Origin of the sequence: Streptomyces sp. NBC_01808, from assembly GCF_035917395.1 — a bacterium.
GTDB lineage: Bacteria > Actinomycetota > Actinomycetes > Streptomycetales > Streptomycetaceae > Streptomyces.
Genome location: NZ_CP109072.1, coordinates 2,031,160 through 2,146,502, shown reverse-complemented (window position 1 = coordinate 2,146,502; position 115,343 = coordinate 2,031,160). Strand labels below are relative to the sequence as shown.

Genomic DNA, 115,343 nt, shown 5'->3' with positions numbered 1-115,343 from the left:
GCGACTTGTCGTTGTCGACGCCGACGGCGCACTTGATCCACCAGTACGGCGAGTGCAGCGCGTGCGCGTGGTGCAGGCCGTACGGCCTGAGGCCCGACTCGCGGATCCTGCCGACCAGTTCGTCCGCCTTGTAGATGCGGATGTGGCCGCCCTCGACCTCGTGGTACGCGTCCGAGAGCGCCCAGCAGACCTTCTCGGGGCCGTAGCGCGGGACGGTGACGGCGATCCGGCCGCCGGGGCGCAGCACGCGCACCATCTCGGCGAGCACGCCCTTGTCGTCGTGGATGTGCTCCATCACCTCGGAGACGATGACGACGTCGAAGCTGTCGTCGGGGAACGGCAGCGCAAGGGCGTCGCCCTCGACGGCGGTGGCGGTGGCACCCGCCGGGGCCTCGCCCGCCTCCTTCATCGCCGCGAACCAGCGGGCGACTTCGCGGATCTCGTCGCCGTCGCGGTCGAGGGCGACGACGCGGGCGCCGCGCCGGTAGCACTCGAAGGCGTGCCGCCCCGCGCCGCAGCCGAGGTCGAGCACGCGGTCGCCGGGCGCGAGCGGAAAGCGGGTGAAGTCGACGGTCAGCAAATCTCCTCCGGAGGGGTCGGCGGGAGGCGTACGGGGGCGGGGAGGGGCGGGGGAGAGGAGTGCGCGAGGGCGCGGGCGGCCGGGGCGTCGTTGCCACGGGGCGGGGGAGCAGGGGAGAGGGCGCGGCGGTTCGGCGCCGCGGCGCCCGGCCGCTTGCGACGGCGGGCGGGGACGGCGTCGTTGCCACGGAGCGGGGGAGTACGGGAGTCGGCGGGGCGGGCCGGTGCTGCGGCGCGGCCGAGTGCGGTGCGGGGCGGCGCGCCGTCCGGCCGCCTGCGGCGGCGGGACGCGCTCGCGCCGAGCGTGTGGCCGCGTCCCGGTGCGTGGTGGTCGCGGTACCCCGGTCCGCGGGGCATCAGCGGTCACCGCCTGCCGCGTGCATTCTCGCCGTTGCCGGGCCGCCCTTCGGCCGGGGGCGGGCGGCCGTCGCCGGGTACGCCGCGATCGTCTCCCGGTAGCGTTCCGCGGTCTGCTTCGCCGCCTGGGCCCACGTGAAGCGGGCCAGCACCCGCTCGCGGCCCGCCGCGCCGAGGCGGGCCGCGAGCGGGGCGTCGGCGAGCAGGCGGGTGAGGGCGGTGGCCAGGGCGCCGGCGTCTCCCGGGGGAACCGCCAGGCTCGTCTCGTTGTCCGGGCCCGCCACCTCCGGGATCGCGCCGCCCGTCGTGGCGACCAGGGGCGTGCCCGTCGCCATCGCCTCGGCGGCCGGCAGCGAGAAGCCCTCGTACAGCGAAGGCACGCACGCGACCTGCGCGCTGCGCAGCAGGCCGACCAGCTCCTCGTCGCTGATGCCGGTGACGAACCTGATCGCCCCGCCGAGCCCGAAGCGCTCGACGGCCTGCGCGACCGGCCCGTCCTCCGCGCGCTTGCCGACCACGACCACGTGCGCGTCCGGCTGTTCCGTGCGGATCTTGGCCAGCGCCTCGACGAGGTGCACCAGACCCTTCAGCGGCACGTCCGCACTCGCCGTCGTGACGATCCGGCCCGGCACCCGCGGCACCGAAGGGTCGGGCGTGAACAGCTCGGTGTCCGCGCCGATCGGCACCACGTGCACCCGCTCGGGGCGCACCCCGAGCTGGGCGGTGATCTGCGTACGCGACGAGCCGGAGACCGTCAGCACCGCGGGCAGCCGGCGGGCGACGCGGCGCTGCATGCGCGTGAACCCGTACCAGCGGCGCACCGAGTAGCGCCGCCGCCAGTCGGGCGCGGCGGCCAGCTCCAGGTCCCGGTCGACGGTGATCGGGTGGTGCACGGTGGTCACGAGCGGGGCACCGAGGGCGCGGGTGCCGCCGAGGAGGCCGTAGCCGAGGGTCTGGTTGTCGTGGACGACGTCGAAGTCGCCGCGCCGGGCGGCCAGATGGCGGCGGGCGCGGAGGCTGAAGGTCAGCGGCTCGGGGAAGCCGCCGGTCCACATCGTGCCGACTTCGAGCAGGTCGATCCAGTCGCGGTACTCGCCGCGCGCGGGGGTGCGGAAGGGATCGGGCTGCCGGTAGAGGTCGAGGCTGGGCAGCTCCGTCAGGGTGACGCCGGGGTCGAGCACGGGGTAGGGCTGGGCGCCGATCACCTCGACCCGGTGGCCGAGGCGGGCCAGCTCGCGCGAGAGGTGGCGGACGTAGACGCCCTGTCCGCCGCAGTAGGGGTTGCCCTTGTAGCTGAGCAGGGCGATGCGCAGTGGCACCTCGGCGGTCACGTACGGCCCCCTTCTCACTGCAGTTTCGCCGGAGCGTAACCGCTCGCGCTAATCTAGAACAAGTTTCAGGCAGACGTTCGGCGGCTTCGAATCTACCGGTTGGTAGCGAGACCTGCCCGCCGGATCTGCCGTCGGGGGACGCACGGCACAGATCGGGACACATGACGACAACATCGAGGGCGGGCAGGGCGCAGCTCACCGAGCGGCAGGAGGCGCGCCGCCGCCGCATCCTCCAGGCCACCGCGGAGCTGGCCGGCCGCGGCGGGTTCGACGCGGTGCAGATGCGCGAGGTCGCGGAGCAGGCGGGCGTCGCGCTCGGCACGCTGTACCGGTACTTCCCGTCCAAGGTCCACCTGCTCGTCGCCACCCTCCAGGACCAGTTGCGGCAGTTGCACGAGACGCTGCGCAAGCGCCCGCCGACCGCCGCCGAGCCCGGCGCCCGGGTGGCCCAGACGCTGCTGCGCGCCTTCCGCGCGCTCCAGCGCGAGCCGCAGCTCGCGGACGCGATGGTGCGCGCCCTGATCTTCGCCGACCGGTCGGCGAGTCCGGAGGTCGAGGTCGCCTCCCGGCTGACGTCGGCGATCATCCTGGACGCGATGGGCGCCGAGGGCCGGCCGGCGCCGGAGCAGTTGTCGGTGGCGCGGGTGATCGAGCACACGTGGCACGCGGCGCTCATCACCTGGCTGTCGGGGCGTGCGTCGAGCGCGCAGGTGCGGACCGACATCGAGACGGTCTGCCGGCTGGTCGACGCGCCGGGGGACGGCCTGCGGAAGCACGGCTAGTACGCGCGGGGGCACGGCCGGCGCCCGCGAAGGCGCAGGTGGCGGGGCCCGGGGACGGCCGGGGCGCGCCCGTAGAGTGCGCTGGCATGAGACTTCCGTACGAGCGCTACTGCGCCGAAGCCGGCGCGCAGACCGACCTGCTGCGCCGCACCGTCCGCGGCGCCGACCTCGCCACCCGCGTACCCACCTGCCCCGACTGGGACTTGGGCGAACTCGCCGTGCACGTCGGCGGCGCGCACCGCTGGGCGGCCGAACTCGTCAGGACCCGCGCCACCGAGGAACTGGCCGAGGAGACGGTGCCCGGCTACACGGGACCCGGGCCGCGGACCGCCGCCGCGCTCGACGACTGGCTGGCCGAGGGCGCGGACCTGCTCGCCGCGGAGCTGCGCGCGGCGGGCGCGGACGCCGCGGTGTGGAGCTGGGCGGAGGAGCAGCGGGCCGCGTTCTGGGCGCGGCGGATGGCGCACGAGACGGTGGTGCACCGGGCGGACGCGGACGGGGCGGCGGGGGTGGAGTTCGCGGTCGACGCGGACGTGGCGGCCGACGCGATCGACGAGTGGCTGGAGATCCTGGAGTTCGCGCAGCGCGGCGGCGACCCGGACCTGGAGCCGCTGTACGCCCCGGAACTCGCGGGCTCCGGCATTCACTTGCACGCCACCGACACGCCCCCGGAGGCGGGCGCGGAGTGGCTGATCGAGCTGGGGCCGGACGGGTTCCGCTGGCGCCGGGAGCACGCGAAGGCGGCGGTGGCGCTGCGCGGGCCGCTGGCAGACGTGCTGCGGGTGTTCTACCGGCGGCTGCCGCCGGACAGCGGCCGGGTGGAGGTGCTGGGCGAGGCGGGGGTGCTGGACACGTGGCTGGCGGCGACGGCCTGGGGGTGAACGCGGGGGCGGGAGCGTACCGCGCGGGCCGGGGCGTACCGCGCGCATGCGACGGCCCCCGCCCGAAGCGTCGACGCTGTTGGTTTATTCGGGGGCTGGTTCTACTTCGCCCCGTCGAGCATGGGCTCGGCGGGGCGAAGTGCTGCGAAGTGGCTGGTGCGGGTGCGGGCCCGGGGTGTGTCGGTCAGGTGGGCGTCGATGCGGGCAAGGTTGATGGCGGCGCCGGTGAGCTGGTGCTGGAGGCTGGTCTTCGCGAGACCCTGGTAGCGGGATCTGCGCAGGCCGCAGCGTCCGACGGCTTGGGAGATGGTGCCTTCGACTCCTGCGCGGATCTTGTAGTGGTCCTTCCAGGTGTCGGTGTCCTGGTCGGCGCGGGCCTGGCGGAGCGCTTCGTGTTCTTCGCGGGGCCGCAGGGTCAGGCGCCGGCCGATGCTGGAGGTGGTGCACTGCTCGTGGACCGGGCAGGGACGGCACTGGCTGGCGTTGAAGCGGACCCGGATCACCGGGGTGCCTTCGGGCGAGCGGTCGGGGTTCCAGCGGCGGGTGGTCTGGCCGCCGGGGCAGGTGACCTGCTCGCCCGCCCAGTCGATGGTGAAGTCGTCGCCGGTGAAACCGCTGTTCGCGGTGGACTGGTGGCTGATGACGCCGGCGACCGGCCCGGTGAGCGTGACGCCGTACTCGCGGCGGGCGTGGACCAGCAGGTGTGCGTCGACGTATCCGGCGTCGACCAGATGCTCGCCGGGCAGGCGGCCCGCTTCGGCAAGCTGGGCGTGCACCGTGTCGGTCATCGAAATGTCGGGGACGGTGGCGACGGTGGTGGCCACGTTCGTGATCAAGTTCGGGACGTCCGGCTCGCAGGTCTCGGTGAGGTGGACCTTGTATCCGTCCCACAGGGTGTCGCGTTTGACGCTGCCGCGTGCCTCGGTGTCATAGGGTGTGACCAGGCGGTTTGCGCCCGGCGGCCGGTCTTTTGGGTCCCGTCGCCTCACCTCGCCCTCCACCTGGTGGAAGTGCTGGACCCAGACCTGGCGCAGGGTTTCCACCCGCTCCAGCGTGCGCAGTCCGTCGGGTGCCCGGGGGCCGAAGACGGCTTCGAGCAGTCGTGTCGCGTCCGTCCCGATCCGCAGGCCCATCTCGTCCCGCCTGGCACGGGACTTGGGGAAACGGGAGTCCTCGGCCCTGGTGGCGTAGTGCTTGAACCAGTCCGGTTCCGCGACTTCGCGCAGCCAGCCGGGGGCGGCCTGGGCGATCTCGTTGAGCGCCGATCGCAGGGTCTCGGTGACCAGCTCCAGCCAGCACAGTTGCCGGGCCGCGGCCTGCACATGCGTGGAGTCGGTCCGTGCCCGGCCTGTGGTCTTCAGCAGCCCGCTTTCCCCAGCCGCGGCCAGGATGCCGTCCAGCACCCGCCGCCCGGCTTCCGCCCCGACCAGACGGTCCCGGAACTCCGAGAGCACCGAGAAGTCGAACCCGGGATCACCGAGGTCCAGTCCGAGGGCGTACTTGAAATCGATCCGCGCCCGCACCGCCTCCGCCGCCTGCCGGTCGGTGAGCCCTTCCACGAACTGCAACACCAGCACGAGCGCCAGCCTGCCCGGTGACCAGGCAGGCTTCCCCCGCGCCGGGAACAGGTCCGCGAACTCCTCATCACCAAACAGCGGTCCCAGCTCGTCCCGGACCCGGATCGCCAGACTGCCCTTCGGAAACGCGGCTCGCGCCACCCGCACCGTCTCCGCCGGAATCTCCTCAGACCCCTTCGGCTGCATCGACATGCGCACCCACCCCATACGACAACGTCGGCCTTCAAGACCACAACCGGGTCCTGAAGGCCGACGTCACGCGAGCCCCCGAATAAACCAACAGCGTCGAAGCGTCGGGCGGGGGCCGTCGGGGATGCGCCAGGCGCGGGCGTCAGGCGCCGCGCTGGATACCCGTGGTGTCCTGCAGCACGCCGCGGCGGCCGTCCTGGGTCTGCGCGACCAGCGCGGCACCGCGCTGGTCCACCGCCAGGTACCAGATACCCGGGGTCAGCTCGGCGATCTGCGCCGACGAGCCGTCCTCGGCGAACAGCGGCCTGGCCGCCGGCACCGCGAACCAGAACGGCGCGAACGAGCCACCGGCCGCCGGCTGCGGCGCGGCCTGCGCCTGCGGCCTGGCGCCCGCCGGGGCACCGGCCTGCGGGCCGCCCGGCTGCGGGCCACCCGCGCCGGGACCGCCGCCGAACGGCGCCTGCTGACCGCCACCGAACGGGGCGCCGCCCTGCGGGCCGCCGGGGCCGCCGAGGCCGCCGGGACCGGGCTGGCCGCCGCCGGGGTAGCCGTAACCGGGCTGCGGCTGGCCGCCGCCGTACGGGGCGGCGGGCGCCGGGGCGCCGGGGCTGCCGAGCAGGTTCGCCTTGAACGCCGGGAGGGTCTGGCTGAGGACCGCGCCCGCGGTGAGCGCGAGGTTCGCGATGAGCGCGAGGATCAGGCCGATGCCCATGCCGAACACGTCTTCACCGGTGGCGTCGTTGGCCATGTTGCGCGCGCCGCCGAAGAGGGTGAACAGCGAGCTGAGGAGGGCGGCGGCCGCCAGCGCGGTGCCCCACTGGTTCAGCGTGAGCCCGGCGAGCTGCTTGTCGTCGCCGCGCATCCGGCCGACGACGATGAGCGCCGCGGCGATGATGCCGGTCAGGAAGACCGCGGGCAGCAGCGGGAACTGGTCGGAGTCCCAGCCGTTGGGCACCTCCAGGCTCCCGCAGTCGGCGCCCGTGGGGCAGTCCACCGAGATGCTGTCGAGGAACGAGGCGATAATCAGCAGCAGCGCTGCTCCGATCACTACGCCGTCGCCCCGAGTGAGTGAGCGGATGTTCACGAAATGTCCCTTACGTATTGGTCGTTGTCGCTGTTGCTGGTGCAGATCCCCACGCTGCAAAGCGTGAAATGAGGCCCCATCGTACGGGTCCGCGGATCGGCCACATCGGGCCCCCTGGCCACGAGTCCCCCTTGTTCCCCCGGTGTGCATTTCCTGGTCTGCCGACGACTTGCGCCTACCCTGCCAGGAAAGCCCCGATGCCGTTCGTGATTCCGTGCGCCGCCCGCTGCCGCCATGCGGCGTCCGTCAGTCGGTCGGCGTCCTTAGCGTCCCGCATGTTGCCGCATTCGATGAAGACTTTGGGCACAGTCGAGAGGTTCAGTCCGCCCAGATCGGTGCGTACCGTGAAGCCTGTGCCGTTGCCCACATAGTTGGAGGGCTTACTTCCGGTTTCCTCCGCGAAGTGTGACTTCAACTCTTTGCCCAGCTTTCGCGAGGGCTTCACGATGGCGGTGGTGTCCGCCTTTCCCTCGTGCACCTCGCCCGGCAGGATCACGTGGAACCCGCGCGAACCCGGCCCGCCGCCGTCGGCGTGGATGGAGACGACCGCGTCGGCCCCGGCCTTGTTGCCGGCCTCGGCGCGTTCGTCGATGCACGGCCCGAACTCCCGCTTGCCGTCCTGCGTGAGCCGCACCTCCGCGCCTTGTGCGCGCAGCAGGGTGCGGGCACGCCTGGCCACGTCCAGGGTGAAGTCCGCCTCGGCATAACCGCCGTTGGTGGCGGTGCCGGTGGTGTCGCACTCCTTGCGCACGGTGCCTATGTCGACTTGGCGGTTGATTTCGGCACCGTGGTCGCGGTTGTTCGGGTTGTGCCCGGGGTCCAGCACGATCACCTTTCCGGCCAGCGGCTTCTCGCCCACCTCCGGGTCCTTCGCATCCTTCGCATTCTTCGAGTTGTTCGAATCCTCGGGATCCTCGGCGGTGGGCCGGGTCGGGGAGGAGGACGCCGACGGAGCCCCGCCGGGTTCCCGCCCGTTCCCGGCGGAACCGTCGCCGTCCACCGACTGCCACACGAGTACGCCGGCGAAGGCCAGCGGTGCCACGGGTGCAAGCAGAAGATAGGCGCGGAGAGGCCGCCGGTTCTGGCTGGACATCCGTGCGACCGTAGCAGAAGAATCCGACGGTCAAATTCCGGTGCCGGTACGGCGCAGCACCTTAAGGCTCCGGTGGGCGGCGGTCTCCGTGAACGCCCCGGAGTCCAGCGCGCGCCGGTAGATACGGTACGGTGCCTGCCCGCCCTCGGCCGGGTCTGCGAACACGTCGTGCACGGCCAGCAGCCCGCCCGGTGCGACGTGCGGGGCCCAGCCCTCGTAGTCGGCGGTGGCGTGCTCGTCGGTGTGGCCGCCGTCGACGAAGACCAGCCCGAGCGGCCGGTTCCAGAGCGCGGCGGCCTGCGGGGACCGGCCGACGACCGCGACGACGTGGTCTTCGAGGCCGGCCGCGTACAGCGTGCGGCGGAACGTCGGCAGGGTGTCCGTCAGGCCCGTCGCGGGGTCGACGAGCGCGGGGTCGTGGTACTCCCAGCCGGGCTGCTGCTCCTCGCTGCCGCGGTGGTGGTCGACGGTGACGGCCACGACGCCGGGGCGGGCGGCCGCGCGGGCGGCGGCGGCGAGCAGGATCGTGGAGCGGCCGCAGTACGTGCCGACCTCCAGCAGGGGGAGCCCGAGGCCGGCGGCCTCGGCGGCGGCGGCGTGGAGCGCCAGGCCCTCGTCGCGGGGCATGAAGCCGGGCGCGGCCTCGAACGCGGCCAGCAGGGCGGGGGCGGGCGGGGACAGCACTGCGGGGGCGGGCGGGGGCAGCACGGTGGGGGCGGGTGGGGGCAGCTCCATCGGCGGTGCCTTTCCTCGGTCGGTGGCGACGTGCCCTGCGCGGCTCTCCCGGTGCCGCGTACGGGCGGGTACGCGCCACCGGTGCGGCGTACCCGCCCGAATCCTGCCTCATGGGCGTAGGACCCCGGTCGCATGGTCCGTACACCGATATGCCCGTGCGCGGTGTCGGAGGCTGGTGCGACCATGGCGGGATGCACCAGTCACCACCCGGTACCCGGCTGCCCGAGGCGGCCGGGCGCCGTTCCGCCGCACCGCTGTGGGTCGTCGTGCTCACGGCCTGCGCGGGCCAGTTCCTCGTCGTGCTCGACGTCTCCGTCGTCAATGTCGCGCTGCCGTCCATGCGTGAGGACCTGGGGATGAGCGCGTCGGGGCTGCAGTGGGTGGTGAACCTGTACACGCTGGCCTTCGCCGGCCTGATGCTGCTCGGCGGCCGGGCCGGGGACATCTTCGGCCGCAAGCGGGTCTTCCTCGTCGGCCTCGCGGTGTTCACCGCCGCCAGCCTCGCCGGGGGCCTCGCCCAGGAGCCGTGGCAACTGCTCGTCGCGCGGGCCGTGCAGGGCGTCGGCGCCGCGGTGCTGGCGCCCTCGACGCTGACGCTGCTCACCTCGTCCGTGCCCGAGGGCCCGGTGCGGGTGCGCGCGATCGGGACGTGGACGGCGGCCGGCGCGGGCGGCGGGGCGGCCGGTTCGCTCGTCGGCGGGGTGCTGACGGACGCGCTGTCGTGGCGCTGGGTGCTGCTGATCAACGTGCCGGTCGGCGCCGTGGTCCTCATCTGCGCGGCTCTGTGGCTGGCGGAGAGCCGCGGCGGGCCCCGGCGGCGGCTCGACATCCCGGGCGCGGCCTTGGTCACCGCAGGGATCGGCGCCGTGTCGTACGGGATCGTGCAGACCGAGAGCCACGGGTGGACGGCGGCCGCGGTGCTGCTGCCGCTCTGCGGCGGGCTGGCGCTGGTCGGGGCGTTCCTGGTGGTGGAGGCCAGGACGCGGGCGCCGCTGATGCCGCTGGGGCTGTTCCGGCTGCGGTCGGTGTCGGCGGCCAACACCGCGATGTTCGTGACCGGCGCGGCGATGTTCTCGTCCTGGTACTTCCTCTCGCTCTACATGCAGAACGTCCTCGGCTACACGCCGATCGAGGCCGGCTTCGCCTTCGTGCCGCACTCGCTGACGATCGTGGCCGCGTCCAAGCTGGCGCCGCGGGTGCTGGCCCGTACGGGCGCGAAGGCGCTGGCGATCGCGGGCGTGCTGATGGCGGCCGGCGGCTATCTGTGGCAGAGCACGGCGGACGCGGGCGGCACGTACGCCACGGACATCGCCGGGCCCGGGATCCTGATGATGGCCGGGGTGGGCTTCATGGCCACGCCGCTGGCCCACCTGGCGACCTCGGGGGCGCCCGCGGGCGACGCGGGCGTGGTGTCGGGGGTGATGAACACGTCGCGGACGATGGGCGGTTCGCTGGGCCTCGCGGTGCTGTCGACGGTGGCGGCCACGCGCATCGGCGGCGGGTCCGGGCCCGAGGCGCTGGCTTCGGGGTACTCGCTGGCGTTCCAGACGGGCGTCGGGATCCTGCTGGGCTGCGCGGCGCTGATGCTCATAGCCCTGCCCCGCCCGGCCGCCGTGCCGGGGCCGGCGAAGGCGTGATCCGGGCGGGGCGAGGGTGTGCGTACGGTGCTGCCGGGCGGGGTTTCCGGCGGGGTTGCCGGCCGGTGATACGGGGCGTGGCGGCGGCGGGTGCGCTGCCGGGTGCGCTGCCGGGGGTCAGCGGGGTGCGGTCAAGCCGTCCGCGGCCGCGCCGCGGCTGAGGACGACGTCGCTGATGCGGTCGCGTACACGCTGGTAGCGCTCCGGGGCGTCGCCGTCGGCGAGTTCGGCGTCGAGGTCGACGACCCGCGGCGGGCCCGTGCGGTCGTGGTCCATGAACTGCGGCAGGTACTCCGCCTTCGTCACCCGCCAGCGCGCGCTGTCCGGCGCGGGCGGGGAGAAGGTGAAGCGGGCGATGGTGCCCTGGTTGCCGCGCGGGTCGTGGGCACCGGCGTTGTTGATCATGCGGCCGGCGATCTGGTCGCCCATGCCGTAGACCACCCAGGTGCCGTTGACCTTCTCGTACGCCTGCGGTACGTGCGCGTGCGTGCCGAGGATCAGGTCGACGTCCGGCGCCCTCGCCGAGCGGGAGCCGGTCAGCTCGCGGGCGAGCTGCCGCTGCGTGGCGTCCGGCGCGTCCTGCCACTCCGTGCCCCAGTGCAGGCTGACCACGACGATGTCGGCGCCCGCCCGGCGGGCCCTGCGCGCGTCCGAGACGATCCGCTCGGGGTCGGTGACGTTGACCGCCCACGGCTGGTCCGGCGGCGGCTCGGCGCCGTTCGTGCCGTAGGTGTACGCGAGTTGGGCCACCGTCGCGCCGCCCGCCTCCAGCAGCGCGGGCCGGCGCGCCTCGGCGGGGGTGCGGGCGGAGCCGGTGTGGGCGACGCCGGCGGCGTCGAGGGCGTGGAGGGTGCGGCCGATGCCCTGGGAGCCGGCGTCGAGGGTGTGGTTGGAGGCGGTGGAGCAGGAGTCGTAGCCGGTGTCCTTGGCCGCGGCGGCGAGTTGGGGCGGGGAGACGAAGGCGGGGTAGCCGCTGTACGGGCCGCCGGCCGGTCCGTAGACGGTCTCCATGTGGCAGATCGCCAGGTCGGCGACGGAGATGACGGGCTTCACACCGGCGAGCATGGGGCGGAAGTCGTGTCCTTTGCCGCCCGCGTCCCGGTTCGCCTGCTGGATGACCGAGTCGTGGGGGAGGATGTCGCCCGTGGCGACGAGGGTGAAGGGCGCCCGCGCCTCCTTGCCGGGGGTCTTGCCGTCGTCGGACGTGGTGCCGACAGGGCCGTGGGAGCAGGCGGTGGCGGCGGCGAGCAGCAGGGCGGCGCCGAGCGCCAGTGCCGTAGCGGTAGTACTAGTCCTTTTATATCCGCGCATGTGTCGAATGCACAGGAGCGGGATAAGGCATACAAGAAGCCTTGCCGGGGCTGTCCCCTGAACGGCGGCCCGGGATCGCGCGGATGCATCGCCGACTGCCCGGGCGCTCGAATGCTGACGGAGTATCAGTAAAGGGGCTTTACGGTCTTCCCAACCGCGGGAGACTGCGTTATACATATATCCGGCGGCGAGAACGTGTTCTTGTTGCACGTTCCGGCCGCGCCCCGAGAGCGACCCCGGCGTGCCGACTGGTGCGGACGGCACGCCGGGGTCTTCTCGCGCTCTCGGCCGCCGTGTCCACGTACCCACGCACCCCCGTCCCCACGGCTGTGCCGGGCCCGCGGCCCCTTGCCGACACCCTCGGGTCGCGGGCGCGCCCGCGGCCGGCGAAGGAGCCAGCGCCACCATGCCCATCGACGCCGCCCGGGCCCTCGCCGCCGCACCCCGCGAGACCAGGATCGCCTGGACCCGCAAGGATGTCCTCCTCTACCACCTCGGCATCGGTGCGGGACGCCCCGCCACCGACCCCGCCGAGCTGCGCTACGTCCTGGAGGACCGGCTGCGCGTGCTGCCCGGCTTCGTCACCGTCGCCGGCGACGGCGGCGTGGCCGGCGAGGGCGCGGGGCTCGACGCCCCCGGCGTCGACGTCGACCTCACCGCCGTACTCCACGGCGCCCAGCGCATCGGACTGCACCGCCCGCTGCCGCCCGCCGGCGAGGCGACCCGCACCTCGCGCATCGCCGCCGTCCACGACAAGGGCAAGGCCGCCGTGCTGGTGCTGCGCACCGAGGCCGCCGACGCGGACGGCCCGCTGTGGACCTCCGACACCCAGCTCTACGTCCGCGGCGAAGGCGGCTTCGGCGGCGACCGCGGCCCGTCACCGCGCCTGCCCGCGCCCGAGGGCCCGCCGGCGCACGTCGTCGACCGCGGCATCCGCGAGGACCAGGCGCTGCTCTACCGCCTGTCCGGCGACTGGAACCCGCTGCACGCCGACCCGGAGTTCGCCGCGCTCGCCGGCTTCGACCGGCCGATCCTCCACGGGCTGTGCTCGTACGGCATGGCGCTGAAGGCGGCGGTGGACACGGTCCTGGCCGGCGACCCCGGGCGGGTGCGTTCGTACGCGACGCGGTTCGCGGGGGTGGTGTACCCGGGCGAGACGCTGCGGATCCGGCTGTGGCCGGAGGCGGGCGCCCCCGCGGGGACCGGGCGGATCCGGCTGACCGCGAGCGCCGTGGAGCGGGACGAGTCCCCGGTGCTGGCGGACGCGCTCATCGAGCACGACTGAGCCTTCCCCGCCCCGGGGGTGTGCCGCCGGGGCGGGGAAGGGGCTTCAGAGCGGGGCGTGCCGGAGGGGGACGGGGCGGGTGGGGGTGTCCTCCTCGGGGGGCGGCTCGGCGGTCTCGTCCGGTACCCAGTCGGGAGGCGGGTCGCTCAGGGGCGGTGCGTTCAGCAACTCGGCCGCCGACGGGTCGGGGATCGCCAGGCGGGCCAGGCCGCAGGGGTGGGCCGGGGTCGCGTACGGCAGCCGCAGCTCGCCCCACTGCGTCCACAGCCCGCTGCCGGTGATCCACCCCGGCAGCGGCGGCAGTTGGACCAGCCGCCGCGCCGCCGGCCGCCACACCCCGAGCCGGCAGCCGCCCGGTCCTTCGAGCCGCAGCGCCACCCCGCACTGCTCCGGCGTCAGCACCTGCCCCGGCTGTACCGCGAACGGCGTCACCGCCGTGTCCCGCGGGCACAGCGCGTCCGGGAACCGCACCGGGCGCCCGCTGCCCAGCACCCCCCACCCCAGCCGGTCGCGGCCCGGGGCGTCGGAGCGCAGGAGCAGCAGCCCGCTGTCGGGGTCGGCGAGCAGCAGGCGGTCGTTGCTCTCCGCGGTGAGCTGCAGCAGCGGGCTGACCTCCACCCCGCCGTGCAGCCCGACCGTCACGGCCTTCGTCCGCCCGTCCAGTTCCTGGTCGACGGCCAGCGCCCGGCCCGTACGGTCCAGCCAGCCGCGGCCCGCGCACCGGCCCGGGAGTTCGCCGACCCGCTCCGGGTGCGCCGTGCCGGCGCCGGCGAACCCGCCCCCGTACACCCGCCACACGGCGGTGGTCTCGCCGCCGGGCTCCGGCGGCACCAGCGCGTACACCTCGGCGCTCTCCGGCGCGGGCGGTACGAGCGTGAGCCGGGGCGCGGCCACCGAGCCGAGGGGCTGCTCGGTGGTGTCGGGCCCGGAGGGGTGCAGGAGGGAGAACGTGTGCTCGGTGCCGCCGACGAGCCGGCGGACCAGCACGCGGCCGTCGGCCAGCGGCAGGACCGTGGTCCCCGGCTCCTCCGGCTGCGCGCAGGGGAGGGGGACGGTGTACACCTCGGGGCCGTGCAGGGTCCACCGTTCGGGGAACCAGTTGCCGTCGGCGTCGGTGGCGAGGCAGGCGCCGTAGGTGCCGTCGGCGGTGAGGGTGAATCCTGCCCGTCCCACGGGGCGGCCGGGAGCGGCGGCTGGGGGAGCGGCGGTCGGCGGGGCGGCGTGGCGTCCGGAGGGTGCCGGGGGTCCCGGGGGCGTCGTCGCGGTGACCGCGACCATCGCGGCGACGGTGCTTCCCGTAGCGGCCGGTGCGGCGATCCCGGCTTCCGCGGCGGGCCCCGTCCCGGGCTTGGGTGCCGGGTCCGTGGCGCCAGGTTGTCCCGCAACGGTCCGCGCTCCCGCAGCAGTTGGTGCTCCCGCGGGCGTCGGCGGTCCCGGATCCGCCGCTGCCCCGGCGGCCGCCGCCCCCGTGTCCGTACCCGCGGCCGCCGCGTCCGGACCCGGTACCGCATCCGGCGCCCGCGTCGCATCCGCCGCCGCGGTCGTCGGGGCGGGCGTCGCCGCCGTTCCCGTCGTCACTGAAGGAATCGATTCTGCAATGGGCCTCATCCGGTTCCCTCACCTCCGCACGCGAAAATAGTTTTCGCACGTCACAGCAATCGGCGCGGCGCCGGTCACTTCACACATACGGGTGGCGGATCCGCCGTTCCGCTTCGCCGCACCGCCCCCTGTGCTTGCCGGTGGGGGCCGCACCGGGGCCCGGCCGGCGGAGGTAGCCTTGCCCCGTGCCTGCACTTTCCGACGTCGTCGCCGCGCTCGAAGCCCTCTGGCCCGCCGGCCGCGCCGAGCCGTGGGACGCGGTCGGCACGGTGTGCGGCGACCCGGACGCCCGCGTGGAGTGCGTGCTGTTCGCCGTCGACCCGGTGCGCGAGGTCGTCGACGAGGCCGTCGAGTGGAGCGCCGACCTGCTCGTCACGCACCACCCCCTCTACCTGCGCGGTACGTCGACCGTCTCGGCCGGCACGTTCAAGGGCCGCGTCGTGCACACCCTCATCAAGAACGACGTCGCGCTGCACGTCGCCCACACCAACGCCGACCGCGCCGACCCCGGCGTCTCCGACGCCCTCGCCGGCGCCCTCGGCCTGCGCGTCACCGGGCCCCTCGTGCCCGACGCCGACGACCCCGCGGGCCGCCGCGGCCTCGGCCGCCTCGGCGAGCTGGACGCCCCGGTGCCGCTCCGGGAGTTCGCCGACCGCGCCGCCGCGGCCCTGCCCCGTACCGCCACCGGACTGCGCGTCGCCGGCGACCCGGACGGCGAGGTCCGTACGGCCGCCGTCTGCGGCGGCTCCGGCGACGGGCTCTTCGACGCGGTGCGCGCCGCGGGCGTCGACGTCTACGTCACCGCCGACCTGCGCCACCACCCGGTCTCCGAGGCGCAGCAGCACGCCGCGCTCGCCGCCGGCGGCCGCCCGTACCTGATCGACGCGGGCCACTGGGCCACCGAGTGGCCCTGGTGCGAGCAGGCCGCCGCGCAGTTGGACGCGATCTCGGACCGGAACGCATGGGGTCTGCGCACGCGGGTGTCGCGTATCGTGACCGACCCCTGGACCACGCACGCGCCCGCACCGGCGGCACGTTCCACCTCAGCCGCACCGCCCGCGGGCACCGCGGGATCTCCCGCACCCCACGCCAGCCTTGCCCCTACGAGCCCGGAGCAGCCAGCTTGAACGCAGCGCCCGCCGACCAGATCCGCCTGCTGGACGTCCAGGACCTCGACGTCCGCCTCACCCAGCTCCAGCACCGCCGCCGCACCCTCCCGGAACACGAGGAGGTCGCAGGTCTGGAGGCCGACCTCGCCCAGCACCGCGACCTGCTCGTCGCCGCGCAGACCGAGGAGAGCGACACCGAACGCGAGCAGGCCAAGGCCGAGAAGGACGTCGACCAGGTGCGCCAGCGCGCCGCCCGCGACCAGCAGCGGCTGGACTCCGGCGCGGTGACCTCGCCCAAGGACCTGGAGAACCTGCAGCGCGAGATCGCCTCGCTGGCCCGGCGGCAGAGCGACCTGGAGGACGTGGTCCTGGAGGTCATGGAGCGCCGCGAGACCGTGCAGGAGCGGGTGGCGGAGCTGACCGGCCGGGTCGAGTCCGTTCAGGCCAAGATCACGGACGCCACGGCGCGGCGCGACGCGTCGGTCGGCGAGATCGACGCCGAGGCCGGCACGGTCACCAAGGAGCGCGCGGCTGCCGCCGCCGAGATCCCCGCTGACCTGCTGAAGCTGTACGACAAGCTGCGCGAGCAGCAGGGCGGCGTCGGCGCGGCCCGGCTGTACCAGCGGCGCTGCGAGGGCTGCCGGCTGGAGTTGAACATCACGGAGATCAACGAGGTACGGGCCGCGGCCCCCGACACCGTCGTACGGTGCGAGAACTGCCGCCGGATCCTGGTCCGTACACCCGAATCCGGCCTCTGATGCCGGGCCCGGCCCGGCGCGTGTTCACCGTCGAGGCGGACGGAGGCTCGCGGGGGAACCCGGGGCCGGCGGGGTACGGCGCCGTGGTGCGGGACGCGGACGGCGCGGTGCTGGCGGAGGACGCGGCGTACGTGGGGGTGGCGAGCAACAACGTCGCCGAGTACCGCGGACTGAGCGCCGGGCTGCGGGCGGCGCGCGGGCTCGACCCGGACGCGGAGGTCCGGGTGCGGATGGACTCCAAGCTCGTCGTCGAGCAGATGTCGGGGCGCTGGAAGATCAAGCACCCCGGTATGCGCGAACTGGCCGCCGAAGCGCGGGAGGTCTTCCCGCCTGGGCGGGTGTCGTACGAGTGGATTCCGCGGGAGCAGAACAAGCACGCGGACCGGCTCGCGAACGAGGCGATGGACGCGGGCAGGCGCGGCGAGCGGTGGAGCGCGGAGGCGTCGCGGGCGGAGCTGGACGCGGGGACCGGCGGCGCCGGGACGCGGGAGGGCTCCGGCGCGCGGGGCGAGGGCGCTGTTCGGGCCGAGGGTGGCGTACGGGCCGAGGAGGTCGGCAAGTCCGCGACCCCGGCGGTGGGTTGGGGCACCGACCTCGGGGCGCCCACCACATTCCTCCTGCTCCGCCACGGCGAGACCGCCCTCACCCCCCAGAAACGGTTCTCCGGCACCGGCGGCAGCGACCCCGCGCTCTCCGCGACCGGCCGCGGCCAGGCCGCGGCCGCCGCCGGGCTCCTCGCCGCCCGCGGCACCGTCGAGGCCGTGGTCAGCTCCCCGCTGCGCCGCTGCCGCGAGACCGCGGAGGCGGCGGCCGGGCGGCTCGGGCTGGACATCCGGGTCGAGGACGGGCTGCGCGAGGCGGACTTCGGTGCCTGGGAGGGGCTGACGTTCGCGGAGGTACGGGAGCGCCACCCTGGCGACCTCGCCGCCTGGCTGCGCTCCACGAAGGCCGCACCGAGCGGCGGCGGGGAGTCCTTCGCCGAGGTCAGCCGCCGCGTCGCGGTCACGCGCGACAAGCTCCTCGCGCGGTACGCGAGCCGCACCGTGCTGCTCGTGACGCACGTGACGCCGATCAAGACGCTGGTCCGGCTGGCGCTGGGGGCGCCGCCGGAGTCGCTGTACCGGATGGAGCTGTCGCCGGCGGGGGTGTCGGAGGTCGCGTACTACGCGGACGGGCACGCGAGCGTACGCCTGCTGAACGACACGTCGCACCTGCGCTGAGACCCTTTTTCGCTGATCCCGCGGGGCGGATGCGCGCCGACCTCGCCCTCTACGGCCCCACGATCCACCGCCCCGGGCTGCACCCGCTGGCGCTGCGCTGGTTCGATGCGCACTGAGGGCCTGCGGCCCGGCTCGCCCGGTGCGCGGTGCTCTCGGGCGGGAGCGGTGCTCTGCGGCGTGAGCAGGGGCCGGAACCGTGCCCCCTGGTCCGTACCGAGAGCAGTGCTCCGCCGAGCGAGCGGCGAGCCGCCGCGACCCCGCGGGCTCAACTACTGCCGAGCGCCGCGGCCTCGGCTGCCAGCTTCTCCACCGTCGCCCAGTCCTTCGCCGCAAGGGCCGCCTTCGGCAGCATCCATGTGCCGCCCACGCAGCCGACGTTCGGCAGCGCCAGATACCGTGGCGCCGACTCCGCCGTGATGCCGCCCGTCGGGCAGAAGCGGGCGCGGGGCAGCGGGGAGCCGAGGGACTTCAGGTACGCGATGCCGCCCGACGCCTCCGCCGGGAAGAACTTCATCTCCGTCACCCCCCGCTCCAGCAGGCCCATCGCCTCCGACACCGTCGACACCCCGGGCAGGTACGCCAGGCCCGACGCGGCCATCGCCGACAGCAGCCCGTCCGTCGAGCCGGGGCTGACGAGGAACCGGGCACCCGCGGCGGCGGAGGCGTCCACCGCCGCCGCGTCCAGCACCGTGCCGGCGCCGACCACCGCGTCCGGCACCTCGGCGGCGATGGCCCGGATCGCGTCGAGCGCCGCCGGCGTGCGCAGGGTCACCTCGACCGCGGGCAGCCCCCCGGCCACCAGCGCACGCGCCAGCGGCACGGCGTCGGCGTCGTCGTCGAGGACGACGACCGGGATGACGGGCGCGAGGCCCAGCACGGAGGACGGGACGGCCGCGGCCGCGGACGCGGAGGCGGAGGCGGAGGCGGAGGCGGAGTCAGTGGTCACGCCGTCATCGTGCCTCCGCGACCACACCGGTGCAACGAACGTTGCATACCGTGCAACACGGGTGCTCTGCCCGGTGCCCGCCGACCCTGGCTGTCAGAGGGCCGGCCTACCCTGGGGCGGGAGTGCGGGAAGGGCGTGACGTCCTACAGCTCCGTCACCACCACGTCCAGCTCCCACGGCTGCCCCGCCCGCCGCGGCGGCTCACCCTCCACCCGGTATCCCAGGTCGCGCAGCGCCGTCAGCAGCGCCGCCGGGGTGCGGGGCTTCGCGCCGGAGGTCAGGAGGTCGCGGAGCAGCCGGCCCTTCGCCGCCTTGTTGAAGTGGCTGACCACCGACCGCTTCTCCACCCCGTCCACCACCGTCGCGTGCAGCACCCGCACCGCCGCCGTGCGCGCGGCCAGTTCGCCGCGGGGCCGCCAGGCCGTCGCGTAGGCCGACGAGCGCAGGTCGAGGACGAGCCCGCGCCCCGCCGCCGCAGGCAGGGCGGCGTCCAGCGGCCCGCGCCAGTACGCGCCGAGCGCGCCCGCGGCCGGCAGCCGTACGCCCATCGAGCAGCGGTACGCGGGGATGCGGTCGCCGATGCGCACCGCGCCCCACAGGCCGGAGAAGACCAGCAGCGACGCCGACGCGCGCCGCTTCGCCGCGGCGTCGAGCGTGGCGAGGCCGAGCGCGTCGTAGAGCACGCCGGTGTAGATCTGCCCGGCGGGGCGGGTGGGCGCGGTCCGCAGCCGGGCGTTGCGCGCCACCTCGCCGCGCAGCCCCTCGGTGAGGCCCAGCACGTCGGCGGCCTTCTCCTCGTCGGCGGCGCAGAGTCCGACCAGCTCGTCGAGGACGGCCTCGCGGGCGGCGGTGAGGCCGGGCAGGGAGAGCGAGTCGAGCTTCAGCGGTGCGCCGCGCCTGCCCTCGGCCTTGCCCTCGGACGGTGGCAGCAGTACGAGCACGAATCCTCCCGCGATGACGTTTCCGGTTCCCCCTCCGCCCTCCGGCAGCCTACCCGCGCGGCGCGGGCGGCCCGGACAGGGCGCCGTGCGCGGACCATTGACAAACCCGCGGGGTGCCTCAAAACTCTGACTGCCAATCGGCAAGACATCAACTCTGTTACGCAAACTTACGTTGATTTCTTGCAAGAGAACGGCATGCGCACTCTGTCAGCCCCCACAGAACAGAGGACACCCATGAAGTGGAAGCACCTCAGACGGCGTGTGGCCGTCGGGATACCGGCGCTCGGCCTGGTCGCGATCGGGGTCCTGCCCCTCTCCGGCCAGGCGATGGCCGGCGTCGCCCCCGAGGGTGACGGCGCGGCAGCCGGCAGCAGTGCCGCCCCCGGCGAAGCGGCGGCCGCCGGCGCGGAGCTGCCCTACGTCGCGTACGAGGCCGAGGCCGGCACGTACGACGGCACCCTGCTGGAGGCCGACGCGAAGCGCACCTTCGGGCACACGAACTTCGCGTCCGAGTCCTCGGGCCGCCGGTCGGTGCGGCTGGAGAACACCGGTCAGTACGTCGAGTTCACCTCGACCTCACCGACCAACTCCATCGTCGTCCGCAACTCCATCCCCGACGCCCCGGGCGGCGGCGGCACGGAGGCGACCATCAGCCTGTACGCCGACGGCGAGTTCGTACAGAAGCTGGACCTGTCGTCCAAGCACAGTTGGCTGTACGGCAACACCGACGACCCCGAGGGCCTGACCAACAACCCGCAGACCGACGCCCGCCGGCTCTTCGACGAGTCCCACGCCCTGCTCGACGACAGCTACCCGGCCGGCACCACCTTCCGCCTCCAGCGCGACGCCGGTGACGACGCCGCGTTCTACGTCATCGACCTGATCGACCTGGAGCAGGTCGCGCCGCCGAAGGAAAAGCCGGCCGCGTGCACGTCGATCACCGAGTACGGCGCCGTGCCCGACGACGGCGACGACGACACCCAGGCGCTGCAGGCGGCCGTCACCGCCGACCAGAACGGCGAGATCGAGTGCGTCTGGATCCCGCCGGGCCAGTGGCGGCAGGAGCAGAAGATCCTGACCGACGACCCCGAGGGCGGCCAGTACAACCAGGTCGGCATCAGCAACGTCGACATCCGCGGCGCCGGCATGTGGCACTCGCAGTTCTCCACGCTGACTCCGCCGCACGAGGCCGGCGGCATCAACCACCCGCACGAGGGCAACTTCGGCTTCGACATCGACAAGAACACCAAGATCTCCGACCTCGCCATCTTCGGCTCCGGCACCATCCGCGGCGGCGACGGCGGCCAGGAGGGCGGCGTGGGCCTCAACGGCCGGTTCGGCGTCGGCACGGAGATCTCGAACGTGTGGATCGAGCACGCCAACGTCGGCGTCTGGGTCGGCCGCGACTACTCCAACAAGCCGGAGCTGTGGGGCCCGGCCGACGGGCTGAAGTTCAGCGGGATGCGGATACGCAACACGTATGCCGACGGCATCAACTTCACCAACGGCACCCGCAACTCCGAGGTCGTCAACTCGTCCTTCCGCACCACGGGCGACGACTCGCTCGCGGTCTGGGCCAGCAAGTACGTGAAGGACCAGGCCGTCGACATCGGCCACGACAACCACTTCCGCAACAACACCATCCAGTTGCCCTGGCGCGCGAACGGGGTCGCGATCTACGGCGGTTACGGCAACACCGTCGAGAACAACCTGATCTCCGACACCGCGAACTACCCGGGCATCATGCTCGCCACCGACCACGACCCGGTGCCGTTCACCGGCGAGACGGTGATCTCCGGCAACTCGCTGTACCGCTGCGGCGGCGCGTTCTGGGGCGAGGCGCAGGAGTTCGGCGCGATCACGCTCTTCCCCGCGGGCCAGCCGATCCCGGGCGTGACGATCAAGGACACGGACATCCACGACTCGACGTACGACGGGATCCAGTTCAAGACGGGCGGCGGCGAGATGCCGAACGTGAACATCTCGAACGTCTCGGTCGAGAAGTCCAACAACGGTGCGGGCATCCTCGCCATGGGCGGCGCCCGCGGCAGCGCGAACCTCACGAACGTCACCATCACCGGCTCGGCGGACGGCGACGTGGTCGTCGAGCCGGGGTCGCAGTTCGTGATCAACGGCTGGCCGGGGGCGGAGAACGGCACGCCGGCCCGTAGCGGGAAGGACTGACGGCCCGTAGCGGGAACGGCCGGCGGACCTGAGCGGAAGGGCCGACGGCCGGCAGTACGGGGGCGGGGCCGGCCGGGACGGGAAGTCCCGGCCGGCCCCGCTGTCCGTTCTCGTACGACTACGGCAGCCGGCCGGCTACGGCAGTTGGTCGACGTGCGGCCCGACCGTGTCCGACCAGGCGTTGCCGTTGCTGGCGTCCCAGTTGGTGGACCAGGTCATCGCGCCGCGCAGCCCGGGGTACGTCTTCTCCGGCTTGAAGGAGCCGCAGCCGGTGCCCCGCGTCAGGCAGTCGAGCGCGTCGGTCACCACGCCCGGATCCACGTACCCGCCGCCCGCCGCCCGCGGCGAGGCAGGGGTGCCGAGGCCGACCTGCGACGGGTCGAGCCCGTTCTCGAGCTGGATGCAGGCCAGACCGGTGAGGAAGTCGACCGTGCCCTGGGAGTAGACCTGTCCGTCGCAGCCCAGCATGGAGCCGCTGTTGTAGTACTGCATGTTGACGACGGTGAGGAAGTCCTTGATGTTCAGCGCCGTCTTGAAGTACTCGTTGTCCGGCGACTGCATGTCGATGGTCTGCGGCGCCATCGTCACCACCAGACCGTCGCCGGCGCCCGCGTGGATCGCCTCCAGGGCCTGCGTCATGTACGTGGAGTTGAGCCCGTTCTCCAGGTCGATGTCGACGCCGTCGAACCCGTACTCCTCCATGAGCCCGAGGATACTCGTGGCGAACGCCTCGGCGGATGCCGCGTCGTTGACGGAGACGGCGCCGCGCTCGCCGCCGACGGAGATCACGACGGACTTGCCGCTCTCCTGCTTCGCGGCGATGTCCGCCTTGAAGGCGTCCTCGGTGTAGTCGAGCGCGGGATCGACGGTGAAGTCGACCTGGCCGGGCGCGCCGGTCGCGTCGGCGAAGGCGACGGCGACGATGTCGTACGCCTCGGGGACGTCGGCGAGGGTCTGGACGGTGGCGCCGTTGTCGAAGTTCTGCCAGTAGCCGGTGACGGCGTGCGCGGGCACCGCGGCGGCGCCGTGGGTGACCGGCTCGGGGTCGGCGGCGGCCTCGGTGACGACCGCGGCGGCGAGCGCGCCGGCGGTGAGCGACGCGGCGGCGAGGGCGCTGACGAAGCGTTTGCGTGTCTTCCGGGCCTTGTGTGTACGTACGCGTGCCACAACTGCCTCCGGGTGGGGGGTGGTTACGTGGGGGGAACGGCCGGGCGCGCGACCCACCCGGGAAGGGCGGGACCGGGCCGCGCACCCGGCCGGGAATCGATCAGGCCGGGCCGGTCGGGCCCGGCCGGGTCAGCAGCTCAGGTTGTCGCCGGGGGTCGTGCCGAGGATCTGCACGAACTGCGTGTACTTGTCGATCCGGCTCTGTACCTGACCGGGGTTGCCGCCGTTGCACTCAAGCGACCCGTTGATGGCCCGGATGGTCTCGCCGAACCCGTGCCCGCCGGTGATCGCGTCGTGCGCGGGCATCGACCCGGGCCCGGACTGCGTCATCCAGTACCAGATGCCGGTCTTCCACGCGACGGCGGCGTTCCGCTCCACCTGCCAGGGGTCGTTCAGCAGGTCGATGCCGAGGGCGTCGCCCGCGGCCTTGTAGTTGAAGTTCCAGCTGAGCTGGATGGGCCCGCGCCCGTAGTACGCGGCCTGCCCGGCGGGACAGCCGTAGGGCTGCGACGCGTCGCAGTAGTGCGGGTAGTTGTCCTGGTTCTGCTCGACGACGTGCACGAGTCCGCCGGTCTCATGGCTGACGTTCGCCAGGAAGGCGGCGGCCTCCCGCTTCTTGGTGGTCTCGTCGCTGGTGTTGGCGAACGCGGGGTACGCGCTGAGCGCGTCGGTCAGCCCCTGGTAGGTGTAGAAGGCGTTCCGCCCCGGGAACATCTGCTCGAACTGCGCCTCGCTGACAATGAACTCCGCGGCCACCGCCTTGTCCGCGCCTCCTTCGCCTGCCGTGCCGCCCTCGCCGGCCGACGCGGTCACGGGCACCACGACGGCGAGCGCGGCGGCCAGCGCGCCGATCGCGAGCAGGGCTTTGACCTTCGTTCCGAGTTTCCTCAGCACCTCATCACTCTCCTGGTGGGGGGTCACCGGCGCGAACGCCGGCGTTGGAGCTTGACGGGGCGCAGTCAATCACCTTGGTCTGCACCAAGACAAGGTGTAGACCAATGACTTCTGGCTGGGTCGACTTGTCGTCATTCGCCGCCGGCGGACCGCTCACGCCTCCGCGGGCGCCACCGTGATCGACCAGATCCCTCCCTTGGGGATGCGGTACGCAGAATCGGGCTGCGGATCGGTGAGGACGTACACCGCGACCCGCCCGCTCGGTGACGTGAGCTGGCTGAATTCCTTGTCGGAATAGCTCTCCACCTCGGTGAGGGACAGGCCCGCCGCCGCCAGGGAAGCGGTCAGTTCGCCGATGGGCACGCTGCTGCGGAAATCGCCGTACGCGTCCCGCAGGTATGCCGGCACCGGCCCTCCACCCGCCTCGGCGAGCCGGTGCACCTGGATCGTGAAGCCGGAACCACTCCACTGCCGGTCCACCCTGGCGAAGAAGACCTCGACGAGGCCGTAGTCCCAGCGCATGAACTTCTTGCGCCTGTCCTCCAGCCGATCGCCGGGAAGCGCGCGTTCCCACACCTGGGGCGTGGAGTCCGCGGTCGCCCCTCCGAGGCTCTCGTGCTGCACGACCTGGCTGTACAGGTCGATGTCCGTCGCCGTCACATCTTCTCCAGCGCCTTGATCAGGAAGTGAATTTCGAGGGCCCGGTTCACCTTCGTACCGTACTCACCCGCGTTCATGGACGCGCGCGCGGACGACGCCTTGGCAATGAGGTCCTCGCGCATCTTCGGATTGACCCGGATCTCCTCCAGCACCCGCTCCACGTCCCGCGCAGACGCCACGTTTCCGTTCGACAGCCTGATCGGCTCGCCGCCGACCCCGCCGGCGCCGTCGGGGAACACCCGGACCTCCCGGCCTCCGATGTGGACGTGTGCGCCCTTGTTCCCCCAGTCACTGCTGGCCACGGAGGCATGGATGTACGGGGCCAGGCCGTAGGGGTCGGTCCAGGTGTGCGGGTTGTGGACGTACGCGGCCGGGTTCGGAGCGGGCGCGAGCCCGAGCGGGTCGGGGGTCGTGTACCGGGCGTTGACGGGGTCGTAGTAGCGGAAGAGGTTGTAGTGGAAGCCGGTCTCGGGGTCGGCGTACTGGCCGGGGAAGCGCAGCGGGGTGTGCGCGGTGGAGCCGGACGGCCAGGAGAGGGTCCCCCAGAGCGTGGTGTGTGTGCGCCAGGCGATGTCGCCCTCGGGGGTGAGGAGTTCGCGGGGCGTGCCGACGAGGTCGGTGACGATGGCGAAGAAGCGGGCGTCGATCTCGTCCTGGGTGGTGGCGTCCGTGATCCGCTCGGTCTGGGTGATCGGGACGAGGCCCTGGTGGTTCCACGTGAGGGTGACCGGCTGGGGGAACGGGCCGCCGGTGCTGGTCTGCTCGATGAGGACGGGGCCGTCCCAGGTGAAGACGGTCTCCTCGGCGACACCCCGGCCGTCGGCGGCGAACTTCTGCTTGGCGGTGCGGCGGCCGAGCGGGTCGTAGCGGTAGGCCCACCGGACGCCGTCGGGGGTACGGGCGCCGGTGAGACGGTCTTCCGCGTCGTACTCGAAGTGCCAGGTCTCGGGGGACTTGGACAGCCGCTTCCGGCTGCGCGTGACCAGCCGTCCGGCGGCGTCGTGCCGGAAGCGGTAGCTCCCCGCGGCGGTCAGGGTGGTGGCGGTGTAGGTCCGTTCGCCGAGGGCAGCGTCGTGGCCGTTGCCGGTGGGCCACGTGCCGTGGGTGAGGTTGCCGAGGGAGTCGTAGGCGTAGGACTCCGCCCAGCCGGGGGCGGTGACGCTCGTGACCCGGCCGACGGCGTCGAGGCCGAAGCGGTGGTCCCCGTTGAGGCGGTCGTCGAGCCCGGCCAGGTTGCCGTCCGGGGCGTAGGCGTACGAGCGCTGCTGAGCGATACGGCGCTCGGGGCCCGCGGTGACCGACTGGCGGGCGAGGCGCCCGGCGGAGTCCCAGGCGGAGCTGACCGTCAGGGCGCCGAGGTGGCGCTCGGTCTCCCGGCCGGCGGCGTCGAAGACGAGGTCGGTGGTGTGGCCGTTGGTGGTCACCGATGTGCCGCGGCCGGCGGCGTCGTACGCGTAGTGGGTGGTCAGGCCGGTGGGAGTGGTCCGCCGCGTGCGCTGCCCGAGGAGGTCGTGCTCGTAGGTGGTGGTACGGCCGTCCACGGTCTCGGCCACGACGCGCCCCATCGCGTCGCGCAGGTAGACCAGGCTGCTCTGCGGGTTGGCGGCGGAGTGCAGGCGGCCGGCGGAGTCGTACGCGTAGGCGGTGGTCAGCTCGCCCACCGTCTTGTGCGCGATGCGGCCGGCGGGGTCGTAGCCGAAGGTGACGGTCTCGCCGGCGGCGTTCGTACGGGCGACGAGCTGCCCGGCCGCGTCGAAGGTGCTGGTGAGGGTGCGGCCGTCGAAGTCCTCCTCCGCCACCATCCGGCCCGCGGGGTCGAACCGGTAATGCCAGCTCTGCCCCTGGGGGTTTAGCACCTCCGTCAGCCGCAGCCCCGCGTCGTACGTGAACTCGTGCCGCGTGCCGTCCGGTTCGACGCGGGCGGAGAGCATGTCGAAGTGGGTGTACTCGAAACGGGTGGTGGACCCGTCCGCACCCACCTGGGTGAGGCAGTTCCCCTCGGGGTCGTACGTCCACGTCTCGGCCGGCCCGCCGGCGCGGGTGCGGCGCACGAGGTGCCCCTCGACCGACCAGGTCAGCGACTCGTTCACACCCGTGGGGTCGGTGACGTGACTCGTCCGTCCGAAGGCGTCGTAGCGGAAGCGCATCACCGCGCCCAGCGGGTCGGCGACTTCTTCGGGCATGCCGGCGGGGACGCACCGGACGCGGGTGGTGTGGCCGAGGGCATCGATCCGCCCGGTCAGCCGGCCGCCGTCGTCGCGCGTCAAGCGGGTCGTCGCCCCGGAGGGGTCGGTCTGGGAGACGAGGTTGCCCTGGGCGTCGTACTCCCACCGCCATGCCGTTCCGTCCGGCATGAGCGTGGCGGTGTGGCAGGCCGACTCGTCGTACTCGTAGCGGACCACCGAGCCGTCCGGGTGGGCGATCGCGGTCGGCTGTCCGAGGGAGTTGTTCTCGTACCGGGTCGTGTGGCCCAGGGCGTTCGTCTCGGAGAGCAGGTGGTGGTGTCGGTCGTACTCGGTGCGCGACACGTGGCCGAGGGCGTCGATCTCCGCGACGACCTGACTGTTGTCGTTGACGACGAAACGGGTGGTGGCGCCGTCGGCGGTGGTGAGGGCGGTGACCGTGCACTCGGGCCAGGCGGGGTCCTCTCCGCCGTAGGCGAGGGTGAGAGCCACGTGGCCCGCCTCGCCGCCCTCGGCCGTGCAGCGGTCGTGTTCGTCGTAGGTGTAGGCATAGGAGCGGTCGTTGCGGTCGGTCCACGAGGTGACGCGCAGGCGGTCGTCGTAGGCGAAGGTCAGCGGGAGGCCCGAGGAGTTGTAGTCCTCGGTGAGGTTGCCGGCGGCGTCGTAGCCGAAGCGCTTGACCTCCACGTCCGAGCCGTCGCCGGCGGCGTTCGCGAGATGGAGGGCGGTGACGCGGTCGCCCTCGGCCGTCAGGCGGAGGTGGTAGCCGGACGAGTGGCGGATGTCGGTGGGGACGCCGTCGGCGTCGTAGGCGAAGGTGACCGTCTGACCGTTGCGGTCCGATATCCGGTGCAGGAGAGCCAAGTCGTCGGAGACAGGCGCGTGGAAGTGCCGGATGTGGCCGGCGAGCGGGTCGGTGATCGTGTAGCCACCGGTCTCTAGGCGGCCCAGGGGCCAGCGCGGACCCGACTCGGGCAGCACTTCGTCGGTGCCGTGGGGGTGGGGGTAGGCGAGCAGACGTCCGTCCTCGGTGATGAAGACGACGCCGTCCTCGTCGATCTCCAGCCGCTGGTCGACGGTGGAAGTCCAGGTGGGACCGAACCACAGGCCACACCGGTACGACGAGCCCAGCCGGCGGTTGAACGTGAGGGGGAGCAGGCCGGGGAGTTCGACATCGGTCTGCGCGAGGTACATCTCGCCGGTCGCCAGGTCGACGGGGTCGGTGAGCTTGTTGACGACGTTCCTGAGCCGGTTGCGTGCGCCCTGGGCGGCGTCGCCGAGCATGGTGCGGCCACGCTTGGCCAGGCCGAGGACACCGGCCTTCATGGCCCTCAGGCCCGCCATGGCCTTCATGCCGCCCTTGGCCATCTTCGCCAGGCCGCCGAGGGTGGTGAGGCCCTTCATGCCGGGGATGCAGTCCAGCGCGGCGAAGGCGACGTCCCAGAGGGAGGCTTGGCCGTTCATGTACTTGTAGAGCGTGTCGGCCAGGACGACGAGGGCGGCGGCGAGGACGACCCACGCGAGGGGTCCGCCGATGATGAGGACGACGATGCCGAGGACGGCGACGATGACCTTGCAGACGTTGACGATGGTGTCCCAGTTGTCCTTGACCCAGTCGACCGCCTTCTCCCACCACTTACGGTTCTGAATCCCGGCGTCCGAGGCTTCTTCGAGCTTGTCCTTCGCTTCTGACGCCGCGTCCTCGCGCATCTTCTTCGCGTCGGCGGCCATCTTCTTGGCCGCTTCGAGACCGCCTCGCGCGTTGTCGACGGCGGTCTGAGCGGAGGCCCGGGCGGACTTGGCGTCGGTGGCGTTGCGCGTGGCGGCGCGCACCTCGGACTCGTCGGGCTTCTCCTTGCCCTCCTTCTCGTCGTACTCCTCCGTCTTCTTCGTCGCCCGATCGACCCAGGAGTTCGCGGAATCGAGGCGCCCGTTGGCGGCGGTCAGATCACTCTGGGCTTCGCGCCCCTTGGCGAGGGCCTTGTCGGCCAGCGACTGGGCGCGCTCCAGCTTCGGCCAGTACGCCGCCAGCGCATCACCCGCCAGGTCGTACGACCGCTGAAGCTTCTTCAGATTCTTCGGAACTTCCTCGAACTCGTCCTGGAACGCCTTCGCCGTCTTCCCCGCCCACCGCAGCAGCGCATCCTCACCGGCCATGCCCTTGATCTGCCGCAACGCATCCGCCACGTCATCGGCGAAGTCATGCAACTCACGCGCCAACTGCTTGACCCGCTCCGGATCACCCGGCGTCGGATCGTCATCGAGATCGAGTACATGCCAGTCCGTCGGACGGGTTCCCACGCCGGCTCCCCCTTGCCACTCGGTCACCGCAATCGCTCCCTGACACGGTTATTGACGATCAGCCGCGTTGGGGCGGTTCCGGACGGCGGTGAACCGGCGAGTGGACAAAATCCCCGGTTCAGCCGGGTCCGCGGCGATCGAGTGTGGTGCGAACCCGTTCGAGACCTTCCGTTCGCCAGTGGGCCCGGTCGGGCATGTGGTCTTCTTGGCGCCAGCGCCAGGCTGAGAACATCGCCCAGCCCAGGGCGCGGCACTGGTGGATCAGGGCGTAGTCGGCTCCCGCGTAGTGCTTTCCCACGTCTTCCGGCGCGTGGGCCAGGTCGAACTCGACCGGTCCACGGCAGCACGTGGCGAGGTCGACGAAAAGCGGTCCTCGCCTCGTGTTGAGGAGGTTGCCCGGGTGGGGCTCGCCGTGCAGGAGTTGGTCGGCGGAACTCTCGGCGCTGATCGCGGCGCTCAGTCCGTTGAGAGTCCTGCTGAGGAATTCCCGGTCGGCATCGGGCAGTTCCGGGGAGCGCTTTCGGTCGTTCACTTCTCGTAGCGCCCCGGCGACTCGATCGGTGAAGTGCGGTGCGTCCAGGTCGATCTGGCGCAGGGCGGCGTGGTGTCGCACGAGGGCGTCTGCGTAAGCGGCCGGTGCGATCTCCGATCCCACCGGTTCGTAGTAGCTCCAGAGCGAGACCGCGAAGGCGCCATGCACATACACCCGCGGGTCGACCCGAGGCTCGACCTCCGCCACCGGAGCCTCGACGTCGGCGAGACGGCAGGCAACCTCTACTTCGAACCGGGCATCAGCCAGGTGCTCCGCAGGTGCGACCCGAGCCAGCACATCGCACGGGACCAGGCGCAGCACCACGCGGTCCGAGTCGTTGATGACGACCGCATCGTCGGCTTGAAGGCCCAGCTCCGCGGCGGTCGCCCGGGCTGCCTCGACCGCGCGACCGAGTTCCCCCGGCTCCACACCGCCCTCCCCTCATCTCGGGGCTCGCGAAGGCCCCGGGCCGAGAGTAGTTGAGCGCTGCGGCTCCGGTGGAGGCGGACGAGTCGGCCTGTACGCCGGCAGTCGGGTTCCGTACGCGGTGAGGGAGAGGAGATGGGCGCCCGGCGGGCCATAGCGGGCCCGTTGCCCTCGACGGTCGTGTCCATGGTGGGCGGCAACAGCAGCACCCCAGCGCCGCGACGGCCAGGGAGAAAGTGAGACGACGCATGGCGTCCTCCAAGAGTCACAGCTCCCCGGAGTGATGTGATCACTCTCCCTGTCCCCGCTGCCCGCGCCGGCAGTGCCGATCCGGCGGCGCGACTGCACCGAATGCCCCATCCACGCCCCGGCGTACAACCGTGAGCCGGTGCGCCAGGGGCGCGGGGCAGGGCTGAACCTCCTGTCGTTTTCGTCCAAGACGGCTGCCGCGGCCGCGATCTAGCCTGGCCCGGTACTCGCCTGATCATGAGGAGACAGCACCATGCGCGACCTGGTCTACACCGCCTTCATATCGCTCGACGGCGTCGTGGACTCGCCCGGGGGCGGGCCGGGGGAGGAGCACCGCAGCGGCGGATGGGTGGTCGACGACCTTGAGTTCGTCCCGGAAGCCTGGTCGCTGAAGGGCGAGGAACTCGCCGACACGACGGCGCTGATGTTCGGCCGCCGCAGTTACGAGGCGTTCGCGCCGGTCTGGCCCGGCTCGGAGGACCACGCCGACTACAAAGAGCTGCCCAAGTATGTGGTGTCGACCACTCTGTCCGACGACGACCTCGTCGACGGGTGGGGGCCGACGACCATCCTGCGCTCGACCGAGGACGTCGCCGCGCTCAAGGAGGGCAAGGGCGGCGCGATCTTCATCCATGGGAGCGCGGAGCTGGCCCGGCGGCTGTCGGACGCCGGCCTGATCGACCGGTACAACCTGCTCGCCTTCCCCGTGCTGCTCGGTGCCGGGAAGAGCCTGTTCGGCCGGGCCGACCGCGACAAGCAGATGCTGACGCTGCGGGAGTCGGAGAGCTACTCGAACGGGATCATGAAGCTGATCTACGACGTCAAGCGCTGATCCGGATGGAGGGCGATCGCGCCGCCGACGCGACACCCTCTGGTGCCTTCCGGAGGACGGGTGTCGCGTACTTCCGCACCGGTGAAGCGGAAGCCGGGATCCCGGGCCTCGCTCAGTTGCGGCAGCCGCCAGAGTGGTTCCCCGGGCAGGAGTTCGTTCAGCCGGCGGACGAAACGCAGCGCCCCCGGTCCCGTCATGCCGACGGCCGCTCCCGCCGACTCCAAGGTCGCTTCCTCGTCGCCGCCGCCAGAGCAGCACCTGGCAGATCTCGGCGTACAGGTCCGCGCGGCTGCCGGGGAGCGCACCCCGGTAGCGGTGAACGTTGGCGATCATGGTCAGCAGCAGCGGGTTGGCCCCCAGGTCGTACAGCATCGGCCGGCCGCGCAGGCGGGCCAGCAGGTCCTCCGCGGCCTCTCCAGCCCGCTCGTCCGCAGCAGTCCGGCCCTCAGTGCCCCCATCGCTGCTCCACCGCTCCATGGCGCGATACCAGCCGTGTACGAAACGGGTGATCTGGTGGCCGGTGAAACGCCGCACTTACAGGACCCGGGCTCGGTTGAGGGGGGCGCTGAGGTAGCCGTGGGGGCGGGAGGTCAGCACGAAGTCATTCCCCTCGTACTGTTCGATCTGCTCCTCCACCCAGGCGGCGACGCGCCGCCGATCCTCCTCCCGCGCCACCTCGTCCAAGCCGTCGAGCAGCACGACACAGCGCCCGGCCTCCGACTGCTCCTCGAACCAGCCCTGCGGTTCGTCGACCCGGTGACGGCTCGCAAGGTCGATGCGGTAATCGCGCTCGAACCGGGAGGTGCGCTGCAGCAGCCACACGTCCAGGGAGCCCGCGACGCGTGCGGCCCACCGGCTCTGCACGTCGCCGAAAACCTTGCCGGCGAAGGCCACGACCGCGATGAGTAACTCGTAGCCCGCTAGCGCCAGAATCGCCACCACTGGTTCGCGGGTGACCTCCGGTCACGGCTGCGCACCGATCAGCGCAGGGGGAACAACGCCCAACGCGGTGAGCCCCAGCCGCGCCATCCACCCCGACTCCGAGCCCGCCTTGGACTCCGACCCCCTCTCATCCGGCAAGCCCGCTCCCGATTCTCGGCAACACACCGTCAGCAGGCCGACCGCCTCGGCCCACCCCGGAGCGGCCACACCCTCATCAGCTCTCCGAGGCCGAAGCCCTCCCCCGACACCAGAACACCGCCAGTAGTGATTTTGTCATCTGTACGCGACTGCCGATGGGCCGTCCGTGCACACCCGCGACAGCGACAGCACCACCAAGGACCGGCTCGCCCGCGCGCTGCCCGGCATGTGGGGCCGATCCGGCAGCACTCGGTGAAGTCAGGGCTCACCCTCGCCCGGCCTCGTCTCTTGACGGAGGCGGTTTCCGTCGAGAGTGCAGATACACAGCTGCGGCAAGAAGAAGCAGCAGGGTGCTTACGATCCATGTGCCACTACCGTCCGTGAGCGTGTGAGGCAGGTCGGTGTACGCGAACACGTAGTAGAGGCTGCCGCCACCGAGCGCCCACACGAGCATCCCCGCACGTCGGTTGCTTCCGATCATGGAGCGGACGACAAGGATGGCGCCGAACCAGATGAACGCCAGGCCGTTGGTCTGGGCCGTGTCGTTCTCAAGGGCTCGTGCCATGAAGACACCGACGCCCATGGACAGCACTCCAGCCACGAGTAAGACGGCCACGTCACCACGTCCCTTCGATGAGGAAAAGGACGAGAGGCTAACCCGGACGGCCCGGGACCGGTCCCACCGAAGTGATCCCCCCGCCAGCACGGTGCGCGCCTCGACCAGGTCGGCCGGCCCGGAATACTGCCGAAGGCCAAGGTAGACCTGCGTATCTGTGCTGTGGACCCATTGTGCAAAAGCGCACGTGGGTTGCTGCACCGCACGGCTGGGTGCAGAGCCACCGCAAGCACCGACACGCAGTCCAAAACGAGATCGTGCATGTTTAGCGGTGGGACGTCGAGGATGGCGGGGTGACTCGATGTTCAGGATCCGCTGGCTGGCGATCCAGGTGCTGGCGAGAGTGGGCAGTATGTCGTCCTCGTCCTAGATAGCAGCCAGGTGCGCGTAGAGCTTCCGTGCGTGCGCCGGCCAGTGCTCCCGCAGGTCAGTCCGCCAAGCCAAGGCCGCCGGTCCGTGGGACAGTGAGCCTTTTCCAACCTGGAAGACGGCCAGGTTGGCACCGCTTCTTCGTCAAGGCGTGGGCCATCGGAGGAAGTCCGATGTCAGTGCCGCCTGCTCTACTTCGGCACAGGACCGATGAACGACGGAGACCGCCATGGGCGTGCTGTACGACTACTTCCACGCGACCGACGACGCCGCGGCGGTGAACCAGGCCATCGGTCCCGACGGCGACTGGTTCCGCGGGATGTCGCTGGAGGAGACGGGCGCAGACTGGATCCACGCAAAGGGCCTGGACCCGAACGTCGTCCTGGCCAGACTGGTCGCCTACGCCGAGGGCGTCCCCTTCACCGATCAGCAGGACGCGCCGGAAGTGATCTGGCCTGGACCGCCATACCCCCAGAGCGTTCCCGTACTCCAGCCGTAGTTCGTGATCTCGATCGTGAGGGGCGCCGAGGAGGCAGTTGGCAGCGTCGATCATCTGGACGAGGCCGACCACGCCGTCGTGGGCGTTCTTTTCCTTCTCCGCCTACCCGAGTCCACCGAGACGGAGGGCGTTCCTTATCTCGCTGAGCTTCGCGGTCGTCGCCGGGGTCCACTCCTTCGCCTGCTCACTGAGACGGAGGGCGTTCTCAATCTCGCTGAGTTTCGCGGAGGACAGGGCGCCCGCCCGCTCGATCAGGTCGTCCCGGGACACGGTGGTCAGCCACGTGCAAGGGGTAAAGCCCGGACGCGGGAACGCGAACCGAAGCACGCCTTCAAAGGGCAGTCCTTCCACGGCGCCTACTGCCACTTCGACGCCCAGACCGGTGATGTCGACACCCGCCCGAGCGACGACCTGCATCACCCGGATCCCGGACGCGTCGTCTCCCGACAGCAGCACGACCGGCCGCCGCTCGTCGAACTCCACCCACCAGACTTCGCCACGTTGCACATGTCCTCCTGACACAGGACGGCGGGCGGACGCTGCGCGACCCCGACGCGCTGTGGAGACGGGTGCGGCCACCCGTTGATCATCGGTGTGTGAAGACAAACGATCACGTGGTGGCCGCAGGGCACAGCGTAGACCCTGCCCGCTGAAGGGAGGCGTTCGAGGATCTGATGAGCCGGATAGCGGGACGGTTCACGGGTCGAACCCCGGTGCCGGGTCCGGAAGTTGGTGCTCGGACTGCTGTCGGACCTGCCGCGCAAGAACTGCTGGACCATCGCCGAACCCGCCAGATCTCCCCGGATTTTCCCCGCAGGCCCTTTTGATCTCTGTATCCGGAGAGTAATCGCAGGTCAGAAGTACAGGAGGCGGACGAGTCGGCCTGTACGCCGGGTTCTGTCTCCCTTTCGGGCGTAGCGCTCTGACCTGGAGAGATGCGGTGTTTCGGCGACGGCGTTACACATCCCGTGCACAGTGTGACGAGGTCCGAGCGTTGATCAGTCGCCGTGGTAGAGGCGATGCGGCTCGATCAGTTGGATGGTGGGGTCGCTTTCGGCGCGGAGGCGCAGGTCGTCGGTGAAGCCGGCGGCGCTGTAGCAGTGCAGTCCCGTGGCGTCGGTAGCTGTGCCGCGTGCCATGAGCAGGGAGCGGATGCGCTGGAGGCGGTCCAGATGTCTCTGCCCCATGACGTCGTTCCACTTGACTTCACCGATGGCCAAAAGCCCCTCGACGCCGTTTTCGGTGTCGCCGTGGACGGCGACGTCGACTTCGTGGCTGGTCTTCGCGGCGGGGTCGTTGACGGTGCCGCTCGCCACTCTGGTGGCCACCCCGCCGTGGGTTTCGGCCGAGGCGTGCCAACGGGCCCACTCGCGGCAGACCTGCTCGAAGTGCGGGCCGACGACTTTGCTGCGGAACGTGGACTGGGCGCGGCGCCACACCGCACCGGCGCGTCCGGGGCGCTCCAGGTCACCCCAGGCAGGACGCATGACTGCGTGGTAGAAGGCGATGAGGGGTTCGGCGATGCGGTAGGCGGAGCGGTTACGGCGGAAGGCGTCAGCCTCGTGCGTGATCATGCCGACGTCCTGAAGGACGCTGAGCGGGTGGGCGAGATCGGTGGACTTACGGCCGAGGTAGTCGGCGATGCCGCCGCGAGCGGTGTTTCCGGCGGCGATGGCGGCCAGGACCGAGTGATAGAGGGCGGTGTCGTGGAGTTCTGGCTCTTCGGCGAGCAGATAGCGGGCTTCCCGGAAGAGCGGGCGGGCAGGATTGAGGACTGCGCGGACGACCCAGGCGTTGAAGTCGTCGGGGCCGGCGGGGGTGTCGCCTTGGGTGAACTCGCGGCGATAGGCGGGAGTACCGCCGACGATGGCGTGGGTGAGCAGCGCGGTGCGCGGGTCGGCGATCTCCCAGAACTCGGCGGCGAGACGGAAGTCCAGAGTGGGGACGACAAGCTCCAGGCCGGCGCGGCCGCGCAACGGGGCGTTTCCGGCGAGGAGCCCTCCCATGAAGGACAGCGCGGAACCGCACAGCAAGAGCCGCACGGGGGTATTGATGCGCTGGGCCGTCGGATCGAGGGCACGCTGGATGATCGAAGGGAGAGCCGGGGACGCCTTCGCGACGAAGGGAAACTCATCAATGACCGCCGTGACGGGGCTGCCCCCGTCCGCGATACGCATGAGCTCGGTGACAGCTTCACCCCAGTCGGCGAAACGGAAAGGCGTTGGCTGATCGCGGTAGTGAGCGAGAGCCCCGCCGAACTGACGCAAGGCGTCAGCTTCCGTGGTCTCCGTAGCAGTGAACATGAACCCGCCGCTCGCGCGGATAAGGGCGTCGAGCAGGAAGGTCTTGCCCTGGCGACGCCGTCCGGAGACCACGCCGAGGGTGGCCCGGGATCCTGGCAGGGCTGCGAAGCGAGCCAGTTCCGACCACTCGAAGTCGCGGTCGAACATCTCGGCGGGTCTGTCCATGGAGGCACGCATCCTTCAGAAGTATAATTGCGCCTATTATAACTGCAACTCTTACGAGGTGCTCCGGCCGTACAGACCACTGTGCAACCGGGGGGCGAGGCGAGGTCGGAGCGAAGACGAACGAGACCGAGCACTTCCGGCCCCTGCTGATGTCTTCTCCGTCCTGATCGCCTACGTGGTGGGCCCGGCCATGAGGTGGGGCGGGTAGTCGGCGCCGTGGCGTACGCCCATGAACCCGGCCCGGTCCCGTTCCACGCGGCCGATCGCGCCGCAGTCCGGAGTCTTGTCCGCCCCGGTGATCAGCGAGGTTCCGGTGATCGTGGTGACCAGTCGGCCGCCTGGCCGCAGCGCGGCGAGCCACGAGGCGGGGATGCGCGGCACGGAGACGGTGGCGACCTCGGGCCGGTGGCCGACCTCGGCGAGCCGGTCACGGGCTGCTTCGGTCAGATACGGGTCCACGTCCACGCTCGTGACATGCCGGTCGCCCAGGGGGCGGCTCAGTAGGGCCGCGCCGTAGCCCGTGCCGGTGCCCACGTCAAGCACGTCCACGCCCTCGTCCGGGCGCGGGTGCCTGGCCATCTGCACCACCAGCGACGGCAGCCTGGAGGACGACGACGGCCACCATTCGGGGCGGTCGTCGGGCTTGGCGTGGTCGGCGTGCGGTTCGCCGAGGCGGGTGACGAGCGTGGCGTCACGGTAGGCCGCGCGCATCCACCCGGACCGGTGGCTCGGCCGTCGCAGAGCACCGCCCCGATCGGGGCGGCGTCCCACCAGCGGGGGACGAACACGTGCCGCGGCGTGTTCCGTGCGGCCTTCCCAGCTCAGGGCCCGAGGCTCCCATGGGGACTCACGTCAAGGCTTCGGCAGGCTATTGCCAGGTCTCCCAGCGCACGGCCTCGTCAAGGACGGACCGGGCGCCGTCGAAGTCCGCCAGGCGAGCGGCGACCGTGCGTGCGGCGAGGTGCTCGGGGAGGGCGGCCGAGAACTTCAGGCCCTGCACAGCACGGGGGTTGACGTCAGGCAGGACAAGGTGGTGGGCGAGGGCGGTGCAGGCGGCCTGCCAACTCTGCGGTGTCGTTGCCGTATTGAGGCGGATCCGGGCGTCGTCGGGGTGTTGTACGGGGTCGGCGAGGGCCCCGAGGGATGCGATGAGGGTGGCATTGGCGCGAAAGCCGGCCCAGGTCCACCACTCGAGCTTGTCGCCCTCGCGGCGTAGGAGCGTCCCGCGTGCGTCGACGTGCGAGGCCCGGTTCTCTCGGAGTTCGGCGAGGCGTGCCTGCGCGCGTCGGGTGAGGCGGGCGGGCGGGTCCGCGCCGAGGAGTACGTCGCGCATGGCGCGGGTGAGTGGGAAGGAGAGGCCGCTGAGCCCGTAGCTGTCCCAGCGGGCGCGGCCGCCGCCTTCGGCGGGTTCGACGAAGGCGCGTCTGCGGTTGAAGTCGATGTGGCCGATCTGCCAGCTGCGTCCGCCGAGGAGCAGCAGGCGTGGCCCCTCATGCTGTTCCAGCAGGAGCCGAGGGTCGATGGTGCCGAGGTCCTTGCGGCCGAAGTAGACGGTGAACTGCGGCGGGGCGGTGAAGGCCGCAGTGAGGGCCATGAAGTGGCGGCGGCCGAAGTGCTTCTCGGCTTGGGGGCCGATGAAGAGGAGCCCTCCGTCGGTGTCGAGGAATCCGCCGCTGACCAGGTACTTGATGATCGGCGTCGAGCTCTTGTCGAAGGGTGCGAGACCGTTCCACTCCTCGTGCCAGGTGCGGTCGCCGAGTGTGTGCTGCTGCAGGGCCGCGGCGAGAATCTGCTGGGCGACGAGGTGGCGCGGCTGTGGCGGCGGGACGACGGGCTCGATCCAGTGGCGGCCCCACAGCAGGAGCAGTGCCGCGGCTTTCAGGAGGTCGGGCTCTTCGGTGGCGAGGAAGAGGGCATTGCGTACCGTTCCGGTGCGCCGTCCTGTGCGGCCCAGGCGCTGCAGGAAGGCTGCGACGGTGTCAGGGGCGCCGATCTGGACGACCCGGTCCAAGTCGCCCACGTCGATGCCGAGTTCGAGGGTCGAGGTGGAGACGATCACGCAGTCTCGGGCCTCGGCGAAGGCTTCTTCGGAGCGGCGCCGCTCGTCGAGGGAGAGGGAGGAGTGGGAGAGGTACGTCGTCACGCCGCGGAGACGAAGCTTCTCACCGAGTTCCTCGACGGATGCGCGGGAGTCGCAGAAGACGAGTCGCTTTTCGCCGCCGTGGAGGAGGGAGATGAGTTTGGCCGCGTTGTCGAGGGAGCCCACATAGTCGAGTTCGATGTCGCCGGGTGGTGGGGCGCTTCCTTCGGGTGCCTTGGGAGGAACGCCAGGTGCGACGACGCGGCCCACGCGCTCGTGTGGTTGTGCCCCTTGCAGCCAGTGCAGCAGGTCTTCGGGGTTGCCGACCGTGGCGGACAGGCCGATGCGCTGGATGCGCCGCTCGGCGAGGCGCTCAAGGCGTTCGAGTACGGCGAGCAGGTGCCAGCCGCGGTCGTCCGAAGCGAAGGCGTGCACCTCGTCGACGACAACGGCCCGTACCCCGCCGAGCATGTGCTTGTGGTCGGTCTTCTTGCTGATGAGTTGTGCTTCGAGGGATTCGGGGGTGGTCAGGAGGATGTCAGGGCCGTCGACCCGCATTCGCTTGCGCGCGGATTCCCTGGTGTCGCCGTGCCACAGCGCCGCAGTACGGCCCAGCCATCCCGCGTAGGTCTCAAGGCGTGGTTCAAGGTTGTTGAGGAGGGCTTTGAGGGGGGCGAGGTAGAGCACCGAGATGCCCTGCCAGTCGCTGTTCTCCATGGCCGCGAGCAGCGGGAACGAGGCGGCCTCGGTCTTGCCGCCCGCGGTGGGGGCGAGCAGCACGGCGTCCTCGCCGTCCATCAGCGGGTCGATGGCGGCCTTCTGCAGGGGCCGCAGGTCGGGCCAGCCGAGGGTGTTGACGATGTGGTGCAGGAGCACGGGATGCAGACGGTCCACCGGATCCGGGCGGTCCAACCGGTCCGGCTCCATCACAGCTCCAGGCCGATGTCGTCCGCTGCCGCAGCGTTGCGTTCTATATCCGTCAACTCACTCCCGGACAAGGTGAGTTGATAGTGGAGCCGCGGGTCGAACTCCTCGAACTGGTCGATCCGGTCGAGGACGTCTCCGACGAGCTTCTTCAGGAAGATCCGCGGGGCGACGCCGACCTTCCCGCCCAGGCGCCCGCCGACTGCCTTGGCGAGGTCGTCGATGTACGCCTCGTCGGCCACCTCCCGGATCCGTACCGGATCGCCCGCTCCGGCGGCGTACAGGTCCCGGACCTTCAGCCCGAGCTGGACGAGGCGCTCCCCGGTGAAGCCCGGCAGCCGGATCTGCACGGCACGCGGGTTGTCGAAGCGAGGGTCGGTCGTGAAGTCGGTGGCGAGCCGCTGCGCGAGGGGGGCGAGTCGCTGCACACCCTGCGGCCCGTCGTAGAAGGCCGGGGTGCCGGTGATCACCAGATAGAGGCCGGGGAACCGGCCGGAGTGCACCTCGTCGATGAGCTGGCGCAGCGCGTTGAGGGCCTTGTCGCGGGCGTCGGAGCGGACCCGCTGCAGCGTCTCCACCTCGTCGAGTACGACGACGAGGCCGGCATGACCGGTGTCACGCAGGACGGTGAGGAGCCCCTGGAGGAACCCGAGGGCCCCGAAGTGGTCGAGGTCACCACGCACCCCGGCCGTCTTGCGCGCCGCGGCGGACACGTGCGGCTGTCCGCCGAGCCAGGCGAGGACGGCGGCGGCCGACGTGTCATCGCCGGCTTCGAGCGCCTGGCGGTAGCCGCGCAGTGCGGCGGCGAAGGCCGGTGCGTGCCGGGACACCTCGGCGAGCCGCGCCGACATCAACCGGTCCACGGCATCGGCAAGGGCGTCCTCGCCCACTCCGTCGGCGAGCGCGTCCTCCTCCAGTGCGTAGAACCAGCCGTCGACGACCTGCTGCAGCGCGCTGGGCGGGAAGGCCGAGGTGGCGAGCCGTTCGATGAGCCGCCGGTAGACGGTCTCGAGCTTGTGCAGCGGCGTCTCGTTCTCCGACACCTGGATCTCACAGACGGCGAACCCGCGGGCCTTGCCGCGCTCGGCGAGCCACCGGGTGAAGAACGTCTTGCCGGAGCCGTACTCGCCGCGCACCGCTTTGAAGACGGAGCCGCCGCCTGCGGCGGTTTCCAGCTCCTCGTCCACAGCGGGGGCGAACCGGTCGAGGCCGGTCGCGAGCAGATCAAGCCCCTGCTCGGGCACGGCTCCCCGCCGCAGTGCGTCCACGACGCTTCGCCGCCGTACGGTGCTGACCTGACCACGTACGTCATTCACGGGCACCATCCTCGCAAACCTGACCCTCCTGCTGCCCGGGAGTCGGTGTTGCGCGAGGACTTCGGTACCGCGATCGCAGGGCCAGAAGCCCCTGGGCGGGATGAGCCGAAAAGGGCTGGGGGATGGCGATCGCGCCCGTACAATCCAACAAACTAACAATCCGTCAGGGCGGCCTGCCGAGATGCCGGCCACGAGCTGCTCGGTGCAACCACCCACCGAGGCCAGTTCTGACGGCAGGGCGCGGGGGATCGGAGAGCCAGGCTGATGAAGAAGGGTCGCTGGACGGCCGTCGCTCCTTCCGAGTACCCGCACGAACAGGCGGCCCTCGAGAGGATCCTCACGCCTCTACCGGACGACGGTCCGTGGCGGGCGTGGTCCAACTTCACCTTCGTCAGCCAGACGGGTCACGTTCGTGAGGTCGACCTCCTGGTCGTGACGCCGGGTGGCGTGCACATGATCGAGCTGAAGAGTCTGCACGGCCGGGTGGAACGGCGCGGCGGCCAGTGGGTGCAGATCCCGCCGGGGAACCGACGCGGGTACGGGAGGAGCCTCGGCGATCCACTGCGCCTCACCAACCAGAAGTCCAAGGAACTGGCTTCCCTGCTGCGCAGGTACGGCGCGAGGGTGTACGTCACCGAGGGCGTGTGCTTCACCGAGGACGGCCTCGACCTGGCGCTGCCGCCGCACGAGCTGAACGCCCACATCTACAACGGCGTCCCGGCCCTCCTCGCGGAGCTCCGGCTGCCGCCTCGCGAGGACCGGTTCAGGATCTCGTCGCAGGCCAGCACGGGCATCGGCAGGGCGCTCACCCAGGTCGGTATCCAGCAAGTGGTCAGGGAGGCGAAGGTCGGCCCGTTCATCCTGGACAAGCGGCCCTTCGACACGGGTGTCACCTGGGCCGACTACGCGGGCAGACACGAGCAGTTATCCGAGACCGTGCGCGTGCGGGTCCATCTGCGGCCCCGCAACTCGAGCAGCGAGGCGCGTAAGGCACTCGTCGAGGCGGCGAGGCGGGAGGCCGACACACTCAAGCGGATCCACCACCCCGGTGTGGTGCGCATTCGGGACTACTACCCCTCCGACCATGAAGCGGGCCCAGCCCTCACCTTCGACCACCACCCCGAGCGGCTGCACCTGGACGAGTTCCTCGACCGGTGGGGTGAAGTGCTGAACCTGGAGGACCGGCTCGCACTCGTCCGCCAGATCGCCGAGGCGATCAAGTACGCGCATGCCAAGCGGCTCTACCACCGTGCTCTCACGCCGCGCTCGATCCATGTCATCCCTCGCTACAAGGGTGCGGAAGGGCGTGAACTGAGCGAGGAGGAGCGCTGGCGGCAGCCCATTATGCAAGTATCCGACTGGCAGCTGGCCTCGCGCACGATCACCTCAAGCGGAGTGAGCCTGGCACCGTCCACGGTGTCGGACGGGAGCGTCGGCGACGCCTCGGATCCTTATCTGGCGCCGGAGTTGACGGCCCCGAAGGCCGATCCGGCGCGCATGGACGTGTACGGCATCGGCACGCTCGCCTATCTGCTCATCACCGGCAGCTCTCCCGCCGGGACCCGCGCGGAGCTGCAGGCCAGCTCGGAGAGGGGCGAGCGGCTCGCCCCGTCGGCGGTCAGGGACGGCATCCCGCCGTTCCTCGACGAACTGATCGACGCCGCCACCGCTCAGCAGCCGGACCGGCGGCTCGACGCGGTGAGCGACTTCCTGGAAATGCTGGCGGCGGTCGAGGAGGACCTCAGGCCCACCGCAGTACAGGAGGAGGAGCAGCCGGAGCAGGAGCCTGCCGACGACCCCGACCCGCTTGAGGTCCCGCCGGGCACGCTCCTGCAGGGGCGCTGGCGGGTGCGCCGCCGCCTCGGTACCGGCTCGACAGCGCGTGCCCTCCTGGTGCTGGATGAACGGCAGGGGAAGAGAGACGCGTTCGCGGTACTGAAGGTGGCGCTCGACGACGACAAGTCGGAGGCGTTGCAGCGCGAGGCGGAGACTCTCGACCGACTGCGGGACTCGAGCATCATCCGGCTGCTCAAGCCGAGGACTTTCGCCGTGGGCGGGCGTACGGTCCTGGCCACCGAGTACGTAGGCAACATCAAGGCCGAGGCCGACGACAAGCGCGACGACCGCACCGCTCGGGACGAGACCATGGCGCGCGTCCTGGGGCGCCAGGGCCGCCTCACCATGGACGAGCTGGAGCGCTACAGCGACAACCTGTTCAACGCCCTCTACTACCTGGAGGGCGAGGGCATCTGGCATCGCGACATCAAACCGGACAACATCGCGATCCGGATCCGTCCGAACGGCACCAGGCAGGCCCTCCTCCTCGACTTCTCGCTGGCCTCCGTCTCGGCCCGCGAGACCGGCGCGGGCACAGCCGGCTATCTCGACCCGTTCGTCGGCACGGTGATGCGGAACCTGTACGACGACGCCGCGGAACGGTACGCACTCGCCGCGACGCTGCACCAGATGGCGTCGAACGAGCTGCCGCAGTGGGGCGACGGGTCCGTCACCCCGCGGATGACGGACCCGAAGGAGTGGCCGTACCCGACGATCGCCTCGGAGGGCTTCGAGGACGAACTGCGCGACGGGCTCACCGAGTTCTTCCGCAAGGCGCTCGCCCGCGATGCGAAGCAGCGCCACAAGGACCTGCGGGAGATGCGCACGTCCTGGCAGCGGGTCTTCCTGGACGCGCAACGCCTGGCCGCCAGCGCCGGACACGAGTCGCTGAGGCGGCAGGGGCAGAGCTCCGCACCGGATGGCGAAGCCGACACCGCCGAGCTGCGCGACCAGCTTGCCGAGGTCGCCACCCGTGACACTCCTCTGGTGCGTGCGGGCCTGACGCCGTCCGCGTACTCGATCCTGCGGGACATGAAGCTCACCACGGTCGGCGAATTCCTCGACCGGGCCAGTCGTACGTTCATCAACCGGCCGGGGCTCGGCGCCCGTACGCGGACGGAGATCCAGCGGCGGCAGAAGGAGTGGCGTGCCCGCCTCGGCTCGCAGCCCGAGCCGCAGCCGTCGCCGTCACCGTCACCGCAGGAGAGGACGCCGCTCGAAGCGCATCTCGAGCACATCGTCGGGGTGGTCCCCGACGTCCAGGACATCGACCACCTCCTCGCCCGGATCGTCCCGCCTGCCGCCGGCCGGACGAAGCGGCTGCACGAGGTGGCCGTGCACCTGCTGCGCGCGCCCGGCGCCGACGGCACGCTGCCGGACCTTCCGGTGTGGCCGCTGCAGAAGGACGCCGCGCAGGCCGTTGGGTTCGCCGACCAGTCCACGTTCTCGAGAGAGTTGAAGAAGCTCCGCAAGCTCTGGGCGCAGGATGAGGGCCTGCTGGAGGTGCGGGCGGCGGTGCTGGAGCAGCTTCGCACGCTCGGCCGGGTCGCCTCCGTGGACGCGCTGGCCGGCTGGCTGCTCGGCACCCGCGGCTACTCCCTGGGAGACCCGGAGGTACGGCGGGCCGCCGCCTTCGCCGTGTTGCGCGCGCTGATCGAACGCGAGCAGCATCTGTCCGTGGGCGACGGGGCTTTCCAGCACTTCGCCCCATACAAGGCGACCGACCCGGTACGCCGCGCGGGCTTCCTCGCGCTGGAGGTCGACCCGGACAACGAAGCGGACGGACCCGACACCCCGGCGGCGCCCGCGCTGCTCAGCTACGTGAAGCGGCTCGGTGACGCCGCGGACCGGCTCGCGGGACGGGACTCCCTGCCAGGTTCGAGCACGGTCCTCGCCGAGTTGAGCGCGGTGAGGCTGCCCGAGGGCGACTTCTCCTGGGACGACCGGCGCGTGGCCACCCTCGCCGCCCAGGCGAGCCAGAACGCCGCGCTGTCGCCGCGGCTCGAGATCTACCCGCGCGATCTGGGCCTCATCCGCGCCCTGCGACTCACTCAGGCGGGTCTGGTCCGGGTCCTGCCGGGTCTGCCCGAGAAGCAGCAGCCGGGGCTGCCCCTGCGCGAGGTCCTCGAACGTGTCAACGACCGCTTCCCCGCTCTGGCGGCGCTCGCCGGGATGAAGGACAGGCCCGAGGAACTGCTCAAGGCGCTGCGCGAGGCGGGGTTCGACCTCAAGTACGCGGCCGACAAGAAGGCGTTCCTGCCCCGGAAATTCGAGGCGGTCCTGTCGTACACCTCCGCTCTCAGCGGCAGCGGTTCCGGGACCGGCGGCCCGCTGGACCCGGAGTCGGCCGCGGCGCGGGCCGATGCGCAGTTGGCGGGCGCCGCGCGGCGCGACGGGTTCCGGGTACTGACCGTGCGCGCGCGGAGCGCCCCGGCGGTGGGACGGGAACTGCGTCGCCAGTACGGGGCGCGGGCGGTGTCCGTGACCGAGCTGTTCCTGAAGGGACTGCGGGGCGAACTCACGCCCGAGCGCGCGATGCCAGCGTGGGAGGTCGTGGTGAGGGCGGACGTCCTTCCGGCCGGGCAGCGTCCGACGGGGTTCACCAACCTGGTGGGGGCGGTGTGGCAGGCCGTGCAGGGGGTGCTGGAAGGGGAACTGGCGGCTTCGGCCCGGGCCCCGACTTCCGGTGATGGCCGCGTTGCCCCTGTCCTCCTCGCAGATGCCGCCGTCTTTGCCCGCTACGACGGCATGCACGTCCTCGACCGGCTGACTGCGCGCGCCCGGCGCGGTGGCCGCCCCCTGTGGGTCCTTGTCGCCCAGGACGACGAGACCGCCGTCCCGAAACTCGCCGGACGCCCCGTTCCGTACCTCGAGGCCCAGCAGGAGTGGATCCCCATTCCCAAGTCCTGGACCCGCATGCACGAACCGACCGCTCTCGAAGGAGCCACCGCGTGATCGACCGCAAGGCGCTGCTGTCGGACCTGCAGGCACAGGTCAAGGCGGCGGAGACGGACCTTGAGGGCCAGGTGAAGCGGGACGAGGCGGTACGGGACCGGCTGCGTGCCGAGTACGACGCGTCGAAGAAGGTCGGCCGTACGGCGGCGACCTGGCAGTCCTGGCTCGATGAGCGGATCACGCAGGTGGCGGTGGCGTGGGTGCTCGGGACGGTCTTCGTACGGTTCGTCGAGGACAACGGCCTGGTGCCCGAGCCGTACATCACCGCGCCCGACATCGCCGGGCGCGAGGTCGCGCAGGCGCGGTACGACGAATACGTGGACAAGACAGAGGACCCCACGTATCGGGGCTGGTTCGAGCGGGCCTTCGAGGAACTGGCGGAGGGGCCGGCGGGGGCACTGCTGTTCTCGGAGCATAATCCGCTGCGGCAGATACCGCTCTCGCACGAGGGGGCGGGGGCGCTGCGGGACTTCTGGCAGCGGACGGTCGACGACGAAGCGGGGACGTCGGTCCTGGTCCACGACTTCACCGACCCGCTGGAGGAAGACGGCGACGGTACGCGGGGATGGGACACCCGGTTCCTGGGCGACCTGTACCAGGACCTGAGCGAGGCCGCCCGCAAGAACTACGCGCTGCTTCAAACCCCGGAGTTCGTGGAGGAGTTCATCCTCGACCGGACGATGAATCCGGTGGTACGGGAGCGGGGTGGCGTCGAGGACCTGAAGATGATCGACCCGACGTGCGGGTCGGGGCACTTCGTGCTGGGTGCGTTCCGGCGGCTGGTGCGAGAGTCGGCTGAGCGGCGGCCGGAGCTGGACGCGCATGCGCGGGTGCGCGGGGCGCTGGAGTCGGTGCACGGGGTGGACATCAACCCGTTCGCGGTGGCGATCGCGCGGTTCCGGCTGCTGATCGCGGCGATGGGGGCGGCGGGGGTGCGGACGTTAGGGGAGGCGGCGGGGTACGACTGGCCAATGCAGTTGGCAGTGGGGGACAGCCTGATCCGTAACCGGAAGATCCGCGGCGAGCAGGGCACGTTCGACTTCGAAGAGGCGGACGAGCCGGACCCGCTGGTCGACTTCCGGTACACGACCGAGGACGTCAACGACTTCGACGGCATTCTGCAGCGCGGCAAGTACGACGTGGTCGTCGGCAATCCGCCGTACATCACCGTGAAGGACAAGAAGCTCAACGAGCTGTATCGGTCGATCTACGACGCCTGCCAAGGGACATACGCGCTTTCGGTGCCGTTCGCGCAGCGGTTCTTCGAGCTGGCGAAGGTTGGGGAGAAAGAGACGGGCGAGGGGTACGGACGCGTTGGCCAAATCACGGCGAACTCGTTCATGAAGCGAGAGTTCGGGACGCGGCTCATTGAGTCGTTCTTCGGGCATGAGGTGGAACTGAGAGAGGTCATCGACACGAGCGGGGCGTACATTCCGGGGCATGGGACACCGACCGTGATTCTCGTCGGGACGCGGCGGGCGTACAGCAAGCGGGGGGCGACTGTGCGTACGGTTCGGTCGGTTCAGGGTGAGCCTTCGGTTCCGGAGATTCCAGAGGAGGGGCTCGTTTGGCGTGCGACCGTCGAGCAGATCGATGCGCCCGGCTCCAAGAGCCAGTGGGTGTCTGTGGCGGATCTGGAGCGGGGGCGTTACTTCGCTAAGGCTCCCTGGATCCTTGCGGATGGTGGCGCTGAGCTCGATGAGCGGCTGAGCGCTGACAACGCGGTTCCCATTAAGGCGGTTATCGAGCCGCCTATCGGTCGGGCGATTCGAGCGGGCGCGGACGAGGCTTACATTCGGCCGCTGCGACCGACGTTCCGCACCGTCACCGATCGAGGTGCTCTGCGCCCGCTGATGAAGGGTGACATCGTTCGTGACTGGATCGCGTCCCCTGAGGAACTGGTCTGGTACCCGTACTCCGCTGGCGTCGTTCTGGACGACTTGCGCACTGACTTGTGGCCATTGAGGACGATCCTCGCTGCACGGCGCACGTTTCAAGGTGACATGGCAGATGCCGGCCTCGGCTGGTGGGACTACATGCAGCACACGGCCTCGGCGTACAAGACACCGCTGTCGATCACGTTCGCTGAAGTCGCAACGCACAACCACTTTGTGCTTGATCGGGGTGGGAAGGTGTTCAAGCAGACCGCGCCGGTTATCAAGTTGCGGGAGGAAGCGACCGAAGGGGAGCACCTCCAGTTGCTTGGTGTACTCAACAGCTCCACAGCTGGGTTCTGGCTTCGCATGGTCTGCCACGACAAGGGCAACCGGGGTGGTGAACGTGGCACAGGTCGGTACGCCTGGGAGAGCTATTACCAGTTCAACGGCGCAAACGTTCAAGATTTTCCCCTCCCGCGCACCTACCCCACCACCCTTGCCGTCGCCCTAGACACCGCCGCCCAGCAACTCACCGCCACCACCCCCACCGCCGTAGCCACCGCAGCCACCCCCACCGCCGCCACCCTCCGTAACGCCCATGCCACCTACGAAGCCACCCGCGCGCGCATGATCGCCCTACAGGAGGAGTTGGACTGGCAGGTCTACTCCCTCTACGGCCTCACCGACACCGACCTCCGCCCCGCCGACCCGGCCGACGTCCCGCCCCTCGCCCTCGGTGAGCGGGCCTTCGAGATCGTGCTGGCCCGTGCCATCGAGCGCGGCGAGGCGTCGTCCGAGTGGTTCACGCGGCACAACTCCACACCCATCACCGAACTCCCGGGCCACTGGCCGGCCGCGTACAAGGACATCGTTAACCAGCGCATCGCGATGATGGAGTCGAACTCCGCCATCGGCATGGTCGAGCGCCCCGAGTACAAGCGGCGCTGGGCCACCGAGGGCTGGGACGCCATGCAGAAGCGGGCCCTGCGTGCCTGGCTGCTCGACCGGATCGAGGCCAAGCGCGAGCTGTGGTTCGACGGTGCCGACCAGCCCACCCTCATCACCCTGCCGCGCCTGACCGACCGCCTCCAGGAGGACGACGACTTCGCCGCCGTCCTCAACCTGTACGCGCCCCGCGCCGACTTCGCGAAGACCGTCGCCGAGCTGGTCGGCGACCAGCACGTCCCTGCCGCCGCCGCCCTGCGCTACAAGCCCGCCGGCCTGAAGAAGCGCGCCGACTGGGAGCGGACCTGGGAGAAGCAGCGTGCGGAGGACGCCGCCACCTCCGAGGACGAGAAGCGGAAGATCCGGGCCGCGACCGACGTGCCGCCCAAGTACACCTCCGCCGACTTCCTGCGCCCCAGTTTCTGGGCTCAGCGCGGAAAGCTCGACGTCCCCAAGGAGCGCTTCATCTCCTACGGCGCGCACAACACCCAGACCCCCGCGCTCCTCGGCTGGGCGGGCTGGGACCACCTCCAGCAGGCGCAGGCGATCGTCGGCTACCTCAACGAGAACGAGCTGACGCCCGACGAACTCACCCCGTACCTCGCCGCCCTGCTCGAACTGCAGCCGTGGCTGGACCAGTGGCACGGCGAGTGCCTCCCCGACTTCGGTCAGTCGGCGGCGCAGGCGTTCCACGACTTCCGGCTCGCCCTCCAAGGGGAGCTTGGGCTGACCGACGAGGACCTCCGGGCCTGGCGGCCCGCGGCTGCGGCGCGCGGCGGACGCGCCCAGAAGACGAAGTGAACAGAGGCAGAGAAGCAGACATGGCAGCGAACCCCGCGAACGGCAACCCCGGCACCCCCCTCCTCCGCGAGCTGATCAACATCAAGCCGGAGGTGTCCAGCTCCGACTACGTCCTGCAGCTCGCCGACGCCACCACCCCCGACGGCGTGGCGAAGGCCCTGGCCGAGTACGTCGTCACCGACGACCTCGTGAAGCACTTCAACGAGGCCCTCGGCATCATCAAGGCGGCCGTCGACAGCCACTCCTCGAAGGCCGCGTATCTGCACGCCTCGTTCGGTGCCGGCAAGTCGCACTTCATGGCCGTACTGCACGCCCTGCTCAACCAGGCGCCGGCAGCTCGCGGCAGGACCGATTTCGACCCGGTGTTTGCGAAGAACGGGTGGCTGCAGGGCGGTGACCGACGGTTCCTGATGGTGCCGGTGCACATGCTGGACGCGAAGTCCATGGAGCAGCGGATCCTCGGCGGATACGTCAAGCGGATCAAGGAGTTGGAGCCCGGCGCGCCGATCCCGCGGGTGTACCGAACCGATGCCATGTTCCGCGACCTGCAGTCCATGCGGGAGCGGCTCGGCGACGAGGACGTGATCAAGTTCCTGGCGGGTGCCGCGTCCGCCGAGGCCAGAGGCGACGGCGATGGCGGCGAATGGGGTGAGTTCGGGGCCGCCTTCGCCTGGACCACTGAGCTTCTCGACCAGGCGATGGCCGCCGAGGAGCTGGAGGTCGGGCAGGAGTTCAACCCCGCCGATCCGTCCACCCCCGGCGAGCTGCGGGCCCGGCTCGCCCAGGACACGGCCAAGGTGCTTCCCGGCTACGAGGAGCGTGCTGTCGAACAGGACGGCGGCTTCATCAGCCTCGACCGGGGTCTGTCGGTGATCGCCCAGCACGCGAAGAGTCTGAACTACGACGGGATCGTGCTCTTCCTCGACGAGTTGATCCTGTGGTTCGCCTCCCGCATATCCGAGTCCGAGTTCGTGTCCCGGGAGACCGCGAAGATCACGAATCTGGTCGAGAGCGGCGACGAGCGCCGCGCCATCCCCGTCGTGTCGTTCATCGCGCGCCAGCGCGACCTGCGCGACCTGGTCGGATCCGCTGAGGACGGGGGCCGCTACCAGCGGGCCATCGTCGACAACCTGGAGCTCGCCTCGGGCCGGTTCGACCGCATCAGCCTGGAGGACCGGAACCTTCCTCAGATCGCCCACGCGCGCCTCCTCAAACCGGACACGACCGAGAAGGCAGCGGTCATCGAGGAGGCGTTCAAGAAGGCGAAGTCCACGAACGCCAAGTTCTGGGACGAACTCCTGGGCGGCGACGGGAACAACGTGGGTGCCACGGAGACCGCGTTCCGCTTCACGTATCCCTTCTCGCCCGCCTTCATGGACACCCTCGTCCACCTGTCTTCGGCCCTTCAGCGCTCCCGGACCGGCCTCAAGCTGATGGGTGAACTCCTCGCCCACCGCCGCAATCTGCTGCGCGTGGGCGAGCTGGTGCCGCTCGGCGACATCTACGCACTGATCTCGGGTGGCGGCGACAAGCCGTTCACCGACGAGCTGCGGGCCGTCTTCGAGGAGGCCGACCGGCTGTACCGCAACCGGATGCGCCCCTACCTCCTCGACCAGCACCGGGTCACGGAGGAGCAGGTCGGGACGTACCAGCAGGACCCCGCCGCCGTCGAGGACGGTGACCTCTCCCGTCGGCTCAAGCAGTTCACCGACGACGACCGGCTGATGTCGACCCTCGTCCTGTCCGCCCTCGCGCCCGCCGCGCCCGCCTTCCAGAACATGACGGTCAAGCGGCTCCTGGCCCTGAACGCCGGCACCATCAAGGCGCTCCTTCCCGGCGGCGAGATCCCCGCCCTGATCAACAAGCTGAAGGAGTGGGCGGGCCGGATTCCCGAGATCAAACTCGCGGGCGACGGCGTGGCGATGACCGTACGCCTGGAACTGTCCGGTGTGGACATCGACTCCGTCGTCCGCAACGGCCGCGAAGCCTTCGACAAGCCCCGCTACCGCCACGACGCCGCCGTCGAGCTGTTGCGCTCGGAGTTCGCGCTGACCGCGGCCAAGGGGCAGGGCGGCTTCGACGCGTACGACACCCTCGACTTCACCTGGCGGGGCAGCAAGCGCCGTACCGAGGTGGTCTTCGCCAATATCGCCGACCGGGAGGAGACCCCCTACTCCACGCTCACTTCCACCGACACGGAGACCTGGCGACTCGTCGTAGATCTTCCGTGGGACGAGGGTGCGTACGGGCCGCGCGAAGACGTGAACCGGATGAACGGCTTCTGGGAGCGGCACCCCGAGGTCCAGCACTCCCTCGCCTGGGTGCCCACCCATATGACGACGACGATGTACGGGGACTTCAACCGGTACGTGGTCATCAAGCGGATCCTGAACAGCGGCAGTGACTTCGACAGCCGGTTCGCCGCCCACCTCGGCCCCGACGACCGTGTGCGGGCTCGAGGATTGCTTTCCACGCAGGCCGACACCCTGCGCGACCGGGTCGTCGCCGCGTTCAGGCAGGCGTACGGCCTGGCGAAGAAGCAGGAGGGGGACGTCCTCGACGACTTCTCGGACCACATCGCCACCAAGCCGGGCGTGACGACGCCCGCGCTCGCACTGGGCGCCGCCTCGCGCGATGCGATCCGCGAGATCGCGGGCAGGGTGCTCGCCTGGCAGTACCCGGGCCACCCCGACCTCGGCGCCGAGGCCGTCACGCCCGCCCAGGCGCGCACCGTCCTGGGCTATGTCAGTGAGGCCGCTCGGGCCAAAGAGGGCAAGGCGGAGGTAGTGCCGCGCGGAGAGCGGGAGCTGATGGAGACGGTCGCACAGCCGCTCAAGCTCGGCACGATGGGGGAGAGTTACTTCACCCTCGGCACGTACTGGCGTGAGCACTTCAACCGGCTCGCGAAGAACGACCCGGATGCGGACATCGGCTACGGCTTGCTGACCGCGTGGATGGACGAACCGCAGCGGATGGGGCTCCCGACCCACATCCAGCAGCTCGTCGCGGCCGCGTACGGCGAGATGGAAGACCGGGTGTGGGTCATCGGAGGGGCCCCCGTCGCCGACCTCAAGCTGGGCGAGATCAAGGACGGCTGGGCGTTGCGCCGCCAGCCCCTGCCCTCCGCGCCGGACTGGGAGACGGCCCGCGCGCGCTACGAGAAGATCTTCGGCAAGAAGGCCCCCGTGCAGCTACGCGGGCGGATCGTCAACTCCTTCGCCGATCTGGTGCGTACCCACGTCGACAAGCTCTTGCCGGCCAATCGCGAGCTGGTGGCCGAGCTTGAGCGGCGAGCGGACTTCCTCGGCCTTGACGACACCGCCGTCACCGGCCGCCTGCACACCGCACGCCGCGGGCTGGCCCTGCTCGAGGAGCTGCTCGCCGAGAAGGGACGCGGGGCCAAGCGGGCCGTCGAGGCCCTCGCCGCGTTCGGCCTCGGCGAGCTGACGCCGGAACGGCTCGGCTCATCCGTCACCACAGCGGACGTGGTGGCGCCCGCCCTGCAGAACGCCTCCTGGGACGTGCTCGAACTCGGCACGGGCATGGACGCTCTCACCACCCTCCAGGAGGACGCGCGCGAGGATCAGTTCAGCAGGAAGCTGCAGGACTCTCTGCCGCGCGCCCAGCGAGCGATCACCCAGGCTCTGGCCGTCCAGCGGCAACAGCAGCGGACCGAACCACCGGCCGACACTCCGGCCTCGCCCGGCCCGGACCAGGTGCCCCTGACCACCGACACCTCGCACCCCAAGGTCGACACCACTGCGCGTACGGGTTCCCTGCAGGGCAGCGCTGCCGAGGTCGAGCAGGCCCTGCACCAGGTGGCGGCGGCGCATCCCGGCAAGGGCATCGAGATCACGTGGAAGGTGGTCGACTGATGCCTCAGGCCGGCCCGGGGGTCGCCCGCCTCACGCCCACCGCTGTCGCGAACTACCTCGCGGGTCAGCGCGCGCTGGTCAAAGAGCCACCGCAGCCGGACGGCGAGACTCGCCAGGTGGTGCTCCTGCGCTCGGCACCCACGTGGGAGGAGCAGGCGATCCTGCCCTGGAACGGCGGCCGACGCGCACGGGTGGCCGCCGCGCCCTCCGTGCTCGCCCTTTACCAGGAGGCGCTCAGCCACCTGGGCGCCGCTGGGCCTGGCTCGGCGGAGGATCCGTCCCTTCTCGTCCTGCTCACCGACCGGGAGGACGCCGAACTCGACCCCGGTATCCTGGTCCGCGCCTACCGGCACGCCATCCAGCACGTCGACAACTGGGACCTCATCCGCGAGACATTCACCGCCTCCGGTATCGATCCGAGGCTCAGCGACGAGACCTGGGGGGTGGCCGAGGCGCTCCTCGAAGCCGCCCCCGCGGGCGGCTGGCCCGGCCTCAACCGGCAGGTCCTGTCCCGTACGCACGCACTCACCGCCCTCGCGCGGCGGCGACTGCTCCTCGACGAGGCCGCCCCGCTCGACATCGACACCCTGCTGCTGTGGAGCCGCACCTCCTCCGAAGGGCCGCGCGCCTACCGCGCACTGCGCGACGGGGAGCGTGCCGGGCTGCGGTGCTTCCTCGCCGAGGTGGACCAGGCCGGGCCGACCGCCGACGTCCTCCTGTCCATCCTGGAGCACGACGAGCCGTCCGTCGCCCTGCCGTTCGGGCTCGTCGCCGCAGCACTGTGGCACCACGCCCCAGCCGGCCCCCAGGTATTCCGGGCGCGCGGTCGAGCGGAGAACATCCTCGGCCGGGAGCACCCCGACGAGGACATGCGGCGCTACGGGGAATCCGTCGAGAACCTCGTCGCACGCAACGCACAACTCCTCGCCGAGGTCACCCCGGACGCCGAACGGCTCGCCGGGCATCTTGGGGCGACCGAGGCCATGGGCCACAGCCGCTACCTGCCGGCCGGACTCGAAGCGCGCCTGGCCGCCGTGGGGTCGGCGATCACCGGCCGCGATCTCGACGCCTGCCGCGCGGCGCTGCGCGCGGTACAGGCGCACCACCTCGCGGAGACGGCCCGCACCCGGATCGGCCGCGCCCGGATGGCCGTGCGCCTGGTGCAGTGGCTGGCTACCGAACCCGTGTGGACACCGGACACCGTCGCGGGTGCCCTGGCCCACTACAACGCCGAACTCTCCTGGGCCGACCGCGCGTTGGAGCACCTGGAGGCGGGCGGCGACACCGAGCCCGCCCTGTCCGGAGCCTACGAGGCGCTCGCCGCTGACGTGCGTGAGACGCGGCGGCGCATGGACCGGGCCTTCGCCGAACAGGTCGCCGAGTGGACCTCGGCAGGCACCGGCCCCGGCTCGATGCTGACGGTCGAGACCTTCCTGGAGCGGGTCGCGAAGCCCGTGGTGAAGTCCCAACGGCGGCTGATGCTGCTCGTCGTGGACGGCATGAGCGCCGCGCTCGCGGGACAGCTCGGCGAGGAACTCGCGGCGCACTGGACCGAGTACGACCCCACCGGCGAGAAGACGCTTCCGCCCACCCGCCAGGCGATGGCCGCCGCGCTGCCCACCATCACCGCCGTCAGCCGTACCACCCTCCTCACCGCCAGGCTGCAACGCGGCGACCAGAAGACCGAGAAGCGTGAATTCCCGTCCCTGCGGCTGTGGTCGGGGCAGAAGGCGGCGGTCTTCCACAAGGACGACCTCCGCCCCGCCGACACGGGTGGACGCTTCGGGCCCGACCTGGAAGCGGCGCTGGCGGACGACGCGTCACACCTCGCGATCGTCCTCAACACCGTCGACGACGGCCTGAAGAACGACGAACGCCTCGACGAGTGGGACTGGACGATCGACGACATCGACGCCCTGACCCCACTGCTGGACGAGGCCCGCCGACAGGGTATGGCCGTACTGATCACCAGCGACCACGGGCACGTACTGGAGCACCGGGGCGTGAAGGTACCCACCCCCGAGGCGGTCAGCGCACGCTACCGCGAGGTCCCGGACGGTGGCGCTGAACCCCTGGTAAGCGAGGCGGAGATGGTGCTCGCTGGGCCGCGCGTGGTTGGAGGCCCCATCGTCGCCTTGTGGTCGGCCGACACTCGCTACACCAACCGTGCCGCCGGTTACCACGGGGGAGTGCACCCGGCCGAGTTCACGATCCCTGTGCTCGCGTACCTGCCGGACGGCGCGACCGAGCACATCCCGCAAGGGTGGCGGCAACTCACGGACACATATGAGCCCCGCTGGTGGAAACTGGACACGACGCGCCTGCACCCGACTTCGGTACCCCGCTCCGTGAAGACCGGGACGACGCAGTCGGCGAAACCCAGGCGTACCCCGAAGAAGTCCGCTCCTCAGGACGCGGGTCTGTTTGAGGTCGCGCTGTCCCCCCAACCCTCCGAGACCGAGGGAACAGTGCTCTCCGTGCAAGGTCAGTCGCCGGTGGAGCAGCTGTTGGACGACCTCTTCGTCTCGCCGGCCTTCAGTGACCAGCTCGCTCTGCTCCCTCGCAAACAGGACCCGGAAAGACTCCGCCAGGCCCTTGCCGCGCTCTGCGAGAACAACACGCTCCCTCAGACGGCCGTGGCCGCCGCCGCGGGCATGCCGCCGGCCCGGGCCCGTGGCTACGCCGCCGTCCTCACCCAGCTCCTGAACATGGACGGAATACAGGTCCTCGAACTCCTCCCCGACAACAAGACGCTGAAGCTCAACCCGGCGTGGCTGAGGGCCCAGTTCGGGCTCGGGGAGTAGCCCCGTGGCGGTTCTCACCGCTGTCCAGCTATCCTCCAGCCTCACCGCTGCCCCGACACCGAGATCGCGTTACACATCCATTACACAAACGCGCGGGAACTCCCGGGAAACCGCAGGTAGAGACGTTACGTATCTTGGTGTGGAAAGCGGCCCTGATCCTGGTAAACACCCAGGTCAGGGCCGTAAAGGCGGACGAGTCGGCCTGTACGCCGGGTTCTGTCTCCCGAGGGCCTTGCGGCCGCCGGGGAGGCGGTCATCCATCTGGGACCGGTGTTGCCACCGGCCTCGTGCGGTCTACCCGCGGACTCGGGCGGGCCGCCCTCCATCGTCCGCGCAGGGTCGCTTCCGCGGCCCCTCTTGACCTTGCTCCGGGTGGGGTTTACCTAGCCGCCCGGGTCACCCCGGGCGCTGGTGGTCTCTTACACCGCCGTTTCACCCTTACCGGGAGCTGTGCGCCCCCGGCGGTCTGTTTTCTGTGGCACTGTCCCGCGGGTCACCCCGGGTGGGCGTTACCCACCACCCTGCCCTGTGGAGCCCGGACGTTCCTCGGCGATCCCTGGGTGGGACCGACGCGACCGCCCGGCCGGCTCGTCCGCCGTACGGCCCATGTTAGTCGCAGCGACGGTCTCCTCGCCGCCGCCCGGGTCCGCGCCCGAGGCCGGGCCCGCGCGCCCGCCCGCGGCAGCGGTGGCCAGGAAGGAGCCGGCCAGGATGAGGACGAAGGCCGCGCCGATGGAGCCCGTCAGCGGTTCGTCGAGGAACGCGACGCCCGCCGCGACCGCGACCGCCGGGTTGATGTACGTGAAGACCACCGCCCGCGTCGGTCCCACCTCGCGGATCAGCTCCAGGAAGACCACGAACGCCAGCGCCGTGCACAGCACCCCCAGGCCCACGAGCGACGCCAGCACCTTGCCCGACGGCGTCGTGTCCGGCCAGGTGGCGATCCCGGCGGGGGCGTAGACGATCGCGGCCAGCAGCAGGCAGGGCGCGATGAGCTGCAGCGTCGGTACGTCCTTCAGCCGGCGGGCGATGATCAGCGGGGCGGTGGCGTAGCCGAGGGCGGTGAGCATGACCTCCGTGATCGCCCACGCCGAGCCGCCGCTCAACTCCGGCGCCGCCAGCACCGCGACGCCCGCCAGGCCAAGACCGAGGCCCAGCCAGCGGCGGCGGCCCAGGCGCTCCTCGTCGCCGAGGAGGCGGGCGAGGATCACGCCGATCGTCGGCACGGCGGCGATCAGCAGGCCGGCCATGGCGCTGGACAGTTGGCGTTCGGCGTCGGTCAGGGTCCACCACGGGCCGATGATCTCGATGCAGGCGAACGCCAGCATCGGCGCCCAGTGCGTCCGTACGGTACGGACCAGCCCCCCGCCGCGCAGCGCGAGCGGCAGCAGGACGAGCGCGCCCAGCGCGCACCGTACGAAGACGACCCCCGACGGCGACACCGCGTCCACCGCCACCTTGATCATCAGATACGGGACTCCCCAGATGACGCCCATGAGGAGGAACAGGACCCAGCCGCGTGCAGTCATGCCGTCCAGCCTCCGGGGGCGGAAGCACCGCTGTCTTGAATGCCGTTGCGGGCCGCCGCTACGTCCGTACGCTCCTGCTGTACGCCGCCGGCGTCGCCCCCAGCACCCGCCGGAACCACCTCGTCAGATGCGCCTGGTCCGCGAACCCCACCAGCCCCGCCACCTCCGCCGGCCGGTGCCCCGCCTCCAGCAGCCCGCGCGCCCGCTCCACCCGGTGCTGCGCCAGCCAGGCGTACGGGGGCATGCCCATGGTGTCCCGGAACGCCCGCAGTACCTGGTACCGGGAGAGCCCGAGGTCGCAGCCGATCGCCGCCAGCGAGGGCGGGTCCGTCAGCTCGTCCGCCAGCCGGTCCCGTACCGCACGGGCCACGCCGCTCCCCAGCGCCGCGGTGGCCGCCGGGCGGGCGCGGCCGTGCCGGCGGGCCAGCGCCGCGAGCAGCCACGGCAGCCGCGACTCCGCCTCCAACGGCTCGGCGCCGCGGTCGACCGCGACGTGCGCGGCGCGCAGCGCGGCGGCCAGGGGCGGGTCGTCGATGACGGGCTCGGCGAAGTGCGCGTCCGTGCAGGCGCCGTCGGTCAGCAGCGCCATGGAGGGGTAGAACGCGCGGTACGCGTACCCCTCGTCGCCCGCCGGGCCGCCGGTGTGCGCCTCGCCGGGGCCGAGGACGACGATGCTGCCGGGCCGGGCCCCGATCCGCTCGCCGCGGTAGTCGATGACCTCGGCGCCGTCCGTGCACACCCCGACGGCGAACTCGTGGTGGGCGTGCGGCGCGTAGCGGTGGGCGGTGAAGCACGCCGTCATCAGGTACAGGGACTGGCCCGCGCCGAGCGGCGTCCGCGTCCAGCGCGCGTACTCCCCGGGGCTCCGTCCGCCCCCCTCGCCGCTCATGCGTCGCATTGTGCGCGATGCCGTACGCCCCTTGCCAGCGGGATTCCGCGGCTGCCTACGATGCGCGGATGTCGCAGCGAGATCTGTCCCCAGAAGAGTTCCGCGAGCTCGGCCACGCCTACGTCGACTGGATCGCCGGCTACCGCGCCCGCGTCGGCGACCTGCCGGTGCTCCCCGGCGTCGAGCCCGGCTGGGTGCGCGAGCGGCTCCCGGCGAAGCTGCCGGAGGAGGGCGAGCCGCTGACCGAGGTGCTGGCGGACATGGACCGCATCGTGGTGCCCGGCTCCACGCACTGGCAGCACCCCGGCTTCTTCGCGTACTTCCCCGCGAACGCCTCCCTCGCCTCGCTCCTCGGCGACATGCTCTCCACCGGCCTCGGCTCCCAGGGCATGCTCTGGTCGACGTCCCCGGCCTGTACGGAGCTGGAGCAGCACCTGCTCGACCAGCTCGCCGACGCCACCGGACTGCCCGCCGAGTTCACCTTCGCCGGCGGTGGCGGCGGTGTCATCCAGGACTCGGCGTCCTCGTCCTCGCTGGTCGCGCTGCTCGCCGCGCTGCACCGCACCTCCGGCGGCGCCTGGCGGACGGCGGGCCGGGACGGGCGCGAGGTGCTGTACGTCTCGGCGCACACCCACTCCTCGCTGGAGAAGGCGGCGATCGCCGCGGGGCTGGGGGCTGACGCGGTACGGATCGTGCCGCCCGGCAGCGGCGACGGCCAGACGATGGCGCCCGGCGCGCTCGCCGCCGCCGTACGCGAGGACCTGGCGGCCGGCCGCCGCCCGGTGATGGTGTGCGCCACGATCGGCACCACCGGCACCGGCGCCGTCGACCCGGTGCGCGAGATCGCCGCGGTCTGCGCCGAGTACGGCATCTGGCTGCACGTCGACGCCGCGTGGGCCGGCGCCGCCGCGTTCTGCCCCGAGCACCGCGGGCTCTTCGACGGCGCCGGGCTGGCCGATTCGTACAGCACCGACGGGCACAAGTGGCTGCTCACCGCCTTCGACTGCAATCTCTTCTGGACCCGCGACACCGCCACCCTCGTCGGCGCCCTGACCGTGCTGCCGGAGTACCTGCGCAACGCCGCCAGCGAGTCCGGCGCCGTCGTCGACTACCGCGACTGGCACCTGCCGCTGGGCCGCCGCTTCCGTGCGCTGAAGCTGTGGACGGTGCTGCGCCGCTTCGGCCTCGCCGGCATACGGGACCACGTGCGGCGGCACGTCGGGCTGGCTGCGGAGCTGGAGTCGTGGGCGGCGGCCGACCCGCGCTTCGCGCTGGGGGTGCCGCGGAGCCTGGCGCTCGTGTGCCTGTACGTCGTCACCGGCCGCGGGACCGACGCCGACAACGCCGCGACGAAGGCCGTGCTGGAGCGGATCAACGCGGGCGGGCGCTCGTACGTCACCCACACCGTGGTCGAAGGACGCTATCTGCTGCGGGTCGCGGTCGGCGGGCTGGAGACCGAGGAGCGGCACGTACGGGTGCTGTGGGACGACCTGTGCGCCGCGGCGGACGCGGTGACCGGCGCGGACGCGGCGACCGGATGACCCGCGCGGACGCGGGGGAGCCGGGCGGCACCGCCCGACCGGCCGGCGGCCCCGTCCCGTCGCTTGACCTTGTCGCGACGTCAACGTTTCTACTGAGGTCATGCGAATCGGAGAGCTCGCCGCGCTCGCCGGGGTCACGACCCGTACCGTGCGGCATTACCACCGCATCGGGCTGCTGCCCGAGCCCGCCCGCCGGGCCAACGGCTACCGCGTCTACACCCTGCGCGACGCCGTCGAGCTGGCCCGCGTCCGCCGCCTGACCGAGCTGGGCCTCAGCCTGGACGAGGTCCGCGACGCGCTCGCCGACGACATCGGCAAGGAGCTGCACGAGATCCTCGCCGAGCTGGACGCCGACCTCGCCCGGCAGGAGGGCGCCATCCGGCAGCGCCGCGCCCGCCTCGCCGAGCTGCTGCGGTACGCGGAGGGCGGCGGGCTGACCGCCGAGGGCCCGGTGTCGCCGGAGCTGGCGGCGGTGTTCGCGGACATGTCCCGCACCTCCGCCCGGCTCGGCGTCCCGGAGCCGGCGAGCGCCGCGAAGGAGCGGGAGCTGCTGGCGCTGCTGGACAGCACCGCGGACGACGCGCACCGGGGCTGGCTCGACGCGCTGCTGCACGCGCTCAGCGCCGACCCGGACGCGATGACGCGCGCGTACGAGATCTACGCCCGGCTCGACGAGCTGGCCGACGCCGAGGCCACGGACCCGCGCGTCGACGTGCTGGCGCGGGACGTCGTGGCCGTCCTGCCGGAAGAGGCGCTGGCGCTGATGACCGGGGGGCCCGCCGCGGCCGGTACCGCCGCGGCGGAGGACGGCGACGACGGCCGGGAAGCCTTCGCGGAGGTGTTCTTCGCGGACTTCCCCCCGGCGCAGGCCGAGGTCATGCGCCGGGCGATGGCCCTGCTCGAAGAGCGGACGGGCGGGGCCGGCGAGGCGGGCGGGGCCGGGCGCGCGGACCGGCGGCGCGGGGAGAGTGCGTCGTGAACGCGCTGCGCCGTACGGTCCGCTGGGCCCTGGCCTCGCTCGTACCCGGTGAGCTGGTGCTCGTGCTCTGCCTCGCCTCGGGCGTCCGCATCCCGGAGCCGGTGAAGCTCGCCGTCGAGGTGGCCGTCCTGCTGGTCACCGCGGCCCTGGTCACGCTGCTGGCCGCCGACTACCGCCGCCACCGCGGCGCCGGCCTCGCGCCCCGCGCCGCGGGTCTGGAAGCGGTACGGGACAGCGTCCCGGCCGCCGTGCGCAAGCTGACCGTGCACGAGGTGAAGCTGTTCACCGCCACCCTGCGCTGGCTCGCCCGCCGCCCGAAGCACGGGATCGGCCCCGGCGACACCGCCGTCCCGTACGCCTCCGGGCAGGCGTTCACGTTCTACGGCTTCCTCTTCGTCTCGGTCATCGAGACCGTGGCGCTCGCCCTCGTCATCCCCTGGCCGGTGGTGCACGCCGTCGTGCTGGTCCTCGACATCTGGGGCATCTACTTCATCCTCGCGCTCCAGGCGGCCTGCGTGGTCCGGCCGCACGTCGTCGGCGCGGACGGCTCGCTGCGCGTACGGTACGGGGTCCTGCTGGACATCCCCGTACCGGCCGAGCTGATCGCGAACGCCCGGGTGGACCGCCGCTTCCCCGACGGGGGCGGGCTGCTGCGGCTGGACGACGACGGCACGGCGCACCTCGCGGTCGGGGGGCAGACGTCGGTGACGGTCGAGCTGACGGAGCCGGTGGCGTTCGTACGGCCGCTGGGGAAGCCGGCGGAGGCGCGGGTGCTGCGGTTCTACGCGGACGACCCGCAGCCGGTGGTCGACGCCCTGCGCGCGGCGCGGGCGGCGCGCGAGGAGGCGGGGGAGCGGACGGAGAGGGAGGGGGAGCCCGGTGGTGCGCCGCTGCCCGCTCAGGGCTCGGGCGCGAAGCGCACCGGGGACACCCCGGGCTCCGCCGCCGTGAGCCGCACCCGTACGCGGTGGCCGAGCGGCAACGGCTCGCCGGGGGCGGGCCAGGCGCGGACAGGGGGCCCGGGGCCGTCCGCGGGCTCTGCGCCGTCCGCGGGCTCCGTGGAGTCGGCGGGTTCCGCGTAGCCGGCGGGCGGCACACCGGCAGCGGGTGCTTCACCGTCCGCGGGCGCCGAGGGTTCCGTGCCTTCCGGGCGTTCCGTGCCCTCGGCCGGTTGCGTGCCTTCCGCGGCCTCCCCGCCCTCCCCGGCCGCCGGGAACGCCGGGGCGCCCTCCGACTCCTCCGTGTCCACGCGGCCGATGACCGCCGGCTCGTAGAGCTGCACCGTTCCCCGCGTCGGGCGGCGCTCGTCCACCTCCACCACGTACCCGTCGAAGACCTCCCCGATCCGCCCGCTCATGAGCGCCGCCTCCACCAGGTCCACGCACTCCCGCTCCAGCCGCCCGGCCCGCTGTGCGCCCCGCACCATCAGCTCCGGGAGGCCGCCCAGCGCCTCGCGCACCCACTCCGGCGGCGGCTCGCCGGCCGCCGCCGCCACGCACAGCTCCAGGGCGTACCGGTCGGCCAGCCGCCGCAGCGGCGCCGTGCAGTGCGCGTACTCGTCGGCCACCGCGGCGTGCACCGCGTCCTGCCGCGCCGGCGGCTCGCCGTCGAAGACGGTGTACCCGGCGCCGTGCAGCAGCGTGGTGCAGTCCTGGAGGAACGCCGCGTGGTTGGCCATCTGCGGGTTGAGGGAGCGGAGCAGCTCGGGGTAGTCCAGGCCCTCGGGCCAGTCGATGTCCAGCGCCCTGGCGATCCGGTGCAGATACGTCAGGGCGCCGCGCCGCGCGGGCGGCAGCGTACGCAGGATGCCGGTGCCGGAGGCGAGCATCAGGTCCGCGGCGGCCATGCCGGTGAGCAAGGACACCTGTGCGTTCCAACTGTGCGCGGGCAGCTGGGCGCGGTACTCCAGCGTGTAGCGGCCGTCGCGCCGCACCACCTCCTGCTCCGGTACGCCCAGCGAGATCCCGCCGCGTTCGCGCTCCACCTCCTCGCGCAGCAGCCCGACGTCGCGCAGCAGCGCCACCGGCTCCTCCGCGGTGCCCTCGTCGATCGTCTGCTGGACGCCGCCGTAGTCGAGCCGCGCGCGGCTGCGCACCAGCGCGCGGGCGACCGTGGCCTCGGCGACCTGACCGCTGGAGTCCAGGTCGATCTCCCAGAGCAGCGCGGGGGTCGTCTGGTCGGGCAGCAGGCTGGCGGCGCCCTCGGAGAGCTGCCCGGGGTGCAGGGGGACGCGGGTGTCGGGGAAGTAGAGCGTCGTCACGCGGCGGTGGGCCTCGGCGTCGAGGGCCCCGCCGGGGGTCACGAAGGCGGCGACGTCGGCGAGGGCGTAGTGGATACGGAAGCCGCCGCCGCCCCGGCGGGCGACGTGGAGGGCCTGGTCCAGATCGCGGGAGCCGGGCGGGTCGACCGTGTAGAAGGGGATGTCGGTCGCGTCCCGCTCGGGCAGCCGGGGGGCCTTCGCGGTGCGGTCGGCCTCGGCGAGCACCTCGGGCGGGAACTCCGCGGGCACGTCCTCTGCGGCGCGCAGCCGGCGCAGGGCGGCGCGGAGCGGGGCGTCCTCGGCGTCGGCGGTGTGCAGGATGCGTTGGGGCACGCATATCAGCCTAATTCGGACGGGCGCCCCAGGCGCGCCACCGCGGCCGGAGCCGCCTCCCGCGCCCCAGGAGTGACCGCTCTGTCACCACGCGGTTGGTAGACGTGGAGGCCCCCCACCTCCGGGAGAGACATGCCCACCCCTCATGCATCCCGCCGTGTATCCCGTCATGTGTCCCGTCGGCTGTCGCGTACGTGCACCGCGATCATCCTCGGCGGTCTCGTCGCCACGCTTCCGCCCGCGGCCGCCGCGGAACAGGCCGTGGAACCCGCCGCGGCACCGGCCGCCATGCGCGGCGCGGCCGTACCCGCCGCCGAGGAGCCGCCCGAGCAGCAGCCCGCGGCCCTCGACGTGCTGGAGCGCCGCCCCGGCATGGGCGAGGGACTGCTGTTCGTCGGACCGCAGAAGAACCCCGGCCGGGTCGGGCCGCCCGGCGAGGAACCGCCGCCCGAGGCCGGCCGCGGACCCCAGATCGTCGACGACCGGGGCCGGCCCGTCTGGTACCACCGCATCCCGCAGAACGAGTACGTCGCCGACTTCCGCGTGCAGGAGTACCGCGGCCGTAAGGTCCTGACCTGGTGGCAGGGCAAGAGCGACAACGCGGGACTCGGCGAGGGCGTCGGCTACATCGCCGACGAGAACTACGACATCATCGCCACCGTCCGCTCCCCCGACCCGGAACAGAGCATCGACCTGCACGAGTTCCGGCTCACCCCGCAGGACACCGCCCTGGTCGTCAGCTACCAGCAACGGCCCTACGACCTCACCCCGGTCGGCGGCCCCGCGGACGGCGACGTGCTGGAGAGCGTCGTATGGGAGCTGGACCTCGCCACCGGCGAGCCGCTGCTGGAGTGGCGCAGCCTCGACCACGTACCGCTGCAGGAGTCCGACGAGCGGCCCTCAGGACGCGCCGGCACCCGCCCCTTCGACTACCTGCACACCAACTCCGTGTCCCTCGACACCGACGGCGACCTCCTCGTCTCCGCCGTCGGCACCAGCACCGTCTACAAGCTCGACCGGGAGACCGGCGAGATCGTCTGGCGGCTCGGCGGCAAGAACAGCGACTTCCGGCTCGGCGCGGGCGCGCGCACCATCGCCCAGCACGACGTCGTGGCCGTCGGCGACGGCACGTACCGCATGTTCGACAACCAGAACATGCACTCCGAGGGCTACGAGACCCGGGTCGCCTGGCTGCGCATCGACCCGCGCCGCGGCACCGCCGAGCTGGAGCGCCAGCTCGTGCACCCGGACCGCGTCTCCACCGCCGTCACCGGCGGCAGCCAGGGCCTGCCCAACGGCAACACCCTCGTCGGCTGGGGGTCCGCGGGCCGGATCTCGGAGTTCGACGCGGCCGGACGGCTGGTGTTCGACGCCGTCTTCCCCCAGGACTACAGCTCGTACCGCACCTACCGCGACGAGTGGGAGGGCGAGCCCGAGACCGCGCCGGAGGTACGGATCGACGGCGCGTCCGGCGACGCGCACGCGGTGTGGAACGGCGCCACGGAGGTCGCCGGCTGGCGGGTGCTGGCCGGCGATGCGCGGGACGGCCTGCGGCCCGTCGCCCGCGAGCCGTGGGACGGGCTCGACACGGACGTCGACCTGCCGGCGGACGCCTCGGACGCGGCCTACGTGCAGGCGGAGGCGCTGGACGCGGACGGCGAGGTGATCGGCGCGTCCGCGGTCACGGAGACCGGCGCGGCCTGAGGGCGTGCGAAGAGGGCGCTCAGACCTTCTCCAGCGGGCGGTGCGGCGCGTCCGGCAGCACCACGACGACCGGGTCTCCGGGACGTACCACGCCGCCCGTCAGCACCACGCTCATCACGCCCGCCTTGCGCACCACGGACCCCGCCGCGTCCCGGCCGACGACCTGCTTGAGCAGGCCGCTCTGGAAGTCGTCGATCTGGTGGCAAGGGTTGCGCAGCCCGGTGACCTCCACGACCGCCTCGGCACCGAGGTGCAGCAGCGTGCCCGTGGGCAGGCCGAGCAGGTCCACGCCGCGGGTGGTGACGTTCTCGCCGAGCTCCCCGGGGCGTACGGCGAAGCCCGCCTCGGCGACCTCGGCGAACAGCTCCTCGTGCATCAGGTGCACCTGCCGCAGGTTCGGCTGGGACGGGTCGCGGGCCATCCGGGAGCGGTGCCTGACCGTGACGCCGGCGTGCGCGTCGCCCTCGACGCCGAGGCCGGCGAGCAGGGTGATCGCCTCGCGGGCCGGCTTGTGGAAGGTGTACTCGCCGCTGCTGCAGACCGCTGTGACCGTGCCGTTCATGCCGTACGGGCCCCCTCCGCCGTGACCGGTGATCCGCTCACGAGCCTAACCGGCCGGTGTCCGGGACCGCCCCTGTCCGGCATGCGGGATTGCCCGATAATCGATTCGTCGGATCGGCGGGTACATGGCAGCCTGACCCGCATGCTTGGAGTCACGGATCTCTCGACGTACCTCGCCGGGCTCGCCCTGATCATCCTGCTCCCGGGCCCCAACTCCCTCTACGTCGTCTCCGTCGCCGCCCGCCGCGGCGCCCGGGCCGGCTACCGCGCGGCCGGCGGCGTGATGTGCGGCGACATGGTGCTCATGGTGCTCTCCGCGGGCGGCGTGGCCTCGCTGCTGCAGGCGAGCCCGACGGCGTTCGCCGTCGTCAAGTTCGCGGGCGCCGGGTATCTGACGTGGCTGGCGGTCGGGATGCTGCGCGGGGCGTGGCGGATGTGGCGCGAGCGCGAGGCGCGGGCCGTCGCGCGGGCGGAGGGGGAGGCCGCGCGCGCGGAGCCGGCGCGGGAGGAGATGGAGCGCCCGTACCGCCGGGCGTTCGTCGTCAGCCTGCTGAACCCGAAGGCGATCCTGTTCTTCGTCTCCTTCTTCGTGCAGTTCATCGACCCGGCGTACGCGCACCCGGAGCTGACGTTCGTCGTGCTGGCGGCGTGGGCGCAGTTGTTCAGCATCACGTACCTGACGGCCCTGATCTTCAGCGGTACGCACCTCGCCGCGCTCTTCCGCCGCAGGCGGCGGCTGACGGCGGGGATGTCGGCCGCGGCGGGGACGGCGTTCCTGGGCTTCGCGGCCAAGCTGTCGATGAGCAGCGCGTAACTTCCGCGCGTCCGCACGAGGGCGGTCGCGCGCCGCCGGCCGCGGGCTGCCCGGCCCTGACCACCGGACAGCCCCCGGCCTGCCGCGGTCCCCGCGGCCCCGCGGAAGCCGGCGGGCTCCCGCTCGCCCCCCGCCGGCTCCCGTGGGTGTCAGAAGGGCGTCAGCGTCAGCGTGAGCTGCTGCGGCGCCCGGTCCTCGATGTACGACGCGAAGCCGGACACGTCGTCGAAGGCGAACCCGTACGCCCGCCCGTCCTCCGACACTTCGTGCATCACCCGCGCGTAGTGGTTGGAGATGTCGGTGCCGTAGAAGGCGGACGCGTCGGTGACCGGCTGGTCGGCGTGGTCGCGCAGGGTGGTGCGGTTGAGCGCGGCGCCGAGGATGGCGGCGACGGGGCCCGTGGTGCCGTCGTTCGGGGCGGCGAGCTTGCCGTCGCAGAACAGCACGTCGCGGGTGGGCGGCCGGTCGAAGGCGACGTCGGCGGGGCCGGTGAAGGACAGCCGGTCGCCGGCGACGCGGCCGGTGAAGGTACCGGCGTTCGTGGTGACCTTCAGGTCCTTGCCCGCGTACGCCGACCAGACCTCGTCCACGTACCCGTCGAGATACGCGCCGTCGAACAGCCCGGTGTCCAGGCCGTGCCCGGGGGCGATGACCCGCAGCCCGTCCCCGTCCACCAGCCGGCCGAAGCCCTCGGTGCCCGCGAGGGTGTCGAACACCTTCTGCCGGGCGCCGTCCTTGAGCGTCCCGGTCGTCTGGTCGTCGGCGCCCGTCAGGTGGATGGACATCGGCACGCTGAACATGTCGACCATGGTGGTGTTGCAGAACATCCCCGCGTCGTTGAGCGTGAACTCCATGCAGTCGTGCACCACGGGGTAGTTGGGGTCGGTGGAAACCCATCCTGCGGGGTACGCGAGCGCCGCGTTGCCGGCGCCGTCGGTGACCGCCTTCATCTTCAGCTTGCCGCCGAGGGCCACGTAGAGGCGGCCGGACATGTTCGGCAGCGTGAGGCTCGTGTCGCCGCTGCCGGCGAAGGGGATGGCGTAGTCGGTGTAGCCGTCGGGGCCGTTGTCGCCGGCCTCGATGGGCGCGAGCGACCCGTCGGGCGTGAGGCGGACCTGCCGGCCGCCCTCGTTGCCGACGACGTAGATGCTGATCGAGGAGTTCTCGTACGCGCCCGTCTTGTTGACGACGGTCACGTCGAGGGCCGCGGCGGCGCCGCCCGCCCGCGCCGCGGAGAGCACCAGAGGTGTCCCCGCGGCGGCGGACGCGACGGCCAGACCACCCAGCAGCCTGCGTCGCGAGATCATTCGGCACCTCCGGACTGCTCGACGGACACGTAGTCGACGGTCATGGGCACGCCGGGCCGGGTGGCGTCGGTGGGGGTGGCGTGGCCGGCTACGCCGTCGGGGAAGGCGCCGCCCATGGCGACGTTGAGGAGGAGGAAGTGGCCGTGGTGGGCGAGGTTCGCCCAGGTCTCGGCCCCTACCTGGTCGGCGTTGACGGAGTGGTACTGCTGGCCGTCCACGTACCAGCGCAGCTCCTCGACGGGGCCGCTGCGGTCCAGCTCCAGGGCGTACTCGTGGAATCCTGACTGGCAACTGCCGCCCGGGCAGGCGCGGGAGGCGCCGAGGCCGTTGTTCTCGTTGCACGGGCCGCCGGGCGCGGTGCCGCAGTGCAGCACGCCCCAGACGCTGTCGACGCCGTTGACGTTCTCCATGATGTCGAACTCGCCGATGCCCGGCCAGTTCCAGTAGTTGCCGCGGTAGGCGTCGCCGAGGGTCCAGAACGCGGGCCAGTAGCCGAGGGCTTCGGCGCCGGTGACGTTCGGCATCTGGATCCGCGCCTCGATGCGCATCAGACCGCCGGCCGGGGCCTGGAAGTCGGTGCGCTGGGTCTCGATGCGGGCGGAGGTCCAGCCGCCGGAGCCGTTGCGGCGGGGGGTGATGGTGAGGTTGCCGTTGCCGTCCTTCTGGAGGTTCTCCGGGCTGTCGGTGTACGTCTGGATCTCGCCGGTGCCCCAGTTGGCGGGGCCGCCGGGATAGGACGTGCCGGTGTCGACGATCCAGTTCGCGGCGTCCGGCGGGGATCCTGCGGCGCCGTCGAAGTCGTCGCGGAAGACCTCGGCGAGGGGCGCCGGGTCGCTTGCCGCGTCCTCGCCGCCCGCGTCTTCGCCGGCCGTCGCGGAGGGCAGGGTCAGGGCGCTGACAGCGGCCATCGCCGCGACCGCGCCGAGCAGGCTCCTGCGCCACCGTATTCGTGTTGCGTGCATGTCTGGCTGCTCCTCGGGGTGTGGGGGGATGAGGAGGTTCTCCCCTGGGGATGCGCCTGTTTGAGAGCGCTCTCAGGTTGTGTTGAGGCACACTGCCGAGTGGGCGGGCTACTGTCAAGGCCCACCGGGTGAAGAGGAGTTGAGGTGTCCGGGAACCGCCCCACGCTGGAGGCCGTGGCCGCCCGCGCCGGAGTGTCGCGGGCCACGGTGTCGCGCGTGGTCAACGGCGGCGCGGGGGTGCGCGAGCCGCTGCGCGAGCGGGTGCACCGCGCCGTGGCCGAGCTGGGCTACGTACCGAACCAGGCCGCGCGCACGCTCGTCACCCGGCGCACCGGCGCGGTCGCCGTCGTCATCGCCGAGCCCGAGAGCCGGGTCTTCGCCGACCCGTTCTTCGCCCGGCAGTTGCGGGGGATCAGCGGGGCGCTGGCGGCGGCGGACACACAGTTGGTGCTGCTGTACGTCGCGGACCGGGCGGACTATCCGCGGATCGGCCGGTTCCTGGCCGGCGGGCACGTGGACGGCGCGCTGATGTTCTCGCTGCACCGCGACGACCCGTTGCCGGGCATGGCCGCGGCGGCGGGGCTGCCCGTCGTCTACGGCGGCCGGCCGGGCTGGCCGGGGGCGGCGGGGGAGCGGGGCCTGCTGTACGTCGACACGGACAACCGGGCGGGCGCGGAGCTGGCGGTACGGCATCTGCTGGGGCGGGGGCGGCGGCGGATCGGCCACATCGCGGGGCCGCTGGACCAGACGTCGGCGGTGGACCGGCTGGCGGGGTACCGGGCGGCGCTGGGGGTGAGCGGAGACGCCGCGGGCGGCCACGAGCTGGTCGCGGAGGGCGACTTCACCCCGGCCGGCGGCGAGCGCGCGATGGCGGACCTGCTGGCCCGCGCCCCGGACCTCGACGCCGTGTTCGCGGCCTCCGACCTGATGGCCACCGGTGCCCTGCGCACCCTGCGCGCCCACGGCCGCCGCGTTCCCGCGGACGTCGCGGTCGTCGGCTACGACGACCTGGACCCGGCGACCTGGACGGAGCCGCCGCTGACCACGGTGCACCAGGACGTCGAGGGGATGGGCGGCGTGATGGCGCGGCTGCTGCTGCGCAGCCTGGCGGGCGGGCAGGAGGAGCAGGAGCCGGTGGTGACGGCGCCGCGGCTGGTGGTGAGGGAGTCGGGCTGAGGGCGCGTAGGGAGGGCTTGGGACGGGGGGTGTGTCGGTGGGCCGCGGGGATGGCCCGGGTCAGAAGCCGGCGCGGGCGGGCTCGTCCACCCGGGCCACCGACTCCTGCGCGAACCGGGCCGTGTAGGCGTCGCGGATCTCCTCGATCCGGGCGTCCTGCTCCTGCGCCTCCGTCAGCGGGTAGAGCAGGTAGACCTCGTACGAGCGCTCCCGCTCGATGGTGCCCTGCCGGTCGCGGTACTGGCCGCGTACCTCGTCCACGGTGAGTCCCGCCGGGAAACGCGGGGTGACGACCTCGTCCACGAACGCGCGGAACTGCCGGTCGGTGACGTCCGGGCCGCCGTCGGGCCGTACCGTGCCGAACATCAGGTGCGTCTGCACGTACGGCGCCAGGTCCGCGGCCTGTGACAGGGCGACCGGCGGGGTGGGGTCGCCGTCCGCGAGGGCGGCGGGGGCGGTGGCCGCGGCGGCGCCGGCGAGGGCGGCGGCGAGTGCGAGGGCGGCGAGGCGAAGGCGTGGCTTCGTAAGGTTCACGACCGGGGAAACGATCATCGGGAGGGAAAGTTGCGCGGACGGGCCGGGGGCCTTTTGTTTGCCCGTTGTTCGGCTCGACCTCACTGACCGGTGGCCACGCCGTTGCAGAATCGAGGCCCTCCTCCGGAACACGAAAGGCCCTTCCATGCAGGGAGAGCGATTCACCGCGCCCACCCCACCGGGCACCAGACTGCTGCACATCGGCCCTCACAAGACGGGCACCACCGCCCTCCAGGCCGCCTTCCACCAGGCCCGCGACACCCTCAGGGAGCACGGCGTCGTCTATGCCGGGCCGGGCCGCCAGGCGAAGGACCCGGCGGTCGCGATCGCCAGGAAGGATCCGACGGCGGCGGAGCGGGAGCCCTGGGAGGCATTCTGCCGGGAGGCCGCGGAGGCGGGTGACCTGCGGTTCTTCGCGAGCAGCGAGTTCTTCGCGACGGCCTCCGCGGACGCGGCGCGGAGGGCGGTGAAGGAACTGGCGGGCGGGGGCGGCGCGGGCGGCGTGAATGGCGCGAGTGGCGTGCACGTGGTCGTGACGCTGCGGCCGCTGCGGAAGATCATGCCGTCGCACTGGCAGCAGTACGTCAAGCACGGGCTCTGCGAGTCGTACGAGACCTGGCTCGACGCCATGCTGCGCAAGCCGCCGTACGAGGAGCCGACGCCTGACTTCTGGCACCTGCAGCGGCACGACGAGCTGATCGAGCGCTGGGCGGAGGCCGCGGGTCCCGAGAACGTGACGGCGGTGGTCGTGGACGAGGCGCGGCCGTTGTGGCAGTTCCGCGTCTTCGAGCAGTTGCTGGACCTGCCCGATGAGGTGCTGCAGCCGCAGGAGAGCGGCGGGAACTCGTCGCTGACGCAGAGCGAGGCGGAGCTGCTGCTGCAGCTCAACCGCAAGCTGCGGGAGCGTAATTGGAGCACGTGGCGGCAGGGCAAGGTGATCCGCGAGGGCGTGGTCCCGCACCTGCAGTCGTACGAACCGGCGCCGGACGAGCCCCGCATCACGACTCCGGAGTGGGCGGAGACGGCGGTGGCGGAGGTGGCGGCACGCGTGACGGCGGGCATCGCGGCGTCGGGGGTCCGGGTGGTGGGGGACCTGGAGGCGCTGTCCCGGCGGCCCAGCACGCCGGTGGAGCCGGTGACGCCGACGGAGATCCCGACGGAGGCGGCGACGGAGGCGGTCCTGGGCGGAATACTGGCGTCGGCGGCCCTGGCGGCGAAGGCGTCCCCGCCGGACCCGGCCCCGGCACCGGAGGTGCCGGCGGCGCGGGGGGCGCTGGAGGATCGGCCGGTGCGGAATGTGCCGGTGAAGGACCTGGTCCGGGTGGTCGCCCGCAGGGCGGTACGCCGGATGCGGGGCTGAGGGCCGGGGTCTCGGGGGCGGAGCCCCCGTCCCCTTCCGTTCGACACGCCCATGCCGGAGCGTTTTCATGGAATCGCCGGGCTTCCCCGGTTCGTACCTCCGGGGAAGCCGCGATCATCCCCTACCTCCGGCGGGAGGCGACCCGTGCATACCGACAAGCGTCCGACCAGTGGTTCCGGTCGTGAGAACGGCGGCCGGGATGAGGGGCAGCCGGCGCGCGATGCGTACGACGACGAGCGGGACGAGGCCATCGACGCCGATCCGCAACTCCGTGAGATCGGGCGGGCCCGGTTGCGGAAGCGCGCGGATCGGGCGTCCGGGGGCGAGAAGGGCGGTGGCGCGCGGCGTTGAGTCGCCCGCGAGCTGCTGATTACTCCCTCCGGTCGACACCTGAACGGCGGAGGCGTTACATGGGTGGTATGCCGGTTTCGTCGAGATTGAGTCGGCGGACCGCTTCTATCCCTGCACGCACCACCAGCGGGAGGAACTGTGCAGACCGACAGGAACACAGCCAGTGGCGGCAGCGGCAAGGCCGCGGAAGCCGCGGGGGTAGGGCGCGAGACCGACGCCGCCGCTGCGGCGGGCGGCGGCGGCCAGGGTGAGCAGAGCCAGCGCGGACAGCAGCCCGAGAGCGCGCGGCGTGGCGGCGCGGCGGAGGACCAGCGCGTCGTCGCGTACCGCGAGCGGCTCCAGGTCGAGCCCGTCGACCGGCGGCAGCCCATGGGCGAGGCCGAGGTCACGATCCGGGTGCGGGAGACCCCGCAGCGGTTCGAGGTCACGCGCGGCCACGACGAGTGCGTCGTACGGCGCAGCGACGTCGACGGCAAGGAAGGCAATCTGATCGCCGGCGACCACCACGAGTTCGTGGAGCGCAGCGTGAAGGTCCCGCTCTACGGCGAAGACGCCGAGGTCGTCGTCCACAAGGTGTCCGAGCCCTACGCCGTCGCCGACATCGGCACCCGGCGGATCGAGGACACCCAGACGTTCGAGACCGTCCTCAAGACCGAGGAGATCGTCGAGAACGTGCCGGCCGGCTCGGACTCGTCGATGAGCGTCCGTGAGGTGCAGGAAGGCTACGACCTGCGCGGAGGCGCCCGCCGTCAGCAGCAGGAGGAGAGCAGCGGCAAGTCCGGTCACGCCGCCGCGCCCGAGACCGCCGACACCCCCGGCGCCGCCGAGGACATCGGGGAGGGCAAGGGGCGCGGTCGCTGGTTCTGACCACGACCGCGTTCGCGTCATGCCTCCGGTGCGGGGGTCCGCCTACGTGCGGGCCCCCGCGCTTCTGCTCCCCGGAGGCCGCGGCGGGCTCCGGTCGTCCCGGTGCCCACGCCTCCCTCAGGCTGCCTTGCGCGGCTTCTTCGTCGTCTTCTTGCCCGTCTTCTTCGCCGCCGTCTTCTTCCCCGCCGTCCCGGTCTTCTTCGCCGCCGTCTTCTTCGTCCCCGTCGTCTTCTTCGCGGCCGTCTTCTTCGCCGCGGCCTTCTTCCGCGGCGCCGCCGTCCCCCCGCGCTTGTCCTTCGCCGCCTGGACGCTCGCCTCCAGCGCCGACATCAGGTCGATCACCTGCCCCCGCTCCTCGCCGGCCGCCGCCTCCTTCGGCAGCGGCGCGATCCCCTCCTTGCTCGCCACCAGCGCCTCGACCGCCTCGCGGTACTCGTCCGTGAACTCCTCCGGCTCGTAGCCGCCCAGCGCGTCCATCAGCGAGTCGACCATGTCCAGCTCCTGCCGGCGCACGGTCACCTTCTCGTCCGGCGCCACCGCCTGCGCCGAGCGCACCTCGTCGGGCCAGAGCATCGTGTGCAGGACGAGTACGTCCTCCTCCTCCAGCACCCGTACGAGAGCGGGCGCCTCCCGGTTGCGGAGCGCCACCTTGACCACCGCCACCCGCCCCGAGCGCTTCAGCGCCTCGCGGAGCAGGACGTAGGGCTTGGCGGCCGCGGCGTCGGCGGCCTTGACGTAGTACGCGCGGGAGAATTGGATCGGGTCGAAGAAGCCGACCTCCTCGAAGCCCACCACGTCGATGATCTTCTTGCTGGGCAGCGGCAGCTCGGCGAGGTCCTCGGGGGTGAGCACGACGAGTTCGCCGTCCTCCGTCTCGTACGCCCTGGTGATCTCCGCGTACTGCACCTCGCGGTCCTCCAGCTCGCAGAACCGCCGGTAGCGGATCCGGCCGCCGTCCGCCGCGTGCACCTGCCGGAAGGACACGCCGCGCTCCTCGGTGGCGGAGTAGAGCTGGACCGGAATGCTCACCAACCCGAAGGAGATCGCACCCTTCCATATAGATTTCATCCATATGTCCTCTCTCCCGGAGGTTCAGCATATGCCGGTCACCGAGGTCGAAGGACGCCGCCTGAAGCTGAGCAACCTCGACAAGGTGCTGTGGCCCGAGTACGGCTTCACCAAGGGCGAGGCGCTGCACTACTACGCCCAAGTCGCCGACGTCCTCCTGCCGCACGTGCGCGACCGGGCCGCCTCCTTCCTGCGCTTCCCGGACGGCGTGGACGGGCAGCGGTTCTTCGCCAAGAACGCCCCCGCGGGCACGCCTGAATGGGTGAGCGTCGCGGACGTGGAGCTGTCCCGGAGCACCGTGCACCACGTGCTGGTCCAGGACCTGCCGACGCTGGTCTGGGCGGCGAACCTCGCCGCGCTGGAGCTGCACGTGCCGCAGTGGAAGGCGGTGGATCCCGGCGCGGCGCCGGCGGGGCCGGTCAGGGCGGACGAACGGCTCGCCGACCGGATCGTCTTCGACCTCGACCCGGGCGCGCCCGCCACCGTCGTCGAGTGCTGCCGCGCCGCGCTGCTCGTGCGCGAGGCCCTGCGCGCCGACGGGCTCGACGCCTGGCCGAAGACCTCCGGCTCCAAGGGCCTGCACCTGTACGTGCCCCTCGCCCCCGCCTCCGCCGAGGCCACCAGCGCGTACGCGAAGTCCCTGGCCCGGCGGCTGGAGGAGGAGCATCCGGAGCTGATCCTGCACCGGATGGCCCGGAAGCTGCGCCCGCGGAAGGTCTTCGTCGACTGGAGCCAGAACTCGCGGGCCAAGACCACCGTCGCCCCGTACGTGTTGCGTGCCAAGGTCAGGCCGACCGTGTCCACCCCGCTGACCTGGGACGAGGTCGAGGCGTGCACGGATCCCGACGAGCTGGTCTTCCTCCCCGGTGACGTGACGGAGCGCATCGCCACGCACGGTGACCTGCTGGCGCCGCTGCTCGACGATCACTTCGACCTGCCGGATATGACTGATTAGTCCATTCGTGGGACAGTGGAGATTGACCGACACGTTCGACAGGGCCACGAGGAGGCGTCGGTCATGGCCAAGCACCACAAGCACGACTCCACCAGACACCGGCAGGGTGGGAACGCCGCGTTCCAGGAGGCGATGAACGCCCGGAACGAGCGCGCCAAGGAAGCCGGGCGGCAGTCCTCGGTGACGGCGCACAATGAGGCCAAGTCGCAGAGGAGCTGGATGACTCCGCAGGTCGAGCGGCGCGGTGCGCGCCGGAACCGCGGATAGCGAACGATCCCTGCCGCCGGCCACGGGCGCGTTCCGCACGGCCGTCCCCTCGGCGGTGCAGCAGCCCCGGCCGCGTGCCCGGCGTGCTCGGGGCGCCGGGCACGCGGCGGGCCGGCGGGGAAGGGGTCTGCTCGGGGGCTCGGGGGCGTTCGGCTGCCGTCCGGTCCGTACGCGTGCCCGCGGCCGCCCCTCGCGTACGGGCGCCTCGCTACGCCTCCGGCCGCCGCGCCTCCTCCGGGCCCTTGTCCGGCCGCAGCCCCCGCCACACCGGGTGCCGCAGCACGCCCGTCGCCGTCCACTCCCCGTACGCGACCTCCCCCACCAGCTCCGGCTCCACCCAGTGCACCGCGCCGCCCGCCCGCACGTGCCGGTCCGCGACCGGGCCGGCGAAGGGGCTCGTGTCCCGGGCCAGCCCCGCCAGCCGCTCCCGCAGCACCTCCAGCGCGTGCCGGGAGAAGCCGCTGCCCACCGTGCCCGCGTAGGCCAGCCCGCCGTCCTGCGTCCACACGCCCATCAGCAGCCCGCCGACCGCGGCCGACCTGCTGCCCGCGCCCTCCGTCCAGCCGCCGACGACGACCTCCTGGGTGCGGACGTTCTTGATCTTCAGCCAGAGGTCGCTGCGCCGCCCCGGCAGATACGGCGACGCCAGCCGCTTCGCGAGCAGCCCCTCCAGCCCGTACCGCATGGTCATCTCCCACGCCTCGGCGCCGTGGCCCTCCCAGTGCGGGGGCGTGCGCCAGCGCGGTCCTTCGAGGTGCAGGTCCGTGAGCAGCGCGCGGCGTTCGCGGTACGGGAGGCGCACGGTGGACTCGCCGTCGAGGTACGGCACGTCGAACACCATGTAGTCGACCGGCACCTCGGTGGCGAGGCGGGCGATCACGGCGCCGCGGGTGAGGTTCATGCGGCGCTGGAGCGCGCCGAAGGAGGGGCGGCCGTCGGCGCCCAGCGCGACGATCTCGCCGTCGAGCACGCAGGCGTGCCCGGCGGTGGCGAGGGCCTCGCCGAGCGGGGCCAGTTCGGGGTAGCGGACGGTGACGTCGTTGTCGTTGCGGGTAAGCAGCGTCAGCGAGCCGTCGCCCGGGGCGTACGCGACGGCGCGGATGCCGTCCCACTTCAGCTCGTACGCCCACGAGGGGTCCGCGGCGGCCGTCGGCAGGCTGCCGGAGACCGCCAGCATGGGCGGGACGTGCGGCAGCCCGCCGAGGTCGGTCATGCGGGCAGAGTAAGTTCCGGGCCTGCGCTACGCCTCCTGAGCGATGTCGGCGCGCAGCGGCTCCAGGGTGGCGCCGATGGTCTTCACGGTCTCGTCCGGAACGCCGAGGCCGACGAGCGTGGCCGTCAGATGGTCGACGACCCGCTCGAAGTGGGCCGGCGTGATGCCGAGCCCCTCGTGGGCCTTCCGCATGCCGCGGCCGTTGTAGCCGCCGGGGCCGCCGAGGGCGGCGCCGATGAACGCGCGCTGGTGGCGCTTGAGGCGCTGGACGTCGATGCCGTCGAAGAACGGCTTCAGCTCCGGGTCGTCGAGCACTCGGTCGTAGAAGTTGTCCACGGCGGTCGAGACCGCCGTCTCCCCGCCGATCGAGTCGTAAATAGTCATGGGGCCCGATTATTGGGGCCTGTGGGGCTGGAGTGAAGAGCATAGAACGTTTAATTCCGGCCCAAGTTTCCGCCAACTGCGGACCGGGTGGCGCGCGTTGTCAGCCGTTACCGCCCATGCGCTGCAGGATTGCCCGCTTTGCGGCCGCGAACTCCTCGTCCGTCAGCACCCCGGCGGCGTGCAACTCGCCCAGCTCGCGCAGCCGGCGCAGCACCGCGTCGTGGTCGTCGCCCGGAACCGTGTCCTCCGGCGCCTCCGCGTCCGCCGCGGCGGGCTCCTTGCGGAAATCCGGCGGCACCGCGTCCGCCGGCTCCGGCCCGGCCGCGGGCAGCGCCGCGGGCGGCTGCCCGGGCCCGTCGCCCCCGGCGTCCGCCGGTGCGTGGGGGTGCGGCAGCCGTACGGTCACCGCCGCCGCCAGCAGCACCGCCGCCCCCGTCTCCTTCTTCGTGCCCCACAGCGCCAGCGTGTGCGGGTCCTTGTCCGGGTCGAGGAAGACCGCGTTCCCCTGCGGCCGGAACCGCAGCCCGCCCGACTCCAGGCCCGCGCCGCCCGCCCACTCCACGCCCGCCAGGTCGGCGAGCGGGAACGTCCGGTTCCCCACCCGCTTTTTCACGTCGTCGACCAGCCAGTTCCACTCCAGCCGGACCTGCTCGCCGTCGAACGTCGCGGTGCCGTCCATGCCGCCCGCGGTCAGCGGCACGGCCGGGCCGGGCAGCAGATAGCGGTCGACGGGCCCGTCCGGCACCTGGTCCAACAACAGTGCCCTGCGCACCTCTTCTGCGAAGTACTCCGCCACCCCGCCGCGGTCGCGCTCCGGCCGCAGCAGGTACGGGCTCGCCGCCTCCGGCAGCCGGCCGCCCGCGGCCCGGAGCAGCGGGCACGCGCCGTCGCGCAGCCGCAGCCGCAACATCCCGCCCCTGCGCCCCGGTTCGTACGCGATCCCCGCCACCGCCGGCAGCGGCACGGCGACCTCGCCGAGCAACTGCCGCAGCTTGTGCACCCCCCGATCGCGGCCGGGGACGATCCGTATGATCTCGCCGTCGAACTCCCAGCTACCGTCCTTCGCGATCACCTCGGCCATGCCGTGAGTCTATGGCGCGATCACATGAACGTCAGTTCGCCTGGAATCCGCTCTAGACGTCAACGCTCTGTCATCTGGCCGACGCACAGGGTATGGACAGCAGTTGCCTCCAGCAATTGCAATACCGCGCATGACGCCTCCCCACCCGCAAGACGCCCTGCGTGCTGCCGCGGCACACGTGAGCCGCCGCCGCTTCCTCACCGTCACCGGTGCCGCCGCCGCGCTCGCCTTCTCCGTGGGGCTGCCGCAGGCCCACGCGGACGAGCCGGCGGACCCGCGGACGGTACGCCAGGAGCCCTTCACCCTCGGCGTCGCCTCCGGCGACCCGGCCCCCGACGGCGTGGTGCTGTGGACCCGGCTCGCGCCCGCGGCGTTCGAGCCGGACGGCGGGATGCCGCCGGCCCCGTTCCTGGTCGACTGGGAGATCGCCCACGACGAGGGCTTCCGCCGGGTCGTCCGGCGCGGACGGGAGCCGGCCCACCCCGAGTTCCACCACACCGTGCACGTCGAGGTCGACGGGCTCGCGCCGGGGCGCCCGTACTACTACCGCTTCCGGCTCGGCCCCTGGATCAGCCCCGTCGGCCGTACGAGCACCGCGCCCCTGCAGCACGCGCGCAACTCGGCCATGCGCTTCGGCGTGGTCGCCTGCCAGAACTACCCCGGCGGCTACTACACCGCCTTCAAGCACCTCGCGAACGAGGACCTCGACGCCGTCTTCCACCTCGGCGACTGGATCTACGAGGGCGCCGTCTCCTCCACCGGCGGCAGCCGCGCCTACCCCGCCGGCACCCTCCCCGCCGTCTTCAACCACGAGACGGTCACGCTGGAGGACTACCGGCTGCGCTACGCGCTCTACCGCAGCGACGCCGACCTGCGCGCCGCCCAGGCCGCCCACCCCTGGATCCTCACCTGGGACGACCACGAGGTCGAGAACAACTACGCGGGCGCCGTCTCCCAGGACAACCTGCCGCCGGACGAGTTCCTGGTCCGCCGGGCCGCCGCCTACCGGGCGTACTGGGAGAACCAGCCGCTCCGCAGCCCGCAGCGCCCGCGCGGCGCCGACCTGCGGCTGTACCGGCGGCTGCACTACGGCACGCTGGCGCAGTTCGACGTCCTCGACGGCCGGCAGTACCGCAGCGACCAGGCGTACGGCGGCGCCTGGGCACGGCCGGGGGACGACGCGGACGACCCGGCGCGCACGATGCTCGGCGAGCGGCAGGAGCACTGGCTCGCGGACGGCTGGCGCGAGTCGCGCGCGCGATGGAACATCGTGCCGCAGCAGGTCGTGCTGGCCGAGCGGCGCAGCGAGCCGATCGAGGCGTACACCGTGAGCATGGACGCCTGGGACGGCTACACCGCCGCCCGCACCCGGTTCCTGGACGCGGCCGAGGCGGCGGGGGTGGAGAACCTCGTCGTCCTCACGGGCGACGTGCACGTGCACTACGCGATGGACGTCAAGCGCGACTACGCCGACCCGGACGCGCCCGCCGTCGCCAGCGAGATCGTCGCCACCTCCATCAGCAGCGGCGGCAACGGCGCCGAGCGGCCCGCGAGTTACGACCGGCTCACGCAGGCCAACCCGCACCTGCGGTTCTACGACGGCCGCCGCGGCTACGTGACCGTCGCGCTGGACCGCGAGCAGTGCCGCGCGGACTTCCGCGTCGTGCCGTACATCACCACCGAAGGCGCCCAGGTCGCGACCGCGGCTTCCTATGCGATCGAGGCCGGGCGGCCGGGACTGCACCGGGTGTGACGGTCCCGCCGGCGGGTGCGGGGCCGCCCGCGGGCGCGGCCCCGGCACCGCCGCCCGACCCGGCGGTGCCGCCCGGTCCGACCGGGCTTCCCGAACTGCCGGAACCGCCTGAACTGCCCGGGCGGCCCGGGCCGGTGGCGGCGAGCGAACGGCTGACGGCCGCGACCCTGAGCCACAGGGCCGCGGCCTTCAGCGCCGAACCGGCGCACAGGCCCCAGGCGGCCCCGAGCACGCCCCCGGCGGCGTAGCCGGTGAGCATGCAGCCGACCGAGAGCAGGGAGAAGACGACCTGGATCGGCAGCGTGCTCTCCGGGCGCAGCACGCGCAGCGTGAGCAGCGCGCTGGTGCCCAGCGCTATGCCGGCGTACTGGCTGCCGGTGGCGGGCAGCAGCGAGGACGTAGACGCCCAGGTGTCGCCGAGGAGTTCGCGTCCCGCGGAGTCGGGCAGCAGGACGAGCACCGTCGTCCAGGCGGCGGCGGTGCCGGCGAGGAGGACGGCGAGGGCGGTGGCGGAGCGGAGCTTGCTGCGCAGGTTCGGGATCCGGTTCATCACCGGCGGGCCGAAGGAAGTCGCCGAGTTGTAGAGGACGTTCATCGGCCCGTACAGCGTCGTCGCGCCGCGCAGCGCGCCGACCGCGAGCTGGCTGGCCACGAGCCCGAGGCCGATGACCGACAACTGGGTCGCGCCGTTGCCCACCGCGAACTCCACCACGAACCGGCGGCCCAGGTGCCCCCGGCGCAGATAGCGCCGCCAGTCGCCGCGGGCGCCGCGGAGCCGGTACGCGGCCAGCGCCAGGCAGAGCAGCAGCGCGGGCAGCGCGGACGCGCCCCACACGGCGATGAGCCGGGCCGGGGAGGAGCCGTCCGGCTGCAGCACGAGCGCCGGGACGGCGACGACGAGCCGCAGCAGGTCGGCGAGGAGCGCGAGGTGCGGCAGCCGGAGCGCGGCGAAGCAGTAGCGCAGCACGTCGTGCAGCAGCACGACGGGCAGCACCACGCCGAGCATGGCAAGACCGTGCGCCAACTCGCCGGGCACCAGCGCGAGCAGCAGCGCCGCCAAGCCGCCGACCGCGGTGGTCGACAGCGCCGAGAACGTCACCGCGGAACGGCACGCGGACGCCACGCCGGTGGGCGGCGGGCGCGGCGCGTCGGGGTCGGGCTCCGCCCAGGACGGGATGACCGGCCCGTCCGGGGTGGCGTCGGCCCCGTCGGGCCCCACACCGGAACCGCCCGCGCCCGCCTTGCCGTTCTTGCCGCCCTCGCGCTCCAGCACCAGCGCCTGGCCCACGAAGCTGCTCTGCACGCCCAGCACGAGGGTGAACGTCATGTAGACGAGGGAGAAGACCGCGAAACCCGCCGCCGACGACTCCCGCGCCGCGACCACCAGCACCGCGATGTTCGTCAGCGCCGCCACGCCCTGGTCGGCGACGGAGGAGGCGATCGCCCAGCGGGCGCGCATCTACCGCCGCGAGGAGCGCACGGCCCGGCTGTCGGCCGGGTAGTCCGCCCCCGTGGCCTCGGCCGGCGGCGCCGGCACCCCCGTGCCCGCACCGGCCTCGCCGCCGCGCCCGTCGCCCCGGCCCGCGCCTCTGCCGGACCGGCCGCGCCCGCCCGCGTCGGGCTCGCCGCTGCCGTGCGAGTGCAGCACCGCGCCGAGCACCGTGCCGCCCGCGCCCGATATCAGCTCGCGGATACGGGCCAGGTCCTCGCGGTGCACCTGCCGCGGGTCGCAGACGACGAGCACGCCGTCGACCCGGTCGGCGAGCGCCAGCGCGTCCGCGTACGACAGCACGGCCGGCGCCAGCACCACCACGACGGAGCCCGGGGCGTCCGCCTCCGAGATCAACTGCGTGGCCGGGGCGGACGTCAGGGCCCGCGCGGCGTTGCGCACCCGGGTGCCGGGGATGAGGTCGAAGGCGCCGGACTCGCCCGCGTCGATCGGTATCTGCAGGCCCGTCGGCCAGCCGCCGTCTCCGCGCGCCGGCGTACGGGCCCAGCCGGGCCGCACCCCGTCGGCGGCGCTGAGCCGCGCCGACAGGCTCGGCGTGCGCAGGTCAGCCTCGACGAGCAGCACCTCGTGCCCCATCTCCACGAACGACGCGGCCAGGTTGACCGAGACCGCGGCGGGGATGTCTATGCTGCCCCGCGGCGCGACCACCAGCAGCCGCCGCCGGTCGGCGAAGCGCTGGTCGTACGCCAGCCGGAAGGCCATCGAGCGGTACTCCTCGGCGACCCGGCCGGTGGCCAGCAGCCCGCCGGGTCTGCGGGTGCGCGGCAGGGTGCCCAGCACCGGGGCGTGCAGCGCCCGTACGACATCGCTCTCCGAGCGCGCCGTGGGGTCGAAGACCAGCCGCACCCAGGCGACGAGCAGCCCGAGGCCCACGCCGAACGCGGCGCCGAGGCCCAGCAGCATGAAGATCCCCGGCCCCGCCGGCTCGGCGGGCGGCGTGGCGTCCCGCACGACGTGCCCCGGGGTGGTGTCCAGGGCCTGGAGCTTGGCGCGGTCGGCGGTGATCTGGCCGATGCTCTGGCTGAGCGAGGAGCGCGCGGACAGCGCCGACTCCAGCGCGCGGCCCTCGCCGAGCGACTCGATCTCGCTGTCGAGCGCGTCCCGCTCCGAGATCAGCGGTTTCACCTGGTCGTCGTAGGCCTCGACCATGTTGTCGATCGTCCGCTTGCTCTTGTCCTCGCGGTACGCGAGGTAGGCGGCGGCGAAGGCGTTGGAGCGCTCGGCGGCGGTCTCGGGGTCGTCGGCGCTGTAGTCGAAGCGGAGCACCAGCGTGTTCGGCGGGTTGGTGACCTGGAGGCCGTGCTGGAGCTTCTCGCCGTCCTCGGGGTGGCCCACCTCGTCGGCGACGATCTTGGCCACCGCGTTGCTCGCGGCGGTCTGCCGCTCCGTGCCGATGTTCTCCTTGATGGCCGTCGCGTCGCTGCCGGAGGAGAAGGGGTCGAGGCTGACCTGGCGGAGCGTGACCTCGCTGGACGCGATGTACTCGTCGCCGGAGGCGAGGGCGATCCACCCGCCGCCGAGCAGCCCGAGGACGACGCCCAGGACGATCATCCCGCGGTAGCGCAGCAGTTGCCGGAACTGGTCGCGCAGCAGGTCAGGCTCGTCCTGCGGCTGCGTGGCGTGGCTCTCGCCCGGAACGTGCTGTGACATGGTCTCGGCCCCCCTCAACCGGTCTTGTCAGTATGCGTGACGGACCCCCCGGCCGGGTCCCCGGCCGCCTTCCGCCTGTGGATAACCCGCCGGTTGTGGACAACCGGCCCCCCGGTCCCGTCCGCCGCCCCGGCGCCAGCCCCCTCCAGAGCCTCGTCCAGCAGCGCCGTGATCCGGCCCAGACCCGCCTCGCTGCTCAGGTGCTCCCGTACGTACACCGGCCCCTCGGCCCCCAGCGCGTCGGCAGCCTCCGGGTCCCCGGCCAGCCTGCGCACCGCCTCCAGCAGTGCCGCCGGGTCCTCAGGCGGCACCACGACCCCCGCGCCCGCGCGCCGCATCTCCTCCGCCGTGCCCCCGCCGTCGGCGACCGAGGCGACCACGGGCCGTCCGGCGGCGAAGTACGAGGTGAGCTTCGACGGCACGCTCATGTCCAGCACCGACGAGCGCTGCGTGACCGCCAGCACGTCCGCCGCAGCCAGCACGTCGGTGAACTCCGCGGAGTCCGCGGGCGGCAGGAAGTCCAGGTTCGGCAGCCCCGCGCCCAGCGCGGCCAGGTGCGCGCGCTGGTTTCCGTCGCCCATCAGCACGACCCGCAGCGAAGGGTCCGTACGGGCCGCCTCGACGAGCACCTCCAGGCCCTGCTTCAGCCCCATGTTCCCGGAGTGCAGCAGCACCGTCTGGCCCTCGCGCCACCCGAGCAGGGCGCGCATCTCGGCGCGCGGCCGGGTGGGTCCCGTCACGTGGGACCAGTTGGGGACGACCCGTATCAGCTTCTCGTCGACGCCCATCGCGGCCACCCGCGGGACGAACGTCTCGTGGATCACCCCGACCAGCGACGCCCGCCGCAGCACCCGGGACTCCACCGCGCGCGCCGCCGCGGCCGCGCGGCCCCCGCCGCGGATGCCGCTCTGCGCCGCCGCGGCGCCCATCAGGTCCTGCACGACGGGTATGTACGGCACCCCGTGACGGCGGGCGAGGCGGGCGCCGAGCGCGCCCCCGGCCAGGCTCGGCAACTGCGCGACGACCGCGTCGGGGGCGGGCATGCGGGGCGGCGCGACGATGCCGTGGGCGAGGATCGACGCCTCGTAGAGCGCGCGCCGTACGGCGGTCTGCCGCGCGGGTACGGAGTGGCGGCGGCGGTGCAGGCGGACGCCGGCCCGCTCCTCCTCCTTGCGCCAGACCCCGCGGTAGTCCTCGGCGACGCGCCAGTTCGGATAGTGCGGCATGCCGGCCAGCACATGCACCTCGGCGTGACCGGTCTCGACCCAGTGCTCCGCGATCTGTGTCGCGTATGGCCCGATTCCTGCCTGTTCCGGCGCATAGTTGGTCGAAACCAGCAGTACCCGCCTCACCATGCCACCCCTCGTTTGCCTTCCCGAAGCCCGGGTGCACCTTATCCGCACCTGCCCGTTATGGTTGACACTCCTGGCGCGCTGGGGGTTGCGCACATATCAGGGGGAATACTTGGGGGGTGCCGTGGCGCACACGGTCGGCTATGCACCTGGGGTCTACGACCTCTTTCACGTCGGACACCTGAACATCCTCAGGCACGCCCGCAGCCGCTGCGACTATCTCGTCGCGGGCGTGGTCTCCGACGAGATGGCGCAGTTGGCGAAGGGCCGGGCCCCCGTCGTGCCGCTGGTCGAGCGGCTGGAGATCGTACGCAGTATCCGGCACGTGGACGCCGCGTTCGTCGAGACCGTGCCCGACAAGCTGGAGACCTGGCAGCAGGTGCGGTTCGACGTGATCTTCAAGGGCGACGACTGGCGGGGCACGCCCAAGGGGGACAAGCTGGAGGCCGACTTCAGGACGGTGGGCGTGGAAGTGGTCTATTTCCCGTACACGGTGCACACGTCGAGCACCCAACTGCGCCGCGCGCTCGACGCGCTCTCGGACCGCGGCCCGCGCGGCGAGGCGCCCGTCAGCTCGTCGCAGACAGCTCCCGGAACCATTTCGCCATGAACGCGATCAGGAACAGCGCCGCCGCCACGGCCAGCGCCGTATAGCCGGCGAGAAAGGCGCTCTCGCTGCCCAGCAGCAGGAACACCACGCAGAAAACGCCGTAGTCCACCGGCAGCAGCGCCACCGCGCGCAGCCGGGAGGGCGGCGGGGCGGGCGCGGAGGCGGCGCCCGGGGCGGGCTTCGGCTTGAGCTTGTCGGCCAGCAGCCCGCCGCAGAAGATGAGCACGGCCGCGAGCTGGAAGCCGAGCGGCAGCAGCAGCCAGGCGTCCGACGAGAGGTCGAAGAAGCGGTAGAACGAGACGAGGACTGCGGCGTGCACGGCGGTGACCTTCGCGCAGTCGACGACGTGGTCGAGCCACTCGCCGGCCGCGCTCGACTCCCGGCGCAGCCGCGCAAGCTGGCCGTCGGCCGAGTCGAGGGCGAAGCCGACGACGAGCAGCGCGTACACCGCGACCGCCAGGCCCCAGCCGGGGCGCACCAGCGCGACGGCGGCGATCCCGCCGCCGGTGAACGCCGCGCTGAGCAGCGTCACATGGTTCGGCCGCAGTCCGAGGACGTACGCGCCCGCCGCGAACACCCGCCCCAGCGGCCGGTTGACGTGGCGCGAGTAGAGCGAGACGCCCTTCGCCGTTTTCTGAGCTTTGCGCAACTCGCTCAGTGCTGCCCCGAATGTCATGCGCAGCATGATGATCGCTCGGACCCGTCCCAGGGAAGGGTTTTGGCCCTGCGGAGGCGAATGAGAGCCGAATCACTGCCCGCCGGGACGCCCGCCCCGGCAGATCCGGTCCCGATCCGATGACCGGCCGCGGAACCGGTAAGGTGACGCCGTTCCCAGGCCCCGCGCAGGAGTCGGAGAAAAAGATCATGCCGATACGCCGCTTCCGGGTGGCCGTCGCCGCGGTGCCGTTGCTGGCCGCACTGCTGACGCTCACGGGCTGCGTCACGGTCCACGGCGAGGAGGTGCTCCAGCCCGCCGTGACCCAGGACGAGGCGGGCCGCGTCCTCGACCGGTTCGGGAAGCTGAACAACAAGGCCAACGAGGACTACGACCTCGAGGTCAACTCCCGTATCGAGGCCGGCGGGCTCCGCGAGATCGACCAGGCGGGCCTGACGGTGCGCAAGGCGGACTACCCGGAGGGCAACCCCGACTACGAGCCGCTGGAGTTCAGCGACACCCGGTATCTGATACCCCAGCAGCGCGGCTGGCCGCGGTGGTTCGTCGCGGACACCCTCACCAACCGCAACGAGCTGCGCTGGCTCCTGGTCTTCGTCAAGGAGGGGCCGGAGGCGCGCTGGCACGCGACCCACCTGTCGCTCCTGGACGAGACCGAGCAGGCCGAGATCGGCAAGTTCGCCGAGGACGAGGACGGCCACGTCCGCCGCGTGCCGCTGGGCGCCTCCGCCGGGCTGACCGTCGCGCCGGGGCAGTTGGGCAAGACGTACGCGGCGTATCTGAAGGACGGGGCGGGCGACGACTTCGCGCCGGGACAGCACACCTCAGAGCGCGTCGGCGCGCGCGATCAGTACCGGCGCACGCCGGAGTACGTCACGCAGTACGTCGACGAGCCCACCCCCGAGTACCCGCCGGTCGCGCTGCGGCTGGCCGACGGCGGTGCGCTGGTGCTGTTCAGCACCCGGCACTTCGTCAAGCAGACGGTGGCCGAGGGCCGCGAGGTCGAGGTGCCGGCGGCAGCCGAGCCGCTGATGAAGGGGCAGGGGACGCCGAAGAAGACGCTGACGATGGAGCGGGTCTCGCAGCAGGCGGCGGTGGTGCCGCCGCGCGAGGACAAGGGCGACCGAATCGTTTTCTACAACCGCCTGGAAGGGCTCGTGGGCGCCGCGGGGAACTGAGCCGGGAGGAGCCGCGGGGCGGAATGCCGCGTACGGGCCGTCAGGCCGGCGTACGAGTCGTCAGCCCGGTGCGTGGGTGCTCGGCCCGGCGAGGCTGCTGCCGGCCGGTGCCCATGCCCTCAGCTCAGCGGCCAGGCCGCCTCGCGCTCCCGCTCCGCGCCCGCGTACGCCGCGCACGCATCCGTCAGCGCTTCCAGCAGCGTCAGCGGGTCCGGCAGCGGATGCTCGGGACCGCGCAGCCACGTCACGCCTTCGTCCCCCGGCAGCCGCGCCGGCGGCACCAGCACGTAGCTGCCGCGGCAGTGCCAGCGCAGCCCCGGGTGCTCGTCCATGGTCTCCGGGCGGCAGTCCAGCTCGCAGGGCCACCACTCGTCCTCGTCCTCCGGCGTCCCGCGGGTGGAGGTGAAGAACAACATCCGCCCAGGACCCGGCGGCTCCGGGCTGACCGCCACCGGGCCGACCGCGACGCCCTCCCCCTCCAGCCGCGCCAGCGCGCGCGTGCCCGCCTCCTGCGGCACGTCGAGCACGTCGTGGCTGCGGCCCGTGGCCGTGATGAAGTTGGCCTCAGGCTGGGCGGCGAGCCACCGCTCGACGCGCTGTGCGTCGGCGCTGGCCTGCGTCTGCCAGGCGAAGGAGACGGGATGGCGGCCGGGGGAGGGACAGCCGATGCGGTCGCAGGAGCAGCCGTAGCCCTCCGGGTACGCGGCGGGCGCCAGCGGCAGGCCCGCGTCGGCGGCGGCGAGCAGCAGTTCCCTGCGCTCCGCGGCGACCGCCTGCAGGCGCTCCGCCGCAGCGGCACTGCCGCGCGTCCGGCCGCGGCGGGTGCCGGGAAGCCACTGCGGAAGCCTGCGTACCCGTGCCATACGTCCCCTCACCTCGGCCCGTCGTCCCTAGGGACCCGCTCCTCATGCTGCCACCGCAGCGGGTGCCCGTAGGCCGATACTGTGCCACGGTATGCCATCCGGTCCGCCGGCCGCCCTCAGGTACCGAGGGCCCCGATGCCGCCCCGGCGGCCCGTCACGGCCCGGCCCGTACCCCGGACCTGCGCGGATGCGGCCGATCCCGGCTACGGGGCCGCCGCCCGCCCGGTGCCGTATGCGATGAAAACGTGACCACCGGGCACCTGTGCGTATCGCGCTAAATGCGCCTTTGGCGGGCTGGGGGTGCCGCCCACGTGTGAAGCGCTGTGGGGGAGCCTCGTCCGTGCCTCCGTGCCTCCGCGCCTCCGCACCCCGCGGCGCGACCCCGGCCACCCGTGCCGCACTACTGCGCGCGCGGCCGTTCACCAGGCACCATTCGGTTACGTGCGTCGGCGCGCGCGATCCGCGGGCCGGCGCTTGGACGTCAGCAGTGAGGAGCCCTCGTTGTTGCGCACAGCCTCGGCGCGCCGGTACCTGATGTGCCCACCGGCACACTTCGCCGTCACGTACTCCATCAACCCGTGGATGGACCCCGCCAAACCCGTCGACCTCCAGCTCGCGCTCGCGCAGTGGGAGGACCTGGTCGCGCGTCAGCGCTCCCTCGGCCACACCGTCGAGCTGCTGGAGCCCGACCCCGCCCTGCCGGACATGGTCTTCGCCGCCAACGGCGCACTCGTCGTCGACGGCCGCGTGCTGGGCGCGCGCTTCGCGTACCCGCAGCGCAGCGGCGAGGCAGCCGCCCAGCGCCGCTGGTTCCGCGCGCACGGCTTCGCCGCGTACCACCTGCCGGAGCACGTCAACGAGGGCGAGGGCGACTTCGCCGTCACCCGCTCCTGGATCCTCGCCGGCCGCGGCTTCCGCAGCAGCCCGGAGTCGCACGCCGAGGCGCAGGAGTACCTGGGCCGCCCGGTCGTCGGCCTCGACCTGGTCGACCCGCGCTTCTACCACCTCGACACCGCGCTGTGCGTCCTGGACGACTCCACCGACACCGACGTCATGTACTACCCGGCCGCGTTCTCCCCGGGCAGCCGCGACGTCCTCGCCCGGCTCTTCCCCGACGCGGTGCTGGCGGGGGAGGAGGACGCGCTCGCGCTCGGCCTCAACGCCGTCAGCGACGGCCGCCACGTGCTGCTGCCGCAGGCGGCGGCGGGGCTGGTCGCGCCGCTGCGGGCGCGCGGCTTCGAGCCGATCCCGATGGATCTGACGGAGCTGCTCAAGGGCGGCGGCAGCGTGAAGTGCTGCACGCTGGAGCTGCGCGACTGACCCGGTGGGCCAAGCACTACGCCCCGTCGTGGCCGTCGTCTCCCGGCGGCGGCCACGCGTCGCCCCACCGCACGTCCCGGGCGGCGCGGTAGCGGGGGCCCTGCCGCTTGGAGACGGTGGTACGGGCCAGCCCCTCGCCGGCCGTGCACAGCTCCAGCAGCACCAGCCCCTTGCGGAGCTGCGGATGCCGTACGACGCGCGCGGGCGCCGGGGCCCTTGCGGGGACCCGTACCGCCGCCACGTACGAGAACTTCTCGTCCTCGTGCCCCAGCTCGCCGCCCTTGACCCGGCGGTGCAGCGCGGAGCGCTGCACGCGGGCGGCGAAGTGGCACCAGTCGGCGGTCCCCTCCATGGGGCACCGCGCGCTGTGCGGGCACGGCGCCAGCACCTCGTAGCCGGCGTCGACGAGCTGCTGCCGGGCCGCGAGCACCCGGAGGTAGCCCTCCGGAGTCCCCGGCTCCACGACGACGACGGCCCCCTCCGCCGCCTGAGCGGCTGAGGCGACGACCTCGCGCCGTACGTGCTCGGGCAGCTCGCCGAGGACGTACGACACGGTGACGAGCCCGGCCGGAGCCCACCCGGGGCCCGCCGGGGCGGTGCCGAGCGCGCGGCGGCGCCACTCGGCGGCACGTACCGCGGGGGCGGCGGCGCCTGCTGCCAGCTCGCTGCCGAGCGCCAGCGCCGGCTCCGCCTGGTCGAGGACGACGGTCGGGCGCTGCCCGTCCGGCCAGACCGCCGCGGCCGCCCATACCGCGGCGCCGGTCCCGCCGCCCACGTCGAGGTGGCTGTCCGGCGCCCAGCCGGGCGCGGCTTCCGCCAGCGCGCTGAGCGCGGCCCGTACGGCCTGGAAGGTGGCGGGCATCCGGTACGCGGCGTACGCCGCCACGTCGTCCCGGTCGCGCAGCGCCGGGGCGCGGCCGCCGCCCCGGTAGCCGGCGATGAGCCGCTCCACGGCCGCCGCCGCCCGCCGGGTGCCGACGCCCTCCAACTGCCGTCCGAGCGCACCCCGAAGATCATCCTCGACATCCACGCCCCGAGCCTACGGCCCGCCGCACCGGCCCTTTGACCGCGGCACCGCAACCGGCGCGGGTACGCGGCCTCAGCGCAGCCGCTTGTGCTCCTCCGGCCGGAACGTCGTCACCAGCGCCAGACACAGCACCGCGATCCCGATCCGCCCCGTGGCCTGGAGCAGCGGCCCCCGCAGCAGGATGAACGAGTACCCCGCGATCAGCGGGACCACCGTCGCCATCACGTTCCCCGGATCCCGCGACATGTGCCCCGACTCGGCGAACCTCCGGTCCGTACGCGCCGCGGCGTACCCCACCAGCAGCAGCCCGCCCGCCATGCCCAGCGGCCCGAAGTCGAGCCACAGCTCGGTCCACAGCGGCGAGGACAGGTTGACGTTCGTCATCCCCATCCACGTGCCGACCTTGACGCCCGAGTCGAGCTGCTTGTCCTCCCACACCGACCGGGGGACGAAGAAGAACGCCGACGACGCCAGTTGCTTGCCGTACGTGTGGCCCGTGCCGGAGTCCACGTACGAGATGGTGTTCGCGAACATCACCGTCTGGTCGTAGTCCTTCATCACCAGCGGCTCCAGCACCGAGCCCGACTGCGTCTGCTTCCGCCCGCCCTCGTCGTAGCGGAACTTGTCCGCGAACGGGAACAGCAGCACCGCCATCGCCACGCCCCCCGCGAGCGCCGCCCGGTACACCACGGGGCTGCGCGGGAAGGCGGTGAACAGCAGCGCGAAGGCGACGGTGAGGAACCAGTACCGCGGGTTGGAGATCGGGTTGTTGACGATCGCGTTGATCAGAACGAGCCCCGCCCACGGCAGCACCACGGCAGGCTGCCGCCGGGCCCGCCGGGACACCACCAGCCAGCGCGTCATCATCAGCAGCGCCAGCAGCGCGGGCACCGTACCGAAGCCGCGCAGGAACGCCGAGCCGACCTGGGAGTCGGACGTGCCGCCCGCGGTCAGCTCGTCGCTGATCGCCTGGCGGCTGCCGAAGAACGGCGCGGGGCCGCCGAAGGACGCGATGAGCAGGGCGCTGCCCGCGTACGCGAAGATCACCAGCAGGTACAGGCGGCGCTTGTTGACCGAGGCCACCGGGCGTGGCCGGCTCAGCCGGGCCTCGGAGGCGTGCCGCGACAGCAGCGCGCCGACGTCGAAGGCGACGAAGCCGGCGAGGATGAGCGCCACGGCCATCGTGAAGTCGCCGCGGGTGCCGACGACGGGGGTCGGGGTCTGCTCCAGCACGATCTGCGCCAGCGGCGCGACGCCCATCGCGACGTAGCAGAAGAGCCAGACGGTGCCCTGGATGAGCCGCCGCCGGGTGGTGAGGACCATCGCGGAGAGGCGGGCGCCCGCGTAACAGGTGGTGGCGAGCTGGAGCCAGAACACCGCGTCGCGTACGTCGGGCTGGGAGCGGCCGGCGACGGCCAGCGGCAGGACGAAGACGAGCGCGACGACGAGCGGGACGGCCAGGGCGCGGGAGAGGACGGCGCGGGGGGCGGGGCTCTTGGGGATGACGAAGGGCGTGAACGGGCGCCGGACGCGGGTGGCGGTGGCGGTGGCGGTGGCGGTGGCGGTGGCGGTGGCGGTGGGGCTCGGGTTCGGGTCCGGGGTCGCCGCGCGGGCGCGGCGGGCGGCCTTCGCGGCGAGCGGCGCCATCCGGATCTGCACGGTCTCGTCGAGCGGCACCCGGCCCCCGCCGTCACCGCCGACCGCGCCGTCGCCGGACCGCGGCCCGTCCGCTTGGTCTGCCATCGCCCCGAACTGCCCCCGCCCCGTATCGCCCCGTATAGCCGTCCCGCAACCGAAGACAGTCTAAATAGGCTCGGGGTTGTGCGGCGGGTAGGCTCCGGGAACATACGTACGGTGCCGGGGGGTGCCGGGGAGGGGACCGTCTTGAGAGTTCTGCATGTCGTCACGCTGCACACGCCCACGAACGACTTCGGCGGGCCCACGCGCGTCGCGCTCAACCTGTCCAAGGGACTGCGGGCCCGGGGCGTCGACTCGCGCATCGCCACCCTCGGCGACGGCTTCGAGGGCCCGCTGCCCCGCGACATCGACGGCGTGCCCACGTTCATGTACCAGGCCAAGCACGTGCTGCCGCGGTTCGAGGTGAGCGGCATCACCTCGCCGGCCCTGCTGGCCCGTGCCCGCCGCCTCGTCCGCTCCGCGGACGTCGTGCACGTCCACCTCATGCGGGACCTCATCACGCTGCCGTTCGCGCTCATCGCGCAGCAGGCGGGGGTGCCGGTGGTGCTGCAGACGCACGGCATGATCGACCCCACCGAGAAGCCGGTGGCCCGCGCCGTCGACGTGCTCGGGCTGCGCCGGGCGCTGCGCAAGGCGGACGCGACGCTGTACCTCACGGAGTTCGAGCACGGCGAGATCCAGGCGGTCGTCCCGGACACACCGCTGAACCGGCCGCGCCGCCTCGTCAACGGCGTGCTGCCGCAGGAGCGCAGGCCCGCGCGGACGTCGGGGCCGCCCACGGTGGTGTACGTCGCGCGGGTGCAGGAGCGTAAGCGTCCCGAGGACTTCATCCGGGCGATCCCGGTGGTGCTGGCGAAGGTCCCGGACGCCCGCTTCGTCCTCGCGGGCCCCGACACCGGCGCGCTGGCCGAGCCGATGATGCGGCTGGCGGCGCAACTGGGCGTGGCGGACTCGGTGTCGTACGTCGGCTCCCTCGCTCCCGCTGAGGTCCTGGCCCAGCACCGCAAGTCCGACGTCTACGTCCTCCCGTCGGTCGTCGAGCCGTTCCCGGTCTCGGTCCTGGAGGCCCTGTCGGTCGGCGTCCCGGTCGTGATCACCCGCACCTGCGGCCTCGGCCCCGACGTCGCGGAGGCCGGCGCGGGCCGCGTCCTCGACAGCCGCGCCGACACGGACAACGGCCCCCTGGTGGGCCAGGCGGTCCTGGAACTCCTGGACCCGACGGCCAACGAGGAAGCCTCCAAGGCCGCCTGGAACCTCATCAACGCCCGCTTCGCCATCGACGGCGTGGTCGACACCCTCCTCGACGTCTACGACGAGGTCCGCGTTCGCCGGTGAGCGGCTGGCGCTGCCGCGAGGCCCTCTTGCGGCGCGCCCGCGTCGAGAACCACGAGGGTGACTAGACCTTGACGCCCAGGCTGCGGGGCATGGCGGCGAAAGTGCGCCGCACGCAGCGCGGCAGATCGCCGGGGGGGCATTCGGGCAGCCACTCGTCCAGTGCACAACGCCATGTGGCGACACAGAACTCGACGAGCAGCCGCGCCTCAAGACTGTCCTGTGTTCCGAGCCGGCGGGTGATCTCGGCCTGCATCTCAGCGCAGTGGCGCAGGGAGTGCCCGTTCAGGGACGGCGATTGCTCGATCAGTTTCAGGGTGGCCGAGAAACGCGGATACCAGTCCTCGTCCATGCGGTCGAGGGTGGTCAGCATCGCGTCGCGGAAAACGTCGGCCAGTCGTCCGGACTTCTCCGTCTCCTCCAGGACCAGCAGGTAGGTGCTCCAGAGCTGTTTGACGGCCGTGAGTGCCACGTCCTCCTTGGAGCGGAAGTTGCGGAAGAAGGTCCGCCTCGACACCTCCACCGTTTCGAGGAGCGCATCGAGCGGCGTGTTGTCGAAGCCTCGCTCGGTGAACAGCGAGACGGCCGTTTCGGCCAGGGCTTGGCGGGTGCGCAGCTTCTTGCGCTCACGCAACGAGGCGGGCTGTCGGACGGTCGTCATCCACACCAGCCTAACGGACACGCTCCTCACGCGCATATGCTTCAATTAGGCAAACGCCACACTGTGGCACTTTGCCATGGAGGAGGGATCCCTATGCGTGCACTCGTTGTGGACCACAGCGCGGCAGCGCACCTCTCGCTGGTCGAGGTGGCCGATCCGAAACCCGCACCGGGCGAGGCCCTGGTGCGGGTCGAAGCGGTCTCGCTGAACTACGGCGAGGTCAAGGGCGCCGCGGACCCGAAGACGCCGGACGGCACGGTGATCGGCTGGGACGCGGCGGGTGTGGTGGTCAACGCGGCGGCCGACGGATCGGGGCCGGCCGAGGGGGTCCGCGTCGTCACCCTGGGCGGGGCGGGCTGGGCGGAACTGCGCGCCGTCCCTGCCACTCTGCTCGGCGTGGTGCCGGACGACGCCGACCTCGGCGCCGTCAGTACCGTCCCGGTCGCCGGGCTGAGCGCCCTGCACGTGGTGCGCCGCCTGGGCCCGCTCCTCGGCCGCCGGATGATGGTCACCGGCGCCTCCGGAGGGGTCGGCCGCTACGCAGTGCAGCTCGCCGCCCGTGCGGGGGCGGAAGTCGTGGCGATCAGCCGGAACCCCGACCAGGCGGACGGTCTGCGAGCGCTGGGCGCGCACGAGGTCCACACCGATCCGGCCGCCGTGGACCGGCCCGTACACGCCGTTCTGGACAACGTCGGCGGCCGGCAACTGGTGGACGCCTTCGCCGCTCTGCAGGCCCACGGCGTGCTGGTGAGCGTGGGCCGGTCGTCCGAGTCCAACGCGGTCTTCCCACCCGAGGCGTTGCAGGGCGACGAAGGGCGGCACGACAGGTCGATCCGTACCTTCTTCCTGCTCCGCAACCCGGCCACGGATTTCTCCGCCGACCTGGCCTGGCTGGCCGCCGAGGTCGCCACCGGCCGCCTCGACCCGGGAATCCGGTGGCGTGGCCCGTGGACCCGCTACGACGAGGCGGTGCAGGCACTGATCGGCCGCCGCTTGCACGGCAAAGCGGTGTTGGACGTCGGCTGACCCGGCTCCGGTGGGGTGGTCAGGCGTGGGTGGTGGTGTGGGCGGGGAAGGCGGACCAGGCGCCGCAGTGCCGCCACTGCACCGGCGGCTGGGAGTTCTCGTGCGTCGTCACCGCGTTCACCTCACCCCTCGCCCCTCTGCTCACAGGAGCGAGCCGGGTTCACTCCGTGAGGGGAACTACGCGCGCTCCTCGCGGGTCTTCAGGCCGATCTGCCAGCGGTAGAAGCTCATCGCCAGGGCGTAGTCCAGGCCCGCGCGGCCGTCGAGGAAGCCGCGTTTGTAGACGTAGGCGTACGCGAACGACACCAGGGGCTTCAGCGGGGCCTTGTGGAAGAGCTGGCCCTGGCGGGTCTTGGCCTGGCGGATCTCCTCGCGGACCTCCGGGTGGAGTTCCAGCCACGCCTCCCAGTCCGAGTAGCGGTTGTGCCGCTCGAACCACGTGCGGACCGGGTCCAGGTCCTCGTGCTCGATCGTGGCGCTCAGCCGGACCACCGGGCCGTCGGCGAGCGGCTGGTAGTGGCCCTCCTGCTCGCCCATGCCCGGGGCGTCCAGGTCGCCCAGCTCCGGGAAGCGGACGCGGGTGCGGTCCATCAGGGCGCGTTTGACGATGGTGTAGCCGTGGCGCAGGCGCTTGCCCGCGAACCAGTAGCCCAGCGGGATGTCGAACGCTGCCGGGGCCACCTTGAGCGAGCCGTCGGCCGCCGGGTCGAAGATGCGGTGGAGTTCGGCGATCAGCTCCGGGCTCGGGGTCTCGTCGCCGTCGACGAACAGCATCCAGTCCAGCTCGGGATGGATCTGGTCCAGGCACCACTGCTTCTTCTTCGGGTACTTGCCGTCCCAGGTGTACGGGACGATCTCGGCGCCTTCGTCCGCCGCGAGGGCGCGGGTGTCGTCCGTGCTGTCCGAGTCGACCACCACCACGGCCTCGAAGTGGTCGATGACGGACCGCACCGTCGTCGCGATGTTCTCGGCCTCGTTCTTGGTCGGTATCGCGACGACGATGGGCAGTCTCTTCAAGCCGAACTCCTACAGCAGGTCTTCGTACTGGGGGCAGAGGGTGCGGATCGCGTCCTCCGCGTTGGCGATGTCGCCGGAGCGGATGGCCTCCCGGGCCAGCTCGTCGTCCGTCGCCGCCGCGCTCTCGATCTTGGCGCAGGCCTCCTCGCCCGCCTCCAGGATCGCCGCCGGGTCGACGCCCTCGGGCACCCGGTCCTTCAGATACGTCTTCTCCTTCTCGGAGAACTCGCCCTCGGCGGGCTCCAGCTCGGCCTCCGGCACCTTCTCTGTGTCGTCGGTTTTCTCCTCGTCCGCCGGGCCCGGGTCCTTCGGGGTGCGGTCGCTCTCCTGCTGGGACGCCGAGGGCTTGGCGGCCGCGTCGTCCTCGTCGCCGCCCCCGCTGCAGCCGGCCAGGGCCAGGACGGCGGCCGCCGCGGCGGCCACCGTCGCGAGCGCCGCCCGGGAACTCCGTGTCGTACGGGCGGACATCAGCCCGCTCCGAACGTCAGCGTCAGCTTCGGCGCGTACGAGGTCTCGCGCGACCGCACCCACCAGGCGTCGGTGCCGTCGCTGGTCAGCGCCACGTCCAGGGTGTCGCCCAGCGAACCGCTGAGCTGGGCGGCGGAGAGCGACGCGGTGTAGTCGGTGTCCAGCTCCGTCGCGCCGGTGAACTTGCCCAGCACCGTGGCCGACAGCTCGGGCCGGCCCGCGTACGTCACCTCCGACTCCGACCAGGCGCCGGTGACCGGCTGCACGCTGATGGTGTCCGGGGTGCCGGCGCTGGCGTCGGTGGTGGTGCGCAGCGTCAGCTTCGCGGACTTCAGCGTCATCCCGCTCGGCGCCTGGGGCAGCGAGAACCGCAGGTAGCTGAGGTACGGGGAGGTCTTCCTGACCAGGAGCTGGTTGTGCGAGCCGTAGTTGGCGCTCGCCGCCGAGCCGTTGGCGTACGCGTCGGCGGTCGCGGTGCGCTCCACCGTGGTCTCCGCCGGCGTGCCCGGCGTGGTCACCGTCACCGCCGCGGACTTGGCGGTGGTGTTGCCGGCGGCGTCGCTCGCGGTGATCTGGTAGCTGTACGTCGTACCGGGCTTGACCGTGCTGTCGGTGAAGGTGCCCTGCGGCAGCGTCCAGAAGGTGGAGTCCAGCGTCGGCTCGGTCGCCAGCGCCTCGCCGTTGCGGTAGATCGTGTACGCCAGCTTGCTGTCGTCCCGGTCCCAGCCGGCCGTCCAGCGCAGCCGCACGCCGCCCGAGACGTTCGCCGCGGTCACGCCGGTGGCGCCGGCGACGGGCTTGCGGGAGTCGGGGGCGTCGGCGAAGCGGACCAGGCCCTGCTGGAGCTTGTTGCCGTTGGACTGGATCCGGGTGAACTCGCCGCCGACCCACATGTAGTCCTTGCCGCCGCTGGACGAGGTGACCATCACGCGCGGGCCGATCTGCTCGGTGCCGGACGGGCCGTCGTCGGTGTCGGGGAACCAGGACAGCAGCGGCTTGGGGTTGTCCACGGACTCCGCGAGCAGGTGCTGCCGCTCGTTCAGCTCCGGGAACTGGCCCATGCTGCTGCAGTTGTGCGCGTGCGAGACGCTGTACAGCACGTCCTTGTAGACGGTGACGTCCTGGGTGGCGCCCAGGCAGGTGTCGCGCCAGCGCTGGGTGAAGCTGCTGTTGAGGTTCATCGCGAGCCGGCCGTCGAAGACGCCGCCGCCGTGGCCCTCGTGCGCGGTGTAGATGCCCGACTCGTCGATGTAGATGCCCTTGACGAGGGAGTTCCAGTGCAGCTCGTACGGGTTGTTCTGGTTGTTGCTGACGCCCTTGAAGGCCCGTACGGTCGCGCCGGTGTCGGCCCGGACGACGGCCAGGCCGTGCACACTGGCGTCGCCGTTGAGCCCGTTGAAGTCGCCGCCGACCACCACGTGCTGCCCGTTGGGGGTCTCCTCGATGACGCGTCCTGCCCGGTCCGGGCCTGCATTGGCCTTCCAGGAGTTCAGCGCGCCGGTGGTCGCGTTGACGGCGGCGAACTTCACCCGGCTCTCGCCGCGGACGGTCTTGAAGTCGCCCGCCATGTACAGCCGGCCGCTCGCCGCGGCGTCGAGACCGTAGACCCGGGCGGAGACGGCGCCGGCGTTGAAGCCGGTCTTCACGGTGCACGACGCGATGTCGATGGCCGCGACGCGGCTGCGCGAGACGCCGTTGACGGTGCCGAACTCGCCGCCCGCGTAGAGCGTCTTGCCGTCGGGGGAGACGGTCAGCGCGCGTACGGTGGCGGTGCCGGAGCCGATGGTGAAGTTCAGCTTGCAGTCCGTCGGCTCACCGGTCGCCGCGTTGAAGGCGGCGAAGTTCGCGACCTTCGTCTCGCTGGTGCCGGCCGCCGCGCCGGGCGGGCGGATGGCGGAGAACGTACCGCCCGCGAAGACCACGCCGTTCGACTCGGCCATGGACCAGACCACGCCGTTGGTCTGCCAGGTCGACAGGTCGTCCGCGGTCATCGCCACCGGCGGCGTCACCGCCTCGGCCTCGGGCGAGGAGTACGTGACGCCGACCGTCACGAGCGTGCCCGTCACCACCGCGAGGGCGACGCCGAGCGCCCCCCACTTCCGCGTCCTTCTGTGCTTGTGCATGAGCCCCCCTGGGCCGTCGTCCCCTGCGGCCGCGCGTCGCGAGTCCGGGGGGAGAATATCCGTTTTTACCTGTCGATCCTGACGGTGGCGCCGGTGAGTTCGGCGTCGAGCGCCCCGATGTCCGCCTCCACCATGATCCGTGCCAGCTCCGGCCACTTGACCTGCGGCTTCCAGCCGAGCAGGTCGCCTGCCTTCGAGGCGTCTCCGATGAGCGCGTCGACCTCGCTGGGGCGCTCGTACTTGGGGTCGAAGCGCACGTACTCCGTCCAGTCGAGGTCCGCGGTGCGGAAGGCGGCCTCCAGGAACTGGCGGACGCTGCCGGCTTCGCCGGTGGCGACCACGTAGTCGTCCGGCACGTCGCGCTGGAGCATCAGCCACATCGCCTCGACGTACTCCGGGGCGTAGCCCCAGTCGCGTATCGCGTCGAGGTTGCCCATGTAGAGGCGGTCCTGGAGACCCGCCCTGATCCGCGCCACGGCGCGGGTGATCTTCCGGGTGACGAAGGTCTCACCGCGGCGCGGCGACTCGTGGTTGAAGAGGATGCCGTTGACCGCGAAGAGGCCGTACGCCTCCCGGTAGTTCACCGTCGACCAGTAGCCGAAGACCTTGGCGCAGCCGTACGGGCTGCGCGGGTGGAAGGGGGTCCGCTCATTCTGCGGCGGCGGGGCGGAGCCGAACATCTCCGAGGACGACGCCTGGTACAGCCGGGTGTCGATGCCCGCGGCGCGCACCGCCTCCAGCAGTCGCATGGAGCCGAGGCCGGTGATGTCCGCGGTGTAGAGCGGGGCGTCGAAGGAGACCCGGACGTGCGACTGGGCACCGAGGTTGTAGACCTCGTCGGGCGCCAGGTCGCGCAGCAGGTTCACCAGCGCGACGCCGTCGGAGAGGTCCGCGTGGTGCAGTACCAGGCGGCGTCCCGGCTCCTGCGGCTCCTGGTAGATGTGGTCGATGCGCTCGGTGTTGAACGACGACGAGCGCCGCACGAGTCCGTGCACCGTGTAGCCCTTGGCGAGCAGCAGTTCGGCGAGGTACGAGCCGTCCTGGCCGGTGACGCCGGTGATGAGGGCCGTCTTGCCCATGGGATCCTTCCCCCTGATCATTCCGCCGGATGGCAGAATTCGCACTTTTGACGTCCTCCTTCGCCCGGAGGCGAGGGATTCCCTCGGACTCTCCTCTCAGACAGGTAGGAGAGCCGGTGGAGGTTCGCGGTGCACCGGCCCGGCAGCCCGAGGCCCTTCCCGCGCAGCAACCGCCCGCCCGGCGGCCGTTCTGATGTTCTCGGCGGCGTTCACATCGGCGTTGCCCGTATGCCCGCAGGCGCGGCAACGGAAGACGGCTTGGCTCTCGCGCGCCTCCCGGTCCACTGTCCTGCAAGCCGAACGTACCCTGGAGCCGACCCGCGGCGAGGTGTCCACCACGAGTGCTGCTCGACGGCCAGGTTCCACACGAACCGGGCGTTCGCACAGTGCGAGGCGAGGACACGTTCCTGCCCGGCGGTAGGTCGCATTCGGTACCGGGACATGCGCTGAACGTAACATCCGTCGCTGACAACCACACCGGCAACGAAGGGAGAAGGGGCTTCCGTCCCGGGCTCGCGCCTCGGAGTCGCCGCCCCGTACGTCCGATGACACCAACCACTGAGCTGCTTCCGCCCGGCGCGCGCGTCTTCGTCGCGGGCCACCGCGGTCTGGTCGGCTCGGCCGTCGCCCGCCGGCTGACCGCCGACGGCTACGACGTGGTCACCCGCACCCGGGCCGAGCTGGACCTGCGCGACGCGGAGCGGACGGCGGCCTGGCTGGCGGCCGTCCGGCCGGACGCGGTGGTGCTGGCGGCGGCCAAGGTCGGCGGGATCATGGCGAACAGCCGCTTCCCGGTGCAGTTCCTGGAGGACAACCTGCGCATCCAGCTGAGCGTCATCGCCGGCAGCCACGCGGCGTCCGTACGGCGGCTGCTGTTCCTCGGCTCCTCGTGCATCTACCCCAAGCTCGCCGACCAGCCGATCCGCGAGGACTCGCTGCTCACCGGGCCGCTGGAGCCGACGAACCAGGCCTACGCGCTGGCGAAGATCGCCGGCATCGAGCAGGTGGAGGCGTACCGCAGGCAGTACGGCGCGGCGTACATCTCGGCGATGCCGACGAACCTGTACGGCCCCGGCGACAACTTCGACCTGGAGACGAGCCACGTCCTGCCGGCCCTCGTCCGCCGCTTCCACGAGGCGCGGGAGACGGGCGCGGAGGAGGTCGTGCTCTGGGGCTCGGGAACGCCCCGGAGGGAGTTCCTGCACGTGGACGACCTGGCGGCGGCGTGCCTCACGCTGCTGCGCGGCTACGACGCGGACGGTCCGGTGAACGTCGGCTGCGGCGAGGACCTGACGATCCGCGAACTGGCCGAGACCGTACGGGACGTGGTCGGCTACCGGGGCCGCATCGCCTTCGACACGAGCCGCCCGGACGGCACACCGCGCAAGCTGCTGGACGTCTCCCGCATCACGGAACTGGGCTGGCGCCCGGAGATCGCCCTGCGGGAGGGCATCGCGGCGGTGTACGAGGACTGGCGTAAGCCCTGAGGGGCTGCGCCCCTCAGCGACCCCGCGACGGGGCTCCGAAGGGCTGCGCCCCTCGGGCTCCCCGCCCGCCGCCGCGGCTTCGCCGCGGGCGGCTGGGGCGGGCGCCTGCCCCGCCGCCCCAGCGGAACGGCCGGCCTGCGGCGGCCGGGCGCCGCAGGCGCCGGCCCGGAGCGCGGCGTGCGGCGGCCGTCCGGGGCGCGGTGCCACCGCGCCCCGGACCGCCGGCCGCGCCGCCTCAACGGCCGTGCGACGCAGGCAGAGTGGTGTCCCGCGTCTCAATACGCCCCCCGGCCGTCGACGACCGCGCGCAGGGTGCGGGCCATCACGTCCATGTCGTGGGCGAAGGACCAGTTCTCCACGTAGTGCAGGTCGAGCGCGACCGTCTCGTCCCAGGTGAGGTCCGAGCGGCCGCTGACCTGCCACAGGCCCGTCATCCCCGGCTTCACCGCCAGCCGGCGCAGCTCGGTGTCGCTGTAGCGGGCGACCTCCTCCGGCAGCGGCGGGCGCGGGCCGACCAGGGACATCTCACCGCGCAGCACGTTGAACAACTGCGGCAGTTCGTCCAGCGAACTGCGCCGCAGCACCTCGCCGACCCTCGTGACCCGCGGGTCGCGGCGGATCTTGAAGATCGGGCTGCCGTCGTGGTCGTTGACCACCGACAGCGCGGCCTTCTGCTGCTCCGCGTCCTCGACCATGCTGCGGAACTTCCACATCGTGAACGGCGCCCCGCCGCGCCCGAGGCGCGTCTGCCTGTGGAACACCGGCCCCGGCGAGGTGAACTTCACCGCCGCCGCGATCACCGCGAACACCGGCGCCAGCAGCGCGATGCCGATCGCCGCGGCCACCCGGTCGCTCGCCGCCTTCAGCGTCGACTGCGCACCCCGCCGCAGCGGCGGCGCGATGTGCAGCAGCGTCAGGCCCGCGACCACCGACAGCCGCAGCCGCCGCTCGGCGACCTCCGCTATGCCCGGCAGCACGGCCAGCGGCAGCCCCGCGTCGTGCAGTGCCCAGGCCAACTGCCGCAGCCGGGCCGCCGGCAGCAGCGGTCCGGGGGCGGCGAGGACCACGTCGGCGCCGTGTTCCCGGGCGGCGGCCAGCACCGCCTGGGCGTCCCAGCCCGCCCGGTCCGAGGGGACCCGGCCCAGCCGGGCGGCCTCCGGGGCGCCGCAGGACAGCGGCGCCTCGCCGACCGGGACGACGCCGACGACCACGTACTCGTGGTCCGTACGCGCCGCCAACTGGCCGACGACGTGGTCCGCGGTGGCCGGCTCGGCGACCACCAGCACGCGCCGCACCGCCTGGCCCTCCCGCCGGGACGCGACGAGGTGGTGGTGGAGCAGCTTGGCGGTGACGACGGTCAGCACCAGCGCCGGCAGCAGCGCGAGCAGCGCCGGCTGCGGTTCCGCGGCGCTGTCGGCGGTGAACGCGCGGACGACGGCGAGCACGCCGAAGAGCAGGAGCCAGTCCTGCAGCAGCGGCACCACCGCGCCCGACTCGCCGAGCTGCCGCGCGGAGTAGCGGCGCCGTGCGGCCCGTACGGCGAGCCAGCCCCCGGCGGCCAGCGCCGCGCAGAGCGCCGGATAGGGCTGCCGGGTGGTGAGGAAGACGAGCACGACGGGGATCGCGATCCCCGCCGCGTCGGTGACGAGGGCGGCCGGCAAATACCACGCCGGCTTTGCTGCGGCGGAGCGGACGCGGGTCCCGCGTCTCGGCTCCGCCGTCATGATCTCGGTATCGGACACTCCGATACGCCGCATGTTCCCCCCTGGCACATCGCGACTGATGAGGCGCACGCGATCCTCCCCTGGTCGACGCGCACCTTTCGCTCCCGGCACTTTAAGCCAGATTTGCGAAGAACGCCCATGGTTCGTGCAAAAAGGGCCTAGGTGTAGCGAGCTTCACACCAGGTCGGCGCCGTGCCGCGGCTTGCACCGTGCGGCTCACGACGTACGACTCCCGAGAGGGGCCGAGGGATGTACGGAGTTTTACGGCAGTTTCGATTGCCTACGGCATCCCGTCACGCACCCCGCTTCCGCAGCCGGAGCACGTTCCAGGATACGCACGGCAGTTCGGCCTCAAGCTCGCCGTCTGCGCTGATCCGCGCGGTGCCGACGGACCGCGGCAGCACCCGCCCCGGATCCGTCTCGGTGTTGGCCGCGTCCGGGTCGTCGTCGGCGAGGACCAGGTGTTCGAGGACCGTGTACTCGTCCGCACCGCCGTGCGTACCGAACCCGCGCAGCGCGACGGACAGCCGCAGCGGCTCGTCCTGGGCCCGGTTGACGGCCAGGATCGTCAGGTCGCCGCTCTCCTCGTCGTACGTCACCACGTGGTCGAGCGCGGGGACGTCGCCGTGCCGCGGGGTCTCGATCCGCGAGCCCGTACGGTCCGCCTCGGTGCGCAGCACCGTCCCCCGCGCGAACCGCGCGGCCTGCGCGAACGGATGGAAGACGGTCTGCCGCCAGGCGGGCCCGCCGGGCTCGCTGCGGATCGGCGCGATGACGTTGACGAGCTGCGCCAGGCAGGCCACGGCGACCCGGTCGGCGTGCCGGAGCAGGGTGATGAGCAGGGAGCCCACGACGGCCGCGTCGGTCACGGAGTACGTGTCCTCGATGAGCCGCGGCGTCTCGGCGGTGGCCAGGTTCCGCTCGCCGGGGAAGCGGGCCGCGTACCAGACGTTCCACTCGTCGAAGGAGAGCCGGATCCGCTTGTCCGCCCGGCGTACGGCACGGACGTGGTCGGCGGTGGACACCACGTCGGAGATGTACTGGTCCATGTGCGCGCCGGAGGCGAGGAAGCTCGCGCGGTCGCCGTCCAGCTCCTCGTAGTACGCGTGCAGCGACAGATAGTCGACCTCGTCGTAGGTCTCCTCCAGCACCTCGCGCTCCCAGGTGCCGAAGGTCGCCATCTGGGCGTTGGAGCTGCCGCAGGCGACCAGTTCGATCGACGGGTCGACCTGGTGCATGGCCTTGCCGGCCTCGGCCGCCAGCCGGCCGTACTCGCGCGCCGACTTGTGCCCCGTCTGCCACGGGCCGTCCATCTCGTTGCCCAGGCACCACAGCCGCACGCCGTGCGGGTCGGTGACGCCGTGCTTGATCCGCAGGTCGGACCAGGCGGTGCCGCCGGGGTGGTTGCAGTACTCGACGAGCGCGCGGGCGGCGTCGATGCCCCGGGTGCCGAGGTTGACGGCCATCATCGGCTCAAGACCCAGCCCCTCGGCCCAGGTCAGGAACTCGTTCGTGCCGACCTCGTTGGTCTCCACCGACCGCCAGGCGAGGTCGAGCCGGCGCGGCCGCTCGGCGACCGGGCCGACGCCGTCCTCCCAGTGGTAGCCGGAGACGAAGTTGCCGCCGGGGTAGCGGACCAGGCCGGTGCCCAGCTCGCGGACCAGCGCGGCGACGTCGCCGCGGAAGCCGGCGGCGTCGGCGGTGGGGTGGCCGGGCTCGTAGATCCCGGTGTAGACGCAGCGGCCCATGTGCTCGACGAACGTTCCGTACAGGCGCGGGTCCACCTCGCCGATGACGAACTCGGGGTCGACGGTGAACCTGGCGGTGTGCGGCATGCGGTGCCTTTCTCCGGGGGCGTTGACAGTGGTTCTCGGGGGCGTACGGGCCTACTTCAGGCCCGTACCGGCGATGCCCTCGACGATGCGGCGCTGGAAGAGCGCGAAGACGACGAGCAGCGGGATGGCGCCCAGCACGGCCGAGGCCATGAGCTGCGCGTACGGGATGCCGAAGGCGTCCTGTACGGAGTTGAGCCCGACCGGCAGCGTCATCATCTCCGGGTCGGTGACGACCAGCAGCGGCCAGAGGAAGTTGTTCCACACGGCCACGAAGACGAAGATCGTCACGGCCGACACGGCGGGCCGGGAGACGGGCATCACGATCTGCCAGTACGTGCGCAGCCAGCCGGCGCCGTCGGCGCGCGCGGCCTCGATCAGCTCTCTGGGGATGCCGTCGAAGAACTGCTTGAAGACGAAGACGGCGACGACGTTCGGCACCTGCGGCAGGACCACGCCCCAGTAGGTGTTGAGCAGGCCCACCTCCTGGAGCGCCAGGAACTGCGGGATCATCAGCACCTGCATCGGGATCATGATCCCGGCGAGCAGCAGCAGGAACACCCCGCGGCGGAAGCGGAAGCGCACCTGGGAGAGGCCGAAGGCGGCGAGCGAGGCGGTGACGACGGTGAGCACCGTGGTCAGCAGCGAGACGATGAAGCTGTTGGCGTACCAGTAGGGCAGCTTGCCCTTGTCGAAGAGGTCCTCGTACGCCGCGAAGGTGGGGTTCGAGGTGAACCAGGACGCCGGGTCGACGGCTATCTCGTCCGCGGGCCGGATGGATATCGCCGTCGCGAACAGCAGCGGCACCAGCCACAGCAGCGCGAAGGCGACGAGGACGCCGAGCGCGACGCGGTTGAAGAGCTTCTCGGCGTCGTAGCCGCGGCGGGGCGCGGGGGCGGCTGCGTCCGCGGGGGCGGGGGCGGGGGCGGTGGTGGTGGCGGCGGGGCCTTCTTTGGTGTGGGCCATGGCTCAGCTCTCCTTCTCTGCCCGGCGGACGAGGAAGAACCAGACCAGGGAGATCAGCAGGATGACGAGGAAGAGGAAGAGGGAGACGACCGAGGCGTAGCCGGTGCGGCCGTCGGTGAAGCCGGTGTCGACGATGTACTGCAGCGTGGGCCGGGTGGAGCCGTCGGGGCCGCCGCCGGTCATCATGTAGATCTGGTCGAAGACCTTCAGCGAGGCGACGATCTGCAGCACGGTGACGAGCGTCGTCGTCCGCCCCAGCATGGGGATGACCACGTGCCGGATCCGCTGCCAGGGGCCGGCGCCGTCCATGGCGGCGGCCTCGTGCACGTCGCGGGGGATCTCCTGCAGACCGGCGAGGTAGAGCACGAAGTTGAAGCCGATGGTCCACCAGACGGTGACGCCGGCCAGCGACCACATCGCCCAGTTGGGATCACCGAGCCAGGACGGCGGCGAGCTGACGCCGAGGGTCTTCAGCCAGTCCTGGGCCAGGCCGGTCTGGTCGGCGAGCACGCCCCACATGAAGATCAGGGAGACCGACGCGGACGGGATGACGTACGGCGCGAAGAACGCGAAGCGGATGAACCACCGGCCGCGTACGAACCGGTCGGCGAGGATCGCAAGACCCAGCGCCAGCAGCACCAGCGGGATGGTGGTGAGCACGGTGAACCACAGGGTGTGCTTCAGCGTGCGCCAGAACTCGGAGTCGCCGAGCACGTCCGCGTAGTTGGAGAAGCCGACCCAACTGCCGAAGCCGTCGCGCAGCAGGCTGCCGTTGAAGAAGCCCGCCACGAAGGTGTAGAGGAGCGGGCCGAGGAGGAAAACGATGTAAAAGAGCGCGAACGGCGCGACCAGGGCCGGGCCCGCGAGCCGGCCGCGGGTTTCGCGGGCGCGTGTCCTGTCGGGGGTGAGGGCGCCGGTGCCGACTGTGCTCGCCACGGGGATGCCTTTCGTTCGAGGGGGTGGGGGCGGCGGGGGTCAGATCGGGGACTCGACGTCCGCGAGCGTGCGCAGCTCCTCGCGGACGCGGGCCGCGGCGGCGCGCGGCGTCGACCGGCCGGCGAGCGCGGCGCTGACCGCGTCGCCCACCCGGTTCTGCAGGTTGCTGCCGGCGCCGCCGTACCAGGCGACGGGGTCGTAGACGGCGCCCTCGGCGGCGGCGGTGTAGTGGGACTGGGGCGTCAGCTCCCGGTACGCGGCCGAGCGCTGGGTCGGCAGCCACGCGGGGACGTGCCCGCCCTCGGCCCACAGCTCGCTGTTCGCCAGCAGCGAGGCGGTGAACTCCAGCGACAGGTCGAGGCGGTCGTCGTCCTGCTCCGGCTGCCGGGGCAGCACCAGGGCGTGGCTGTCGGCGAAGCAGGCGTACGGGGCGTCGTCGAAGATCCGCGGCAGCGGCCGCATGTCGAACTTCGCCCCCGAGTCCAGGACGGCGACGATCTGCCACACGCCGTCCATCAGGAACCCGGCCTCGCCGGTGGTGAGCAGGGTGATGGCGGCCTGCCCGTTGGCGCCGGTGGGTATCAGCTTCTCCTTGCCCAGGCGCTGGATGTACGCGAGCGCCTCCTCGGCGGCGTCGAGGTCGACCGTCACGGTGGCGCCGGCGTCGCCGACCAGCGGCCGGCCGCCGAGCTGGGTGTAGAAGGACAGGAACATGCGGAACTGGGTGGCGGTGTCCTTGATCGAGGCGACCGAGCCGCCCCAGACGCCGGTGACCTCCTTCGCCGCGCGCAGCGCGTCGGCGAACTTGTCCGGGCCGTCGATGTCGACCAGTTCGCCGCCGTCGAGCAGGCCGGCCTTCTCGGCGACGTCGGTGCGGAAGTACAGCGCGAAGGGGTGGGTGTCGATCGGGATGCCGTAGAGGCGGTCGTCGATGTGGGACTTGCGCCAGGGCTTGGCGTCGAACTTCTCCGGCGTCATGCCCTGCTTGGCGAGCGCGTCGGCGGGCAGCTCGCTGAGCAGCCCGGCCTGGGCGAGCACCGGCAGCTTCGACAGGTGCGCGATGGCGACGTGCGGGGGGCGCTTTCCGATGGTGGCGAGGCTGAGCTTGGTGTAGTACGGGTTGCCCCAGACGAAGGTGGTGGCCCGCAGGGTGCTGTCGGGGTGGTCCTTCTCGTACAGGTCCTGCATGGCGACCATGCGTTCGCCGTCGCCGCCGGTGAAGGGGTTCCAGAAGTTCAGCCGGTCCGCGGGGGGTTCGCCGCCGGTGAAGCCCTGGGCGATGGTCGTGCCGCAGCCGGTGAGCGCCGCGGTGGCGGCGGCGCCGGCGGCGAGGCCCGCGCCGCCGCGCAGCAGGGCGCGGCGGGAGGGTGCGTAGGGGGCTGCAGGTGTGCCGCGGGCGGGGTCGGGGGCCGCGCGGCCGGGGGAGTCGAGGCGTCGGAGCATGGCGGATGTCCCTTTCCGCGGCGAACTTGTACAACGTTGTAATGCGCTCTTGGTGGAACGTTGTATATCGCCGTGCGCACCACGTCAACAGCCCGCGCAGAAGGCGTAAGGTGTGCGCACCAGAACCTCGGAGGAATCGGGAGGAAGCCGTGCCCGGGGCCCGCCTCAAGGACGTCGCAGAGCGCGCCGGTGTCTCGATCAAGACCGTCTCGAACGTGGTCCGCGGCGCCGCGCGCGTCGCCGAGCCGACCCGCGAGCGCGTCCTGCGCGCCATCGACGAACTCGGCTACCGCCCGCACGCCTCCGCCCGCCATCTGCGCACCGGCCGCAGCGGCGTCATCGCGCTGGCCGTACCGGAACTCGTCGCGCCCTACTTCGCCGAGCTGGCCACCTGCGTGATCGCCGCCGCCAAGGAGAGCGGGCAGACCGTCCTCATCGAGGTCACCGACGGCGACCCGGCGGAGGAGCTGCGGCTGGCCTGCGGCCTCGGCGACCCGCTCATCGACGGCGTGCTCCTCAGCCCTCTCGGCCTGGACCAGACGGCGCTGGCCGCCCGCGAGCGCCGCGTCCCGCTGGTGCTGCTGGGCGAGCGCGACTACGAAGTCCCCGCCGACCACGTGCTCATCGACAACGTCGCCGCCGCCCGCGACGCCACCCGGCACCTCGTCGGCTTCGGCCGCCGCCGCATCGGCGTCATCGGCTGGCAGCACGGCGAGCGCACGACGGCCACCGCCCTGCAGCGCATGCAGGGCCACCGCGAGGCGTTGGCCGAGGCGGGCCTCGCGTACGACCGGGCGCTGGCGCCCACCGTGGGGTCGTACACCCGCGCGGGCGGCGCGGCGGCGATGCGCGAGCTGCTGGCGCTGCAGCAGCCGCCGGACGCGGTGTTCTGCTTCACCGACATGATGGCGTCGGGCGCGATGCGCGTCGCACACGACGAGGGCCTGGCGATCCCGGCCGACCTCGCGGTGGTCGGCTTCGACGACATCCAGGAGGCGCGGTACATGGTGCCGTCGCTGACCAGCGTGGCGCCCGACAAGCAGGAGCTGGCCAGGCTGGCGGTGAAGGCGCTGCTGGCGCGGATCGAGGGCCCGGCGGAGGCCCCGCCGACGACGCTGCTGGCGCCCTACGAGCTGGCGCTCCGCGAGTCGAGCGCCCTGCCGCAGGACGGGTCGTAGCAGCGCCGTCGCGGTCGCGGTCCGCTACGTCAGCAGCCCGTCGATCTCCGCCAGTTGTCCCGCGGTCAGCGGGCCCGCGGCCAGGGCGCCCGCGTTCTGATCCGCCTGCGCCACCGTGCGGAACCCGGGGATCGGGACCGTGTGCGGGCTGCGGGCCCAGATCCAGGCCAGCGCGCCCTGCGCGACGGTGCGCCCGCCCGAGGTGAGGATGGAGCGGATCGCCTCGATCCGCGGCAGCCACCCCGGCGCCACCCGCCCGTCCGCGCCGAAGTACGTCAGCCACGCCGGCGGCGTCGCCCGGATGTCGCCGGCGCCGACCTGCGAGTCCGCGTCGTACGCGCCGGAGAGCAGCCCCATCGCCAGCGGGCTGCGGTTGACGCTGGCGAGGTCGCGCTCCGCGCACAGCGCCAGCATTTCCGGGGCGTCCTCCAGCACGTTGAGCCGGTGCTGCACCGCCGCGCAGTGCGGGCCCTCGGCGAAGGCCGCGGCGCGCGCGGGGTCGTCGGTGCTCCAGGCGTACGCGCGGATCAGCCCCTCGCGGACGAAGTCCTCGCACGCCTCGCGCAGCTCCGCCGCCGCGGCGAAGCCGGCGTCGCCGATGTGCAGTTGGTACAGGTCGACGTGGTCGGTGCCCAGCCGGCGCAGCGAGTCGGTCAGCGCCCGGCGCGCGTAGCCTGGGGACAGGTCGCGGGAGAGCAGCGTCCGGCGGTCGGCGTCGAAGACGTTGCCCCACTTCGTGGCGATGACGACGTCGTCGCGGCGGCCCGCGAGCGCGCGGCCGAGCACGGTCTCGCTGTGTCCTGTGCCGTAGGCGTCGGCGGTGTCGAAGAAGGTGACGCCGCCGTCGAGCGCGCGGTGCACGGCCCGTACCGACTCGTCGTCGTCCACCTTGCCCCAGCCCAGCGGGTCGCCCCCGGCGTCCCACCACTCGCCGCCGATCGCCCAGCAGCCGAAGCCGAGCGCGCTGACCTCGATGCCCGTACGTCCCAGAGTCCGCTTGTCCATGGTGACGACCATGCACCCTCCAGTGCACTCCAGCGCAAGGGGGCGGCCCCGGCCGGGTGCACTGGCCGGGGCCCTCGGCCGGGCGGGTCAGGCGGTCAGCGGGTCCGCCGGCTCCAGGGCACGGAACAGGTCCGTGTTGAGCGAGAACGCGCGGCGGCACTCCTCGACCACCCGCTGCTTCTCCAGGTCGTCCACCGGCAGCCCGTCCACCAGCCGGAGGAAGTCGAGGTCGCGCTCCGGCTCGGGCACCCGGGCCAGTTCGGGCCGGACGAAGGGGCCGGAACCGGGTCGGCGGCGAGCGCGCCCAGTGGCGCTCCAGCGCGCGGTAGACGAACCGGGCATGCTCACGGCAGGGTCAGCACCTCCGCGCCCGACTCCGTCACCACCAGCGTGTGCTCGAACTGCGCCGTGCGCCTGCGGTCCTTGGTCACCACGGTCCAGCCGTCGTCCCACATGTCGTACTCGTGCGTCCCGAGGGTCAGCATCGGCTCGATCGTGAACGTCATCCCCGGCCGCATCACGGTGGTGGCGCGCGGGTCGTCGAAGTGCGGGATGATCAGGCCGGAGTGGAAGGCGGTGTTGACGCCGTGGCCGGTGAAGTCGCGCACGACGCCGTAGCCGAAGCGCTTGGCGTACGACTCGATGACCCGGCCGATGACGTTGACCTGCCGGCCAGGCCGGACCGCCTTGATGGCGCGGTTCAGCGACTCGCGGGTGCGCTCGACCAGCAGCCGGGAGGTCTCGTCGACCTCGCCGACGAGGTAGGTGGCGTTGTTGTCGCCGTGCACGCCGCCGATGAACGCGGTCACGTCGAGGTTCACGATGTCGCCGTCGCGGAGCACCGTGGAGTCCGGAATGCCGTGGCAGATCACCTCGTTGACCGAGGTGCACAGCGACTTGGGAAAGCCCCGGTAGCCGAGGGTGGAGGGGTAGGCGCCGTGGTCGCACAGGTACTCGTGCGCCACCCGGTCCAGCTCGTCCGTCGTCACCCCGGGCGCGATGTGCTCCGCGGCGGCGGCCATCGCCCGCGCGGCGATCCGCCCGGCGGTACGCATCCGCTCGACGGTCTCCGCGTCCTGGACCTCGGGTCCGGTGTAGGGCGCGGGCCCCTTCTTCCCGACGTACTCGGGGCGGGGGATGGCGGCGGGAACGGCGCGGGGCGGGGAGAGCGTACCGGGCGCGAGCAGCGACGACTGGCCAGACATGGATCCGAGTCTATCGGCGGGGGATCGGGCACGATGGGCGGCGGCAGACCGCGCAGACACGCCGCAGGTGAGGAGCGAGATGGCGCTGTTCAAGAAGAAGACGGCGGGCAAACCGGGCGAGTGGTACTACTGCCTGGAGCACAAGAAGGTCGAGGAGGGCCCGCAGTGCCGGGCCCTGAACCGGCTCGGGCCGTACGCGACGCCGGAGGAGGCGGCGCGGGCGATCGAGACGGCGGAGGCGCGCAACGAGGAGTGGGACGAGGACAGCCGGTGGAACGACGAGGGGGACCGCGAGGGCGGGCCGGGCCGCTGAGGGGGTAGGGGGCGGCGGCGGGCGGTCGGGGTCCGGCGGGGCGTCCGGGCGGGGCGTCCGGACCCCGCGGCCACACGGCGCGGCGGCGATGCGGTCGGCGACGGTCCGGCTGTGCGCGGCGGATGCCCGCCGCCGCGGTCCTCCCCGGTTCGCCGCGTCACGTCGCCGGGTCCGGGGCCGGTACGCCGTCCGGGCCGCCCTTCCCCGCCTTCCCCGCCTTCTCCGCCGCCGCGGCGGCGCGGCGGTCCCGCTCCCGTACCGCGTGCTCGTTCGTGCGGGCGTCGTACGTCATCAGCTTCGGCAGGCACGCCGCCAGCAGCACCACCGCCCCCGCGCACATCACCCCGCCCGACCAGATCGACGTCCGCACGCTCGTCAGCGCCGCCACCCCGCCGGAGCGGAACTGCCCGGCCACCGGGCCGACCGAGTACGACAGCAGCTCGATGCCGGCGAGCCGGCCGCGTAGCTCGTCGGGGATGGTCTGGTTCCACATCGCCGCCCTGAACACCCCGCTGACCATGTCGAACGCGCCCGCCACCGTCAGCAGCAACAGCACCGCCCAGGCGTTCGGCATCATCCCCGCCGCCGTGATCGCCAGCCCCCAGCCAGCCGCCGACAGCATCACCGCGCGGCCGTGCCGGTGCACCCGCCGGGTCCACCCGCTGGTCAGGCTCACCAGCAGCGAACCCGCGGGCAGCGCCGCGTACATGAGCCCGAGCGCCCACGGCGCGTCCAGGTCGTCGGCGAGGAACGGGAACAGCGCGAGCGGGAAGGCGAAGAACATGGCCGCCAGGTCGATGGCGTACGTGCCGAGCAGCTCCTTGCGGTTCCACGCGTAGCGCGCGCCCTCCGCGATGGCGCGCAGGCTCGGCGCCACCGCCTCGCGGGCGGCGGGGGACGGGGCGAGCATCAGCGCGAGCCCGACGGAGACGGCGAACGTCCCCGCGTCCAGCGCGTACGCCCAGGGCAGCCCCGCGTACGCGACGATGAACCCGGCGAGCGCGGGGCCGGCGATGCCGCCGAGCTGCCAGCGCAGGGAGTTGAGCGCGGCGGCGGCGGGCAGGTGCTCGTGCGGCACGATGCGCGGGACGATCGAGTCCAGGGCCGGGCGCTGGATGCCGGTGAGCGCGCTGGTGAGCGCGGCGACGACGTAGAGGGGCCAGAGCATCGGCTCGGGCAGCAGGCTGTTGACGAGCAGGACGGCGGAGACGAGGCCGAGCCCCGCCTCGCTGTAGAGGATCAGCTTCCGCTTGTCCATGGCGTCGGCGAGGGCGCCGCCGTAGAGGCCGAAGACGATGAGCGGGACCAGCTCGACGGTGCCGATGGCGCCGACCGCGAGGGCGGAGCCGGTCAGCTCCTTCACCTGCACCGGGAGGGCGACGAAGGTGAGGAAGCTGCCGAAGGCGGTGATGAGGCCCGCGACCCACATGAGGCGGAAGTCGCGCGAGGCGTGCCAGGGGGCGAGGTCGGGGAGGAGGTCGCGGTAGGCGCGTGATTCGTCGGCCACGAGGGGCCATGGTCGGGTGGGCGGGGGGTGGGCCGCAAGAGAATTACGGCGGGGGGCGGCCGGGCTACCAGCGGGGCGGGGGCGGGGAGGACAGCACCTCGGCGAGGCGGGCGAGGCGGTCGCGGAAGCCGGAGCGGGCGGAGGCGGCTGGCGGGGCGCCGTTCTCGCCGGCGGCGGCGCTGACGAGGTGCTGGACGGTTTCGAGATCGATGTCGCCGCTGTCGCCGGGGACGGTGAGCAGTTCGTGGGCGAGGCCGGGCAGTTCGGTGGAGCCGCCGTCGAGCGCGAGCACCGCGGCGCCGGCGCGGCGGGCGTCGCCGACGCGCTCCAGCAGCGCGTCGCCGGGCTCGTCGGGGGCGACGACGAGCAGGGTCTCGCCGCGGCCCGCGGCCTCCAGCCGGCCGAGGCCGACGCCGAGATGGGCGGGGCCGGAGGCCGGCACCCGGTGGCGTACGAGGGTGGGGCAGAGGGCGGGGAGTCCCGACCAGGCGGCTTCGTCGTCGAGGTGGGCGGCGAGGTGCCACGGCTCGTACGCGGCGGTCCCCACGAGCAGCAACCCACCGCCCTGCGCCACGACGGCGCCCCGCAACACCCCGGCAAACCGCCGCGCCGCCCCGGGCCACTCGGTCCCGGCCAGCACTTCCCGCAACAGGGCCACACGCACGGCATCCATGCCGGGATGCTGCCCCACCCACCCACCACCCGCAGCGAATCCCGGCCCGCCTCACCGTTTCGGGGGGCCGGGGGCTGTGCCCCCGGGCCCCGGCGGGGGTAGTCCCGGCCTCGGGGCTCCCCCGGTCCGGGGTCCGCATGGCCTCGGGCCGGCCCCCGCGGACGCCCCCCGGCGCGCCCGCAGGCGTTACGCGCGGAAGGGGCCCCTGACCTCGTACGTCACCCCGTCCGTGCCTGCCGCGAAGCCGCTTTCGCCCCTCTGGGACGAGAAGTACAGCCGCGACCCGTCCGGGGAGAACGCCGGGCCCGTGATCTCCGACTCCGGGTGGCCTTCGATGCGGACCACCGGGGCCACCGTGCCCGCGGGGGTGATGATGTTGATCTCCATGTTGCCGCCGTCCTCCGCGACGTACAGGTCGCCGCCCGCCCGGCCCGTGATGTTGTCGGCCGTGCCCAGCGGCTCGTCCGCGTCGTAGACCACCGCGAGGGCGTTCGCGCCCGCGTCGTAGGCCCAGACGCGGTTGTCGCCCTTCGTGGTGAAGTAACAGACGCCCGCCTGCGGCGAGTAGTAGCAGCCCTCGCCGCCGTCGAAGTGCAGCGCCTCGTCGACCTGCGCCCTGGTCTGCTCCCACGGCCACGGCGCGTCCGGGTCCGGGACCTCCCGCCACTCCACCGCACCGCCGCCCGCGTCGCACAGGACGTCGAGGCGGCCCGACGACAGCGCGCCCCACGCTCCCCAGGACGCCGGCGTGAAGCGGTAGAAGCAGCCGTCGTCCTCGTCCTCCGTGAGGTAGACGACCCGGCGGTCCGTGTCGCACGCCGCCGCCTCGTGCTTGAAGCGGCCCATCGCGCCGTACGAGGACGCCGAGCGGTTGCCGTACGGGTCCGTCTCGTACACCTTGCCGCGGTACGTCTCCTCGCACGACAGCCACGTGTGCCACGGCGTCGCCCCGCCCGCGCAGTTGAGGTTCGTGCCGTCCAGGATGCGGCGGGCCGCCGTCACCGTGCCGTCCGGGCCGAAGCGGAGCGCGGAGACGCCGCCGATCAGCGGGAGTTCGGAGTTGGAGACGTAGATCCAGCCGTCGCCGTCGGCGAAGCACGCGCCGCCGTCCGGCGCGCCGTGCCACGTGATGCCGCCGACCGCGCGGGTGGAGCGGGCGACGACGCGGCCCGTGAAGCCCTGCGGCAGCGCCAGTCCGTTGGCGTCGGGGGCCAGCAGCGGGCCGTACGGGCTGTCCGCCGCGGCGGCCGCGGCCGGGGTCGCGGCGGCGTGCCAGAGTCCGCCGGTGACGGCGACGGCGCCGGTGCCTGCGGTCACTGCGCGGAGAAACGAGCGGCGCTCCATGGGGGGTCCTCCCGGTCCGGGGTCGGTGGCTGCGTACGGCGAAGGTGTGCCCGCGTCACGATGCCCACCCGGCCGGGAGCGGTGAACTGGTCCGGGTCACAAATCTGGGCGAACATTCTGTGACGCAGGCCGCCCGGTTCCCGGCGCGGTATTGCGTCAGACAGACGATAAAATGGGTCCGTGCCTCAATTTCGCCTCGCGCTGAATCAGATCGACGCCACCGTCGGCGACCTCGCCGGCAACGCCGACGCCGTCGTCCACTGGACCCGGCACGCGGCCGACCGCGGCGCGCACTTCGTGGCCTTCCCCGAGATGGTGCTCACCGGCTATCCCGTCGAGGACCTGGCCCTGCGCTCCTCCTTCGTCGAGGCGTCCTGCGCCGCGCTGCGCGCGCTCGCCGGGCGGCTGGCCGACGAGGGCCTGGGCGAGACGCCCGTGCTCGTCGGCTACCTCGACCGCAGCGACGAGCGCCACCGCTACGGGCAGCCCGCGGGCTCGCCCAAGGACGCGGCGGCCGTGCTGCACCGCGGCGAGGTCGTCCTCACCTTCGCCAAGCACCACCTGCCCAACTACGGCGTCTTCGACGAGTTCCGCTACTTCGTCCCCGGCGACACCATGCCCGTCGTGCGCGTCGCCGGCGTGGACGTCGCGCTGGCCATCTGCGAGGACCTGTGGCAGGACGGCGGCCGGGTGCCCTCCGCGCGGATCGCCGGCGCCGGCCTCCTCGTCACCGTCAACGCCTCGCCGTACGAGCTGAACAAGGACGACACCCGCCTGGACCTGGTCCGCAAGCGGGCCCAGGAGGCGGGCTGCACGACGGCGTACGTCGCGATGACCGGCGGCCAGGACGAGCTGGTCTACGACGGCGACTCGATCGTGGTCGACGCGCGCGGCGAGGTCGTCGCGCGCGCCGCGCAGTTCACCGAGGAGTGCCTGCTGGTCGACCTCGACCTGCCCGCCGCCGCGGC

General features: G+C 72.3%; 90 protein-coding genes, 1 other RNA gene and 2 pseudogenes (2 of these 93 only partly in view). 35 read left to right on the top strand and 58 right to left on the bottom strand.

Annotation, left to right across the window (positions count from 1 at the left end; genetic code table 11):
• Both OG946_RS09045 and OG946_RS09040 read right to left on the bottom strand, forming a co-directional pair.
• Positions 1–580: the 5' portion of a class I SAM-dependent methyltransferase gene (locus OG946_RS09045; protein ID WP_326795614.1), read on the bottom strand. 146 nt of this gene lie to the left of the window's left edge; 580 of the gene's 726 nt are visible here — the first part of the coding sequence; the start codon lies at positions 578–580; the stop codon falls past the left edge of the window.
• A 355-nt stretch (positions 581–935) separates the two neighbouring features.
• A complete protein-coding gene (locus tag OG946_RS09040; protein WP_326795613.1) occupies positions 936–2,267 on the bottom strand; it encodes a glycosyltransferase family 4 protein in 1,332 nt (443 codons plus the stop codon).
• Positions 2,268–2,428: 161 nt separating this feature from the next.
• Here OG946_RS09040 and OG946_RS09035 point away from each other — a divergent pair, with 161 nt between their 5' ends.
• Together OG946_RS09035 and OG946_RS09030 are read left to right on the top strand one after the other, a co-directional pair.
• Positions 2,429–3,049: a TetR family transcriptional regulator gene (locus tag OG946_RS09035; RefSeq protein ID WP_326795612.1), complete on the top strand. Its 621-nt coding sequence runs from the start codon at positions 2,429–2,431 to the stop codon at positions 3,047–3,049.
• Between the two features lie 86 nt (positions 3,050–3,135).
• Positions 3,136–3,930 carry a maleylpyruvate isomerase N-terminal domain-containing protein gene (locus OG946_RS09030; protein WP_326795611.1) on the top strand — a complete coding sequence of 265 codons (795 nt, stop codon included), beginning with the start codon at positions 3,136–3,138 and terminating at the stop codon, positions 3,928–3,930.
• Between the two features lie 101 nt (positions 3,931–4,031).
• Here the strand turns inward: OG946_RS09030 and OG946_RS09025 are convergent, their stop codons facing one another.
• The 4 genes from OG946_RS09025 to OG946_RS09010 all read right to left on the bottom strand — a co-directional run bounded on the left by OG946_RS09025 (position 4,032) and on the right by OG946_RS09010 (position 8,500).
• A complete protein-coding gene (locus tag OG946_RS09025; protein ID WP_326795610.1) occupies positions 4,032–5,699 on the bottom strand; it encodes an IS1182 family transposase in 1,668 nt (555 codons plus the stop codon).
• A gap of 139 nt (positions 5,700–5,838) precedes the next feature.
• Positions 5,839–6,780, bottom strand: coding sequence for a hypothetical protein (locus OG946_RS09020; RefSeq protein WP_326795609.1), 942 nt, complete (start codon positions 6,778–6,780; stop codon positions 5,839–5,841).
• Between the two features lie 175 nt (positions 6,781–6,955).
• Positions 6,956–7,873, bottom strand: a complete 918-nt coding sequence (locus OG946_RS09015; RefSeq protein ID WP_326795608.1) for an N-acetylmuramoyl-L-alanine amidase — start codon at positions 7,871–7,873, stop codon at positions 6,956–6,958.
• Positions 7,874–7,903: 30 nt separating this feature from the next.
• Positions 7,904–8,500, bottom strand: coding sequence for a class I SAM-dependent methyltransferase (locus tag OG946_RS09010; RefSeq protein WP_326800190.1), 597 nt, complete (start codon positions 8,498–8,500; stop codon positions 7,904–7,906).
• 299 nt (positions 8,501–8,799) lie between these two features.
• Between OG946_RS09010 and OG946_RS09005 the strand changes: the two genes are divergently transcribed.
• On the top strand, positions 8,800–10,245 hold the full coding sequence (locus tag OG946_RS09005; protein WP_326795607.1) for an MFS transporter: 1,446 nt from the start codon (positions 8,800–8,802) through the stop codon (positions 10,243–10,245).
• A 117-nt stretch (positions 10,246–10,362) separates the two neighbouring features.
• On the opposite strand, the gene OG946_RS09000 is transcribed toward OG946_RS09005, so the two are convergent.
• The gene (locus OG946_RS09000; RefSeq protein ID WP_326795606.1) at positions 10,363–11,556 is read right to left on the bottom strand and encodes a CapA family protein; all 1,194 of its coding nucleotides are present in this window, start codon (positions 11,554–11,556) and stop codon (positions 10,363–10,365) included.
• A 406-nt stretch (positions 11,557–11,962) separates the two neighbouring features.
• On the opposite strand from OG946_RS09000, the gene OG946_RS08995 reads away from it, so the two are divergent.
• Positions 11,963–12,841 carry a MaoC/PaaZ C-terminal domain-containing protein gene (locus OG946_RS08995; protein ID WP_326795605.1) on the top strand — a complete coding sequence of 293 codons (879 nt, stop codon included), beginning with the start codon at positions 11,963–11,965 and terminating at the stop codon, positions 12,839–12,841.
• 45 nt (positions 12,842–12,886) lie between these two features.
• Here OG946_RS08995 and OG946_RS08990 read toward each other — a convergent pair whose 3' ends face one another.
• A complete protein-coding gene (locus OG946_RS08990) occupies positions 12,887–14,119 on the bottom strand; it encodes a hypothetical protein (RefSeq protein ID WP_326795604.1) in 1,233 nt (410 codons plus the stop codon).
• Between the two features lie 506 nt (positions 14,120–14,625).
• Here OG946_RS08990 and OG946_RS08985 point away from each other — a divergent pair.
• Genes OG946_RS08985 through OG946_RS08975 form a run of 3 tightly spaced genes read left to right on the top strand, consistent with a single transcriptional unit; the run spans position 14,626 to position 17,527 of the window.
• Positions 14,626–15,567, top strand: a complete 942-nt coding sequence (locus OG946_RS08985; RefSeq protein ID WP_326795603.1) for a Nif3-like dinuclear metal center hexameric protein — start codon at positions 14,626–14,628, stop codon at positions 15,565–15,567.
• Positions 15,564–16,307, top strand: a complete 744-nt coding sequence (locus OG946_RS08980) for a zinc ribbon domain-containing protein (RefSeq protein WP_326795602.1) — start codon at positions 15,564–15,566, stop codon at positions 16,305–16,307. Before OG946_RS08985 ends, OG946_RS08980 begins: the two co-directional genes overlap by 4 nt.
• Positions 16,307–17,527, top strand: a complete 1,221-nt coding sequence (locus tag OG946_RS08975; protein WP_326795601.1) for a bifunctional RNase H/acid phosphatase — start codon at positions 16,307–16,309, stop codon at positions 17,525–17,527. The genes OG946_RS08980 and OG946_RS08975 overlap by 1 nt, the downstream gene beginning before the upstream one ends.
• A 265-nt stretch (positions 17,528–17,792) precedes the next feature.
• Here the strand turns inward: OG946_RS08975 and eda are convergent, their stop codons facing one another.
• Together eda and yaaA are read right to left on the bottom strand one after the other, a co-directional pair.
• Positions 17,793–18,473, bottom strand: a complete 681-nt coding sequence (gene eda / locus OG946_RS08970; RefSeq protein WP_442814295.1) for a bifunctional 4-hydroxy-2-oxoglutarate aldolase/2-dehydro-3-deoxy-phosphogluconate aldolase — start codon at positions 18,471–18,473, stop codon at positions 17,793–17,795.
• Between the two features lie 143 nt (positions 18,474–18,616).
• Entirely contained in the window at positions 18,617–19,414 is a 798-nt protein-coding gene (yaaA, locus tag OG946_RS08965) for a peroxide stress protein YaaA (RefSeq protein ID WP_326795600.1), read from the bottom strand.
• 234 nt (positions 19,415–19,648) lie between these two features.
• On the opposite strand from yaaA, the gene OG946_RS08960 reads away from it, so the two are divergent.
• The gene (locus tag OG946_RS08960) at positions 19,649–21,598 is read left to right on the top strand and encodes a right-handed parallel beta-helix repeat-containing protein (protein ID WP_326795599.1); all 1,950 of its coding nucleotides are present in this window, start codon (positions 19,649–19,651) and stop codon (positions 21,596–21,598) included.
• Positions 21,599–21,733: 135 nt separating this feature from the next.
• Here OG946_RS08960 and OG946_RS08955 read toward each other — a convergent pair whose 3' ends face one another.
• The 5 genes from OG946_RS08955 to OG946_RS08935 form a co-directional block, all read right to left on the bottom strand.
• Positions 21,734–22,765 carry a chitinase gene (locus tag OG946_RS08955; protein ID WP_326795598.1) on the bottom strand — a complete coding sequence of 344 codons (1,032 nt, stop codon included), beginning with the start codon at positions 22,763–22,765 and terminating at the stop codon, positions 21,734–21,736.
• 129 nt (positions 22,766–22,894) lie between these two features.
• Entirely contained in the window at positions 22,895–23,659 is a 765-nt protein-coding gene (locus OG946_RS08950; RefSeq protein ID WP_326795597.1) for a chitinase, read from the bottom strand.
• 153 nt (positions 23,660–23,812) lie between these two features.
• Entirely contained in the window at positions 23,813–24,319 is a 507-nt protein-coding gene (locus tag OG946_RS08945) for a hypothetical protein (RefSeq protein ID WP_326795596.1), read from the bottom strand.
• Positions 24,316–28,803 carry a DUF6531 domain-containing protein gene (locus OG946_RS08940; RefSeq protein WP_326795595.1) on the bottom strand — a complete coding sequence of 1,496 codons (4,488 nt, stop codon included), beginning with the start codon at positions 28,801–28,803 and terminating at the stop codon, positions 24,316–24,318. The genes OG946_RS08945 and OG946_RS08940 overlap by 4 nt, the downstream gene beginning before the upstream one ends.
• 118 nt (positions 28,804–28,921) lie before the next feature.
• Positions 28,922–29,764 (bottom strand): phosphotransferase, encoded by an 843-nt coding sequence (locus tag OG946_RS08935; protein ID WP_326795594.1) that lies wholly within the window; start codon positions 29,762–29,764, stop codon positions 28,922–28,924.
• 499 nt (positions 29,765–30,263) lie between these two features.
• Between OG946_RS08935 and OG946_RS08930 the strand changes: the two genes are divergently transcribed.
• The gene (locus tag OG946_RS08930) at positions 30,264–30,842 is read left to right on the top strand and encodes a dihydrofolate reductase family protein (protein ID WP_326795593.1); all 579 of its coding nucleotides are present in this window, start codon (positions 30,264–30,266) and stop codon (positions 30,840–30,842) included.
• Between the two features lie 534 nt (positions 30,843–31,376).
• Here OG946_RS08930 and OG946_RS08925 read toward each other — a convergent pair.
• Both OG946_RS08925 and OG946_RS08920 read right to left on the bottom strand, forming a co-directional pair.
• Complete coding sequence (locus OG946_RS08925) at positions 31,377–31,784, bottom strand: hypothetical protein (RefSeq protein ID WP_326795592.1); 408 nt, start codon at positions 31,782–31,784, stop codon at positions 31,377–31,379.
• A gap of 403 nt (positions 31,785–32,187) precedes the next feature.
• Positions 32,188–32,538 (bottom strand): hypothetical protein, encoded by a 351-nt coding sequence (locus tag OG946_RS08920; protein ID WP_326795591.1) that lies wholly within the window; start codon positions 32,536–32,538, stop codon positions 32,188–32,190.
• A gap of 598 nt (positions 32,539–33,136) precedes the next feature.
• On the opposite strand from OG946_RS08920, the gene OG946_RS08915 reads away from it, so the two are divergent.
• Positions 33,137–33,406 (top strand): hypothetical protein, encoded by a 270-nt coding sequence (locus OG946_RS08915; protein ID WP_326795590.1) that lies wholly within the window; start codon positions 33,137–33,139, stop codon positions 33,404–33,406.
• A 102-nt stretch (positions 33,407–33,508) separates the two neighbouring features.
• Here the strand turns inward: OG946_RS08915 and OG946_RS08910 are convergent, their stop codons facing one another.
• Positions 33,509–33,913, bottom strand: coding sequence for a type II toxin-antitoxin system PemK/MazF family toxin (locus OG946_RS08910; RefSeq protein WP_326795589.1), 405 nt, complete (start codon positions 33,911–33,913; stop codon positions 33,509–33,511).
• 167 nt (positions 33,914–34,080) lie between these two features.
• Here OG946_RS08910 and OG946_RS36055 point away from each other — a divergent pair.
• Positions 34,081–34,198, top strand: a pseudogene (locus tag OG946_RS36055) (IS701 family transposase); the annotation flags it as partial.
• A gap of 206 nt (positions 34,199–34,404) precedes the next feature.
• On the opposite strand, the gene OG946_RS08905 reads toward OG946_RS36055, so the two are convergent.
• The 4 genes from OG946_RS08905 to brxD form a co-directional block, all read right to left on the bottom strand.
• Positions 34,405–35,874, bottom strand: a complete 1,470-nt coding sequence (locus OG946_RS08905; protein ID WP_326795588.1) for an AAA family ATPase — start codon at positions 35,872–35,874, stop codon at positions 34,405–34,407.
• A 171-nt stretch (positions 35,875–36,045) separates the two neighbouring features.
• Positions 36,046–36,585: a methyltransferase domain-containing protein gene (locus tag OG946_RS08900; RefSeq protein ID WP_326795587.1), complete on the bottom strand. Its 540-nt coding sequence runs from the start codon at positions 36,583–36,585 to the stop codon at positions 36,046–36,048.
• Positions 36,586–36,742: 157 nt separating this feature from the next.
• Positions 36,743–38,881 carry a DEAD/DEAH box helicase gene (locus tag OG946_RS08895; RefSeq protein WP_326795586.1) on the bottom strand — a complete coding sequence of 713 codons (2,139 nt, stop codon included), beginning with the start codon at positions 38,879–38,881 and terminating at the stop codon, positions 36,743–36,745.
• Positions 38,881–40,203 carry a BREX system ATP-binding protein BrxD gene (gene brxD, locus OG946_RS08890; RefSeq protein WP_326795585.1) on the bottom strand — a complete coding sequence of 441 codons (1,323 nt, stop codon included), beginning with the start codon at positions 40,201–40,203 and terminating at the stop codon, positions 38,881–38,883. The genes OG946_RS08895 and brxD overlap by 1 nt, the downstream gene beginning before the upstream one ends.
• 255 nt (positions 40,204–40,458) lie before the next feature.
• On the opposite strand from brxD, the gene pglW reads away from it, so the two are divergent.
• From pglW to pglZ, 4 genes are read left to right on the top strand one after another with little or no spacing between them, the layout of a single operon-like run.
• A complete protein-coding gene (pglW, locus tag OG946_RS08885) occupies positions 40,459–44,985 on the top strand; it encodes a BREX system serine/threonine kinase PglW (RefSeq protein ID WP_326795584.1) in 4,527 nt (1,508 codons plus the stop codon).
• On the top strand, positions 44,982–48,608 hold the full coding sequence (pglX, locus tag OG946_RS08880) for a BREX-2 system adenine-specific DNA-methyltransferase PglX (protein ID WP_326795583.1): 3,627 nt from the start codon (positions 44,982–44,984) through the stop codon (positions 48,606–48,608). Before pglW ends, pglX begins: the two co-directional genes overlap by 4 nt.
• Before the next feature lie 20 nt (positions 48,609–48,628).
• Positions 48,629–52,483 carry a BREX-2 system ATPase PglY gene (gene pglY, locus OG946_RS08875; RefSeq protein WP_326795582.1) on the top strand — a complete coding sequence of 1,285 codons (3,855 nt, stop codon included), beginning with the start codon at positions 48,629–48,631 and terminating at the stop codon, positions 52,481–52,483.
• Entirely contained in the window at positions 52,483–55,287 is a 2,805-nt protein-coding gene (gene pglZ, locus OG946_RS08870) for a BREX-2 system phosphatase PglZ (protein WP_326795581.1), read from the top strand. Before pglY ends, pglZ begins: the two co-directional genes overlap by 1 nt.
• A 189-nt stretch (positions 55,288–55,476) precedes the next feature.
• Here the strand turns inward: pglZ and rnpB are convergent.
• The 3 genes and pseudogenes from rnpB to OG946_RS08855 form a co-directional block, all read right to left on the bottom strand.
• Positions 55,477–55,878: RNase P RNA component class A (gene rnpB, locus OG946_RS08865), an RNA gene on the bottom strand.
• Positions 55,879–56,036: 158 nt separating this feature from the next.
• Positions 56,037–56,753: pseudogene (locus OG946_RS36050) on the bottom strand (DMT family transporter); the annotation flags it as partial.
• Between the two features lie 121 nt (positions 56,754–56,874).
• Positions 56,875–57,705: a helix-turn-helix domain-containing protein gene (locus tag OG946_RS08855; protein ID WP_326795579.1), complete on the bottom strand. Its 831-nt coding sequence runs from the start codon at positions 57,703–57,705 to the stop codon at positions 56,875–56,877.
• Between the two features lie 68 nt (positions 57,706–57,773).
• Between OG946_RS08855 and OG946_RS08850 the strand changes: the two genes are divergently transcribed.
• Together OG946_RS08850 and OG946_RS08845 are read left to right on the top strand one after the other, a co-directional pair.
• On the top strand, positions 57,774–59,246 hold the full coding sequence (locus tag OG946_RS08850) for a pyridoxal-dependent decarboxylase (RefSeq protein WP_326795578.1): 1,473 nt from the start codon (positions 57,774–57,776) through the stop codon (positions 59,244–59,246).
• A 100-nt stretch (positions 59,247–59,346) separates the two neighbouring features.
• Complete coding sequence (locus OG946_RS08845) at positions 59,347–60,225, top strand: MerR family transcriptional regulator (protein ID WP_326795577.1); 879 nt, start codon at positions 59,347–59,349, stop codon at positions 60,223–60,225.
• An 898-nt stretch (positions 60,226–61,123) separates the two neighbouring features.
• Here OG946_RS08845 and OG946_RS08840 read toward each other — a convergent pair.
• A complete protein-coding gene (locus OG946_RS08840) occupies positions 61,124–62,818 on the bottom strand; it encodes an RNB domain-containing ribonuclease (RefSeq protein WP_326795576.1) in 1,695 nt (564 codons plus the stop codon).
• Between the two features lie 171 nt (positions 62,819–62,989).
• Between OG946_RS08840 and OG946_RS08835 the strand changes: the two genes are divergently transcribed.
• Positions 62,990–64,522: an arylsulfotransferase family protein gene (locus OG946_RS08835; RefSeq protein WP_326795575.1), complete on the top strand. Its 1,533-nt coding sequence runs from the start codon at positions 62,990–62,992 to the stop codon at positions 64,520–64,522.
• 19 nt (positions 64,523–64,541) lie between these two features.
• Here OG946_RS08835 and OG946_RS08830 read toward each other — a convergent pair whose 3' ends face one another.
• Positions 64,542–65,084 (bottom strand): MOSC domain-containing protein, encoded by a 543-nt coding sequence (locus OG946_RS08830; protein ID WP_326795574.1) that lies wholly within the window; start codon positions 65,082–65,084, stop codon positions 64,542–64,544.
• Positions 65,085–65,225: 141 nt separating this feature from the next.
• On the opposite strand from OG946_RS08830, the gene leuE reads away from it, so the two are divergent.
• A complete protein-coding gene (gene leuE, locus OG946_RS08825) occupies positions 65,226–65,897 on the top strand; it encodes a leucine efflux protein LeuE (RefSeq protein WP_326795573.1) in 672 nt (223 codons plus the stop codon).
• 149 nt (positions 65,898–66,046) lie between these two features.
• Here the strand turns inward: leuE and OG946_RS08820 are convergent, their stop codons facing one another.
• Positions 66,047–67,204 carry a beta-1,3-glucanase family protein gene (locus tag OG946_RS08820; RefSeq protein ID WP_326795572.1) on the bottom strand — a complete coding sequence of 386 codons (1,158 nt, stop codon included), beginning with the start codon at positions 67,202–67,204 and terminating at the stop codon, positions 66,047–66,049.
• Positions 67,201–68,166, bottom strand: coding sequence for a glycoside hydrolase family 16 protein (locus OG946_RS08815; RefSeq protein WP_326795571.1), 966 nt, complete (start codon positions 68,164–68,166; stop codon positions 67,201–67,203). Before OG946_RS08815 ends, OG946_RS08820 begins: the two co-directional genes overlap by 4 nt.
• A 144-nt stretch (positions 68,167–68,310) precedes the next feature.
• On the opposite strand from OG946_RS08815, the gene OG946_RS08810 reads away from it, so the two are divergent.
• Positions 68,311–69,342: a LacI family DNA-binding transcriptional regulator gene (locus OG946_RS08810; RefSeq protein WP_326795570.1), complete on the top strand. Its 1,032-nt coding sequence runs from the start codon at positions 68,311–68,313 to the stop codon at positions 69,340–69,342.
• A 60-nt stretch (positions 69,343–69,402) separates the two neighbouring features.
• Here OG946_RS08810 and OG946_RS08805 read toward each other — a convergent pair whose 3' ends face one another.
• Complete coding sequence (locus OG946_RS08805) at positions 69,403–69,876, bottom strand: DUF3574 domain-containing protein (protein ID WP_326795569.1); 474 nt, start codon at positions 69,874–69,876, stop codon at positions 69,403–69,405.
• 145 nt (positions 69,877–70,021) lie between these two features.
• On the opposite strand from OG946_RS08805, the gene OG946_RS08800 reads away from it, so the two are divergent.
• The 3 genes from OG946_RS08800 (at position 70,022) to OG946_RS08790 (ending at position 72,454) form a co-directional block, all read left to right on the top strand.
• Positions 70,022–71,236, top strand: coding sequence for a hypothetical protein (locus tag OG946_RS08800; protein WP_326795568.1), 1,215 nt, complete (start codon positions 70,022–70,024; stop codon positions 71,234–71,236).
• Between the two features lie 144 nt (positions 71,237–71,380).
• Positions 71,381–71,587 carry a hypothetical protein gene (locus OG946_RS08795; RefSeq protein ID WP_326795567.1) on the top strand — a complete coding sequence of 69 codons (207 nt, stop codon included), beginning with the start codon at positions 71,381–71,383 and terminating at the stop codon, positions 71,585–71,587.
• A gap of 138 nt (positions 71,588–71,725) precedes the next feature.
• Positions 71,726–72,454, top strand: coding sequence for a DUF2382 domain-containing protein (locus tag OG946_RS08790; RefSeq protein WP_326795566.1), 729 nt, complete (start codon positions 71,726–71,728; stop codon positions 72,452–72,454).
• Between the two features lie 117 nt (positions 72,455–72,571).
• On the opposite strand, the gene ku is transcribed toward OG946_RS08790, so the two are convergent.
• Positions 72,572–73,522 (bottom strand): non-homologous end joining protein Ku, encoded by a 951-nt coding sequence (ku, locus tag OG946_RS08785; RefSeq protein ID WP_326795565.1) that lies wholly within the window; start codon positions 73,520–73,522, stop codon positions 72,572–72,574.
• A 31-nt stretch (positions 73,523–73,553) separates the two neighbouring features.
• On the opposite strand from ku, the gene ligD (OG946_RS08780) reads away from it, so the two are divergent.
• Together ligD (OG946_RS08780) and OG946_RS08775 are read left to right on the top strand one after the other, a co-directional pair.
• Positions 73,554–74,477, top strand: a complete 924-nt coding sequence (gene ligD / locus OG946_RS08780; protein WP_326795564.1) for a non-homologous end-joining DNA ligase — start codon at positions 73,554–73,556, stop codon at positions 74,475–74,477.
• Between the two features lie 63 nt (positions 74,478–74,540).
• On the top strand, positions 74,541–74,744 hold the full coding sequence (locus OG946_RS08775; protein ID WP_326795563.1) for a hypothetical protein: 204 nt from the start codon (positions 74,541–74,543) through the stop codon (positions 74,742–74,744).
• Between the two features lie 208 nt (positions 74,745–74,952).
• On the opposite strand, the gene ligD (OG946_RS08770) is transcribed toward OG946_RS08775, so the two are convergent.
• From ligD (OG946_RS08770) to OG946_RS08760, 3 genes are all read right to left on the bottom strand, one after another.
• Entirely contained in the window at positions 74,953–75,957 is a 1,005-nt protein-coding gene (gene ligD, locus OG946_RS08770; RefSeq protein WP_326795562.1) for a non-homologous end-joining DNA ligase, read from the bottom strand.
• 27 nt (positions 75,958–75,984) lie between these two features.
• Positions 75,985–76,341: a group I truncated hemoglobin gene (locus OG946_RS08765; protein ID WP_101424839.1), complete on the bottom strand. Its 357-nt coding sequence runs from the start codon at positions 76,339–76,341 to the stop codon at positions 75,985–75,987.
• Positions 76,342–76,441: 100 nt separating this feature from the next.
• Positions 76,442–77,422, bottom strand: a complete 981-nt coding sequence (locus tag OG946_RS08760; RefSeq protein ID WP_326795561.1) for a DUF4429 domain-containing protein — start codon at positions 77,420–77,422, stop codon at positions 76,442–76,444.
• A 130-nt stretch (positions 77,423–77,552) separates the two neighbouring features.
• On the opposite strand from OG946_RS08760, the gene OG946_RS08755 reads away from it, so the two are divergent.
• Positions 77,553–79,175: an alkaline phosphatase D family protein gene (locus OG946_RS08755; RefSeq protein WP_326795560.1), complete on the top strand. Its 1,623-nt coding sequence runs from the start codon at positions 77,553–77,555 to the stop codon at positions 79,173–79,175.
• On the opposite strand, the gene OG946_RS08750 is transcribed toward OG946_RS08755, so the two are convergent.
• The 3 genes from OG946_RS08750 to OG946_RS08740 are packed head-to-tail and all read right to left on the bottom strand — an operon-like array spanning position 79,096 to position 83,690.
• Entirely contained in the window at positions 79,096–80,634 is a 1,539-nt protein-coding gene (locus OG946_RS08750; protein ID WP_326795559.1) for a hypothetical protein, read from the bottom strand. The genes OG946_RS08755 and OG946_RS08750 overlap by 80 nt on opposite strands.
• Positions 80,635–82,335: a lipopolysaccharide biosynthesis protein gene (locus tag OG946_RS08745; protein WP_326795558.1), complete on the bottom strand. Its 1,701-nt coding sequence runs from the start codon at positions 82,333–82,335 to the stop codon at positions 80,635–80,637.
• Positions 82,336–82,349: 14 nt separating this feature from the next.
• Positions 82,350–83,690, bottom strand: a complete 1,341-nt coding sequence (locus tag OG946_RS08740; RefSeq protein ID WP_326795557.1) for a glycosyltransferase family 4 protein — start codon at positions 83,688–83,690, stop codon at positions 82,350–82,352.
• Positions 83,691–83,811: 121 nt separating this feature from the next.
• Between OG946_RS08740 and OG946_RS08735 the strand changes: the two genes are divergently transcribed.
• Positions 83,812–84,297 (top strand): adenylyltransferase/cytidyltransferase family protein, encoded by a 486-nt coding sequence (locus tag OG946_RS08735; RefSeq protein ID WP_326795556.1) that lies wholly within the window; start codon positions 83,812–83,814, stop codon positions 84,295–84,297.
• Here the strand turns inward: OG946_RS08735 and OG946_RS08730 are convergent.
• The gene (locus OG946_RS08730) at positions 84,257–84,982 is read right to left on the bottom strand and encodes a CDP-alcohol phosphatidyltransferase family protein (RefSeq protein ID WP_326795555.1); all 726 of its coding nucleotides are present in this window, start codon (positions 84,980–84,982) and stop codon (positions 84,257–84,259) included. The genes OG946_RS08735 and OG946_RS08730 overlap by 41 nt on opposite strands.
• A gap of 179 nt (positions 84,983–85,161) precedes the next feature.
• Here OG946_RS08730 and OG946_RS08725 point away from each other — a divergent pair, with 179 nt between their 5' ends.
• Positions 85,162–86,148: a hypothetical protein gene (locus tag OG946_RS08725; protein ID WP_326795554.1), complete on the top strand. Its 987-nt coding sequence runs from the start codon at positions 85,162–85,164 to the stop codon at positions 86,146–86,148.
• Between the two features lie 119 nt (positions 86,149–86,267).
• On the opposite strand, the gene OG946_RS08720 is transcribed toward OG946_RS08725, so the two are convergent.
• The gene (locus OG946_RS08720) at positions 86,268–87,011 is read right to left on the bottom strand and encodes a bifunctional DNA primase/polymerase (protein WP_326795553.1); all 744 of its coding nucleotides are present in this window, start codon (positions 87,009–87,011) and stop codon (positions 86,268–86,270) included.
• A gap of 504 nt (positions 87,012–87,515) precedes the next feature.
• Here OG946_RS08720 and ddaH point away from each other — a divergent pair.
• Positions 87,516–88,331 (top strand): dimethylargininase, encoded by an 816-nt coding sequence (ddaH, locus tag OG946_RS08715; RefSeq protein WP_442814597.1) that lies wholly within the window; start codon positions 87,516–87,518, stop codon positions 88,329–88,331.
• A gap of 16 nt (positions 88,332–88,347) precedes the next feature.
• Here the strand turns inward: ddaH and OG946_RS08710 are convergent, their stop codons facing one another.
• Both OG946_RS08710 and OG946_RS08705 read right to left on the bottom strand, forming a co-directional pair.
• The gene (locus OG946_RS08710) at positions 88,348–89,319 is read right to left on the bottom strand and encodes a small ribosomal subunit Rsm22 family protein (protein ID WP_326800187.1); all 972 of its coding nucleotides are present in this window, start codon (positions 89,317–89,319) and stop codon (positions 88,348–88,350) included.
• Positions 89,320–89,430: 111 nt separating this feature from the next.
• Positions 89,431–91,101 carry a hypothetical protein gene (locus OG946_RS08705; RefSeq protein WP_326795552.1) on the bottom strand — a complete coding sequence of 557 codons (1,671 nt, stop codon included), beginning with the start codon at positions 91,099–91,101 and terminating at the stop codon, positions 89,431–89,433.
• 141 nt (positions 91,102–91,242) lie between these two features.
• Between OG946_RS08705 and OG946_RS08700 the strand changes: the two genes are divergently transcribed.
• Complete coding sequence (locus OG946_RS08700) at positions 91,243–92,391, top strand: glycosyltransferase (protein ID WP_326795551.1); 1,149 nt, start codon at positions 91,243–91,245, stop codon at positions 92,389–92,391.
• Positions 92,392–92,452: 61 nt separating this feature from the next.
• Here OG946_RS08700 and OG946_RS08695 read toward each other — a convergent pair whose 3' ends face one another.
• On the bottom strand, positions 92,453–93,049 hold the full coding sequence (locus OG946_RS08695; RefSeq protein ID WP_326795550.1) for a TetR/AcrR family transcriptional regulator: 597 nt from the start codon (positions 93,047–93,049) through the stop codon (positions 92,453–92,455).
• A gap of 93 nt (positions 93,050–93,142) precedes the next feature.
• Between OG946_RS08695 and OG946_RS08690 the strand changes: the two genes are divergently transcribed.
• Positions 93,143–94,075, top strand: coding sequence for a zinc-binding dehydrogenase (locus OG946_RS08690; protein ID WP_326795549.1), 933 nt, complete (start codon positions 93,143–93,145; stop codon positions 94,073–94,075).
• Positions 94,076–94,252: 177 nt separating this feature from the next.
• Here the strand turns inward: OG946_RS08690 and OG946_RS08685 are convergent, their stop codons facing one another.
• The 5 genes from OG946_RS08685 to OG946_RS08665 form a co-directional block, all read right to left on the bottom strand.
• Positions 94,253–95,092 (bottom strand): glycosyltransferase family 2 protein, encoded by an 840-nt coding sequence (locus OG946_RS08685; protein ID WP_326795548.1) that lies wholly within the window; start codon positions 95,090–95,092, stop codon positions 94,253–94,255.
• A gap of 9 nt (positions 95,093–95,101) precedes the next feature.
• Entirely contained in the window at positions 95,102–95,560 is a 459-nt protein-coding gene (locus tag OG946_RS08680; RefSeq protein WP_326795547.1) for a hypothetical protein, read from the bottom strand.
• The gene (locus OG946_RS08675; RefSeq protein WP_326795546.1) at positions 95,560–97,683 is read right to left on the bottom strand and encodes a CBM96 family carbohydrate-binding protein; all 2,124 of its coding nucleotides are present in this window, start codon (positions 97,681–97,683) and stop codon (positions 95,560–95,562) included. The genes OG946_RS08680 and OG946_RS08675 overlap by 1 nt, the downstream gene beginning before the upstream one ends.
• 65 nt (positions 97,684–97,748) lie before the next feature.
• A complete protein-coding gene (gene gmd / locus OG946_RS08670; RefSeq protein WP_326795545.1) occupies positions 97,749–98,762 on the bottom strand; it encodes a GDP-mannose 4,6-dehydratase in 1,014 nt (337 codons plus the stop codon).
• A gap of 96 nt (positions 98,763–98,858) precedes the next feature.
• Positions 98,859–99,098, bottom strand: coding sequence for a zinc ribbon domain-containing protein (locus tag OG946_RS08665; protein ID WP_442814596.1), 240 nt, complete (start codon positions 99,096–99,098; stop codon positions 98,859–98,861).
• A gap of 209 nt (positions 99,099–99,307) precedes the next feature.
• Here OG946_RS08665 and OG946_RS08655 point away from each other — a divergent pair, with 209 nt between their 5' ends.
• A complete protein-coding gene (locus OG946_RS08655; RefSeq protein WP_326795542.1) occupies positions 99,308–100,249 on the top strand; it encodes a GDP-L-fucose synthase family protein in 942 nt (313 codons plus the stop codon).
• Between the two features lie 275 nt (positions 100,250–100,524).
• Here OG946_RS08655 and OG946_RS08650 read toward each other — a convergent pair whose 3' ends face one another.
• The 5 genes from OG946_RS08650 to OG946_RS08630 form a co-directional block, all read right to left on the bottom strand.
• The gene (locus OG946_RS08650) at positions 100,525–101,991 is read right to left on the bottom strand and encodes a sugar transferase (protein ID WP_326795541.1); all 1,467 of its coding nucleotides are present in this window, start codon (positions 101,989–101,991) and stop codon (positions 100,525–100,527) included.
• 275 nt (positions 101,992–102,266) lie between these two features.
• Positions 102,267–103,808 carry an arabinosylfuranosidase ArfA gene (arfA, locus tag OG946_RS08645; protein WP_326795540.1) on the bottom strand — a complete coding sequence of 514 codons (1,542 nt, stop codon included), beginning with the start codon at positions 103,806–103,808 and terminating at the stop codon, positions 102,267–102,269.
• 51 nt (positions 103,809–103,859) lie between these two features.
• Positions 103,860–104,771: a carbohydrate ABC transporter permease gene (locus tag OG946_RS08640; protein ID WP_326795539.1), complete on the bottom strand. Its 912-nt coding sequence runs from the start codon at positions 104,769–104,771 to the stop codon at positions 103,860–103,862.
• A gap of 3 nt (positions 104,772–104,774) precedes the next feature.
• Complete coding sequence (locus OG946_RS08635; RefSeq protein ID WP_326795538.1) at positions 104,775–105,707, bottom strand: carbohydrate ABC transporter permease; 933 nt, start codon at positions 105,705–105,707, stop codon at positions 104,775–104,777.
• A gap of 39 nt (positions 105,708–105,746) precedes the next feature.
• The gene (locus OG946_RS08630; RefSeq protein ID WP_326795537.1) at positions 105,747–107,150 is read right to left on the bottom strand and encodes an extracellular solute-binding protein; all 1,404 of its coding nucleotides are present in this window, start codon (positions 107,148–107,150) and stop codon (positions 105,747–105,749) included.
• Positions 107,151–107,299: 149 nt separating this feature from the next.
• On the opposite strand from OG946_RS08630, the gene OG946_RS08625 reads away from it, so the two are divergent.
• On the top strand, positions 107,300–108,328 hold the full coding sequence (locus tag OG946_RS08625) for a LacI family DNA-binding transcriptional regulator (RefSeq protein WP_326795536.1): 1,029 nt from the start codon (positions 107,300–107,302) through the stop codon (positions 108,326–108,328).
• 24 nt (positions 108,329–108,352) lie between these two features.
• Here the strand turns inward: OG946_RS08625 and OG946_RS08620 are convergent, their stop codons facing one another.
• From OG946_RS08620 to map, 3 genes are all read right to left on the bottom strand, one after another.
• A complete protein-coding gene (locus OG946_RS08620) occupies positions 108,353–109,345 on the bottom strand; it encodes an aldo/keto reductase (RefSeq protein ID WP_326795535.1) in 993 nt (330 codons plus the stop codon).
• A 75-nt stretch (positions 109,346–109,420) separates the two neighbouring features.
• Complete coding sequence (locus OG946_RS36045) at positions 109,421–109,675, bottom strand: hypothetical protein (RefSeq protein WP_442814292.1); 255 nt, start codon at positions 109,673–109,675, stop codon at positions 109,421–109,423.
• A 2-nt stretch (positions 109,676–109,677) separates the two neighbouring features.
• Positions 109,678–110,538 carry a type I methionyl aminopeptidase gene (gene map / locus OG946_RS08610; RefSeq protein WP_047015409.1) on the bottom strand — a complete coding sequence of 287 codons (861 nt, stop codon included), beginning with the start codon at positions 110,536–110,538 and terminating at the stop codon, positions 109,678–109,680.
• 79 nt (positions 110,539–110,617) lie between these two features.
• On the opposite strand from map, the gene OG946_RS08605 reads away from it, so the two are divergent.
• Positions 110,618–110,851 (top strand): hypothetical protein, encoded by a 234-nt coding sequence (locus tag OG946_RS08605; RefSeq protein ID WP_326795534.1) that lies wholly within the window; start codon positions 110,618–110,620, stop codon positions 110,849–110,851.
• A 157-nt stretch (positions 110,852–111,008) separates the two neighbouring features.
• On the opposite strand, the gene OG946_RS08600 is transcribed toward OG946_RS08605, so the two are convergent.
• The 3 genes from OG946_RS08600 to OG946_RS08590 form a co-directional block, all read right to left on the bottom strand.
• The gene (locus OG946_RS08600; protein WP_326795533.1) at positions 111,009–112,358 is read right to left on the bottom strand and encodes an MFS transporter; all 1,350 of its coding nucleotides are present in this window, start codon (positions 112,356–112,358) and stop codon (positions 111,009–111,011) included.
• 64 nt (positions 112,359–112,422) lie between these two features.
• Positions 112,423–113,031, bottom strand: a complete 609-nt coding sequence (locus tag OG946_RS08595) for a hypothetical protein (protein WP_326795532.1) — start codon at positions 113,029–113,031, stop codon at positions 112,423–112,425.
• Positions 113,032–113,217: 186 nt separating this feature from the next.
• Positions 113,218–114,375, bottom strand: coding sequence for an alkaline phosphatase PhoX (locus OG946_RS08590; protein WP_326795531.1), 1,158 nt, complete (start codon positions 114,373–114,375; stop codon positions 113,218–113,220).
• Positions 114,376–114,555: 180 nt separating this feature from the next.
• On the opposite strand from OG946_RS08590, the gene OG946_RS08585 reads away from it, so the two are divergent.
• On the top strand, positions 114,556–115,343 hold the start of the coding sequence (locus OG946_RS08585) for an NAD+ synthase (protein ID WP_326795530.1). Its footprint extends 964 nt past the window's final position; 788 of the gene's 1,752 nt are visible here — the first part of the coding sequence; its start codon is at positions 114,556–114,558; its stop codon lies off the right edge, out of view.

Excerpts from the sequence above, each read along its gene's own strand:
- OG946_RS09035 (WP_326795612.1), top strand. The coding sequence starts at position 2,429 with ATGACGACAACATCGAGGGCGGGCAGGGCGCAGCTCACCGAGCGGCAG.
- OG946_RS09030 (WP_326795611.1), top strand. The coding sequence starts at position 3,136 with ATGAGACTTCCGTACGAGCGCTACTGCGCCGAAGCCGGCGCGCAGACC.
- OG946_RS09025 (WP_326795610.1), bottom strand. The coding sequence starts at position 5,699 with ATGTCGATGCAGCCGAAGGGGTCTGAGGAGATTCCGGCGGAGACGGTG.
- OG946_RS09015 (WP_326795608.1), bottom strand. The coding sequence starts at position 7,873 with ATGTCCAGCCAGAACCGGCGGCCTCTCCGCGCCTATCTTCTGCTTGCA.
- OG946_RS09010 (WP_326800190.1), bottom strand. The coding sequence starts at position 8,500 with ATGCCCCGCGACGAGGGCCTGGCGCTCCACGCCGCCGCCGCCGAGGCC.
- OG946_RS09005 (WP_326795607.1), top strand. The coding sequence starts at position 8,800 with ATGCACCAGTCACCACCCGGTACCCGGCTGCCCGAGGCGGCCGGGCGC.
- OG946_RS09000 (WP_326795606.1), bottom strand. The coding sequence starts at position 11,556 with ATGCGCGGATATAAAAGGACTAGTACTACCGCTACGGCACTGGCGCTC.
- OG946_RS08995 (WP_326795605.1), top strand. The coding sequence starts at position 11,963 with ATGCCCATCGACGCCGCCCGGGCCCTCGCCGCCGCACCCCGCGAGACC.
- OG946_RS08990 (WP_326795604.1), bottom strand. The coding sequence starts at position 14,119 with ATGGTCGCGGTCACCGCGACGACGCCCCCGGGACCCCCGGCACCCTCC.
- OG946_RS08975 (WP_326795601.1), top strand. The coding sequence starts at position 16,307 with ATGCCGGGCCCGGCCCGGCGCGTGTTCACCGTCGAGGCGGACGGAGGC.
- OG946_RS08960 (WP_326795599.1), top strand. The coding sequence starts at position 19,649 with ATGAAGTGGAAGCACCTCAGACGGCGTGTGGCCGTCGGGATACCGGCG.
- OG946_RS08930 (WP_326795593.1), top strand. The coding sequence starts at position 30,264 with ATGCGCGACCTGGTCTACACCGCCTTCATATCGCTCGACGGCGTCGTG.
- OG946_RS08915 (WP_326795590.1), top strand. The coding sequence starts at position 33,137 with ATGGGCGTGCTGTACGACTACTTCCACGCGACCGACGACGCCGCGGCG.
- OG946_RS08905 (WP_326795588.1), bottom strand. The coding sequence starts at position 35,874 with ATGGACAGACCCGCCGAGATGTTCGACCGCGACTTCGAGTGGTCGGAA.
- OG946_RS08900 (WP_326795587.1), bottom strand. The coding sequence starts at position 36,585 with ATGCGCGCGGCCTACCGTGACGCCACGCTCGTCACCCGCCTCGGCGAA.
- OG946_RS08895 (WP_326795586.1), bottom strand. The coding sequence starts at position 38,881 with ATGGAGCCGGACCGGTTGGACCGCCCGGATCCGGTGGACCGTCTGCAT.
- brxD (WP_326795585.1), bottom strand. The coding sequence starts at position 40,203 with ATGGTGCCCGTGAATGACGTACGTGGTCAGGTCAGCACCGTACGGCGG.
- pglW (WP_326795584.1), top strand. The coding sequence starts at position 40,459 with ATGAAGAAGGGTCGCTGGACGGCCGTCGCTCCTTCCGAGTACCCGCAC.
- pglY (WP_326795582.1), top strand. The coding sequence starts at position 48,629 with ATGGCAGCGAACCCCGCGAACGGCAACCCCGGCACCCCCCTCCTCCGC.
- pglZ (WP_326795581.1), top strand. The coding sequence starts at position 52,483 with ATGCCTCAGGCCGGCCCGGGGGTCGCCCGCCTCACGCCCACCGCTGTC.
- OG946_RS08855 (WP_326795579.1), bottom strand. The coding sequence starts at position 57,705 with ATGAGCGGCGAGGGGGGCGGACGGAGCCCCGGGGAGTACGCGCGCTGG.
- OG946_RS08850 (WP_326795578.1), top strand. The coding sequence starts at position 57,774 with ATGTCGCAGCGAGATCTGTCCCCAGAAGAGTTCCGCGAGCTCGGCCAC.
- OG946_RS08845 (WP_326795577.1), top strand. The coding sequence starts at position 59,347 with ATGCGAATCGGAGAGCTCGCCGCGCTCGCCGGGGTCACGACCCGTACC.
- OG946_RS08830 (WP_326795574.1), bottom strand. The coding sequence starts at position 65,084 with ATGAACGGCACGGTCACAGCGGTCTGCAGCAGCGGCGAGTACACCTTC.
- leuE (WP_326795573.1), top strand. The coding sequence starts at position 65,226 with ATGCTTGGAGTCACGGATCTCTCGACGTACCTCGCCGGGCTCGCCCTG.
- OG946_RS08820 (WP_326795572.1), bottom strand. The coding sequence starts at position 67,204 with ATGATCTCGCGACGCAGGCTGCTGGGTGGTCTGGCCGTCGCGTCCGCC.
- OG946_RS08815 (WP_326795571.1), bottom strand. The coding sequence starts at position 68,166 with ATGCACGCAACACGAATACGGTGGCGCAGGAGCCTGCTCGGCGCGGTC.
- OG946_RS08800 (WP_326795568.1), top strand. The coding sequence starts at position 70,022 with ATGCAGGGAGAGCGATTCACCGCGCCCACCCCACCGGGCACCAGACTG.
- ku (WP_326795565.1), bottom strand. The coding sequence starts at position 73,522 with ATGAAATCTATATGGAAGGGTGCGATCTCCTTCGGGTTGGTGAGCATT.
- ligD (WP_326795564.1), top strand. The coding sequence starts at position 73,554 with ATGCCGGTCACCGAGGTCGAAGGACGCCGCCTGAAGCTGAGCAACCTC.
- OG946_RS08775 (WP_326795563.1), top strand. The coding sequence starts at position 74,541 with ATGGCCAAGCACCACAAGCACGACTCCACCAGACACCGGCAGGGTGGG.
- ligD (WP_326795562.1), bottom strand. The coding sequence starts at position 75,957 with ATGACCGACCTCGGCGGGCTGCCGCACGTCCCGCCCATGCTGGCGGTC.
- OG946_RS08765 (WP_101424839.1), bottom strand. The coding sequence starts at position 76,341 with ATGACTATTTACGACTCGATCGGCGGGGAGACGGCGGTCTCGACCGCC.
- OG946_RS08760 (WP_326795561.1), bottom strand. The coding sequence starts at position 77,422 with ATGGCCGAGGTGATCGCGAAGGACGGTAGCTGGGAGTTCGACGGCGAG.
- OG946_RS08755 (WP_326795560.1), top strand. The coding sequence starts at position 77,553 with ATGACGCCTCCCCACCCGCAAGACGCCCTGCGTGCTGCCGCGGCACAC.
- OG946_RS08750 (WP_326795559.1), bottom strand. The coding sequence starts at position 80,634 with ATGCGCGCCCGCTGGGCGATCGCCTCCTCCGTCGCCGACCAGGGCGTG.
- OG946_RS08745 (WP_326795558.1), bottom strand. The coding sequence starts at position 82,335 with ATGTCACAGCACGTTCCGGGCGAGAGCCACGCCACGCAGCCGCAGGAC.
- OG946_RS08740 (WP_326795557.1), bottom strand. The coding sequence starts at position 83,690 with ATGGTGAGGCGGGTACTGCTGGTTTCGACCAACTATGCGCCGGAACAG.
- OG946_RS08730 (WP_326795555.1), bottom strand. The coding sequence starts at position 84,982 with ATGCTGCGCATGACATTCGGGGCAGCACTGAGCGAGTTGCGCAAAGCT.
- OG946_RS08725 (WP_326795554.1), top strand. The coding sequence starts at position 85,162 with ATGCCGATACGCCGCTTCCGGGTGGCCGTCGCCGCGGTGCCGTTGCTG.
- OG946_RS08720 (WP_326795553.1), bottom strand. The coding sequence starts at position 87,011 with ATGGCACGGGTACGCAGGCTTCCGCAGTGGCTTCCCGGCACCCGCCGC.
- OG946_RS08705 (WP_326795552.1), bottom strand. The coding sequence starts at position 91,101 with ATGGCAGACCAAGCGGACGGGCCGCGGTCCGGCGACGGCGCGGTCGGC.
- OG946_RS08695 (WP_326795550.1), bottom strand. The coding sequence starts at position 93,049 with ATGACGACCGTCCGACAGCCCGCCTCGTTGCGTGAGCGCAAGAAGCTG.
- OG946_RS08690 (WP_326795549.1), top strand. The coding sequence starts at position 93,143 with ATGCGTGCACTCGTTGTGGACCACAGCGCGGCAGCGCACCTCTCGCTG.
- OG946_RS08680 (WP_326795547.1), bottom strand. The coding sequence starts at position 95,560 with ATGTCCGCCCGTACGACACGGAGTTCCCGGGCGGCGCTCGCGACGGTG.
- OG946_RS08675 (WP_326795546.1), bottom strand. The coding sequence starts at position 97,683 with ATGCACAAGCACAGAAGGACGCGGAAGTGGGGGGCGCTCGGCGTCGCC.
- gmd (WP_326795545.1), bottom strand. The coding sequence starts at position 98,762 with ATGGGCAAGACGGCCCTCATCACCGGCGTCACCGGCCAGGACGGCTCG.
- OG946_RS08655 (WP_326795542.1), top strand. The coding sequence starts at position 99,308 with ATGACACCAACCACTGAGCTGCTTCCGCCCGGCGCGCGCGTCTTCGTC.
- arfA (WP_326795540.1), bottom strand. The coding sequence starts at position 103,808 with ATGCCGCACACCGCCAGGTTCACCGTCGACCCCGAGTTCGTCATCGGC.
- OG946_RS08640 (WP_326795539.1), bottom strand. The coding sequence starts at position 104,771 with ATGGCCCACACCAAAGAAGGCCCCGCCGCCACCACCACCGCCCCCGCC.
- OG946_RS08630 (WP_326795537.1), bottom strand. The coding sequence starts at position 107,150 with ATGCTCCGACGCCTCGACTCCCCCGGCCGCGCGGCCCCCGACCCCGCC.
- OG946_RS08620 (WP_326795535.1), bottom strand. The coding sequence starts at position 109,345 with ATGGTCGTCACCATGGACAAGCGGACTCTGGGACGTACGGGCATCGAG.
- OG946_RS36045 (WP_442814292.1), bottom strand. The coding sequence starts at position 109,675 with ATGCCCGGTTCGTCTACCGCGCGCTGGAGCGCCACTGGGCGCGCTCGC.
- map (WP_047015409.1), bottom strand. The coding sequence starts at position 110,538 with ATGTCTGGCCAGTCGTCGCTGCTCGCGCCCGGTACGCTCTCCCCGCCC.
- OG946_RS08605 (WP_326795534.1), top strand. The coding sequence starts at position 110,618 with ATGGCGCTGTTCAAGAAGAAGACGGCGGGCAAACCGGGCGAGTGGTAC.
- OG946_RS08595 (WP_326795532.1), bottom strand. The coding sequence starts at position 113,031 with ATGGATGCCGTGCGTGTGGCCCTGTTGCGGGAAGTGCTGGCCGGGACC.
- OG946_RS08590 (WP_326795531.1), bottom strand. The coding sequence starts at position 114,375 with ATGGAGCGCCGCTCGTTTCTCCGCGCAGTGACCGCAGGCACCGGCGCC.